Source organism: Paenibacillus radicibacter (assembly GCF_024721995.1).
Lineage (GTDB): Bacteria > Bacillota > Bacilli > Paenibacillales > NBRC-103111 > Paenibacillus_AM > Paenibacillus_AM radicibacter.
Map to the genome: position 1 here is coordinate 115,343 of NZ_JANQBC010000002.1, position 115,343 is coordinate 230,685.

The 115,343-nt window shown below is 42.9% G+C and carries 114 protein-coding genes (2 of these 114 running past the window's edge); 17 read left to right on the top strand and 97 right to left on the bottom strand.

Going from position 1 to position 115,343, the window contains the following annotated elements; genetic code table 11:
* From dpsA to sucC, 70 genes are all read right to left on the bottom strand, one after another.
* Nucleotides 1–20, bottom strand: partial view of a dipicolinate synthase subunit DpsA gene (gene dpsA / locus NV379_RS05655; protein ID WP_258206317.1) — the start only. The gene continues 880 nt to the left of window position 1, outside the view; the window shows 20 of its 900 coding nt (coding positions 1–20); the start codon lies at nucleotides 18–20; the stop codon falls past the left edge of the window.
* A gap of 151 nt (nucleotides 21–171) precedes the next feature.
* Nucleotides 172–648 carry a dUTP diphosphatase gene (dut, locus tag NV379_RS05660; RefSeq protein WP_258206318.1) on the bottom strand — a complete coding sequence of 159 codons (477 nt, stop codon included), beginning with the start codon at nucleotides 646–648 and terminating at the stop codon, nucleotides 172–174.
* Entirely contained in the window at nucleotides 608–1,861 is a 1,254-nt protein-coding gene (locus NV379_RS05665; protein WP_258206319.1) for a M16 family metallopeptidase, read from the bottom strand. Before NV379_RS05665 ends, dut begins: the two co-directional genes overlap by 41 nt.
* Before the next feature lie 116 nt (nucleotides 1,862–1,977).
* The gene (locus NV379_RS05670) at nucleotides 1,978–2,967 is read right to left on the bottom strand and encodes a polysaccharide deacetylase family protein (protein WP_258206320.1); all 990 of its coding nucleotides are present in this window, start codon (nucleotides 2,965–2,967) and stop codon (nucleotides 1,978–1,980) included.
* A gap of 159 nt (nucleotides 2,968–3,126) precedes the next feature.
* On the bottom strand, nucleotides 3,127–5,229 hold the full coding sequence (gene pnp, locus NV379_RS05675; RefSeq protein WP_258206321.1) for a polyribonucleotide nucleotidyltransferase: 2,103 nt from the start codon (nucleotides 5,227–5,229) through the stop codon (nucleotides 3,127–3,129).
* A 274-nt stretch (nucleotides 5,230–5,503) separates the two neighbouring features.
* Entirely contained in the window at nucleotides 5,504–5,773 is a 270-nt protein-coding gene (gene rpsO / locus NV379_RS05680; RefSeq protein ID WP_258206322.1) for a 30S ribosomal protein S15, read from the bottom strand.
* Nucleotides 5,774–5,938: 165 nt separating this feature from the next.
* Nucleotides 5,939–6,886 carry a bifunctional riboflavin kinase/FAD synthetase gene (locus NV379_RS05685; RefSeq protein ID WP_258206323.1) on the bottom strand — a complete coding sequence of 316 codons (948 nt, stop codon included), beginning with the start codon at nucleotides 6,884–6,886 and terminating at the stop codon, nucleotides 5,939–5,941.
* Between the two features lie 43 nt (nucleotides 6,887–6,929).
* Complete coding sequence (gene truB / locus NV379_RS05690; RefSeq protein ID WP_258206324.1) at nucleotides 6,930–7,853, bottom strand: tRNA pseudouridine(55) synthase TruB; 924 nt, start codon at nucleotides 7,851–7,853, stop codon at nucleotides 6,930–6,932.
* On the bottom strand, nucleotides 7,850–8,845 hold the full coding sequence (locus tag NV379_RS05695; RefSeq protein ID WP_258206325.1) for a DHH family phosphoesterase: 996 nt from the start codon (nucleotides 8,843–8,845) through the stop codon (nucleotides 7,850–7,852). Before NV379_RS05695 ends, truB begins: the two co-directional genes overlap by 4 nt.
* Nucleotides 8,842–9,198 (bottom strand): 30S ribosome-binding factor RbfA, encoded by a 357-nt coding sequence (gene rbfA, locus NV379_RS05700; protein WP_258206326.1) that lies wholly within the window; start codon nucleotides 9,196–9,198, stop codon nucleotides 8,842–8,844. The genes NV379_RS05695 and rbfA overlap by 4 nt, the downstream gene beginning before the upstream one ends.
* 4 nt (nucleotides 9,199–9,202) lie before the next feature.
* Nucleotides 9,203–11,797: a translation initiation factor IF-2 gene (gene infB, locus NV379_RS05705; RefSeq protein ID WP_373426079.1), complete on the bottom strand. Its 2,595-nt coding sequence runs from the start codon at nucleotides 11,795–11,797 to the stop codon at nucleotides 9,203–9,205.
* A 55-nt stretch (nucleotides 11,798–11,852) separates the two neighbouring features.
* A complete protein-coding gene (locus NV379_RS05710) occupies nucleotides 11,853–12,176 on the bottom strand; it encodes a YlxQ family RNA-binding protein (RefSeq protein WP_258206328.1) in 324 nt (107 codons plus the stop codon).
* A complete protein-coding gene (rnpM, locus tag NV379_RS05715; protein ID WP_258206329.1) occupies nucleotides 12,166–12,486 on the bottom strand; it encodes an RNase P modulator RnpM in 321 nt (106 codons plus the stop codon). Before rnpM ends, NV379_RS05710 begins: the two co-directional genes overlap by 11 nt.
* Before the next feature lie 35 nt (nucleotides 12,487–12,521).
* Nucleotides 12,522–13,619 carry a transcription termination factor NusA gene (nusA, locus tag NV379_RS05720; protein WP_258206330.1) on the bottom strand — a complete coding sequence of 366 codons (1,098 nt, stop codon included), beginning with the start codon at nucleotides 13,617–13,619 and terminating at the stop codon, nucleotides 12,522–12,524.
* A 123-nt stretch (nucleotides 13,620–13,742) separates the two neighbouring features.
* Nucleotides 13,743–14,210, bottom strand: a complete 468-nt coding sequence (rimP, locus tag NV379_RS05725) for a ribosome maturation factor RimP (protein ID WP_258206331.1) — start codon at nucleotides 14,208–14,210, stop codon at nucleotides 13,743–13,745.
* A gap of 212 nt (nucleotides 14,211–14,422) precedes the next feature.
* Nucleotides 14,423–18,730: a PolC-type DNA polymerase III gene (locus tag NV379_RS05730; RefSeq protein WP_258206332.1), complete on the bottom strand. Its 4,308-nt coding sequence runs from the start codon at nucleotides 18,728–18,730 to the stop codon at nucleotides 14,423–14,425.
* An 82-nt stretch (nucleotides 18,731–18,812) separates the two neighbouring features.
* Complete coding sequence (proS, locus tag NV379_RS05735; protein ID WP_258206333.1) at nucleotides 18,813–20,264, bottom strand: proline--tRNA ligase; 1,452 nt, start codon at nucleotides 20,262–20,264, stop codon at nucleotides 18,813–18,815.
* Between the two features lie 117 nt (nucleotides 20,265–20,381).
* Nucleotides 20,382–21,632, bottom strand: coding sequence for an RIP metalloprotease RseP (rseP, locus tag NV379_RS05740; protein ID WP_258206334.1), 1,251 nt, complete (start codon nucleotides 21,630–21,632; stop codon nucleotides 20,382–20,384).
* A gap of 210 nt (nucleotides 21,633–21,842) precedes the next feature.
* Complete coding sequence (locus NV379_RS05745) at nucleotides 21,843–22,991, bottom strand: 1-deoxy-D-xylulose-5-phosphate reductoisomerase (protein WP_258206335.1); 1,149 nt, start codon at nucleotides 22,989–22,991, stop codon at nucleotides 21,843–21,845.
* Nucleotides 22,992–23,013: 22 nt separating this feature from the next.
* Nucleotides 23,014–23,817 (bottom strand): phosphatidate cytidylyltransferase, encoded by an 804-nt coding sequence (locus tag NV379_RS05750; protein ID WP_258206336.1) that lies wholly within the window; start codon nucleotides 23,815–23,817, stop codon nucleotides 23,014–23,016.
* A gap of 23 nt (nucleotides 23,818–23,840) precedes the next feature.
* Nucleotides 23,841–24,614 carry an undecaprenyl pyrophosphate synthase gene (uppS, locus tag NV379_RS05755; protein WP_258206337.1) on the bottom strand — a complete coding sequence of 258 codons (774 nt, stop codon included), beginning with the start codon at nucleotides 24,612–24,614 and terminating at the stop codon, nucleotides 23,841–23,843.
* A gap of 63 nt (nucleotides 24,615–24,677) precedes the next feature.
* Entirely contained in the window at nucleotides 24,678–25,232 is a 555-nt protein-coding gene (frr, locus tag NV379_RS05760) for a ribosome recycling factor (protein ID WP_258206338.1), read from the bottom strand.
* Nucleotides 25,232–25,960 (bottom strand): UMP kinase, encoded by a 729-nt coding sequence (gene pyrH / locus NV379_RS05765; protein WP_258206339.1) that lies wholly within the window; start codon nucleotides 25,958–25,960, stop codon nucleotides 25,232–25,234. Before pyrH ends, frr begins: the two co-directional genes overlap by 1 nt.
* Before the next feature lie 106 nt (nucleotides 25,961–26,066).
* Nucleotides 26,067–26,720 (bottom strand): translation elongation factor Ts, encoded by a 654-nt coding sequence (tsf, locus tag NV379_RS05770; protein ID WP_258206340.1) that lies wholly within the window; start codon nucleotides 26,718–26,720, stop codon nucleotides 26,067–26,069.
* Nucleotides 26,721–26,844: 124 nt separating this feature from the next.
* Nucleotides 26,845–27,543 (bottom strand): 30S ribosomal protein S2, encoded by a 699-nt coding sequence (rpsB, locus tag NV379_RS05775; protein ID WP_258206341.1) that lies wholly within the window; start codon nucleotides 27,541–27,543, stop codon nucleotides 26,845–26,847.
* 167 nt (nucleotides 27,544–27,710) lie between these two features.
* Complete coding sequence (locus NV379_RS05780; RefSeq protein WP_258206342.1) at nucleotides 27,711–28,172, bottom strand: hypothetical protein; 462 nt, start codon at nucleotides 28,170–28,172, stop codon at nucleotides 27,711–27,713.
* Nucleotides 28,169–28,729 (bottom strand): DUF6115 domain-containing protein, encoded by a 561-nt coding sequence (locus tag NV379_RS05785; RefSeq protein ID WP_258206343.1) that lies wholly within the window; start codon nucleotides 28,727–28,729, stop codon nucleotides 28,169–28,171. The genes NV379_RS05780 and NV379_RS05785 overlap by 4 nt, the downstream gene beginning before the upstream one ends.
* A 22-nt stretch (nucleotides 28,730–28,751) precedes the next feature.
* Complete coding sequence (locus tag NV379_RS05790; RefSeq protein ID WP_258206344.1) at nucleotides 28,752–29,081, bottom strand: hypothetical protein; 330 nt, start codon at nucleotides 29,079–29,081, stop codon at nucleotides 28,752–28,754.
* 24 nt (nucleotides 29,082–29,105) lie between these two features.
* The gene (locus NV379_RS05795; protein WP_258206345.1) at nucleotides 29,106–30,512 is read right to left on the bottom strand and encodes a flagellar assembly protein A; all 1,407 of its coding nucleotides are present in this window, start codon (nucleotides 30,510–30,512) and stop codon (nucleotides 29,106–29,108) included.
* A 21-nt stretch (nucleotides 30,513–30,533) separates the two neighbouring features.
* Complete coding sequence (locus NV379_RS05800; protein WP_258206346.1) at nucleotides 30,534–31,325, bottom strand: FliA/WhiG family RNA polymerase sigma factor; 792 nt, start codon at nucleotides 31,323–31,325, stop codon at nucleotides 30,534–30,536.
* A 16-nt stretch (nucleotides 31,326–31,341) separates the two neighbouring features.
* Nucleotides 31,342–31,737, bottom strand: coding sequence for a hypothetical protein (locus NV379_RS05805; protein ID WP_258206347.1), 396 nt, complete (start codon nucleotides 31,735–31,737; stop codon nucleotides 31,342–31,344).
* Between the two features lie 16 nt (nucleotides 31,738–31,753).
* On the bottom strand, nucleotides 31,754–32,248 hold the full coding sequence (locus NV379_RS05810) for a chemotaxis protein CheD (protein WP_258206348.1): 495 nt from the start codon (nucleotides 32,246–32,248) through the stop codon (nucleotides 31,754–31,756).
* Nucleotides 32,245–32,832: a chemotaxis protein CheC gene (locus NV379_RS05815; RefSeq protein WP_258206712.1), complete on the bottom strand. Its 588-nt coding sequence runs from the start codon at nucleotides 32,830–32,832 to the stop codon at nucleotides 32,245–32,247. Before NV379_RS05815 ends, NV379_RS05810 begins: the two co-directional genes overlap by 4 nt.
* Nucleotides 32,833–32,858: 26 nt before the next feature.
* The gene (locus tag NV379_RS05820) at nucleotides 32,859–33,320 is read right to left on the bottom strand and encodes a chemotaxis protein CheW (RefSeq protein WP_258206349.1); all 462 of its coding nucleotides are present in this window, start codon (nucleotides 33,318–33,320) and stop codon (nucleotides 32,859–32,861) included.
* Nucleotides 33,321–33,336: 16 nt separating this feature from the next.
* A complete protein-coding gene (locus tag NV379_RS05825) occupies nucleotides 33,337–35,433 on the bottom strand; it encodes a chemotaxis protein CheA (RefSeq protein ID WP_258206350.1) in 2,097 nt (698 codons plus the stop codon).
* A 51-nt stretch (nucleotides 35,434–35,484) separates the two neighbouring features.
* Nucleotides 35,485–36,582 (bottom strand): protein-glutamate methylesterase/protein-glutamine glutaminase, encoded by a 1,098-nt coding sequence (locus NV379_RS05830; RefSeq protein ID WP_258206351.1) that lies wholly within the window; start codon nucleotides 36,580–36,582, stop codon nucleotides 35,485–35,487.
* Nucleotides 36,583–36,630: 48 nt separating this feature from the next.
* Complete coding sequence (locus tag NV379_RS05835; protein WP_258206352.1) at nucleotides 36,631–37,509, bottom strand: MinD/ParA family protein; 879 nt, start codon at nucleotides 37,507–37,509, stop codon at nucleotides 36,631–36,633.
* Nucleotides 37,502–38,812, bottom strand: a complete 1,311-nt coding sequence (gene flhF / locus NV379_RS05840; RefSeq protein ID WP_258206353.1) for a flagellar biosynthesis GTPase FlhF — start codon at nucleotides 38,810–38,812, stop codon at nucleotides 37,502–37,504. Before flhF ends, NV379_RS05835 begins: the two co-directional genes overlap by 8 nt.
* Complete coding sequence (gene flhA / locus NV379_RS05845; protein ID WP_258206354.1) at nucleotides 38,809–40,842, bottom strand: flagellar biosynthesis protein FlhA; 2,034 nt, start codon at nucleotides 40,840–40,842, stop codon at nucleotides 38,809–38,811. The genes flhF and flhA overlap by 4 nt, the downstream gene beginning before the upstream one ends.
* A gap of 3 nt (nucleotides 40,843–40,845) precedes the next feature.
* Nucleotides 40,846–41,955, bottom strand: coding sequence for a flagellar biosynthesis protein FlhB (gene flhB, locus NV379_RS05850; RefSeq protein ID WP_258206355.1), 1,110 nt, complete (start codon nucleotides 41,953–41,955; stop codon nucleotides 40,846–40,848).
* A 37-nt stretch (nucleotides 41,956–41,992) separates the two neighbouring features.
* Nucleotides 41,993–42,781, bottom strand: coding sequence for a flagellar biosynthetic protein FliR (fliR, locus tag NV379_RS05855; protein WP_258206356.1), 789 nt, complete (start codon nucleotides 42,779–42,781; stop codon nucleotides 41,993–41,995).
* 12 nt (nucleotides 42,782–42,793) lie between these two features.
* Nucleotides 42,794–43,063 (bottom strand): flagellar biosynthesis protein FliQ, encoded by a 270-nt coding sequence (gene fliQ / locus NV379_RS05860; protein ID WP_258206357.1) that lies wholly within the window; start codon nucleotides 43,061–43,063, stop codon nucleotides 42,794–42,796.
* Between the two features lie 13 nt (nucleotides 43,064–43,076).
* Entirely contained in the window at nucleotides 43,077–43,838 is a 762-nt protein-coding gene (gene fliP / locus NV379_RS05865; RefSeq protein ID WP_258206358.1) for a flagellar type III secretion system pore protein FliP, read from the bottom strand.
* Nucleotides 43,835–44,458, bottom strand: coding sequence for a flagellar biosynthetic protein FliO (locus NV379_RS05870; RefSeq protein WP_258206359.1), 624 nt, complete (start codon nucleotides 44,456–44,458; stop codon nucleotides 43,835–43,837). The genes fliP and NV379_RS05870 overlap by 4 nt, the downstream gene beginning before the upstream one ends.
* Nucleotides 44,459–44,493: 35 nt before the next feature.
* The gene (locus NV379_RS05875; RefSeq protein WP_258206360.1) at nucleotides 44,494–44,856 is read right to left on the bottom strand and encodes a response regulator; all 363 of its coding nucleotides are present in this window, start codon (nucleotides 44,854–44,856) and stop codon (nucleotides 44,494–44,496) included.
* 27 nt (nucleotides 44,857–44,883) lie between these two features.
* Nucleotides 44,884–46,143, bottom strand: a complete 1,260-nt coding sequence (gene fliY, locus NV379_RS05880) for a flagellar motor switch phosphatase FliY (RefSeq protein WP_258206361.1) — start codon at nucleotides 46,141–46,143, stop codon at nucleotides 44,884–44,886.
* A complete protein-coding gene (gene fliM / locus NV379_RS05885) occupies nucleotides 46,133–47,134 on the bottom strand; it encodes a flagellar motor switch protein FliM (protein ID WP_258206362.1) in 1,002 nt (333 codons plus the stop codon). Before fliM ends, fliY begins: the two co-directional genes overlap by 11 nt.
* A 43-nt stretch (nucleotides 47,135–47,177) precedes the next feature.
* Entirely contained in the window at nucleotides 47,178–47,642 is a 465-nt protein-coding gene (locus tag NV379_RS05890) for a flagellar basal body-associated FliL family protein (RefSeq protein WP_258206363.1), read from the bottom strand.
* A 1-nt stretch (nucleotide 47,643) separates the two neighbouring features.
* Nucleotides 47,644–47,868, bottom strand: a complete 225-nt coding sequence (locus tag NV379_RS05895) for a flagellar FlbD family protein (protein WP_258206364.1) — start codon at nucleotides 47,866–47,868, stop codon at nucleotides 47,644–47,646.
* 71 nt (nucleotides 47,869–47,939) lie between these two features.
* On the bottom strand, nucleotides 47,940–48,752 hold the full coding sequence (gene flgG / locus NV379_RS05900; RefSeq protein WP_258206365.1) for a flagellar basal body rod protein FlgG: 813 nt from the start codon (nucleotides 48,750–48,752) through the stop codon (nucleotides 47,940–47,942).
* Between the two features lie 90 nt (nucleotides 48,753–48,842).
* On the bottom strand, nucleotides 48,843–49,235 hold the full coding sequence (locus NV379_RS05905) for a TIGR02530 family flagellar biosynthesis protein (protein ID WP_258206366.1): 393 nt from the start codon (nucleotides 49,233–49,235) through the stop codon (nucleotides 48,843–48,845).
* The gene (locus NV379_RS05910) at nucleotides 49,225–49,692 is read right to left on the bottom strand and encodes a flagellar hook capping FlgD N-terminal domain-containing protein (RefSeq protein WP_258206367.1); all 468 of its coding nucleotides are present in this window, start codon (nucleotides 49,690–49,692) and stop codon (nucleotides 49,225–49,227) included. The genes NV379_RS05905 and NV379_RS05910 overlap by 11 nt, the downstream gene beginning before the upstream one ends.
* Before the next feature lie 38 nt (nucleotides 49,693–49,730).
* A complete protein-coding gene (locus tag NV379_RS05915; protein WP_258206368.1) occupies nucleotides 49,731–51,191 on the bottom strand; it encodes a flagellar hook-length control protein FliK in 1,461 nt (486 codons plus the stop codon).
* A gap of 36 nt (nucleotides 51,192–51,227) precedes the next feature.
* On the bottom strand, nucleotides 51,228–52,145 hold the full coding sequence (locus NV379_RS05920; protein ID WP_258206369.1) for a MotE family protein: 918 nt from the start codon (nucleotides 52,143–52,145) through the stop codon (nucleotides 51,228–51,230).
* Nucleotides 52,146–52,183: 38 nt separating this feature from the next.
* Nucleotides 52,184–52,630, bottom strand: coding sequence for a flagellar export protein FliJ (gene fliJ / locus NV379_RS05925; RefSeq protein WP_258206370.1), 447 nt, complete (start codon nucleotides 52,628–52,630; stop codon nucleotides 52,184–52,186).
* Nucleotides 52,631–52,640: 10 nt separating this feature from the next.
* Nucleotides 52,641–53,966, bottom strand: a complete 1,326-nt coding sequence (fliI, locus tag NV379_RS05930) for a flagellar protein export ATPase FliI (protein ID WP_258206371.1) — start codon at nucleotides 53,964–53,966, stop codon at nucleotides 52,641–52,643.
* Nucleotides 53,963–54,802: a FliH/SctL family protein gene (locus NV379_RS05935; protein ID WP_258206372.1), complete on the bottom strand. Its 840-nt coding sequence runs from the start codon at nucleotides 54,800–54,802 to the stop codon at nucleotides 53,963–53,965. Before NV379_RS05935 ends, fliI begins: the two co-directional genes overlap by 4 nt.
* Complete coding sequence (fliG, locus tag NV379_RS05940) at nucleotides 54,795–55,811, bottom strand: flagellar motor switch protein FliG (protein WP_258206373.1); 1,017 nt, start codon at nucleotides 55,809–55,811, stop codon at nucleotides 54,795–54,797. Before fliG ends, NV379_RS05935 begins: the two co-directional genes overlap by 8 nt.
* Nucleotides 55,812–55,823: 12 nt before the next feature.
* The gene (gene fliF / locus NV379_RS05945; protein ID WP_258206374.1) at nucleotides 55,824–57,416 is read right to left on the bottom strand and encodes a flagellar basal-body MS-ring/collar protein FliF; all 1,593 of its coding nucleotides are present in this window, start codon (nucleotides 57,414–57,416) and stop codon (nucleotides 55,824–55,826) included.
* A gap of 43 nt (nucleotides 57,417–57,459) precedes the next feature.
* A complete protein-coding gene (gene fliE, locus NV379_RS05950) occupies nucleotides 57,460–57,759 on the bottom strand; it encodes a flagellar hook-basal body complex protein FliE (RefSeq protein ID WP_258206375.1) in 300 nt (99 codons plus the stop codon).
* Nucleotides 57,760–57,782: 23 nt separating this feature from the next.
* Nucleotides 57,783–58,232 carry a flagellar basal body rod protein FlgC gene (flgC, locus tag NV379_RS05955; RefSeq protein ID WP_258206376.1) on the bottom strand — a complete coding sequence of 150 codons (450 nt, stop codon included), beginning with the start codon at nucleotides 58,230–58,232 and terminating at the stop codon, nucleotides 57,783–57,785.
* A 3-nt stretch (nucleotides 58,233–58,235) separates the two neighbouring features.
* Nucleotides 58,236–58,649: a flagellar basal body rod protein FlgB gene (gene flgB, locus NV379_RS05960; RefSeq protein ID WP_258206377.1), complete on the bottom strand. Its 414-nt coding sequence runs from the start codon at nucleotides 58,647–58,649 to the stop codon at nucleotides 58,236–58,238.
* A gap of 286 nt (nucleotides 58,650–58,935) precedes the next feature.
* Nucleotides 58,936–59,721: a GTP-sensing pleiotropic transcriptional regulator CodY gene (gene codY / locus NV379_RS05965; protein ID WP_258206378.1), complete on the bottom strand. Its 786-nt coding sequence runs from the start codon at nucleotides 59,719–59,721 to the stop codon at nucleotides 58,936–58,938.
* 50 nt (nucleotides 59,722–59,771) lie between these two features.
* Nucleotides 59,772–61,172, bottom strand: a complete 1,401-nt coding sequence (gene hslU / locus NV379_RS05970; RefSeq protein WP_258206379.1) for an ATP-dependent protease ATPase subunit HslU — start codon at nucleotides 61,170–61,172, stop codon at nucleotides 59,772–59,774.
* Between the two features lie 32 nt (nucleotides 61,173–61,204).
* Nucleotides 61,205–61,747, bottom strand: coding sequence for an ATP-dependent protease subunit HslV (gene hslV / locus NV379_RS05975; RefSeq protein ID WP_258206380.1), 543 nt, complete (start codon nucleotides 61,745–61,747; stop codon nucleotides 61,205–61,207).
* A 179-nt stretch (nucleotides 61,748–61,926) separates the two neighbouring features.
* Nucleotides 61,927–63,249, bottom strand: a complete 1,323-nt coding sequence (gene trmFO, locus NV379_RS05980) for an FADH(2)-oxidizing methylenetetrahydrofolate--tRNA-(uracil(54)-C(5))-methyltransferase TrmFO (RefSeq protein WP_258206713.1) — start codon at nucleotides 63,247–63,249, stop codon at nucleotides 61,927–61,929.
* A 24-nt stretch (nucleotides 63,250–63,273) separates the two neighbouring features.
* A complete protein-coding gene (gene topA, locus NV379_RS05985) occupies nucleotides 63,274–65,367 on the bottom strand; it encodes a type I DNA topoisomerase (RefSeq protein ID WP_258206381.1) in 2,094 nt (697 codons plus the stop codon).
* Between the two features lie 43 nt (nucleotides 65,368–65,410).
* A complete protein-coding gene (dprA, locus tag NV379_RS05990; RefSeq protein WP_258206382.1) occupies nucleotides 65,411–66,511 on the bottom strand; it encodes a DNA-processing protein DprA in 1,101 nt (366 codons plus the stop codon).
* Nucleotides 66,512–66,628: 117 nt separating this feature from the next.
* Complete coding sequence (gene sucD, locus NV379_RS05995) at nucleotides 66,629–67,561, bottom strand: succinate--CoA ligase subunit alpha (RefSeq protein ID WP_258206383.1); 933 nt, start codon at nucleotides 67,559–67,561, stop codon at nucleotides 66,629–66,631.
* Between the two features lie 64 nt (nucleotides 67,562–67,625).
* Nucleotides 67,626–68,786 (bottom strand): ADP-forming succinate--CoA ligase subunit beta, encoded by a 1,161-nt coding sequence (gene sucC, locus NV379_RS06000; RefSeq protein ID WP_258206384.1) that lies wholly within the window; start codon nucleotides 68,784–68,786, stop codon nucleotides 67,626–67,628.
* A 297-nt stretch (nucleotides 68,787–69,083) separates the two neighbouring features.
* Here sucC and NV379_RS06005 point away from each other — a divergent pair, with 297 nt between their 5' ends.
* Nucleotides 69,084–70,664, top strand: a complete 1,581-nt coding sequence (locus tag NV379_RS06005) for a YifB family Mg chelatase-like AAA ATPase (RefSeq protein WP_258206385.1) — start codon at nucleotides 69,084–69,086, stop codon at nucleotides 70,662–70,664.
* 160 nt (nucleotides 70,665–70,824) lie between these two features.
* On the opposite strand, the gene NV379_RS06010 is transcribed toward NV379_RS06005, so the two are convergent.
* From NV379_RS06010 to NV379_RS06040, 7 genes are all read right to left on the bottom strand, one after another.
* On the bottom strand, nucleotides 70,825–71,211 hold the full coding sequence (locus NV379_RS06010; RefSeq protein WP_308860259.1) for a YraN family protein: 387 nt from the start codon (nucleotides 71,209–71,211) through the stop codon (nucleotides 70,825–70,827).
* Nucleotides 71,211–71,585: an EscU/YscU/HrcU family type III secretion system export apparatus switch protein gene (locus NV379_RS06015; protein ID WP_373426080.1), complete on the bottom strand. Its 375-nt coding sequence runs from the start codon at nucleotides 71,583–71,585 to the stop codon at nucleotides 71,211–71,213. The genes NV379_RS06010 and NV379_RS06015 overlap by 1 nt, the downstream gene beginning before the upstream one ends.
* Nucleotides 71,582–73,696 carry a TP0910 N-terminal domain-containing protein gene (locus NV379_RS06020; protein WP_258206386.1) on the bottom strand — a complete coding sequence of 705 codons (2,115 nt, stop codon included), beginning with the start codon at nucleotides 73,694–73,696 and terminating at the stop codon, nucleotides 71,582–71,584. Before NV379_RS06020 ends, NV379_RS06015 begins: the two co-directional genes overlap by 4 nt.
* A gap of 66 nt (nucleotides 73,697–73,762) precedes the next feature.
* Nucleotides 73,763–74,371 carry a ribonuclease HII gene (gene rnhB / locus NV379_RS06025; RefSeq protein WP_258206387.1) on the bottom strand — a complete coding sequence of 203 codons (609 nt, stop codon included), beginning with the start codon at nucleotides 74,369–74,371 and terminating at the stop codon, nucleotides 73,763–73,765.
* Nucleotides 74,372–74,424: 53 nt separating this feature from the next.
* Complete coding sequence (locus NV379_RS06030; RefSeq protein WP_258206388.1) at nucleotides 74,425–76,122, bottom strand: methyl-accepting chemotaxis protein; 1,698 nt, start codon at nucleotides 76,120–76,122, stop codon at nucleotides 74,425–74,427.
* A 137-nt stretch (nucleotides 76,123–76,259) separates the two neighbouring features.
* Entirely contained in the window at nucleotides 76,260–76,961 is a 702-nt protein-coding gene (locus NV379_RS06035) for an N-acetylmuramoyl-L-alanine amidase family protein (RefSeq protein WP_258206389.1), read from the bottom strand.
* 205 nt (nucleotides 76,962–77,166) lie between these two features.
* Nucleotides 77,167–77,853, bottom strand: coding sequence for an N-acetylmuramoyl-L-alanine amidase family protein (locus NV379_RS06040; RefSeq protein WP_258206390.1), 687 nt, complete (start codon nucleotides 77,851–77,853; stop codon nucleotides 77,167–77,169).
* A gap of 229 nt (nucleotides 77,854–78,082) precedes the next feature.
* Here NV379_RS06040 and NV379_RS06045 point away from each other — a divergent pair, with 229 nt between their 5' ends.
* The 3 genes from NV379_RS06045 (at nucleotide 78,083) to NV379_RS06055 (ending at nucleotide 80,651) form a co-directional block, all read left to right on the top strand.
* A complete protein-coding gene (locus tag NV379_RS06045) occupies nucleotides 78,083–78,319 on the top strand; it encodes a ribbon-helix-helix protein, CopG family (protein WP_258206391.1) in 237 nt (78 codons plus the stop codon).
* Between the two features lie 29 nt (nucleotides 78,320–78,348).
* Nucleotides 78,349–79,470: a DNA polymerase III subunit beta gene (gene dnaN / locus NV379_RS06050; protein WP_258206392.1), complete on the top strand. Its 1,122-nt coding sequence runs from the start codon at nucleotides 78,349–78,351 to the stop codon at nucleotides 79,468–79,470.
* Between the two features lie 89 nt (nucleotides 79,471–79,559).
* Nucleotides 79,560–80,651: a PRK06851 family protein gene (locus NV379_RS06055; RefSeq protein ID WP_258206393.1), complete on the top strand. Its 1,092-nt coding sequence runs from the start codon at nucleotides 79,560–79,562 to the stop codon at nucleotides 80,649–80,651.
* 110 nt (nucleotides 80,652–80,761) lie between these two features.
* On the opposite strand, the gene NV379_RS06060 is transcribed toward NV379_RS06055, so the two are convergent.
* Together NV379_RS06060 and NV379_RS06065 are read right to left on the bottom strand one after the other, a co-directional pair.
* Entirely contained in the window at nucleotides 80,762–81,775 is a 1,014-nt protein-coding gene (locus NV379_RS06060) for a MerR family transcriptional regulator (protein ID WP_258206394.1), read from the bottom strand.
* 15 nt (nucleotides 81,776–81,790) lie between these two features.
* The gene (locus tag NV379_RS06065) at nucleotides 81,791–82,591 is read right to left on the bottom strand and encodes a carbon-nitrogen family hydrolase (protein WP_258206395.1); all 801 of its coding nucleotides are present in this window, start codon (nucleotides 82,589–82,591) and stop codon (nucleotides 81,791–81,793) included.
* A gap of 266 nt (nucleotides 82,592–82,857) precedes the next feature.
* On the opposite strand from NV379_RS06065, the gene NV379_RS06070 reads away from it, so the two are divergent.
* The gene (locus tag NV379_RS06070; RefSeq protein ID WP_258206396.1) at nucleotides 82,858–83,871 is read left to right on the top strand and encodes a cation diffusion facilitator family transporter; all 1,014 of its coding nucleotides are present in this window, start codon (nucleotides 82,858–82,860) and stop codon (nucleotides 83,869–83,871) included.
* A gap of 71 nt (nucleotides 83,872–83,942) precedes the next feature.
* On the opposite strand, the gene NV379_RS06075 is transcribed toward NV379_RS06070, so the two are convergent.
* The 4 genes from NV379_RS06075 to NV379_RS06090 form a co-directional block, all read right to left on the bottom strand.
* Nucleotides 83,943–85,436, bottom strand: coding sequence for an amidase family protein (locus NV379_RS06075; RefSeq protein WP_258206397.1), 1,494 nt, complete (start codon nucleotides 85,434–85,436; stop codon nucleotides 83,943–83,945).
* A gap of 58 nt (nucleotides 85,437–85,494) precedes the next feature.
* Nucleotides 85,495–86,268, bottom strand: a complete 774-nt coding sequence (locus tag NV379_RS06080) for a sporulation protein (RefSeq protein ID WP_258206398.1) — start codon at nucleotides 86,266–86,268, stop codon at nucleotides 85,495–85,497.
* Between the two features lie 103 nt (nucleotides 86,269–86,371).
* Nucleotides 86,372–86,833, bottom strand: coding sequence for a tRNA (N6-threonylcarbamoyladenosine(37)-N6)-methyltransferase TrmO (gene tsaA, locus NV379_RS06085; protein ID WP_258206399.1), 462 nt, complete (start codon nucleotides 86,831–86,833; stop codon nucleotides 86,372–86,374).
* Between the two features lie 53 nt (nucleotides 86,834–86,886).
* Nucleotides 86,887–87,639: a class I SAM-dependent methyltransferase gene (locus tag NV379_RS06090; protein WP_258206400.1), complete on the bottom strand. Its 753-nt coding sequence runs from the start codon at nucleotides 87,637–87,639 to the stop codon at nucleotides 86,887–86,889.
* A 320-nt stretch (nucleotides 87,640–87,959) separates the two neighbouring features.
* Between NV379_RS06090 and NV379_RS06095 the strand changes: the two genes are divergently transcribed.
* A complete protein-coding gene (locus NV379_RS06095; RefSeq protein ID WP_258206401.1) occupies nucleotides 87,960–89,138 on the top strand; it encodes a pyridoxal phosphate-dependent aminotransferase in 1,179 nt (392 codons plus the stop codon).
* Between the two features lie 111 nt (nucleotides 89,139–89,249).
* Here the strand turns inward: NV379_RS06095 and NV379_RS06100 are convergent, their stop codons facing one another.
* On the bottom strand, nucleotides 89,250–89,375 hold the full coding sequence (locus NV379_RS06100) for a hypothetical protein (protein WP_258206402.1): 126 nt from the start codon (nucleotides 89,373–89,375) through the stop codon (nucleotides 89,250–89,252).
* Between the two features lie 130 nt (nucleotides 89,376–89,505).
* On the opposite strand from NV379_RS06100, the gene proB reads away from it, so the two are divergent.
* The 9 genes from proB (at nucleotide 89,506) to NV379_RS06145 (ending at nucleotide 99,765) form a co-directional block, all read left to right on the top strand.
* Nucleotides 89,506–90,627, top strand: a complete 1,122-nt coding sequence (gene proB, locus NV379_RS06105; RefSeq protein ID WP_258206716.1) for a glutamate 5-kinase — start codon at nucleotides 89,506–89,508, stop codon at nucleotides 90,625–90,627.
* A 189-nt stretch (nucleotides 90,628–90,816) separates the two neighbouring features.
* Nucleotides 90,817–92,064 carry a glutamate-5-semialdehyde dehydrogenase gene (locus NV379_RS06110; RefSeq protein WP_258206403.1) on the top strand — a complete coding sequence of 416 codons (1,248 nt, stop codon included), beginning with the start codon at nucleotides 90,817–90,819 and terminating at the stop codon, nucleotides 92,062–92,064.
* Between the two features lie 16 nt (nucleotides 92,065–92,080).
* Nucleotides 92,081–92,962, top strand: a complete 882-nt coding sequence (proC, locus tag NV379_RS06115) for a pyrroline-5-carboxylate reductase (protein ID WP_258206404.1) — start codon at nucleotides 92,081–92,083, stop codon at nucleotides 92,960–92,962.
* Between the two features lie 14 nt (nucleotides 92,963–92,976).
* Nucleotides 92,977–94,260, top strand: coding sequence for a 2,3-diketo-5-methylthiopentyl-1-phosphate enolase (locus tag NV379_RS06120; RefSeq protein WP_258206405.1), 1,284 nt, complete (start codon nucleotides 92,977–92,979; stop codon nucleotides 94,258–94,260).
* Nucleotide 94,261: 1 nt separating this feature from the next.
* Complete coding sequence (locus NV379_RS06125; RefSeq protein WP_258206406.1) at nucleotides 94,262–94,933, top strand: 2-hydroxy-3-keto-5-methylthiopentenyl-1-phosphate phosphatase; 672 nt, start codon at nucleotides 94,262–94,264, stop codon at nucleotides 94,931–94,933.
* Nucleotides 94,934–94,940: 7 nt separating this feature from the next.
* Nucleotides 94,941–95,579 (top strand): methylthioribulose 1-phosphate dehydratase, encoded by a 639-nt coding sequence (mtnB, locus tag NV379_RS06130; RefSeq protein WP_258206407.1) that lies wholly within the window; start codon nucleotides 94,941–94,943, stop codon nucleotides 95,577–95,579.
* Nucleotides 95,580–95,695: 116 nt separating this feature from the next.
* The gene (locus NV379_RS06135) at nucleotides 95,696–96,337 is read left to right on the top strand and encodes a hypothetical protein (RefSeq protein ID WP_258206408.1); all 642 of its coding nucleotides are present in this window, start codon (nucleotides 95,696–95,698) and stop codon (nucleotides 96,335–96,337) included.
* 101 nt (nucleotides 96,338–96,438) lie between these two features.
* A complete protein-coding gene (locus NV379_RS06140) occupies nucleotides 96,439–97,821 on the top strand; it encodes a WD40/YVTN/BNR-like repeat-containing protein (RefSeq protein ID WP_258206409.1) in 1,383 nt (460 codons plus the stop codon).
* A 156-nt stretch (nucleotides 97,822–97,977) separates the two neighbouring features.
* Nucleotides 97,978–99,765 carry a peptidase G2 autoproteolytic cleavage domain-containing protein gene (locus tag NV379_RS06145; RefSeq protein ID WP_258206410.1) on the top strand — a complete coding sequence of 596 codons (1,788 nt, stop codon included), beginning with the start codon at nucleotides 97,978–97,980 and terminating at the stop codon, nucleotides 99,763–99,765.
* Nucleotides 99,766–99,819: 54 nt separating this feature from the next.
* On the opposite strand, the gene NV379_RS06150 is transcribed toward NV379_RS06145, so the two are convergent.
* The 8 genes from NV379_RS06150 to NV379_RS06185 all read right to left on the bottom strand — a co-directional run bounded on the left by NV379_RS06150 (nucleotide 99,820) and on the right by NV379_RS06185 (nucleotide 108,238).
* On the bottom strand, nucleotides 99,820–100,551 hold the full coding sequence (locus tag NV379_RS06150) for a DnaD domain-containing protein (protein ID WP_258206411.1): 732 nt from the start codon (nucleotides 100,549–100,551) through the stop codon (nucleotides 99,820–99,822).
* 34 nt (nucleotides 100,552–100,585) lie between these two features.
* Nucleotides 100,586–101,881 carry an asparagine--tRNA ligase gene (gene asnS / locus NV379_RS06155; protein ID WP_258206412.1) on the bottom strand — a complete coding sequence of 432 codons (1,296 nt, stop codon included), beginning with the start codon at nucleotides 101,879–101,881 and terminating at the stop codon, nucleotides 100,586–100,588.
* A gap of 96 nt (nucleotides 101,882–101,977) precedes the next feature.
* Complete coding sequence (locus NV379_RS06160) at nucleotides 101,978–103,177, bottom strand: acetate/propionate family kinase (RefSeq protein ID WP_258206413.1); 1,200 nt, start codon at nucleotides 103,175–103,177, stop codon at nucleotides 101,978–101,980.
* Nucleotides 103,177–104,052: a 3-hydroxyacyl-CoA dehydrogenase family protein gene (locus NV379_RS06165; RefSeq protein WP_258206414.1), complete on the bottom strand. Its 876-nt coding sequence runs from the start codon at nucleotides 104,050–104,052 to the stop codon at nucleotides 103,177–103,179. Before NV379_RS06165 ends, NV379_RS06160 begins: the two co-directional genes overlap by 1 nt.
* A 239-nt stretch (nucleotides 104,053–104,291) precedes the next feature.
* On the bottom strand, nucleotides 104,292–105,797 hold the full coding sequence (locus NV379_RS06170) for an AAA family ATPase (RefSeq protein ID WP_258206415.1): 1,506 nt from the start codon (nucleotides 105,795–105,797) through the stop codon (nucleotides 104,292–104,294).
* The gene (locus NV379_RS06175; RefSeq protein WP_258206416.1) at nucleotides 105,790–106,326 is read right to left on the bottom strand and encodes a hypothetical protein; all 537 of its coding nucleotides are present in this window, start codon (nucleotides 106,324–106,326) and stop codon (nucleotides 105,790–105,792) included. Before NV379_RS06175 ends, NV379_RS06170 begins: the two co-directional genes overlap by 8 nt.
* A 120-nt stretch (nucleotides 106,327–106,446) precedes the next feature.
* Entirely contained in the window at nucleotides 106,447–106,941 is a 495-nt protein-coding gene (locus tag NV379_RS06180; protein ID WP_258206417.1) for a cell wall elongation regulator TseB-like domain-containing protein, read from the bottom strand.
* 1 nt (nucleotide 106,942) lies between these two features.
* A complete protein-coding gene (locus NV379_RS06185) occupies nucleotides 106,943–108,238 on the bottom strand; it encodes an amidohydrolase (RefSeq protein ID WP_258206418.1) in 1,296 nt (431 codons plus the stop codon).
* Nucleotides 108,239–108,437: 199 nt separating this feature from the next.
* Between NV379_RS06185 and NV379_RS06190 the strand changes: the two genes are divergently transcribed.
* Entirely contained in the window at nucleotides 108,438–109,058 is a 621-nt protein-coding gene (locus NV379_RS06190) for a DUF47 domain-containing protein (protein WP_258206419.1), read from the top strand.
* A 24-nt stretch (nucleotides 109,059–109,082) separates the two neighbouring features.
* Nucleotides 109,083–110,090 (top strand): inorganic phosphate transporter, encoded by a 1,008-nt coding sequence (locus NV379_RS06195; RefSeq protein WP_258206420.1) that lies wholly within the window; start codon nucleotides 109,083–109,085, stop codon nucleotides 110,088–110,090.
* 74 nt (nucleotides 110,091–110,164) lie between these two features.
* Here NV379_RS06195 and NV379_RS06200 read toward each other — a convergent pair whose 3' ends face one another.
* The 5 genes from NV379_RS06200 to panC form a co-directional block, all read right to left on the bottom strand.
* Nucleotides 110,165–110,788 (bottom strand): redox-sensing transcriptional repressor Rex, encoded by a 624-nt coding sequence (locus tag NV379_RS06200; RefSeq protein WP_258206421.1) that lies wholly within the window; start codon nucleotides 110,786–110,788, stop codon nucleotides 110,165–110,167.
* Nucleotides 110,788–113,637: an ATP-dependent DNA helicase DinG gene (dinG, locus tag NV379_RS06205; RefSeq protein WP_258206422.1), complete on the bottom strand. Its 2,850-nt coding sequence runs from the start codon at nucleotides 113,635–113,637 to the stop codon at nucleotides 110,788–110,790. The genes NV379_RS06200 and dinG overlap by 1 nt, the downstream gene beginning before the upstream one ends.
* A 79-nt stretch (nucleotides 113,638–113,716) precedes the next feature.
* Complete coding sequence (locus tag NV379_RS06210; protein ID WP_258206423.1) at nucleotides 113,717–114,418, bottom strand: tetratricopeptide repeat protein; 702 nt, start codon at nucleotides 114,416–114,418, stop codon at nucleotides 113,717–113,719.
* A gap of 36 nt (nucleotides 114,419–114,454) precedes the next feature.
* A complete protein-coding gene (panD, locus tag NV379_RS06215; RefSeq protein ID WP_258206424.1) occupies nucleotides 114,455–114,844 on the bottom strand; it encodes an aspartate 1-decarboxylase in 390 nt (129 codons plus the stop codon).
* A gap of 4 nt (nucleotides 114,845–114,848) precedes the next feature.
* Nucleotides 114,849–115,343, bottom strand: the 3' portion of a protein-coding gene (panC, locus tag NV379_RS06220; RefSeq protein ID WP_258206425.1) for a pantoate--beta-alanine ligase. 372 nt of this gene lie beyond the right edge of the window; 495 of the gene's 867 nt are visible here — the last part of the coding sequence; its start codon lies beyond the right edge, outside the window — the gene reads right to left on this strand; the stop codon is at nucleotides 114,849–114,851.

Here is a 115,343-nt window from a genome sequence, read left to right on the forward strand (position 1 = left end):
ACCTCTATTCCGGTTAGCATGAGCTTACGCCCCTTTCGCGGTCGTTTCAATATCTCATTGTATGCCCATGCCTAAAATTGGTGCCTGTGTATAAAAGTGTTCATGATACAAAAAGACGATCCCAAGTAAGATTACTTACTTGAAAGATCGTCTTCGTTAAAATTTCGTGTATTATTTACCGGTATGGCCAAAACCACCTGCACCACGAACCGTCTCTGAGAGTTCATTTACTTCTTGTAGAGCAATTTGTGGAACAACTTGGAACACCATTTGAGCAATACGCTCACCACGAGCAACAGTAAATGGTTCTTGTCCATGGTTGATTAGTAGCACCTTTACTTCACCGCGGTAATCAGCATCAATTGTCCCAGGTGAATTCAGTGTTGTAATTCCATTCTTATAAGCTAAACCGCTGCGAGGGCGAATCTGTGCTTCTAGTTCATTTGGCATCGCAAGAGCAAAACCTGTTGGTACAAGTGCTCGTTCACCTGGTTGCAATACTAGTGCCTCTTCAACAGCTGCGTGCAAGTCATATCCGCTTGCTGCTTCAGACATTTTCTGTGGCAATGGAACATCTTCGTTTCCAGGCATTTTCTTGATTTCTACGTTATAAGACAAGCTGATTCCTCCTGAAGCCTTGTAGGGCATTATCGTCTGCTCCAACCATCGCAACAGCAAATGGAGTGGCAAATAGCTGCTTGGTTAAGCTTTCAATTTGATCCATTTGTACGCTGTCGATACGAGCGATTATTTCATCTAATGTTAAATGTTTACCCGTCATCAATTCATTCTTACCAAGACGGTTCATTCTTGAACTTGTGCTCTCTAAGCTAAGAATAAGCGAGCCTTTAAGTTGCTCTTTGCCTTTCTTCAGCTCAGCAGGTGTCATTCCTTTTTCAATCAATTCACGAAGCATCTCAATTGTAACATCAAGTACTTCTTTCGTTTGTTTAGGTGCAGTACCTGCATACACTGTAAAGTTCCCGCTGTCTGCATGTGCAGAGTGATAGGAATATACGGAGTAGGCAAGGCCTCTTTTCTCTCGAATTTCCTGGAACAATCTAGAGCTCATTCCACCGCCAATGACATTATTGAGCAGTGCCATCGGATACAAGTTGTTATCATGTAGCGATAGACCCGGGATGGATAGACAGATATGATTCTGCTCTGTTTTTTTCTCATGGAAAATAAAATCACTTAAGAATGCTGGCTCTTCATACGTCGTAGACTCTCCTGAGTTCGTGAATGAACCGAAGTGCTTTTCAAGTAATTCCTTACTACTATCATCAATATTTCCTGCAATCGCAAGAACGGTATTTTCGATGTTATAGTGCTGTTTCATGTAAGAACGAAGATCTTCTGCTGTCATCGTCTTTAAGTTGTCTTCAGTTCCTAGAATCGTTGCACCCAGCGGATGTGAACCATACGATGCACGTGCAATTAGATCATGGACTAGATCATCCGGTGTATCTTCATACATCGCGATTTCTTCAAAAATGACGTTCTTCTCTTTCTCCATTTCTTGTTCATTGAACTCGGAGCGGAAGAACATATCAGCTAGCACTTCAACCGCTTGCGGCAAGTGCTCATCTAACATTTTGGCATAATAGCACGTATATTCTTTGGAAGTAAAGGCATTGACGTTCCCGCCAATTCCATCAAAAATCTCTGCAATCTCTCTCGCCGAATAATTTGGAGTTCCTTTAAACAACATGTGCTCAATAAAATGCGAGATTCCGTTATTTATCGAACCCTCATTACGCGAACCTGTCTTTATCCATATGCCGAAAGATACCGAACGACATGTAGGAATCGGCTCCATCACTACACGAAGCCCATTACTTAACGTATATTTATTCAATCGTGTACCCCCTAGATACTGATAAACTAATTCATTCTTATAAAATAAAGACCATAATCTCTAATTCTACCAAAAACAAAGTGTGGACTCAACAACAGTTCATTCCGCTATCCCCTTTATTTAACTTTCGTTAAATCAGGAACACGTTTAGGTGAAATGAGTTCAGACACCGTTCCAATTGCCAAACCGCGTTCCTTAATGATACGAATCATACCAGGCAACGCTTGAGATGAAGATATTGTCGGATGCATGAGAATCAAGCTTCCTGCTTCAATTCGTGCAGAAATTTTGCTTAGAATCGCATCTCTACCTGGATTTTTCCAATCAATCGTATCAAGTGTCCACAGAATAGTTCGCATCTTCATACTCATGGCAATATCGACTGTCTCTTGATCAAAGTCACCAGAAGGTGGAGCAAACAAGCGATTCGTCACCCCAAGCTTACTCGTTAAAAGTTCTTGTGTTCTTACAATTTCTTGTGTCGCACGATCGCGGCTAAGTGTACTCATATTCTTATGCGTGTAAGCATGATTGGATAACTCATGACCTTCTTCGCGAATACGCGCAGCGACATCAAGATTCTTGTTAAGCCAAGTTCCATCGAAGAAGAATGTCGCTTTGACGTTCTCCTGCCTGAGTGTATTTAACATACTATTTAGAAATTCATTCCCCCACGCCACGTTAATCATGAGCGATACCATTGGCTTCTGCGGGTTTCCTCGATAAATCGGATGTGAACCTAGGTCATCCATATTGATCTTTGGCGATAATTCACGATAAACAAAAGTCGATTCATCTAATGTGCCTTTATTTTTCGCCAATCGGTAGGTCTGAACTTCATCGACTTCCACGCCATTATAACTGGGCACAAGTTTCCACACTCTATCTACACGCGCATTCGTTGGCGCTACGTAACGTTTCTTTGCCTCTTCCTGAATACGCTGCATCAATTGTGAATCATCCATCGAAAGGTTCTCCGAGGGTTCGATCACTTGCCCACTGCTTACTGGCTCAAACAATCGCTGAAAAGCAAGTTGAACATGACTTCGCTTCACTTCACTTATGTAGGTCCTAACCGGTTGCAGCTGATTAATGAGGACCATCATTATTGCAAAAAAAAGAAACACACCAATCCACCTATTTCTGTTCATTCAACCCACCCTAACCATTAATGATGTTGAAATGAGCATATGCGTAATGGGACAGGTTTAGACCACAACAAAAAAAGAGACAGATCGCTCTGACTCTTTTTATATTCAAGACAATTACTCTTTGGATTCAACTGGAGCTGTAAGTGTCGCCTTGCGAGAAAGATTCACACGACCTTGTCCATCGATTTCCGTTACTTTAACTGTAATGGAATCGCCAATTGCTACAACGTCTTCCACTTTCGCTACACGCTCTGTGGAAAGCTGCGAAATGTGTACAAGACCTTCTTTGCCTGGCAAGATTTCAACGAATGCGCCGAACTTCTCTACACGCTTAACTGTACCTAGGTAAACTTCACCTACAACAACTTCACGTACGATTCCTTCGATAATGCCGCGTGCTTTTTCAATCATCGCTTCATCCGAGGAAGCTATAAATACGCGACCGTCTTGCTCGATATCAATTTTTACGCCAGTTTCTTCAATGATCTTGTTGATGATTTTACCACCAGCACCAATAACATCACGAATTTTGTCTGGGTTGATTTGCATAACTGTAATTTTCGGTGCATATGGGGACAAGCTTGCTTTAGGCTTCTCGATACGAGCTAACATTTTATCAAGAATGAACATACGTCCTGCTTTTGCTTGTTCCAAAGCTTGGTTTAAGATATCACGGTTAATACCGTCAATCTTAATATCCATTTGAAGCGCTGTTACCCCAGCTGCAGTACCTGCAACTTTAAAGTCCATATCGCCTAGGTGATCTTCTAAGCCTTGAATATCTGTAAGAATAGAGAAGTGATCTCCATCTTTAATTAGACCCATTGCGATACCTGCTACTGGTGCTTTAATTGGCACACCCGCGTCCATCATCGCCATTGTGGATGCACAGATACTTGCTTGAGAAGAGGAACCATTGGATTCCAATACTTCAGATACAAGGCGGATTGTATAAGGGAACTCAGTTTCAGACGGGATCACATACTCAAGTGCTCGCTCGCCTAGTGCACCGTGTCCGATTTCACGACGACCTGGAGGACGAAGTGGTCTAGCTTCACCTACGGAGAACGGAGGGAAGTTATAGTGGTGCATGAAACGCTTCGTTTCAGTAAGATCAATACCATCAAGAATTTGAACGTCACCAAGCGCACCTAGTGTACATACGGACAATACTTGTGTTTGACCACGAGTGAACAAACCAGATCCGTGTGTACGCGGTAGTGCCGAGATGTCACATTCAATCGGACGAATCTCGTCCAATTTACGGCCATCTGGACGTACTTTATCATGCGTGATTAAGCGACGCACTTCATCTTTTACGATGTCATGCAATACTTCTTTCACATCACGCATACGCTCAGGTGTTGCTTCATATAAAGCTGTGAAATGCTCAAGTGATTCTGCATCAATCGCATCAATTGCCTCTTGACGAGCATGCTTCTCAACGATCTTAATCGCATCAACAACACGTGCTTCTGCATAAGCGCGAACTTCTGCATTCACATCGGAGTTAACTGTCTTCAGCTTCACATCCATCTTCGGCTTACCAGCTTCCAAGACCAATTGCTCTTGTACCGCTACGATTTTGCGAATTTCATCATGACCGAACATGATTGCTTCAAGCATCACTTCTTCTGGAACTTCAGCAGCGCCAGCTTCAACCATCATAATTGCATCTTTCGTACCCGATACAACGAGGTGGATATCACTCTTCGCTGATTGTTCGATTGTTGGGTTCACGACGAATTCGCCGTCTACACGACCCACAATAACACCGCCAATTGGACCGTTAAACGGTACATCGGAGATGCTTAGTGCTGCGGATACACCGATCATTGCTGCGATTTCAGGTGCACACTCTTGGTCCACACTCATGACTACAGCAACAACTTGTACATCATTACGGAAGCCTTCAGGGAATAAAGGACGAATCGGACGGTCTGTTAAACGACTCGCCAAGATTGCCTTCTCACTTGGTCTACCTTCTCTCTTAATGAAACCACCCGGAATTTTACCTACGGAATATAAACGTTCCTCATAATTCACTGTAAGTGGGAAGAAATCTAGATCTTTCGGTTCTTTTGATGCTGTTACTGTACACAAAACGACAGTATCACCATAGCGCGCAACAACAGCGCCATTTGCTTGCTTGGCAAGACGACCAGTCTCTAGAATTAAGGGACGGCCTCCTAAGTCCATTTGCACTCTTTTCTCCATTAATAAACCTCCTAAAAGTAAAAACCAGTTAAGGTTGGGATTGTAAAACTTATCATATAATAAAGTTCATTCTATCGAAGTGTAATAATGAATAGAATGAATTTTTATGTATTCTTCATTGTAATTAGTATTTCCTTCTTTTCCGACATTTAAAATCGGCACTCTGCCTTATTTTTAGGGAAGAAAGAAGAAAAAGCAACCTGCCGACATCCATGTGCTAGACTCGACTAAGAGACAGGCGCAAGGGCAAGGTTGCTTTTGTTGTAAGCAGTTACTATCTACGTAGACCAAGTTTAGCGATCAATGCGCTGTAACGAGCTACGTCATTTTTCTTCACATAAGCCAACAACTTACGGCGTTGACCAACCATTTTCAACAATCCACGACGGGAATGATGATCCTTTTTGTGAGTACGCAAGTGATCAGTCAAGTTGATGATGTTTTGCGTAAGGATAGCCACTTGAACCTCTGGAGAACCAGTGTCAGTGTCATGGTTTTTGTGCTCTTGAATCAATTCTTGTTTGCGTTCTTGAGTTAAAGCCATCCTTGTTCACCTCCTAATTTCTTATTTCGATATAATCGCCTATAGCCTAGAAGACCGTCGGTGAAAACGATAATCCACGCTAAGGTTCTCGCTACTAGAAGCAAGCTTCATAAGCAACGAATAACAGTATAACATAGACGCCTACTGAAAGTAAACACAAGCTTATTAGACTTGGAATAATTTCGCACGGCATGACTCAACGTCAAGCTTAATCTGTGCAATTAGATCTTGAATCGAACTGAATTTCTGCTCAGAACGAATGAAGTCGATGAATTCAACAATAACTTGTTTCCCATAAATATCTTGATCAAAATCAAGAATATGCGCTTCTAAAGTTTGAACAAGTCCAGCTCCTTCAAACGTAGGGCGAATTCCGATGTTCATCACACTGTCATGTTGCTCTCCATTCACCGTTACACGAGCTGCATATACACCATTACGTGGAACAACATAAGGCTCTGTTAGTTTAATATTCGCAGTTGGAAAGCCAAGTTGGCGTCCGCGAGCATCACCGTGCACAACTTCACCTGAGATGGAGTAACGTCTGCCAAGTAATAATTCAATAGCTGTCATCTCACCGTTTAACAATTTATCGCGAACAGCAGAGGAACTCACCTTCGCATTCTGCAATTGATAAGGACGAACAACTTCCACTGCAAATCTACCTTTGCTAAGCTCGCAAAGTAGATCCACATTCCCCTCAGCTTGGTAACCAAAGCGGAAATCAAAGCCTACGATGACTGTTTCCACGCCAAGGCGAATCAAGATTTCCTCTACGAATTGAGCTGGGCTCATGCGCATTAGTGTTTCATTAAACGTCACTAAATACGCATACTCTACACCTACTTTAGATAGCAAGTCCATCTTCACAGATATGGGTGTTAAGAGCTGCGTATACTTGTATTGTTCTTGTCCCAGCACTTCTCTCGGATGCGGATTAAATGACATCACAGATAATGGTACACGACCTGCTTTAGCCGAATTCATCGCGCGTGAGATAACTTCTTGATGTCCCAAATGTACGCCGTCAAACTCTCCGATTGCGAGCACTTGTTTCTCAGGAAGATCTGAAAGTGCGGAAGTTAATGGATATGTCAATGAAATTATTTTCACAAATATTCACCTACCATAAGTTAACCCTAAGAAACGGGATTGTCTACCCAAATATTTTATGAGGAGAAAGCAAACGAGCTTCCTTCTTCCATACAAACAAACCAACAAATGATCCGTTATCACTATATACACGAACAATGGCTTCGTTAGCTACATGATCAGGCACAAGCTCTAGATCAATCTTCAGCCTCTGACCTAATCTCGCTTTCTCAGCCAGTAAATCTGTAAGTATCACAGCGGGCAAATGCGCTACACCTTGATCAGCAGCTATAATATGCTGGCCAATAGTACCGGCTTGCTTCATCTCTGCAATCTGTTCTAATGTTAAACACTGGTCCAGTGTAATGCTTCCTGTCTGCGTACGCATCAGTTCTTTCATTGTAGCTGGAAACCCAAGTTTCTTACCAATATCAACGCAAAGTGTACGAATATAAGTACCTTTGGAACATGTTACACGGAATTTCACTTCCGGATGAGGTTGGTCCAAATGCATATCGATAATATCAATCTCATGAATCGTAACTTGACGCGGCTTGCGCTCCACTTCTTTCCCTTCACGAGCCAGATCATACAATCGCTTGCCATTGATCTTGACCGCAGAGAACATTGGTGGAATTTGCTGAATATCACCCATAAAACTCATGATTGCGTCAGTAACAGCTTCCTTCGTAAGCGACACTTGCTCAGCTTCTTCGATTACTGTTCCTGTTGCATCTTCCGTATCAGTTGCGATACCAATAAGAAGTGTTGCTTCATACTGCTTCGGTAATTCTTGAATATATTCGACCATACGTGTTGCGCGGCCAATACATAGTGGAAGAACACCCACTACTTGAGGATCGAGCGTACCCGTATGACCGATACGCCGAATTCCAAGCAATCCTCTTGCTTTTGCAACCACATCATGAGATGTCCAGCCCGCAGGCTTACGCACAGCTAATATACCATCTATAGTTGTGTCCGTCATGCGAGTTTTTTCCCAACTTCCTCTAACAATTTAGCCATAATCGTGTCGATATCGCCTTCCATTGTAAGTCCAGAAGCGCGTACATGACCGCCACCCCCGAAATGCTTTGCAATTTGAGCAACATCTACTTTACCTGCTGAACGCAAGGATACTTTATACACATCAGGTCCTCTTTGTTTAAAAAGAATGCCCACTTCCACACCTTCAATGTTACGTGGATAGTTCACTAAACCGTCCAAGTCTTCATTTGTCGCATGAGAAGCTTCGATCAATTCCGTTGTAGCAATAAGCCAAGCGATTTGACGATCAGCGGAGAAAGAAAGTGTAGGCAGTGCCATTTGTAGCACAACCATCTGTTCCACCGTCATCCGCTCAAGCAATCGTTCTGCAAGTTCAGGTCCTTGTGCACCTAAATCGAGCAGTTCCGATGCCATGCGCATCACTTTGGATGATGTTGATGCATAGCGGAAACCACCTGTATCGGTTAAAAGCCCCGCATATATCAGATTAGCAAAGTCACGATCCAGCGTAAGATTTAACTCAGCAGCTAAATCATACAAAATTTCTACTGTTGCCGCGGCTTCTGGCTGAATCAAATGAACATTCCCAAAACAATCGTTCGTTGGATGGTGGTCAATGTTCAATAATTCATAGGATTCGCCAAAAAGAGCGCTGATTTCACCTATTCTGGAAAAATCAGCGCAATCCACTGAAATAATAGTAGGAAAAGTGCAGGATGCGTCACCTGTTAAACCTTCTTGAATCTTTGTTACCCCCGGTAAAAAATGAAACTTAGAAGGGATGTCGCAGCTATTAGCCATCGTAAACGATTTACCTAGCTGCTGTAACATCCACCCCATTGCTGCTGTTGAAGCAGCCGCATCTCCGTCCGGTTGAACGTGAGCCACGACAACATAATTGTCGTGACTGCGAAGAAAGTCGGCTGCTTGCTGCAGCTGGGAATGATACTCCTGCACGGTACCTTTTATCATTCTGGTGAATTCTCCTCATTGATCTGATGTAGAAGATTTTCAATTCGTGAACTGTAATCAATCGATGTATCGATTTTGAACACAAGATCAGGAACGATCCGAAGACGAATACGTTTGCCTAGCTCAGAGCGGATAAAGCCCTTTGCTTTGTTCAAAACTTGCAATGCAGCGGTCTTCGTTTCCTCTGATCCGAGCACACTCAAATACACTTTTGCTTGAGAAAGATCATTCGTCACATCTACACCAGTTACGGTGATGAAACCGACACGAGGGTCTTTAATATTCGTTTGAATGATTTGAGACAGCTCTTTCTTAATCTGTTCTCCCACTCTACCTACACGAACTCGTGCCATGTAATCACCTCTCTACTGTCTCCATAATGAAGGCTTCAATGATGTCGCCTTCTTTAAGATCACTATACTTCTCGATGGAAATACCGCACTCGTAACCTTGAGCAACGTCCTTCACATCATCTTTAAAGCGTTTCAAGGAATCCACTTTACCTTCCGTAATAACGATACCGTTACGGATTAAACGCAATTCTGCATTACGTGAAATTTTACCAGACGTAACCATACAACCTGCGATTGTACCGGAACCTGTAATTTTGAACACGTTACGAACTTCAGCATGACCAAGGATATTCTCTTTGAAGATAGGGTCCAAGATCCCCTTCATAGCTTGCTCAATTTCTTCGATCACATTATAAATAATGCGGTGCAAGCGAACGTCAACTTTTTCTTGTTCTGCTGCATTTTTCGCAAGAGGCTCAGGACGTACGTTAAAGCCGATTACGATTGCATTGGATGCGGAAGCAAGAAGAATATCGGATTCTGTAATTGCCCCTGCGCCTGTATGAATAATTTTCACACGCGCGCCCTCTACTTCAATCTTCTCTAATGAACCGCGAAGTGCCTCAACGGAACCTTGAACGTCACCTTTGATAATTACGTTCAAATCTTTCACATCGCCAGCGGCCATGTTACTGTACAATTCTTCAAGCGTAATTCTTGAATTTGCACCCATTTCGGATTGACGAAGAGTAATCGCACGCTTCTCAGCGATATCACGCGCTTTACGTTCATCTTCGAATACGATAAACGGATCGCCTGCAAGTGGAACCTCAGTTAAACCAGTGATTTCAACTGGAGTTGAAGGACCTGCTTCTTTTAATCGTCTACCTTTGTCATTCACCATTGCACGAACTCTACCGAAGCATACGCCTGCTACGAAGGAATCCCCAACTTTAAGGGTACCATTCTGGATAAGAAGACGAACAACAGGTCCGCGACCTTTATCAAGTTCTGCCTCAATAATCGTACCACGAGCACGCTTATTCGGGTTCGCTTTGTATTCTTGTACTTCTGCTACGAGAAGGATCATCTCAAGTAAGTTTTCAAGACCAATGCGCTGTTTCGCTGAGATCTCGCAGAAAATTGTGTCGCCGCCCCACTCTTCTGGAACGAGTTCATATTCTGTAAGGGCTTGTTTGATACGATCAATATCAGCACCTGGCTTATCAATCTTGTTCACTGCGATAATGATCGGTACATTCGCTGCTTTCGCATGCGAAATTGCTTCAACTGTCTGAGGCATTACACCGTCATCTGCAGCAACAACGATAATTGTAATATCAGTAACTTGAGCACCACGAGCACGCATTGTTGTAAATGCCGCGTGACCAGGTGTATCAAGGAAGGAAATTTTCTTCCCGCTTATTTCGACTTGGTAAGCACCAATATGTTGTGTGATACCGCCAGCTTCGCCTTCTGTTACATTCGTCTGACGAATCGCATCTAGAAGCGTTGTTTTACCGTGGTCAACGTGACCCATGATTGTAACAACTGGTGGACGTTCAATTAGATTTGCTTCATCATCCACTTCTTCGAAGTTCTCAAACTTATCTTCTTCAACAGCGATTTTCACTTCAACTTCAGCAACACCAAGCTCTGTTGCAATAAGCTGAACCGTTTCTAAGTCTAACTCTTGGTTAATTGTTGCCATAATGCCCATCATAAGAAGCTTTTTAATTACTTCAGATGCATCTTTATGAAGCAATTTAGCAGTTTCACCCACTGTCATTGCACCACGAACGATAATTTTCTTCGGTGTGTTATCGATTTTTTCTCTCTTAACTTGATCCGCACCTCTGCCGCCTTTACCAAAACGTTGGTTACCTCTACCGTTACGGTTGCCACCTTTGTTGCCAAAGGAACCAGATCTGTTGTCATCATAACGACGTGGACCAGCATTTGTACCTGGCTTCTTAGCACCTGTTTTGGAATCGAAATCATTGCCTTCACGTTTGTTTGCTTGATTGCGATCATCAAACTTGCGATTAGCTGGTGCATTCGAACGACCTTGGTTTGCCACAGGAGCTGGGCTCGCACTGCGAGTTGCGGAAGACTGTCCAGAACCGGAGTTCTGCGAACGATTACCTTGGTAACCGCCAGAATTGCCTTGTGATTGACCGGACGGACGATTGTTATATCCACCTTGACCAGAGCCTTGGCTTGGACGAGACTGTCCGCCTTGAGCAGAACCTTGGTTTGGACGAGATTGCCCGCCTTGACCTTGATTATATCCTCCTGGACGGCGATCGTTCGGACGATTGTTATTATAAGGGCGGTTGCCGCCTTGTTGAGTGGAATTATTATATGGACGATTGTTCTGTGATTGGTTAGACGCAGAAGAACCCCCTGTTGTTTGACTGGAGCTTGCTTGTGGTCTTGCTTCAGAAGTCGCTTGTGGAGCAGCAGGAGTAGCCGCTGTCTGCGTTGCAGGAGCTGTTGCAGTCTTAGCTGGCTCTACACGTTTTGCTGCAGCATTTGATTTTACATCATTGAAGAACTTCTCTACAGCACCTACAGTTCCATTTTCCATGACACTCATATGATTCGTAACAGGAATGTCCAATCTCTTAAGAATTGTAATGATCTCTTTGGAGCTCATGTTTAAACTTTTTGCGTATTCATAAACTCTAAGTTTATCTTTATTATCGCCTTTATTAGTCAATACCTTTCACCTCCGCGGTTATTACCGGCTGCTTCAACATCTTCGCAAATCCTGTATCCAGGACTGCAATGAGAACGCGTGCCTCTTTCCCGATGCTCGCACCTAGTTCGCCTCTTGTACTTGTAATTAGAAGCGGAACATTGTAAGTAGAGCATTTATCTTGAAACTTTTTCTTCGTATTATCTGAAGCATCTTCTGCCATGATGACTAGCTTTGCTTCACCGGAACGTACTGCTTTTAGAACAATCTCGTCCCCAGTTGCAAGTTTGCGAGCACGCATCGCTAATCCTAAATTGTTGTAAAATTTATGATTCATCGGATTCATCCGTCATTTCATATTTACTTTGGTTAAACTCATCTTCAACTGAAATAAAATCACGTTCAAGTTGATCGTAAATTTCAGCTGAAACCGATTGTTTCAGAGCACGGTCTAGAGCATGGCTTTTCTTCGCGAGTTTAAAACAAGTTGCTTTCCCGCATAAGTAAGCACCACGCCCTGACTTCTTACCCTTGAGATCAATCTGGATTTCTTCTTCAGGTGTACGAACGACACGGATTAACTCCCGCTTCGCCTTCATTTCCTGACAAGCAACACATTTACGCAGTGGCGTTTTTCTTTGTTTCATCTGCTGCACCTCGTTTCGAGACGATCTGAAACTCATTAATCAATAGATACTGAGTCCTGATGCATTTCGCCAGTTGATGTTCTAGGACGGCCAAACTCTTGCTCTGCTTGGGTTTCGCTCTTAATGTCGATCTTCCAACCTGTAAGCTTCGCAGCAAGACGTGCATTCTGTCCTTTAATTCCGATTGCAAGTGACAATTGATAGTCAGGAACAATAACACGAGCCATTTTTTCTTTTTCGAAAACAGTTACTTCAAGAACTTTAGATGGAGATAGTGCGTTAGCAACATACTCTTCAACGCTTTCCATCCAACGAACGATGTCGATCTTCTCACCGCGAAGTTCGTTCACGATCGTCTGTACACGAAGACCTTTAGGTCCTACACAAGAACCGACTGGATCAACTTCAGGGTTGCGTGAGTGAACCGCGATCTTGGAACGGAAACCTGCTTCACGTGCAACGGAGCGAATTTCAACAACACCATCAAAAATCTCAGGTACTTCAAGCTCGAATAGACGCTTTAGTAGACCTGGATGCGTACGGGACAATATGATTTGAGGTCCCTTCGTCGTGTTCTCCACTTTCGTGATATACGCTTTAACGCGCTCAAGGTGTTTGAACTTTTCATTAGGCATCATCTCAGTAAGAGGCAAGACCGCTTCCACTTTACCTAGGTCGATGTACACATTGCGCTGATCTTGGCGCTGTACAATACCTGTTACGATATCTTCTTCTTTTTCGATAAATGCATTGTAAATAAGGCCGCGCTCAGCTTCACGAATGCGTTGTGTTACAACTTGTTTCGCGGTTTGTGCTGCGATACGACCGAAATCACGAGGTGTTACCTCGATCTCTACAATATCATTCAATTGGTAGTTACGGTTAATCTCACGTGCAGCATGCAGTGAAATTTCTAATCGTACATCCAGAACGTCCTCCATAACTGTCTTACGTGCATATACTCGAATAACGCCAGTTTGGCGATTAATGTCCACACGAACGTTAGATGCTGTATTGAAATTGCGCTTGTAACTGGAGATCATTGCTGCTTCAATTGCATCAATAAGCAGTTCCTTCGCAATTCCTTTCTCGCGTTCAATTTCGGACAAGGCTTCGATAAAATCCATGTTCATTTGAAAATTGTTCCCCCTTTCAACATTGAAAACCAAATCTGTTAAAGAAACGCCTTACCGTCTGTTCCAACAAAGTTAGGCGTCTCCAAGACAATAAAGTATTAAAATGGTTGTTAACAAAAATTAAAATACGATCGCAAGGCGCGCACTGGCAACCTTGTTATACGGAATGGAGTATTGTTTCTTCACTTTACCAACTGTTTTCACAACTAGCTCTTCCCCATCGAAAGATAAAAGCTCACCTTCAAACTCCTTAACACCGTTAATAGGCTCGTATGTAGTTACAAATACGTTTTTACCTACTGCCTTACGTACATCATCTGCCTTCTTAAGCGGACGTTCTGCACCTGGTGATGACACTTCTAAGAAATAAGCTGTGGTTATGGGGTCGTTTTCATCGAGACGTGCGGAAGCATATTCGGAAATGTTCGAACAATCATCGATATCGATGCCGCCTTCTTTGTCTACATAAATACGCAGGAACCAGTTACTGCCCTCTTTGACGTATTCAATATCTACAATTTCATAGCCATGCTCATCCATATACTCTTTCAACAAGTCCTCAACGTGTGCTTTAATTCCTGTGCTCAATTGGTTCTACCCTCCTAAAAAGCTTGCGTAATACGAAATTCTGCTTATTTGTCATTGTAAAGACTCCAAAAAAGTCCTATAGCAAAATGTAAAGAGTGGGTTGCCCCACTCTCTAATCGTTAATCGCGCTATCTTCATTATTGCCAAGATCAAGTATACCATAACCGTCAAGAGGGTGACAATAACAAAAAAGTTACTCCGCCCGCCTGAGACTAGAACAAGGACAGTTGATTGGACTCAGGTAGACCGCGGAAACAGCCCATATTATTGAGTAGCTCAACGACTGTTTTCGACGCTTTCGAGCGTTGTTGGAAGTCTTCAATTGATAGGTAATCCCCATCTGCACGAGAAGCAGCAATGTTGCGTGCAGCGTTCTCCCCAATACCTGGCATAGCTGAGAATGGCGGAATCAAGGAATCTCCTTCAATAATAAACTTCGTTGCATCTGAACGGTACAGATCAATCGGTTTAAATGATAATCCTCTTGCTGTCATTTCGATCGCCATCTCTAGAATCGAGATCATCGATTTTTCTTTGGTTGTAGCACCAAAGCCTTTATCCTCAATCTCGATCAATCGCTTCACAATTGCGGAGTGACCTTGGCACAACAAGTCTAGCTCAAAGTCCTCTGCACGTACTGTAAAGTAAGTCGCATAATACTGAATCGGATGATACACTTTGAAAAATGCGGTTCGGACCGCTGAAATTACATAAGCAGCAGCATGGGCTTTCGGGAACATATATTCAATGCGTTCGCAGGATTCAATGTACCATGCAGGAACATTATGTTTCTTCATGTCATCCTTCCACTCATCTGTTAAACCTTTACCTTTACGAACACTCTCCGTAATTTTAAAGGCAAGGGAAGCATCCATCCCCGCTTTGTAGATCAAGAACAACATGATGTCATCCCGACACCCAATAACGGTCTTAATGTTACAGATGCCTTTGCGAATGAGTTCCTGTGCATTGCCGAGCCACACACCTGTTCCGTGTGATAGTCCTGAAATTTGAAGTAAATCGGCAAACGAACTAGGCTGTGTTTCTTGAAGCATCTGACGAACGAACTTCGTTCCCATCTCTGGAACCCCATAAGTTGCAACAGGCGTTCGGATTTGCTCAGGAGTTACACCTAGTGCATTCGTCGAATTAAAAATACTCATGACTTTCAAGTCATTCATCGGAATGGATGTTGGATCAATATCCGTTAGATCCTGCAACATCCGCATCATGGTCGGGTCATCGTGACCCAGAATATCAAGTTTCAACAAGTTCGCATCAAAAGCGTGATAATCAAAGTGGGTGGTTTTCCATTCGGCATTCACATCATCCGCTGGAAATTGAACCGGTGTAATATCATCCACTTCGATATAGTCAGGAACAACGACAATACCACCGGGATGCTGCCCTGTTGATCGCTTTACGCCTGTACAACCTGACGCGAGGCGATTTACTTCAGCATTTCTCCATTTGTTGTTTGTCAGCTCTTCATATTTTTTCACGAAACCAAATGCAGTTTTCTCAGCAACAGTACCAATCGTACCTGCACGAAATACGTTTTTCTCACCAAACATCTCTTTTGTAAAGTTATGCGCTACGGGTTGATACTCCCCTGAGAAGTTCAAGTCGATATCGGGAACTTTATCCCCTTTAAAGCCAAGGAAAGTTTCGAACGGGATGTCCTGCCCTTCACCTTTGAGTTTACCGCCGCATTCTGGACAAGCTTTATCAGGTAAGTCAAATCCACTCGGCATACTGCCGTCAAGAATCCATTCACTATATTTACACGAGCCGCATTGATAATGAGGAGGCAATGGATTAACCTCAGAGATTCCCAAGAATGTTGCTACTACTGATGAACCTACGGAACCCCGTGAACCTACGAGATAACCATCTTGATTCGATTTCTTAACCAAGCGCTCGGAGATCAAGTAGTTGGCCGAGAATCCATACTTAATAATAGGAACGAGTTCTTTCTCAAGACGAGCAACGACAACTTCTGGCAGTTCATCTCCATAAATTTGCTTTGCAGTATCGTAGCAAGTGTTGCGAATCTCGTCATCCGCGCCATCAATAATAGGTGTGAACAACTTATCCGGGAACAACTCAATGTCTTCAAATTCGTCCGCTAGATCACTCGTATTCTGTACAACGACTTCATATGCTTTTTCTTTGCCTAAGAATTCAAACTCTGCCAACATTTCATCTGTTGTACGTAAGTGAGCATCAGGCTTTTGCATATCTTTTAACGGAGAAAAGCCAGTAATCCCATTAATCGTAATATCGCGATTCATCTTGTCTCTTGGGTTTAAGTAATGCACATTACCTGTTGCAATGACTTTCTTACCTGACTTTTGACCAATCTCAATAATTTTCTCAATGGCTGCTTCCAGTTCCCGGCGAGATGCCACGAATCCTTTGTCAATCAAGTGTTGATTATAGCTAACTGGCTGAATTTCAAGTACATCGTAGAACTGGGCAACTTCCTCAGCCTCATCTTGCGATTTGTTCAGAACAGCCTCGAAAAATTCACCGCGTTCACAACCCGAGATGATCAGCAAACCATCGCGTAGTTCTGCAAGCTTACTCTTTGGTATGCAGGCAACTTTATTGAAATATTGCGTGTGCGATAGGGAAACCAACTTGAACAAATTCTTCTTCCCAACCGGATTTAGTGCGTAAATACAGCAATGAAACGGTCTTGTATTCTTTAGTATATTACCAACCTGATCATTCAAACGTTGAAGCTCAGTAATACCTCGATCTACTGCTTCATTAATTAGCCCATACAATATAAATCCGAGTGCAATGGAGTCATCGATCGCACGGTGATGATTTTCCAAAGATACTTTAAATTTATCTGCTAATGTATTCAATCGATGGTTCTTCATCGTTGGGAACATCAGTCGTGCAAACTCTAGAGTATCGAGCACGGGATTCGTAAGCTCAGGTAAGCGGAACTTTTTTAGATAAGCGTTGATAAAGCCCATATCGAAACGTGCGTTGTGGGCAACAATTATAGAATCGCCAACAAACTCTACAAATTTAGGAAGCATTTCTTCCAATTCAGGCGCGTCCTGCACCATTTCATTCGTGATGTTCGTCAGCTGCTGGATGTGATAGGGAATGTTCTGGTGCGGGTTAATGAACGTACTAAACCGATCAATTTCTTTACCTTCATGCATCTTGATGCCTGCAAGCTCCGTAATCCGGTTGTTCGTAATGGACAAACCCGTAGTCTCAATATCGAATACGACATACGTCCCCGTCTTTAAATCCTGATCAATTGGCTTCGCTACAACTGGAATGTCATCATTCACAACGTTCGCTTCCACACCATACATCATCTTAATTCCGTTCTTCTTCGCTGCTTTACTCGCATCTGGGAATGATTGAACCCCACTGTGATCCGTTACAGCAATTGCTTTATGTCCCCACTTGGCAGCAAGTTTCACATATTGATCAATCGGTGCAATACCGTCCATCGCACTCATCGTAGTGTGTAAGTGGAATTCCACCCGCTTCTCTTGCGCATGATCCTTACGCTCGGCAATAGCCGCAACAATTTCACATAGATCAGATGGCAACATGACAAGCTCAGGTTCTTGCATGAATCGATCATACTCAACCTTACCACGAGCTTTCACCCACATACCATTGGATAACAGACTCATGATCTTGACGTCTTCTTTGTTCTTCGCGAACACTTTCATCATGATCGAATCCGTAAAGTCAGTTACGTTAAATGTATATAAAGTCGATCCTGTACGCAGTTCTTTGGACTCGAGACCAAATACCATACCGTGTACAGTAGCTTTTTTCTCTTCATCCTGAATATTCGAAAGCGGTACAGGCATGTCCTTAATGTCATAACCAATTACTAATTTCACTTCAGCTTGCGGAGTTGATGAGGCTTCTTCCTCTTGGAAAGCCGCACTTAACATTTCTTGCGTGAAAGTTTGTTCTTCTTGCTCAATTTTCTTAGCGAAACGCTCGAACTCTTCCTCTGCTTCTGCATGTACATCATATTTCACTTGCAGATTGGTCTGGAAGTAATCTTTGAAAAAGGAACTAATCCAGTTATCAATGCTTTTCTTCTTCGCAAGCTCAAGTCCAATTCCATCTAGGAAGAAGATGGTTAGACGGCTTCCTTGCACTTCAACCTTCGCTCTGCTCATCCAACCATTGACGCTCGTCTCTTCCCGGTGCACCCATTCCATGAACATACTCCAATATTCGCTAACGAGCTGGGTCGGTTCTGTATTTTGATAATGAACAATGAAGCGGGCTTTCGCTAGATGGGCATAATGGTCACTAATCTTTTTACAAAAAGCACGATAGACGTCTTGAGGAACGATTCGAGGTACTTCTAGATAAAAGGTCCATTCGCGCTGATTGCGCATCACTTCAACACGCTCTAAATACGCATCTAGAAAATGAGTTTGAATGACATCATATGGAATCCCTGCCGACTGTACCAACAATTCAAATCGTTGTTTCTTCTCCCCCGTTTGGCTCATGCAAGTTCTACCTCCTCAAAAAACACAAAGGGCAAAGGATAATACATCGCTTTGCCCTCAGTTTTATTATCAAAACTAATGATTAATATGCGCGTCCGAATACAACTGTATCTTTCGCAGTTTCCCCACAAACCAAACATTTGTCTTTCTTCTCTGCCGGTTCAAATGGGATATTACGTGAAGTTGCACCCGTTACTTCTTTAACATGAGATTCACAAGCATCTGATCCACACCAGCCAGCAAGTGCAAAGCCACGCTTCTCCTCTAAGAATGCTGTAAACTCCTCCAAGGAATCAACTGAGATAAAGTTTTCATCACGGAATGATTTCGCACGTTCGAACATGTCATTGTGAATTTCTTCAAGCATCGTTTGAATTTCAGCAACAAGATTCTCTTGTTGCACAATACGCTTCTCGCCGCTAATGCGGGATACAAGCACAACAACACCATTATCCATATCACGAGGTCCAAGTTCCACACGAATTGGCACGCCGCGCATTTCGTATTCGTTGAATTTCCAACCTGGGCTTTGATCAATACGATCGTCCACTTTCACTCGAATACCTGCTGATTTTAGCTCAGCAAACAATTCATCTGTACGTGCGACTACCATATCACGAGTCTTCGCAGGCCCGATTGGAATCATTACAACTTGCGTAGGCGCGACTTTAGGTGGCATTGCTAGTCCCTTGTCATCACCATGAACCATAATCAGAGCACCAATAAGTCGAGTTGATACCCCCCATGAAGTTGTGTATGCATACGTATGTTTATTTTCACGATCCAAATATTTAATATCAAAAGCAACTGCAAAATTCGTACCTAAGTAATGCGAAGTACCTGCTTGTACAGCTCGTCCGTCTTTCATCATCGCCTCGATGGAGAATGTATCCACAGCACCTGCAAACTTCTCAGATGGCGTCTTCTGGCCTACGATTACTGGAATCGCTAAGAAGTTCTCAGCAAAGTCACGGTAAACTTCAAGCATTTGCATCGTTTCACGGCGTGCGTCTGCTTCATCTTCATGCGCTGTATGACCTTCTTGCCATAAGAATTCACTTGTACGCAAGAATGGCATTGTACGCTTCTCCCAACGAACTACGTTCGCCCATTGGTTAATTAGCAGCGGCAAATCACGATAGGAGTTAATCCATTCGGAATACATATGACCGATCATTGTCTCGGATGTTGGACGGATTGCTAGACGTTCTTCTAACTTCTCGCCACCTGCTTCTGTAACGAATGGAAGCTCCGGGTTAAATCCTTCCACGTGCTCTTTCTCTTTTTGGAAAAAGCTCTCTGGAATAAATAACGGGAAGTATGCGTTACGGTGACCAGTTTCCTTGAAACGACGATCCAACTCACGCTGGATGTTCTCCCAAATTTCATAACTGTCTGGTTTAAATACGATACATCCACGAACAGGTGAATAGCTCATTAAATCTGCTTTCTTAATCGTATCCAGATACCATCTGGAGAAATCTTCACTCTGAGGTGTAATTTCTTTACTCACTTGCTGCTTATCTTTCGACATACCGTTCCTCCTACGAAACTCCGGTGGCAACTGCCAACCGGAGTTATGTGCTTCATTCTATAATTCTATTTTAAAGAAAATGAGCTCGAAAATCACCTGTTAAATTGTGAAATCTTATTAGCTCTTAATTAATCGTACAATATCGTTATAGGTTACGACAACCATTAACAGCATAAGGAGTGCAAATCCAACAAAATGCACTATGCTTTCACGGCTTGGGTCAACAGGTTTGCCTCTTACCGCTTCAATTCCAAGGAACACAAGGCGTGAACCATCAAGTGCTGGGAATGGCAGTAAATTAAACAATCCCAAATACAGACTGAAGATTGCTGCCCAATAGATGTAGGATGTCATGCCATTCTGCACGAATTGACCTGTCACTTCTACGATTCGAACTGGTCCACCAAGGTCGTCCATTTTCACTTGACCAAACACTAGTTTCTTAAATCCGTCCAAAATACCCACTGTTGTCTTCGAAACATAATCCCAAGTACCGGTAAGTACTTCATTAAAGTTTGCAGAGCGTTTATCAAATCCGATCACAACGCCAATCTTACCTTCACCACTTGGTGTAACTTGAAGAGGTACTTCTTGTCCGTTACGAACAACAATCCAATTCATCACTTTCGATGGTGAACCTTGAATGAGTGTTGTAAGTACGGTAGCATCTTTTCCGATCTCTTTACCGTTAACCGATTTTACGATATCGCCTTTAAGTAGACCAGAATGCTGAGCAGGTTGATCCGCAACAATTGATTCGAGCTTCGTATTCGTCGGTACACCAGCCATAATGACAACGATACAGAATAATACAACCGCTAACAAGAAGTTCATAACAGGTCCCATTACAATAGAAAGCGCACGCTGACCTACCGTCTTGGAACCGAATTGACGATCATAAGGAGCGATTTGTGTCTCTGTTCCTTTGGTAACCATCATCGCTTGTGGATGGATGTCATATTTAGCATCATCTTCACCTACAAGGAGTGCAACTTCAAGCTTGCGTTCCATATCAATTTGTGCGACTTCACCTTGAATAACACCTGAGCGCCCTGTCAATTGATCTAAGTATAAATGTGTAACTTGATTCGATTTATTTAATTTAACAGCGATGGTTTGTCCTTTTTGAATGTCGATCATCTCTGGGTCTTCACCAGCCATACGTACAAATCCACCTATTGGCAGCAAGCGAAGTGTAAAGCGAGTCTCATCTTTTTTGAAAGTAAACAGTTTCGGACCAAAACCAATGGCAAATTCCCTCACGAGGATACCTGCTCGTTTGGCAAAGTAGAAATGTCCCCATTCATGTATAGTGACAAGCACAAAAAACAATAAGATTACTTTTAAAGTAATTTCCAAACTTGACAAAGTGTTCCTTCCTCCTTCATATCAGCGATGTCTCATTCCTTTAGCTTACATGATTGCCAAAAGCAATACAAGCTACCCTTCCCTTGCACAAGTATACGGCGATTTTCGTTTTTTTAGACCATGGAGAAAAAGAGCCGATTCCTAGGCTACAGCAGGCTTCGACTCTTCGCTATTTATTATGTGAGGAGACTCTGATAGATCAATATCTCCTTATAGTTGTAAATTCGTCGCAAACTGACGTGCCCATGCATCTACTTGGAGGATCTGTTCAAGCTGCGGGCTTACCGCTGCTTCATGTTGATCCATAGTTCGTGCAATAATGGTCTCGATGTCCAAAAATTCAATTTCACCATTACGGAAACGTGCTACCGCAATTTCATTGGCAGCATTAAATACAGTTGGCATCGTGCCGCCGATTTTACCGCTGTCATATGCCATTCGTAAGCACGGGAAGCGCTCAAAGTCCATTTTTCTAAAATTCAGTTGACCAAGTTCAGCCAAATTGAGTGGACGTGTATCAAGTGGCAATCTGGTTGGGTATGTGAGTGCATATTGAATGGGTACACGCATGTCTGGATTTCCGAGTTGAGCAATTACACTATGATCGACAAACTCGACATAAGAATGAATAATGCTCTCTGGATGGATCACAACATCAATGGATTCATAAGGAAGGTTAAACAACCAGTGTGCTTCAATCACTTCAAGCCCTTTGTTCGCCATTGTTGCGGAATCAATCGTTAGCTTCGCGCCCATCGACCAGTTCGGATGTTTCAATGCATCTTGAACGGATACACCATGAAGTTCATCACGTGTACGATCACGGAATGCACCACCAGAAGCAGTAAGGGTAATACGATGAATATCAGCCATTCGCTCACCATTTAGGCATTGAAAAATTGCGGAATGTTCGCTATCCACCGGTAAGATCGATACGCCTTTCTTCCGAGCAGCTTCCATGACAATATGTCCAGCACTAACTAACGTTTCTTTGTTCGCGAGTCCTATCTGTTTGCCTGCTTCTATAGCTGCAAGTGTTGGTTCTAGACCTTGAGAACCCACAATTGCTGTAATGACAACATCTGCATCATTTGCTGCTGCAACTTCTGTAATTCCTTCAGCACCATATAAAACTTTGGTGTCTGATTTAACTTGAGATCGTAATTGATCTGCAAGCTCCTTCGTCGCTACACTAACTAACTTTGGACGGAAAGTATGTACTTGTTCCGTTAACAAATCGATATTGTATCCACCAGACAATGCTTCAACTTGAAACTGCTGCGGATGTTGTCTGACAACATCAAGCGTTTGTGTCCCAACTGAACCAGTTGAACCTAGAATGGCAATTCTTTTTGTCATGTTTCACCTCAATCGAATACATTTATTGCATTAGAATGCCGATCCAATGTATAAAAGGAAATACGATCAGCCATGAATCTACGCGATCTAGCACACCACCATGACCAGGAAGAATTGTTCCTGTGTCTTTGATTCCTTTTACACGCTTATAAGCGGATTGAATCAAGTCACCTAATTGACCAATGATACCGATAATAACGCCAATTCCCACAGCTTTTCCATAACTTAATAGTTCTGGATTAAACCATGCAAAACAAAGTGCTGCGATTACCGAGATAATAATACCACCAACTGCACCTTCAATCGATTTCTTTGGTGAAATCGTAGGCCAGAGCGGTGTCTTACCAAATTTAGATCCAACAAAGTATGCTCCAGCGTCTGTACTCCAGATACAAATAAAGAGCAAGAAAGTATAGAAGAGACCGCCTGTTTCAAGCAATCTTGTTGAAATCATATAATGAAAACCAAAACCTATATATACAGCCCCTAAGAAGACAGCCGCTGCTTGATCAATGACAAATTTATTTTTCGAAGTCACTGTAATCGTAAGCAGTATAAACATTGCCATCCATAGGACTGCATCCATCTTGAGCTCGATGCCAAGTGAAAAAGCATCCATCTCCCAAGGGATAGCTAACCACAATAATAACAGCAAGCCGATAATGGATGTGATTCGAAAGTTTTGTAAACCAAACATTCGAATATATTCATAGTAACCGATTATTGCCATGATAAGAATTAACGCAGCATAATAGTAGCCTCCAGCAATAAGCATTCCAAGAAATGCTCCGCCAGCGATTACACCTGTAATGATTCGCTGTTTCACGTGTCTAAGCCTCCAACTGGTGTCTACAGACCACCATAACGTCGATGACGACGCTGATATTCTGCAATCGCTTGATAAAAATGTTCTTCTGTAAATTCTGGCCAGCATGCCTCTGTAAACCATAGTTCAGAATAGGCAAGTTGCCATAACAGGAAGTTACTAAGACGGAGCTCGCCGCTCGTACGAATGAATAGATCTGGATCAGGCAGCCCATCTGTAAGCATATACTCCGCAAATACAACCTCGTCCAGATCATCGGGATCTAACTTCCCTAGCTTCGCATCCTTCATCATCTGCTGTACACCATGAAGCAGCTCTTTACGCCCACCATAGTTCAAGGCAAAGTTTAAGATAAGCCCTGTATTATGTTTGGTTCGCTCAATCGCTTGATCAACTGCCTCTAGTGTATCTACAGGAAGTCCTTCACGCCATCCAGTCATTCGAACCTGAACATTATTCTCCATTAGCTCGTCGATTTCGAGTGGGAAGAACTCTTGAGGAAGTTTCATCAAAAAATCCACTTCTTCTTTAGGACGCGTCCAATTTTCCGTCGAAAAAGCATACATCGTTAGCACTTTTACACCGATGGAGTTTGCTGCTAACGTAATTTTTTTCACATTTTTCATACCAGAATAATGACCAGCAACCCGTGGTAAACCACGTTTTTTGGCCCAACGACCATTCCCATCCATCACGATGGCAACATGTGCAGGGATGTTGTCTGTGGTAAGGTCCGCAGCATCTTCAATTGTAGTTGTCGATTTGGAGCCAAACCATTGTCTTATGTGCTTCCACATCATTAATATCCCCCAACTAAGGAAAGACTAAAACCCCCGATGAACTGGGGGTAAGGCTTTGTTCTATACTTCCATGATTTCTTTCTCTTTAGCAGCTAAAGTTTTTTCAACTTCAGCAATGTATTTATCTGTGAACTTCTGCACATCGTCTTGGTGACGACGAGACTCATCTTCAGAGATACCTGCTTTTTCAAGCTTTTTAATATCATCGTTCGCATCACGACGAATGTTACGAACTGCAACTTTTGCTTCTTCTCCGCTCTTACGCGTCAATTTCACAAGCTCTCCACGACGCTCTTCAGTAAGCGCTGGAATCACAAGGCGAATTACGTTACCATCATTAGCTGGAGTCAGACCTAAATCAGACTTCATGATTGCTTTTTCAATTGCACCAATCGAAGTTTTATCCCAAGGCTGCAATTGCAACGTACGAGAATCTGGTGTAGAGATGTTTGCCATTTGGTTAAGTGGCGTCATTGCTCCATAATATTCTACTTGAATGCGATCAAGTAGAGCAGGAGTTGCACGACCTGCACGAAGTGCTGCGAGCTCTCTCTTAAGAGATCCGATTGCTTTCTCCATACGATCTTCTGCATTTTTCTTAATGGATTGTGGCACTATGATACACTCCCTTTAACGATTGTTCCGATCTTTTCACCTTGAACGACACGCTTAATGTTTCCTCTTTCTGTGATCGAGAAGACGATAAGCGGAATATTGTTGTCCATACATAGGGATGAAGCAGTTGCATCCATGACACCAAGATTTTTGTTCAATACATCAAGATATGTTAGAGTGTCGAACTTGACAGCTGTCTCATCTTTAAATGGATCTGCTGAGTATACGCCATCCACCTTGTTTTTAGCCATTAGAATGACTTCAGCTTCGATTTCAGCTGCACGCAAAGCTGCAGTTGTATCCGTTGAGAAGTAAGGGTTACCTGTACCTGCCGCGAAAATAACGACACGGCCTTTTTCCAAGTGACGCATTGCTCTACGACGAATATAAGGCTCAGCTACTTGTTGCATCGTAATCGAAGATTGTACACGAGTCGGTACGCCGATATTCTCAAGTGCATCTTGCATCGCAAGTGAATTCATCACTGTCGCAAGCATACCCATATAATCTGCTGTTGCACGATCGATTCCTTTTTCGGAACCTGCAATACCGCGCCAGATGTTACCGCCACCAACTACAATGGCCACTTCCACGCCAAGGTCAACCACTTCTTTTACTTGATCTGCAATAGATGAAATCACTTCAGATTCGATTCCAAAGCCTTGGTTTCCTGCTAATGCTTCCCCGCTTAATTTCAATATGATACGCTTAAACACCGGTTGCTCCAAGCAGAGTACCTCCATTTCGGGCTACATTCTAATAAAACGCAGTCCATCTTTATTTAAAAAGAAAGGAACACAATGTGTTCCCGTCTTTGTATGTTCAAACTTTAAATTACTGTTTCACTTGGGACATTACTTCTTCTACGAAGTTGTCAACTTTCTTCTCAAGACCTTCACCTAGTTCGAAGCGAACGAAGCGACGGATGGAGATGTTCTCACCGATTGTAGCAATTTTTTCATTAACAAGATCAGAGATCTTCTTGTCTGGATCTTTAATGAAGGATTGCTCCATCAAGCAGTTTTCTTCGTAGTATTTGTTGATACGGCCTTCAACCATTTTATCAACGATTTTCTCTGGTTTACCTTCATTAAGAGCTTGGTTGCGAAGGATTTCTTTTTCTTTCTCAAGATCTTCAGTTGCAACTTCTTCACGACGAACGCAAGTTGGGTTGGAAGCCGCGATGTGCATTGCAACGTCTCTTACGAAAGAACGGAATTGATCCGTTTTAGCAACGAAGTCAGTCTCACAGTTAATTTCAACTAGTACGCCTACGCGGCCACCAGCGTGGATATAGGACTCGCAAAGACCTTCAGTAGCGATACGGCCAGCTTTGCTAGCAGCAGCAGATAGACCTTTTTCACGAAGAAGTTCTGCAGCTTTTGTTACATCACCGTTTGCTTCGTCAAGAGCTTTTTTGCAATCAAGCATTCCTGCTCCTGTTTTCTCACGTAATTCTTTTACCATTGCAGCTGTAATTGTAGCCATTATGGACCCTCCCAAATATTCTCATGTTATAGTTAGACCTGTTACTTCACTTTAAAAAAAGGGCGGTGAGAGGTTATTACACCTTCACCCACCCTTCTCATTAAACTTCTATTGTGTGATACTCTTAAACTGTTGCTTCTTCACCTTGGTGAGCTTCTACAACAGCGTCAGCGATCTTAGCAGTTAACAATTTAACCGCACGGATTGCATCATCATTACCAGGAATCACATAATCGATTTCGTCTGGATCACAGTTAGTATCTACGATACCTACGATTGGGATACCCAATTTGCGAGCTTCTGCAACAGCAATACGCTCTTTACGAGGATCGATTACGAATAGGGCGCTAGGCAACCCTTTCATATGTTTGATACCGCCCAAGAATTTCTCTAGACGAGTTTTTTCTTTGTTTAAGATGATAACTTCTTTCTTCGGTAGAAGATCGAAAGTACCGTCAGCTTCCATACGCTCCAAAGTTTTCAAGCGATCAATACGCTTTTGGATTGTAGAGAAGTTAGTAAGCGTACCACCCAACCAACGTTGGTTGATGTAGTACATGCCGCAACGCTCTGCTTCTTCCTTAACGGAATCTTGAGCTTGCTTCTTAGTACCTACGAACAACATTGTTCCATTGTTTTCTGCAACGGACTTAACGAAGTTGTAAGCCTCATCAACCTTCTTAACTGTTTTTTGAAGATCGATAATGTAAATACCGTTTCTTTCTGTGAAGATGTAACGATCCATCTTCGGGTTCCAACGACGTGTTTGGTGACCGAAATGTACCCCTGCTTCCAAGAGTTGTTTCATGGAGATTACTGCCATCCTCACACACCTCCTCTAATTTGGTTTTTGTAGTGACTTCCGCTGATCGCATCTTCACATAAAACTTATCACCGATAAGCACCATTATGTGAATTGATACAGCGTGCATTTTAACACCGCTGATAACTATACCATAACATGATACTAGATTGCAACACTTTGTCGAATTAAGGTTGGCGAATGATAGCTTCAATAAGTTCTTCCATGCTTGGTTCGCCCTCAAACACGTGCGCACCTGTGCGGATGCTCGCTGTTAATTTGCGCTTTTTGATCTCGGCGCTCATCGCTGCTGCATCACTAATTAAACCACTTCGCTGAAACATCTCGACAACTCTGTCAGAATTTAGACCTGCAGATATATATACAGTCGTCTTCTTGATCTGTTCTGGCTTCGGCGCTTCTGGCAATGGACGCTTATCAATCTCTTCCTTTAACCTCACTTGAAGCTTCTGATCATATTCATCTTGCGAATATTTCTTATCGCTCTCTACTATTTCAGCTGGTGGTGGAGACTGCTGCACGACTGGAGCTGAAGTAGCCGTATTTTGCGCCATAAGCATGAGTTGCAAAAGAACAGCCCCCCCAATGAGTCCAAAACCAAGGCCGTTCCAGAACACTTTTCTGCTCATCGGGCTGCCTCCTCTTGCCTAGACAGCATCAAAATCAAATTCACTTCACCTTTGTTCTTTCCTAATTTCTTTGCGATGTATTCAACGGACTTCCCTTGCTCGTACAACTCAAAAATATCCGGATAACGCGCTTTGATCAAAGGATCAGCTTCAGGTTCTGGGATTGATTCGGGAACAACCTCAACTGATGCTACAACTTGTCTCTGAGACTCCATCACGATAGTTGGTGCAATTGACGCTTCAAATCTTCGCTCATTAAGTACAAGCTTAAGATGAGAAAGTTCCTGCGCTAACTCATGATTATGTTTCTCCATAAGTTCTAGCTTACCCGCTAAATGGGCAAGTTTGAGATCACTTTCTCGTTTACTATCTGCAAAAAGCTTTACAAGTGCTTCATTCTGTTCTTCGAGCTCCGCGGCGAACATGCCAACTGATTTTTCAAACTCATCCATGCTGCCAGAAGCTTTGCTCTTCTTGGAATCTTTTCGCATAAAAAATTGTGTAAAAACAACAATAACTAAGCCGAGCAAAATGACATAATACATCGGGTGATCCATAATAATACCCTCTACCCTCATTTCATAAAGATAAATCTATATGATGACCTTTAAAAGGATGCTTTGCTTTTTCATCATGCAGCAAATTATCAGCTTTGGCTTGTCGATCTGAGCCTTTTTTCTGCTGTTGATCTCGCTTGCGGCGATCTTCTCCATGATGTTTGAGTCGCTCAGATTCTACGGCTGCATGCACAGGATCTGTGTGTGTTCTTGCTTTTTGAAGCGCTAGACTTGCTTCTTGTGCCAAAATAGCTTGTTCATTCATCGGTTTTTGGACGTGCTGTGCTTGCCTAAATCCTGCATCATCATTCTTATGAATGGCAAATTGAAGATCGATCCCTTTTAAACTCACGAGCAGCACCCCATTTTCGAAAAACTATACGTATGGAATTAATGAAATATCTCCATCTGACAGCGTAAATGTTACCCTAGCGATTGGATCTTTCAAATATTTGATGTATCGGCCGATCACGATTTTGACTCCCCCGTAAATGTTACCAATGACATGCACTTTGGCATTCTCGGAGTCTTCCAAAACCTTCTCTAGTTCTAGTATACGATCTTTCATCTCATGCTGTTCTGTAAACACTTGTTTCTTCGTATTGCTTAATTTAATGCGCAGCGCCATTTTGTCAGCACTCAATTGACCTACCATTGCCATCTGATCGAGCATCGCTAAAGCTTTATTCGTTTTGTCCAGATTATCCATCGCTACTTTAAGCTGTGCCTTCAATCGAACGAGTTCATTACGCTGCTCTGGCAATACCCCTACTTCAACGACTGTCGTCGTAGACATCATATTACCCATTGTGCGACAAGTAACTATCTCTCCAGCTTGAATGGTTCCACCTACAATTAGGCCTTTTGCTCCTGAGCAGAGAACACTATTACCAGCTAGGATCGTCGAATGCATGATACTTTGTGAGGCAGTAATATTCCCACCAGCTTCAATATAGGCATCTTGGATGAAAGAACTCTTTACATTACCAAGCGCCTTCACTCTTGCTTTACTCTGCCCCAAGACACCGCCTGATATATCAATGGACCCCTCCGCATCTAACTCAGCTGCTTCAACACTTCCTGTAATTCGAATATCACCTGAAGCTTTAATCTTAAATCCAGGTAGTACATTGCCTCGAATAACGACAGTACCTATAAAATCAATATTACCTACATTATAATCTACATCACCATTGACTTCATATACGGGAAACACATTAATTCGATCACGATCTGAGCGTGTAACCATTCCACTAATACTCGCGTATAAAGTCATTTCTTCATTATCAAGAACGACGTTCTTCCCGAGCTTAAATCGGACATTCTTCCCTGCTTTAGACTTAATGATTTCTCCAGTGACAGATCTTCCTGGTGTTCCTTCTGTTGGTAAATATCGTTGTCCAATAATCTGACCTGAACGAACGTTACTAATCGTAATCAACTCTTTATAATCAACCGTTCCATCTTCTAGTTCTTGCGGTTTCTTATTTGAGTTGCCTAGATCATGAAGTAATTTGATACTTCCATTGCGTCCATCAATTGACTTTGACCCCCGGGCAACTATCGTCTTCGCATATAGGAAGGGCTTAGGATCACTCGCGATTACACCCAATTGGTTCATATCAATTCCATGCGTAACTTGGTTAGAGCGTAAACACTCTTGAAGCTGGTCGACTGTTACATGAAACGTATCCGGAACATTGGAAAACTGTAAATAAGCAGTTAATTTATCCTCTGACATCGAAATTTGTACATAAAAATCCAATGACAAATTTTGACTCATCCTGCATGACCACCCTTCATCCTAGAAATCGTCCTCAAAAAGTTGAACCTTATATCTAGCAAGCGAACCCCTCATTCGTAGTATTGCTTTGGAATGAAGTTGTGAAATTCGTGAAGGTGACAAGCTCATCACTTCAGCAATTTCACTAAGAGATAGTTCTTCAAAGTAGAACAACGATACAACCGTACGCTCTTTTTCTGTCAAACGATCAATAGCCCGTGCCAAAGTTTCTTTTAAATAAAACTCATTTACTTTGTACTCTGGATTCTTGGCCTTTTCATCCACAATTAATGAAATTCGTGTCTCTGAATCTTCTTCTCGAATTGGATCATCAATCGAACATACCGTTGTTACTGCAATGTCTTGGAGCATATGCTGAAATTCATGCTCAGTTACTCCAAGATAACTAGACATCTCTTCATCTGTTACCGAACGCAGATGCTGCTGCTCTAACTTCTGATAAGCATCTTCAAGCTTCTTCGCTTTCTCACGAACAGAGCGAGGTACCCAGTCCCCTTGACGAAGTCCGTCAATAATGGCACCACGAATGCGCCAAGACGCATAAGTTTCAAATTGCAGACCGCGTTCGTAATCAAATTTATCAACAGCATCGATTAATCCCATCGCGCCAAAACTTTGTAGATCTTCCAGAGCCACATTCTTGGGCAGCCCGATTGATAATCGGCTAGCTACATAATCCACAAGCGGTAAATACGTTTCAATAAGCTCTTGCTTCGCTTCGAGAATCTGATGTTCTTTCCACTGTTTCCAAATTTCAATATTGGCGAGATGAGATTGCTTATATTCGATCATGGATTATTCACCATCCTTAATCTGCTGTCCAATGGCGAACCACATCAGCCACTCGTTCAGGTTCAGTTTCTTCTTTCGTTGCTAGTTTCGGTGGGTTAAGCGGAGTAAAGACAGGATGTTCAGACGGCTTATTCTCCGCTGAATCATCTGGTGTTTGCATGTCAAAATGTTGTCCTACATGCTGTGACTCCGCTTCTTTATGTGAGGAATCCATCACTTCCGCATCCACTTGATGTTCGATTTTCGGCTCTAAAAAAGCACCGATAACAAAACGAATCAAATATGTACCCACGAATAACAAAATAAAACTGTATAATCCATTCAACATTGAAGTGAGAATGAAGTTATTTTGTATCGATAAAAAGAAAGTAAAAACAAATGCAAGTATTCCGCTTACAAAATTCCATTTCATAGATCCAATCATGGCATCACAATTCCTTTACTCCATGTTGTACACTGCGAATGTATAAAATCCCTGTTTCGCAATCCAGCTCAATTGTTCTTCCAAAATTACCACCTGTGTCTTCACTTAGGATTGGAATTTTGTATTGGTGAAGCATCTCTTTACATGATTCTACGTTCCGTGGGCCAATCCGCATCGTTTCTTGCTGGGAAGAGAACGCAAACATTTGCGCCCCTCCAGCGAGCTTTGCTTGTATGCGTGCCACGTTCGCTCCAAGCTGCAGCATACGATTCACCAAGTCAGGAACAGCTGTATCTGCATATTTAGCTCGATTAAAGTTAGGCTCTCTTGCAATATCTGAGCTTGGCAGCATCACATGGGCCATTCCTGCAATTTTCGTACGTGCATCGTATAGCGTTACTCCTACACAAGAGCCTAGACCTGTCGTTTTGAGCACCCCGGTCATGTGCGCAACATTCAAATCTGCCATACCTACTTTGATCCAATTGCTTTGAATCATGTCATATCGATTCCTAGCGCTGTAAAGATGGATTGGAAAGATTCTGGATCAGGAATCAAAAAGAAATGACCATTGATCACTTGCGAACCTTCTAAAAACTTCGTGTCAATTAATAATGCTTGATCTCCCATTTCACCGGATTGGATAAGACCATAACTTAATATCGCACCAGCCATATCAATAGATAGGGCTGGGACAGAAGGTGACATACTTAATTTTGTGAAATCAGCAAGAGAAGTTAAATATGATCCTGCTAGAATATTACCAATTTCATTCAGTGCGGAAAGCTCCATCTCGGATAATGTGTCATCCTTTGATGTATCCATACCAATCAACGCTTTAAGCATGCTCTTCGCTGTATTTACATTTAAGATGAAAAACATATTCCCAGGCGCTTCACCAACGACCCGAAGATATATAGCAAGTACAACTTCTTCTGGTCCACCTACAACAGAGGCGATTTCTTCAAAAGGAAGGAAGCGTACTTCTGGGACAAGCATGTCAACTTGCTTATCTAATAGCATGGATAAAGCTGTTGCCGCATGACCTGCTCCGATATTGCCAACTTCTTTAAGCACATCCATGTGAAAGTCAGCTAATTCACTCACGTTTACACCTCAAGGCTTTCAAGTTCGATAAGCTCTTGTTTATTTAACACTTGCTCTAAATTTAGCAGCACAAGAAGTCTCTCATCGCTAATTTTGGCAATACCATTCAAATACTTCGCACGAATACCACCTACAATTTCAGGAGGGCTTTCGATCAAGTCTGAATCTAGATCGATTACATCATTCGCAGAATCAACAATCATTCCAACTTCGATTTCACCGGAATTAACGATGATAATTCGGGATTGATCCGTATACTCGATTTCAGGTTGTCCGAAACGTGAACGTAGATCAAGAACCGGAACAACTACACCACGAAGGTTAATAACTCCTTTAATAAAAACAGGTGTTTTCGGAACACGAGTTAATGGCTGCATACGCTCAATTGTTTTTACGCTCTCAACCTCAACACCATACTCTTCATTTCCTAATGCAAATACGATAATTTTCTTTTCTTCACCCATTAGAAACCCTCCCTCTTTATTTAAGAAGTGCATTCGTATCAATGATCAAAGCAACATGACCATCACCTAGAATCGTTGCACCTGAAACTGCGAACATTTTGGTTAAATATTTGCCTAAAGATTTGAGCACAATCTCTTGCTGTCCAATCAACTCATCGACTAGAATCGCTGACAACTTGTCCCCTTTGCGAATAATAACAACGTCACTTTCAACCTTGGAATCAATCTCGTATCCCGGCACTTCAAAAATTTTACCTAAAGTGATAACCGGAATAACGGTGGAACGATAATCCATCATCACATTGCCATGTACATGACGTAATTGATCAAGTTTCACTGTTGCAGTCTCTACGATCGATGACAATGGAATTGCGTATTTCTCATGACCCAATCGAATTAACATCGCAGCAATAATTGAAAGCGTAAGTGGTAATTGTACGGAGAACTTCGTACCTTGACCTGGCTCTGATTCCACTAGAACAGTTCCACCAAGCGATTGAATCTTTGTTTTTACCACATCGAGTCCAACGCCACGTCCAGAAATATCCGAGATGACACTTGCCGTCGAGAATCCTGAAGCAAATAGCAATTGATACACTTCCAAATCACTCATACGAGCGCCTTGCTCAGGTGTAACGAGTCCATTCTTAATTGCTTTGCCAAGTACGACTTCACGATTCACACCATCGCCATCGTCCTGAACTTCGATATACACATGGTTCCCACTATGGTATGCACTTAGATGTACTTTACCTGTATCGCTCTTACCTGATTCAATACGTTTACTAACAGTCTCAACACCATGATCCACCGCATTCCGTAGCAAGTGAACAAGTGGGTCACCAATTTCATCAATAACGGTACGATCTAGTTCCGTATCTGCCCCTGTAACGATCAAGTCAACTTTCTTATCGAGTGACTTGGCAAGGTCGCGAATCATTCTTGGGAAACGATTAAAGACGGATTCTACAGGCACCATGCGCAGCTTCAGTACAATATTTTGCAAATCACTGCTTACACGCGCCATATGTTCAACAGTTTCTGTTAACTCATTCTTGTCAATCTCCGATGCAAGCTGCTCTAAGCGAACACGATCAATTAACAGCTCGGAGAATAAATTCATCAATGTATCTAATCTTTCAATGTCTACACGAATCGTCCGACTCGCCACAGCACCACCAGATGGTGCGCTACTCGCTACAGGCTTGGAATCGCTTGATTTCACTGATGCTGCTTTAACTGGAGCCTCTGCTACTAATGTTGCAGCTACTTCTAATTGTGCAGCCTTAAGCGTTGCTTCCGCTGTCATTGCAATTAAATCATCCAAGGATGCGCGATCTAGCTCCATCACAGATGCAGATGCAATTTCGGATACGCTCAGAATAGTCTTTTCAAGCGTCTCGCTATCCATCTCTGATACGTAATAAAGTGAGAAGGAATGTTCGAACTTGCCTTGCTCTAAATCTTCAACGGCCGGATGCGCTTTGACGACTTCCCCACTATTTTCAAGAAGATTAAATACCATGTAAGCGCGAGCTGCTTTGAGCACACAATCCTCGTTAACCGTTACATCAATATGATACACATTAAAGCTAGAATCAAAGGATTGCAGAAGCACCGAGTACTGGTACTCGTCAAGCACCTTCGTTAGATCTGCCTGGTCAGCAAACGTTCCTCCGCTTGATACAGGTACAGAATCAGATGCAACTCCTACTGACTGCTCCACTTGATAATCACCCGTCACAATGGACTGTAAGCTTGTCACAATATCACTGACATTTGCTTTACCCGTTCCACCTTGCACGATATCATCCACCATTGCTTCGAGTGCATCTAAACTTTTGAAAATACAATCAAAGATAAAAGGATCCATATCCAGCTTCGAATTACGTACAAGATCGAGCACATTCTCCATCTCATGTGTTAAGGAAGCGATATCTTCAAATCCCATCGTTGCTGACATCCCTTTTAACGTATGGGCAGATCGGAAAATATTGTGAACGATAGAAATGTCCTTCGGATCATTTTCTAAGACGAGTAAGTTTTCATTTAACGACTGTAGATGATCTTTCGATTCATCAATAAACATAGATAAATATTGATTGAGTTCCAAAACCTATACACCTCCAAAAGTATCTGTTCGCTGCTGCTGACTCTCGTTTTTCTAAGATGTAATGGGATCTGACTGTACGATTTCAATAAGTTTCTGAGCTATTTGGTACTGTGGGAGTACACAGCTTGCTGCATGAAGCATAACGGCTGTTCGTGGCATTCCATAAACAACACATGTATCTTCGGCTTCCGCAATCGTCGTCTGTGCTCCACTTTTCAATAGGGCAAGCATACCTTTAGCCCCATCACTGCCCATCCCTGTCATCAAAACCGCATGTCGCTTTAATTCCTTAACGGTTACGAGGGATTCAAACAACACATCCACAGATGGGCGATGCCCCGTGCGTGGGTCTTCTTTCGATAATTCGATACGATATGTATGGGCAGCATGCTTACGTAAACGCATATGCCAGCCACCAGGTGCAATATAGGCAGTACCAGCTTCGACGATCTCACCGTGTGTCGCCTCAACGACCCGAATAGGACACACATTATCTAAGCGTTGCGCCAGTGATTTGGTGAAATTCGGCGGCATATGTTGAACAATGAGAATGGGTGCAGGATAAAATGCTGGAATATGTGTCAGCACTTCATGTAACGCACGTGGTCCACCAGTCGAAGTTCCAATTGCTACAACATGTTCAAAGACAGTTGATGCAGAATTGCTCTGGATAGCAGGTACTTTAGGAACACGCATGATTGCCGCTTTCTCTGGTAGATCAGGCATTCTTGCAAGACTAGATTTAAACTTCGTTCTAACAGCAATCTGAAGCTTCTCATGCAACTGCGACTTCACCTTATATAAATCCAATGAGATAGAGCCAGACGGCTTGCAAATAAAATCAACTGCGCCGTATTCCAAAGCACGAATCGTCTCTGCCGCCCCTTCTCCCGTTAATGAGCTTAACATGAGAATCGGTGTTGGCTGTTCGGCCATGATCTTCTGAAGCGCCTCGAGCCCATTCATAATCGGCATCTCAACATCCATCGTGACCACATCAGGACGTAGTAGTTTAATTTTTTCAATTGCTTCTTGCCCATTTTTCGCAGTATCAATAACGGCGAAGCGTTCATCTTCAACAATGAGGTCACTAACAATTTTTCGCATGAAGACAGAGTCGTCGACGACAAGTACACGAAATGGTGCCATTTGAATTCACCCTTAATCTGCAAAGTTTTGAAAGATGCGGCGAGGTGATTATTTTTGCATGAAACGAAAAATCTTCCCGATAATTCCTTTCACGCCGTTCGTATCACTATCCACTAGCACATTCGATTGACCCGAAATAAATCCACTGGCAATGTTATGAATGCTGCGAGTCGCTCCACAATTCGGATAGGCAATCGTAAAAGGGATCTGCTGCTTCACTGCCTTCGATACATGCGTATCGTCATCAATATAGCCCAAGGATGAAATGTTCAAATTTAAAAATTGTTCCGCAACGAGTCGAATCTTGTCAGCGGTTTGTTTGCCTTCTTTATAGTCAGTGACTCGGTTGATAACAAGTTTAAATGACACTTTATGTCCCATCGTATGAACCATTTTGATCAGTGCATAGGCATCCGTAATGGCAGGTGGTTCAGGCGTCGTTACGATAATCGTTTGCTCAGCCGCTAAGATAAATTTCAACGTTTCTTTCGATAACCCTGCTCCAGTGTCGAAAATAATATAATCTGCATATCCATTTAACTGATCCACTTGATTTGTAAAATAGTCTAATTCTTCCTCTGAAAGCGAGAGTAGATCGTTAAAACCGGAACCTCCTGAAATAAATTCAATGCCCCGAGTTCCTTTTTGGATAATATCCCATATCGTTTTTTGTCGTTTTAACAGATGGTACAAGTTGTATTGCGGCGTCAATCCCATTAATACATCAATATTCGACATTCCTAAATCAGCATCAAAAATTAACACCTTAAGCCCTTTTGCTTGCAAGGCTAATGCTAGATTCAATGTGAAATTAGATTTACCGACACCACCTTTACCACTTGTCACTGTCAAAACACGAGTACGTTTCATCTCACTTGACCCTTGTATCTGTACAAGGTTTCGCAAGGTCTGTGCCTGATCATTCACCAGAATACTCCCCCAATATGAGATCAATTAACTTGTCTTCGTTAAAAAGAATGATATCGTCAGGTACATTTTGACCATCTGTCATGTATGAAATGGTTAAACCAAACTCATGCACAATGTTCACTATGCAGCCGTATGAGTCCGTCTCGTCCATTTTGGTTAAGAGCACTTTATCTAGTTTAAATTTAGAAAAATGATCGATGATCACTTTCATATCGCGATATTTCGTCGTCAAGCTTAGAACCAGATACGTCTCGCTTTGTCCTTCTGATTGAAGCAAGGCATGTAGCTCCGAAACATACATTTCATTGCGATAATTCCGCCCTGCTGTATCCATAAAGATCACATCAACATCATGTAGGCTCGTGAACGCTTTATTTAAATCTTGGGGTGAGAAAACCACTTCAATTGGTACATTTAAGATGTTGGCGTACGTCTTGAGTTGTTCAATCGCTGCAATTCGGTACGTATCCGAAGTAATAAATCCGACTTTACGTCGATCTTTAAGCACTTGTTCAGCCGCAAGCTTTGCAATTGTCGTTGTCTTACCAACACCAGTTGGTCCTACAAAGTGTACGATGCGAGTTTGCGGATGTAAGGTCGATTGATTGCCTTTTTGGAAAATAGCTTTTAACTGCTTAGTGAGCGACTCTCGAATAAAATCGTTACTTAATTCCACTTCCGCTGTACGGCTTTCCTCAATTGCATGTTGCAACAAATCCTGAACGATCTCGGAACTAATCTCTTGATCCGTCAGACGATTCTCATACCACTTCACAATTTCAGGTTGGATAGCTTGCCCACCACTCTGATTGGATAGTGCAAGCTTACTCATCATTTCCTTCATCAACTTAATTTCTGTCAACAATTGATCTTCTGCACGTTTGCGACTGGAATCAACTTGTTCGACTGCTGGAGCAGCAACTGGTGTAGCAATTGGGAAAGTTGCTCGGTCATTAGTTTGTACAGAGATGGACGGCGCTCTTACAAGTGGAGGTACAATTGGTGCTTCCGCCGCCAGTCTGCTTTCAGGGATGATAACGGGTGGGACAATAGGTTGTGTCTTAATCTGAGGTACCATTGCCATAAAAGCATTTGCAGCTGCTTGTTCGGCTGCATTAGTTTTACTTGCTGATTCATCAATTGCGGCTACAACTTCAATTTTCTTTTTAGCGAAAAAACCAAGAAACCCGCCTAGACGGACTTCCTTGGTATTTAATATCACTGCATCGTTACCTAATTCGCTTCGGATTTTGTGTAGGGCATCTGGCATCGAATCGACGACATAACGCTTTACCCTCATAAATTAACAACTCCCACGCTTTGAATTTCAACACTCGGCTCAAGTTCACTATAAGACAGTACAGGAATTTCCTGCATCGAACGCTCTAACAATTGTCTTAAGTACATCCGGATTGTCGGAGAAGTTAATATAAGTGGTTGATGACCGGATTGCATCATCTTCACGACTTGTTCATTGACTTTGTGGAATACAAGTTGTGAAGAAGACGGGTCCAGTGCTAAATATGAGCCTTGATCCGATTGCTGGACGGACTCCGAAATTTTCTTCTCAAGTGAAGGACCTACCGTAATTACTTTTAACGTATCGCCTGTCGCTGTGAATTGTTGTGTGATTTGTCTGGATAAGGCTTGACGTACATATTCGGCAAGTACTTCAGGGTCTTTGGTATACGTACCGTAATCTGCTAACGACTCTAAGATCGTCACAAGGTCACGAACGGAAACTTTTTCACGAAGCAGCTTGTTAAGTACTTTCTGTACTTCACCAATGGACAATACATTCGGAATAAGATCATCCACAAGTGCAGGATACGTTTCTCTAACATTATCAATAAGGGTCTTCGTTTCCTGACGTCCAAGCAATTCATGTGCATGCTTTTTAATAACTTCAGTCAGATGAGTGGCAACAACAGAAGGTGGGTCTACAACCGTATAACCCGATAGTTCTGCACGTTCTTTCGTCGCTTCATCAATCCAAAGTGCAGGGAAACCAAATGCAGGCTCCCTCGTCTCAATACCCGAAATCGACTCATCTTCAATACCTGGGCTCATTGCTAAGTAGTGATTAAGCAACAGCTCATCTCTTGCAACGGTATTACCCTTGATCTTAATGATGTACTCATTCGGTCTCAATTGAATATTGTCACGAATTCGAATGACTGGAACAACAATACCTAATTCAAGCGCACATTGTCTGCGGATTAGAATAATGCGATCCAACAAATCGCCGCCCTGCTGCGCATCAGCAAGTGGAATTAAGCCATACCCAAACTCAAACTCGATTGGATCAACTTGCAGCAAGGAAATGACACTCTCTGGTGAGCGAACTTCCTCGATTTGCTGCTCTTCCACTGCATGTTCTTCTTCAACTTGTTTCCGATCAAGATTCTGCTGCATGCGGTAAGCGCTAAAGGCGAGAATAACTCCAATTGGAATTGTGACATACCAATGAATCGGCGTAAAAATTCCTAAGAAAGCCAAAGTTGCTGCTACGATATACAATAACTTTGGATGAGCTGTAATTTGCGACGTAATGTCGTGACCTAAGTTACCGTCAGAGGCAGCACGCGTCACGATAATACCTGCCGATGTTGAGATCAGCAAGGCTGGAATTTGGGATACCAATCCGTCACCAATTGTCAAAATACCGTATACTTCTAACGCCTCTCCAATGGAGAAGCCTTTCATCGTCATGCCGATAATCAATCCGCCGAGAATATTGATAATCAGCATGATGATTCCCGCGATTGCGTCCCCTTTTACGAACTTAGACGCACCATCCATCGCTCCATAGAAATCTGCTTCACGTTCAATATTTCTTCTACGCTCACGCGCTTGTACTTCATTAATCATACCTGCGTTGAGGTCCGCATCAATACTCATCTGCTTACCTGGCATCGCATCGAGTGTAAAGCGAGCTGCAACTTCCGCTACCCGCTCAGAACCTTTGGTAATAACGATAAACTGTACAAGTACAAGAATGAAGAAGACAACGAAACCAACAACTAAGCTTCCGCCTGCTACGAACGAGCCGAACGCTTCAACAACAGAACCTGCTTTGGCTTCAGACAAAATGTTTCTTGTCGTCGAGATGTTTAGTGCCAATCGAAACAACGTTGTAATCAATAATAGGGATGGAAAAATCGAAAATTCAAGAGCGTTTTGCGTATTCATCCCGACAAGCAATATAAGTAATGCAGCAGAAATGTTAATAATCAAAAGAAAGTCGAGTAGATGGATATTAACAGGCACTACCATCATTAAAACAATACCGATGATTCCTATAAGTACGACCAGATCTCTTGTTTTCATGCTTTACGCCCTCCTCTCCCGGCTAGCTCCTTTGCCTTTGGCTTTATACACGTATGCTAGCACTTCAGCTACTGCTTGGAACAAGTCTGCCGGAATCGATGAACCAATATCAACTTGCGCGTATAAAGCACGAGCTAGAGGTTTATTTTCCATCGTCACAATGCCATGTTCTCTTGCTTTTTCTTTTATTTTTTGCGCGACATAATCCGTACCCTTAGCAATTACAGTTGGCGCATCCATTTTGCCGGATTCATACTTAATCGCTACTGCAAAGTGCGTCGGGTTTGTAATAATAACATCCGCTTTCGGAATTTCCTGCATCATCCGCATTAGCGCCATGCGCCGCTGCTTTTCCTTAATCTTCGATTTGATGAGCGGGTCCCCTTCGGACTTCTTATATTCATCCTTAATGTCTTGCTTCGACATCCGCAAACTTTTCTCATATTCATACTTCTGGTACATGTAGTCGAATACAGCTAAAGCAATTAGGATTGCCCCAATCTTAATACCCAACATGAGTGTGATATGGGATACATAAGACAGGGACTGCTCAACAGGCATGTGACCAATCGTTAGCAGCTTTTCTTTCTCATTCCAGAATGTAAGGAAAACGACAATCCCGATTATGAATGTTTTTAAAATCGACTTCACAAATTCAATTGCCGATCGCATAGAGAAAATACGCTTGAAGCCTTCGATCGGATTAAGCTTATTAAGCTCGACCATAAGTGGCTTAGTTGTAAATAAAATACCGACTTGTGCATAATTCGCGACCAAGGCGAACACTAAAGTTAAAAGCAAAATCGGTGCTAATATCAAAAAGCTGTCATACAGCAAGGTCGTAAAATACGCTTGGAGATTCTCCATCGTCATTTCCATCAACAAACGATTATTTAATGTGTCATTCATCAGATCTGTCAGCTTAGTTTTCATGCTGCCGCCGTACAAGAAAAAAAACAGGAAGGTGAAAAATAAGATTAACGCAGCTGGCAGCTCCATGCTTTTTGCTACTTGACCTTTTTCACGTGCTTCCTGCCTTTTCTTGGGTGTTGCACGTTCTGTTTTCTCTTGGGAAAACAACTGCAAATCAAGCTGCAAAGCATATGGCTTCATGGACTTTCTCACCCCCACTTGGACAATCAATGAATGGTTACTTCGTATTACCGCCGATGACATTCATCAAATTTTCCATTGTGCGGAACATGTTTACGAATACATCTTGGAAGATCGTTAACATCTCAGGCATTAGAATAACGACTAGTGCAACACCTACAATAATTTTCAAAGGAATACCAATAACGAAAATATTAAATTGTGGCGCTACTCGGGTCAGTAATCCAAGCCCGACATCTGTTAAGAACAATACAGCAACAACGGGTGCTGCAATCTGAAATGCCAATTCAAACACCTTCGCAAAAGTCTGAACGAGGAACGTAGAAATTTGACCATCATACATTTTTGCAAATGTGTCATTCATAAGTGGAACCCACTCATAACTGTCCATAATTGCTTGTAAAAGCGTGTGATGTGCATTAAAAGCGAAGAATAGCATCACAGCCAGCATAAACTTGTAGTTACCAATTAACGGTGCAGATACACCTGTCATCGGATCAATAATATTCGACATCCCGAATCCAATTTGTAGATCCATGAACGAACCTGCGATCTGAACAACAGTAAAGAACATATAAGCAACGAAGCCGAGCAACAAACCTACTAATATCTCGCGTATAATGGCAAACACAAATTGAAAGTCCAGCGGGACTGGTGTCTGTGTTCCAATTGCTGCAAACACAATGTAGGACACCATAACAGCGAGTCCAATCTTAAATTGCATCGGCACATTTCGCGAAGAAAAGATAGGCGTTACGACAAAGAAAGCGCTAATTCGACACAAAATAAGCAAAAATGTAGGGAGAAGTTGTTGAACAATTTCCATCTCATTCACAACCTACCCGATGTATTTGTAAAGATTATTCAAAATGCCATACGTATAATCAACAAGTATCGTCATGATCCATGGACCAAATAAGAGTAAAGCAATGAGCACAGCTACAATTTTCGGAACAAATGCAAGCGTCTGTTCTTGAATTTGAGTTGTTGCTTGGAAAATACTAATAATTAGTCCAACGCCTAAAGCGATGAGAAGCATGGGTGCACTTGCTTTTAGAACAACGAATACAGCTTCACTAGCTACACGAATAACAAATTCTGGACTCATGTACTCCCCCCACTCACGTATAGCTCAGCAGTAGCGACTTCACAACCAAATACCAACCATCTACAAGAATAAACAGTAGGATCTTAAACGGAAGTGAGATCATAACTGGCGGCAACATCATCATCCCCATAGCCATCAGGGTTGACGCGATGATCATATCAATGACGAGGAATGGAATAAAGATCATAAATCCCATTGTGAATGCTGACTTCAATTCCGATATCGCAAAAGCTGGGACAAGCGTAGTTAATGAGACATCTTCGGGTCCTGTTGGCTCTTCTGCTTTCGCATAGTCCACAAATAACTTCAGATCTTTCGTACGCGTATGATCCCACATGAACTTTTTAAGTGGCAACGCTGCTTTTTCCAAAGCAATCGTCTGGTTAATCTCACCCTTGATATAAGGCTGAATGGCCGTTTGATTCACTTCCCCGATTGTCGGCGCCATAATAAAAAACGTAAGGAATAACGCTAACCCAATCAACACTTGGTTGGGTGGCATTTGCTGCGTACCAAGTGATGTACGTACAAATCCGAGGACGATTACAATTCGGGTAAAGCTTGTCATTAAGATCAGAATCGATGGAGCTAGGCTTAGCACCGTTAGTAGCAACAATAACGATATGGTACTCGATGCACCCTCTGCACCCGTAGATGAGCCTATATTCAGGTTGATGCCTGGAATGGGATCAGCTGCTAGAGCAGTATTCGCTCCAAACGAAAACATCATGATACTCGCAATTATCGTTAAGAAAAGCAGTCTCTTTTTTGTCATTCGTCATTCAACCGATCTGCATCTGATTGCTTGTTCTGTAATAACTGTTCGACTCTTTTGTTGCGATTCTGCGTATGCTTCATTTTCTGGGCTAACACTTGTTGAAAAGATGCAGTCACATCATCATCGCTTGGAGTTTCTACATTTTTATTACGCAAATTTTGAATCCACTGCATTACAGAAGGAAACTGCGGGGAGGCAGTTCGTTCTGCAAGTACGTCAGTTATGTAAGCAATTTCTTCTGGATCATCAATTTTGTCCAGCACGCGAATGTCATTACCAACACCGACAATGTATAAGAAATGGCCTATTTCAACAATCTGAATGGATTTGTTTGGACCGAGTGGGACGCCTCCCATTGATCGGACTGATCGACCAAACTTCGTCATGCGGTTCTTTCTCGTGATTAGTCTCATTAAGCCATAAAAGAGGGCAAGCATAAGCAGCAATACCCCAATCACTTTCATTAGCAACATGAAATTATCATAACTACCACTGCTGCCTACACCCTTTACATCACTTGGTAGTTCATCACTTGCATAGGCAACAGTTGAAAAAGAAACGAAGAAAGCCGCAATGCTAGGCGTCAGCAGATGTAGTTTAGTGGGTCTACGTCTCAATGGTTACATTCCCTTCGGCAGTGTTAAGCCAGGGCTTAACCTAAAGTTTTCTTGATAGCTTCGATTACACGATCTGCTTGGAAAGGCTTCACGATAAAGTCTTTAGCACCTGCTTGAATGGCATCGATAACCATCGCTTGTTGACCCATTGCGGAACACATGATTACTTTAGCATTCGGATCAATCTTCTTAATTTCTTTCAATGCTTGAATACCGTCCATCTCAGGCATTGTAATGTCCATCGTAATTAGATCAGGGTGCAGTTCTTTATATTTTTCAATCGCCTGCGCTCCGTCATTTGCTTCACCGCAAACTTCGTAACCATTCTTCGTCAAAATATCACGGATCATCATTCTCATAAATGCAGCATCATCAACAATTAAAATTCGGTTTGCCATTGTAAATACAGTCCTCCTAAAAATGAGTTATCTAATCTTTTGCATGCGGTCCCATTGACTCACAATATCAGTGACACGTACCCCGAAATTCTCATCGATAACGACTACTTCACCTTTAGCAATCATTTTATTGTTAACAAGAATATCAACTGGCTCTCCCGCCAATTTGTCGAGTTCGATAATTGATCCTTGTGACAACTCCAAGATTTCTTTAATCACTTTATGTGTTCGACCGAGTTCTACAGTTACTTTCAGTGGAATATCAAGTAAAAGTCCCAAGTTGGTTGCATCTACTTGTCCATATCCCTCTGCTGCTAAATCACCGAACTGTGCAGGTTGAACATTCACGTTGCGATTAGGCATTCCACCATATGCTGCTGGTTGATGTGTAGGCATTGGTTGTTGCTGATACATCGGATTTTGGTAACCAGGATCATATTGTGGCTGCTGTGGTGCATAATTCGGTATGATTGGTTGCTCGTAGTGCGCTACCATAGGTGTTGTCTGAGCTGTATGCGGTGGTGTTTCTTGAACACGATTCGTTGGTGGTGCTGACTGAACAACCGGCTGAGCTTGAATTGGTTCAGGTTCTATTGGCATACTCGCATCTCCTATTAAACTAGTCACCATCTCACGAGCAAATGGAATCGGAAGCAATTGCATAATATTGGAATCAATTAAATCGCCAATCGTTAAACGAAAGGACACCTTTATTAATACGTCTTCCTGAGGCAATTTCCCTTCTCCCTCAGGCAAATTTAATATGTCAATTCCTGGAGGGGAAATATTGACAAATCGATTAAAGATCGTTGACATCGACGTTGCCGAAGATCCCATCATCTGATTCATCGCTTCTTGCACAGCGCTAATATGAATCTCAGATAGATCATCAGCAGCTGGATGACCATCGCCACCCATCATTAAATCGGCGATAACTTGTGCATCTCTCGTCTGAATAACAAGTAGATTAATGCCATGAAAACCTTCCACATAGTTCACATGAACAGCAACGTGCGGTCTTGGGAATTCGCGAATCAGTTGATCTTTAGCGATAACGGAAACTTGCGGCGTTGTGATTTCTACCTTTTTCCCAAGGAGTGTTGATAATGCTGTCGCAGCAGAGCCAAATGTAATATTACCAATCTCACCTAGAGCATCTTGTTCCAACATGGACAAGTAATCTTCTACCTGTGGATTTGGATCTACAACACTACTTGCAGCTGTTTCACTTGTTTGTCTTAACAAAGCATCAATTTCTTCTTGTGATAAATAATCTTTACCCGTCATTCTTCTCAACCCCTTCGCTTCTAACGATTTCTGTAATTTGAACGGCCATCTTCCCTTTAACCGTACCAGGGCTGCCTACGTATTTCAAAAGCTCTCCGACCTTCAGATCAAGAGGTTGATCAACCGATTTATCTAATTTGATTACATCGCCTGGACCTAAATTTAAAAATTCATTGATCGTAATTTGCGATGAACCAAGTTCAGCAATAATTGGCAGTTCTGCTTTCGTTAAGCGAGTCTGAAGTGCATCAATTTCTTCTTGTGCTCTTGTTTTCTTTTGTGAAACAAACCAGTGATGTACAGAAAGCTTATGCATGATCGGCTCAATCACAACGTGCGGAATACATAAATTAATCATCCCTGTTGTATCGCCAATCTTCGTGCTGAGCGAGATCAATGCAATCGTCTCATTCGGAGATACAATCTGCATGAACTGCGGATTCGTTTCTAATGCTTCTAGTCGTGGCTTAAGATCAATGATCGTTTTCCAAGCTTCTTGAAGACTTTCAAAAGCTCTCGAGAAAATGCGCTCGATTACTATCGTTTCAATTTCAGTTAAAGCTGTTATTTTTGTAGGAGATACACCAACCCCGCCGAGTAGGCGATCCAGCATAGCAAAAGCTACGTTGGGGTGAACCTCCAGAACCATTCTTCCTTCCAAAGGTTCCGCTTCGAAAATGTTTAAAATGGTCATTTTGGGAATGGAACGAATAAATTCGTCATATGGCAACTGCTCGACTTGAACAACGTTAATTTGTACAAATGTACGAAGTTGAGCGGAGAAATACGTCGTTAAATATCGAGCAAAATTTTCATGAATTCGAGTTAAGCTGCGAATGTGATCTTTCGAAAAGCGAACTGCCCTTTTAAAATCGTAAGCTCGTACTTTTTTCTCGGACTCTTCCTTCTTTAATTCCTCTGCATCCATTTCACCGGAAGATAAGGCTGCCAGTAAGGAATCTATCTCATTTTGCGATAACACATCAACCATCGAAGTCACCCCCTTCATGCATGAATTCATATACCATGAAAAGCTACTGAATCACTTTGTCAGTGATTGAGATTTGCTTGATTGTTCCTCGTTTAAGTAGCGGATTCAAGCGATTCATCAAGGCAGAGACAAGGTTGTCATTTCCTTTGCTACCTTGCAATTGATCCACTGTCATGTCATTTAATGTTCGGATGATCGTGCCTTTAACTTGCGAATCAAGTAAGTTTTCGAAGTCTTCCTTCGTTTTTGAATTTTCGAGTTCAAATGCAAGTGAGATACGCACTACGCTTGTAATTGGCATTAAGTTTGTCGCTATTTCTTTTACAATTACGGTATTTGCTTTAACTTCTTTGGGTGTAGGTGCTTTCGTTGCTTTTGTTTCTGTCGTTACTCCTGTTTCTGTAGCCGAACTTTTGTCCATGTAATTCCAAATAAAGAAAGAGGCAACCAAGATTAGCGTAATCGATATTAAAATAATGATAACCATAGATAATAAACGATTTTTCATGTTAAGAATCCTCCTTTGTTTCTTGTGACAATACGGCCGCCCGAACAGCCCCAATGTTCTGCATATATTGCTGTACAAGCTCGACTAGCACAGTCGATTTCTCAAGAACTGTGATCTTTTTGCCAGTCGTCAGCGTAATCATCGTATCCGGAGTCTCCTCGATTACTTCGATTAAAATCGCATTGACTATGATCTTTTTACCGTTAAGACGCGTAAGAGAAATCATTATTCTCCTCCAATATTTGGTTTAGGGGAGATTGACTCTCCCCCTTTAACCTTAATCTAATTACTTACGAATTATCGTTTCAGATTCACCACTTCTTGAAGTACTTCATCTGAAGTTGTAATGATTCTGGAGTTCGCTTGGAATCCACGCTGAGCAACGATCATTTCTGTAAATTCAGCCGTCAAATCCACGTTGGACATTTCAAGTGCGCCAGAGATAATTGCACCAAGTCCATCTGTCATTGGATTTACAATCTCAACACCTTCTACATCTTCTACTGAGTTTTGGTTCATGCGGTATAAGTTGCCGCCTACCTTCTCAAGACCAGCAGGGTTAATCACATTGACAAGTCCGATTACTTTATCATTTACAGTTGATCCATCTGTTTTCTTTTCGATAATTTGACCTGTCTTGGAAATTGCAAATGCTTCTGTATCATCATCCAAAGTGATTGTTTCTCCACCTGGTCCAAGAACGAACAAACCATCTGCATTCACCAATTGACGAGCTGCATCTAGAGTAAAGTTACCTGCACGGCTAAGCAGCGTAGGACCGTCCTCTGTTTCTTTCAATGCGAAGAATCCATCTCCATCAATACGAACATCCGTTGGAACGTTCGTCGTCATTGCACTACCTGGTGTATGAATGGTGTCCATTGCAGCAATACCTACGCCTAGACCAATCTGCTTCGCATTCACACCGCCGACTGCTCCTGCCTCAGGAGCAGTAATACCGGATACTGTCTGACTTAGAATATCTTTAAACATCACGCGGCCGCCTTTAAAACCTACCGTATTTACGTTCGCGATGTTGTTACCAATTACGTCTAACTTCGTTTGAAAACCTCTCATACCTGAAACACCAGAATACATAGACCTTAACATGGAACATCCTCCATTTCGTATCACACGTATTAGATTTACTTTCGCTTCGATCGATCCACGAAAGTATGGGCTTCCCGTTAGGGTCCGGCCCTATGAAATAACAACTGCACTATCAATTTGAGTGAACACATTATCCTTCATGGATAACCCATCCATAGCAGTTACGACTGTCCGATTCGGTACATTCACAATTAGTGCGGTTCCACCTAGTACCATAAGTGTGTCTTTTGCGCCTTTTGCAGCAGCCTTGTCAATCGCTGTTTCAAGCTTCATGAGTTGTTCAGGCTTAAGTTCAATTCCTCGTTGTTGTAAGCGCATTTCAGCATGGTGACTAAACCGAACAAATTGTTTGTCCAATATGTGCTGAAACGGAGTTGCTTGAGCCCCTGTGCTAATCGATTTGTCAGTAGCAGGTGCTTTGCGTAATGCGGAGGGATGAATACCATTTGGATACATATGCCCAATGGTTATTTTATCCGCCATTTGCGTCCTCCGGATTCGTTTTCGGATTGTCATTCTCAATCTTAACGACTTTATCTAGAGGAATTTCTTCACCCTTCACGCTCGCATATTGAACGCCGCCCCGTATAAGAATGGAATCGACAACGCCAGACTTGGGAGCTAGCTCTCCTGTTTCACTTTGTGTCATCCAAGTTACGGATTTTCCAATTAAGGAAGATGCAGAACCTAGTGATTGACGAAGTAATTTCAATTCACTTGTCATGTTGCCCAACTGTTCAACTGACGTAAATTGTGCCATCTGAGCGATAAACTCTTTATCCTGCATGGGCTGCATAGCATCTTGGTTTCGTAGCTGTGTAATAAGCAGCTTAAGGAAGTCATCCTTCCCGAGAACCGAACCTGGTTCTTTCTTCGTTGGTTGACCGGATGCTGGTTTACCAATCACATCCTTCGGATTTACAAAAAGAGAATCTGCCATATATTAGCCTCTCCTTTCTCGTTATTCAATTTGCTAAACTAAACAGAAGCTTGGAAGAGACCACCTGTGCTGCGCTCTCTGATTCGTTCTTTCGCTTCAGCAATTTCCTGTAACAATTCGTTGTCGCTAGTTGTATATGTAATATTGTTGACCGAATCGCCTGTGTTTCCAGAACGACGTTCTTGTTGGAATGCTTGACCACGCTGCTGTTGTTGGAACATCGATGAGCCAAACTGGCTGCTTAGAGCAACTTCAAGCTTTTCGACTTGTAAACCTTGATTTTGAAGCATTTGTCTTAGCTGTGGAAGTTGGCTTTCAAGCAATTCTTTGGCAGCTGCTGTTTGTGCAGCAAACTGAGCCATCATATGTCCGTTTTGCATCGTAATTTTGACATCAATATGTCCTAAATGCTGTGGATACAAGCTTAACTTCGCTTCAGATACGCCTTCCCCAACTTTAACTTGAAGAGATTTAAAGACGAAACGACTCATTTCTTCTGCAAAGTTTGCTGCGTTCATCGTAGGCGTAGCTGCTTTCGCCACATCACTTGCTGTTCCCGTTAATTCTTTCAGTACGTTTCCAGCTTGCACGACATTAATGTTGGTTGCATCATCAACCGCAATCGATGCATCTTGGTGAACAGATTCACTTGAATCAGGATTCACTAGCTGAGCAGCACTCAAAGCTCCTTTTGACGTCAATAACTCAAGGGATGCGCTCGCCTTCGCTACATTTTTCACCCGATCCGTAGATTCAACTGTCACCATTCTCTTGCCATCAGTAGTGTCGCTTTTTGTAGAAGCAGTAATCGCTTGTTTGTTATCTAGCTTCTCAACAGGTTGACTATTATCACCAGAAACCAGAGTGCTAGATTCAATGGCTGCACTTAGCTGACTATTCGGGTTTAGACTTGCTGCTATCGCCTCGTTGTAAGGTGCTAATACGTTCTGAAGCTGAGCTTGTAGATGCTGAACAAATGGTTGATCCGGTTGTTTGTCCATAAGCTGTGTAAATTGAAGCAGTACTTGCTGCAATTCACTCGTTTGTAATGACCCACCATCTACCGACAGGTTTAATAACGTCTGATTCGATTGAAGCAACTGTGATGAGTTGGAACCACTTGTAGTATTCATAGCTTGTAAGAGCGCCATTGCATCTTGTAACCACTGCTGTATATTCGGATCATTCGTTATCTCTTGAGCGAGTGCAGGATCGTTCTGAATCGCTTGTACGAGCTGCTCAGCAACATTCGCATCAATTGGACTGTCTTGCATCGACTCAATCGTCGGAGGCAGGATAGATAGTGCCATCATGACGCTCATATTAGCATCCATTTGCTCACTAGTTGGTTCTGTGCCAACTTGAGATACAAGTAGTCCTGCAAATACATCCTTACCCGTTGAACCGGAGGATTGACCTAGTTGCTTACTACCACTTGAAGTCGCGTTTACGGAAGTCGTAGGTGCTGAGATTGATAAGGCTGGCATTTGTGCGTTCATTTTCTTTTTCACCTCCTTTCAAAGCACATAACGGTACTACTTTGTTAACAACTCAGCAATGTTCGCTGCTGCATCTTTATTCAAGTCTGTCATTGCGGACATTACCCGTGCACGAGATCCTGCATCCATCGAGGTTAGGATCGTCTTCACCTTAGCAGGTGTAACATCATGCATAGCGATTAACAAGCTTGCTGCACTCTTCGGAATCATATTAGCAAAGGTTTGTCCAAGATCATCTGAAGTCATCGTCTTTCCTTTACCTGCAGCTTCTTGAGCAAGTTTCTGACGCTCTTCCTGAGCTGCTGCTTCAAGATCACGCAGTGATGCTCCATCTTTTAGTGCAACAGAAACTTCTGCTGCTTTTTTCGGGTCCATCTTTTCTAAAACCTTTACACGATCATCGGATTTCATCATTGTTAGAACGAGTACGGATTCCTTGAGCGTCATATTTTCCAATATAGGCGCTGCTTTACTAGGATTCATTTTTGCAAATAAACTTGATAAATCTTGAACTTGCTTTGTAAAATCAACATCACTCTGAATTTTGGCTTTTAACTTATCTTCCAAAGCCGAATTCTTAAATTGTAAATCTTTTACTTCATCATCTTTTTGCGTTACATTTCCATTTGATTGTTCGATCTTGCTCTCTAACTCAGCAATTTTTCCATTTAACTGATCAATTGTATCGTCTTTTGCTTTCACTTCTTGTTCAGGAGATGTCGCTGATGATTTCGGATCCGTTGATTTCTCTTTTGGTGCAGGTACAAGTTTACTCACTCCTGGAATGTTATGAAGTGCATTTTGCACCCCACGCATCACATCGAAATCCAAAATCGTAAGCAACACGCCTAACAATACCGCTGTAAAAACGATAGGTATCAGAAACCAGATTAGAAATCGCTCCAATGCTCCATAAGAAGAGGAACTCTCTGTCTCCGTATTGGTGTTCGCCATCCCTATCCATTCCCCCTACCCTCATGCATTTTGTTCACTTATCCTGTGGACATTCTCAAAAATCGACTAGCAGCCATTTCATCAAGAAGATTTTGCTCTTTTTTCAGTTGCGTAGATGTGTATAGCTGTAAGGCTTTCTCACGAGCTTTGATCCAAACTTTCTCATCAACCATGCAATGTGTAAGCTGCTCTTGGTCTTGAGACACACGTCTTTGTGCTACACGGACATCTTGATTCTTCAGCTTGATCCGGTTGTCCAAATGATCTACATATTGCTGCATCTGTACCATCTGGCCAATTGGAATACTTTTGGAAGAAGCTTGATTCATTTGAGCAATGATCTGAAGTCGATTATCCAGCAACTCTTTTAAAGAGGACTCTTCTAGCTGTAATTGGCCAATTGATTGAGATAACTCTCTTTCCGCTTGATTTCGCTCTGACTCTTTTAAATCGAGAATCCCTTGAAACGTATAGCGAAAGCCCATTGATCATCACTCATCCTTTTGAGAATTCAGCGAGTAAGCGTTCTTTCGCTTCTTCACCTAATAATTTTTCAGTCACACTTTGCGCCGTATAGTCAGTTATCGCTTTGATATTATCAATCGAAAGATCAATGTCAGGATTAGAACCCTTCTGATAGGCCCCTAGATTGATTAGATCTTCGGACTCCCGATAGGTAGCTAACATTCTTTTGAGCTGAATAGCAGCGTCTTGATGCTCCTTGGAGGTGATCTCCGTCATAACACGCGACACACTCGACAGCACATCAATAGCAGGATAATGTCCTTTGCTTGCAATATTCCGGTCGAGAACAATATGTCCGTCCAAAATACCACGCACGGCATCCGCAATCGGTTCGTTCATATCATCACCATCAACTAAAACCGTGTAAAACGCGGTTATCGAGCCTTTAGCCGCTGTTCCCGAACGTTCTAATAGTCTAGGCAACATCGCAAACACCGAAGGTGTATAACCCCTTGTAGCAGGTGGCTCACCGACAGCTAGTCCAACTTCACGCTGTGCCATTGCAAACCGTGTTACGGAATCCATCATCAGCATGACATTGAGACCGCGATCTCGGAAGTATTCAGCAATAGAAGTCGCAATGAGTGCTCCTTTAATCCGAATAAGTGCCGGTTGATCAGATGTTGCTACAATGACGACTGACCGAGCTAGTCCTTCAGGACCTAAATCTCGTTCAATAAAATCGAGTACCTCGCGACCACGTTCCCCAACTAACGCAATGACGTTAACATCCGCTTCGGTATTGCGTGCGATCATACCCATCAAGGTACTTTTACCTACCCCTGATCCTGCAAAAATACCCACACGCTGTCCCTTACCTATCGTTAGCAATCCATCAATACAACGCACCCCTACACTTAGTGGTTCGAGTACACGAGGTCTTGTTAATGGATTACTTGGTGCATTGTTCGTCGAGTAATTCGCCATTCGCATCGGTAGGAACGAACCGTCCAGCGGTTGTCCCAGACCATCTAATACTTTACCAAGCAGTTCGTGCCCAACTTGAACAGAAAGTGGCTTGCCTGTGGCTACGACGTCACATCCAGGACCGATAGAATCGAGTTCACCTAGAGGCATCAAGATAACCTTGTTACTCTTAAAACCAACGACCTCCGCCTTCAGCGGCTCTTTGGACTTTAAGGGGTAAATGTAACAAACCTCACCAATACTAACGACTGGACCTTCCGACTCGACTGTAAGACCAATAACCTGAGTCACTTTTCCATTTACACGTACGGTGTCGATATTATTTAGTGCCTCGGTGTATTTACTTGCTTGTGGGATAGGTCTATTCACGACAAATCACCTTCATCCCGAACTGCCATTTGCAAGAGCACACTCTTAATCTCTTTCATTTGCGTATCGATTCTTGCATCAACTGATCCATAGGATGAACGGATTACACAACCCTCATCATTCACTGTAGAATCGGGTAAGATTTGCAACTCAGCCTGAGAATCAATCGACATCAATAATTCCTCACGAGCATTGTTAATGTAAGCAAAATGTTTAGGCGACACACAGAGGGTAATGACACCTTTCTCCTGTCTGCGCGCCAGTACATTTCGAATCATTTCTAATGTCCACTCTGGTTCGATACTTAATTGACGACTAATGACTTTCTCTGCAATAGAGGAACTGAGTTCGATTAAGAATGGTTCTGACTCACCAATGATTTGCTCCTTAATCTTGTGCGCATCATCTAAGATGGCTCGTGCTTCCATAAGCATCGTTTCATAACGAGATAAGATCTCATCCTCCGCTTTGGTAATCCCCTCAGCGTAACCTTGCTCATATCCATCTGCTTTTGCAGTGTTAACGAGCTCTTCATCATCCGCACGACGTTCTGCCCACCAAGTGTCGATATCCTCTCGAACTTGATCTTTCACGAGGTTCGCTTCTTCAACCGCTTGCGCAATTTGAGCTTCAGCGAACGCCTCTGCATCACCGATGATTTGACTCTTGAGTTGTTCTGCTTCTTCTAATTTCTTGCGTTGTCTAGCCGACCACTCTTTTTCTTCTTCATCATCTGCTAGATCTATTGAACTACGTAAATAATCAAGTGAGACAGCTTCGATAATTTTCTTATCATCCAACGATCGATAGGAGATTGGCTTGATCACGTTAGACAATAATATCATCTCCTCCACCACGAGCTATGATGATTTCCCCTGCTTCTTCTAAGCGACGAATCGTCGCCACAATGCGAGTTTGTGCTTCTTCAACGTCACGCAAACGAACAGGTCCCATGAATTCCATATCTTCTTTGAACGTTTCCACCATACGCTTGGACATGTTGCGGAAGATCGCATCGCGAACTTCTTCACTCGCCACTTTAAGCGCAAGCTGCAAATCTGCATTTTCCACATCACGAATAATACGTTGAATCGAGCGATTATCGATGTTAACGATATCTTCGAATACAAACATCCGTTTCTTAATTTCTTCAGCAAGCTCTGGATCTTGAATTTCAAGAGAATCCAGAATCGTTCTTTCCGTACCGCGGTCAACTCCATTGAGGATTTGTACGATCGCTGAAATTCCGCCTGCAGATGTATAGTCTTGAGTAACCGTCGATGATAACTTCTGTTCGAGCACACGCTCAACTTGAGAGATAACTTCAGGTGAAGTCGAATCCATCAATGCAATCTTCTTCGCAACCTCTGCCTGCTTTTCTTGCGGCAAGGAAGATAAGATAATGGAAGATTGATCAGGTTGTAGATAAGCAAGAACGAGAGCAATCGTCTGTGAGTTCTCATTTTGAATGAAGTTTAAAATTTGTGTTGGATCAGCTTTACGTGCAAAGTCAAACGGTCTAACTTGGAGTGTCATCGTTAGCTTATTGATAATATCAATAGCTTTCTGAGAGCCCAGTGCCTTCTCAAGAATGTCCTTCGCATACGCAATACCGCCTTGCGAGATGTATTCTTGGGCAAGACAAATCTGATAGAACTCAGAGATGATCATATCTTTGTCTGCTGCGTCTACCTTTCTTACGTTAGCGATCTCCATCGTCAACTGTTCAATTTCTTCTTCATTTAGGTGTTTGAATACTTGTGCTGACACTTCTGGTCCTAAGCTAATGAGGAGAATTGCTGCCTTCTGACGACCAGTTAACCCTTGTTGTGAAGATCTAGCCAAATAAGTTCACCTCTATTCCTCTACTAACCATGTACGAAGTAAACTTACGAATTCCTCAGGTTTCTTCTTCGCAAGAGTTTCGAGCTGTTTACGTACTTGATTGTCATTTGAAACATTTTCAATACTAATACTTGGGTGTTCAACCGTAACTGGTGCATCATAATCATACTCTTCAGCAGCTCTCTTACGTCTGCTTCTGACCACTGCAAACACACCAAGTCCAATTAATAATGCCGCTAAACCACCAATACCCGCATAAATCCAATTTACATTCGAATTTGTTGGTACTGTTCCAGGTGTTTGTGCAAATGAGTGCGGAATTACATTCACTTTCTTTGCAAGTTCATCATCTGTTATTGCTGGATTCACATTACCAAGAGCAGCACGGACAATAGAGACTAAAGCTCTTTCAATCGGCTCACGTACTTCTGGTGTCAGCGAAGCTGGATCATTCTTATTCGGCGGCTCTACCCCAACCGTAATACTTAAATCTTTTAGTTCATAAGGAGTACGCACAATATTGTTCGTGATATGATTCACTTCCGAATTTACAGTGCGTGTTGTTTTTTCTGAATTTGTCTTGCCTGCATTAGCGCCAGTTGGATATGTAGGTACATCAGTTTGGCCTGTTCCTGGTACACCGCCTGCAGCAGCCCCACCATCACTTGTATAAGATTCAGAAGCTTCCTGCAAGGAGATTTCTAACCCTTTTTGGTCCAATTGATTCGGTGCTGTAACTAATTTTTCAACCGTATTCTTCTGATCGAAGTTCATATTCGATGTGACATTGACGATAATCTTATCAGGTCCAAAGAAAGTACCTAAAAGTGTGCTTACACTGTTTTTGATATCTTTTTCAAACTTTGACTTGATATCCATATGACTTTCAATACTACCTAGGCTAGTTAGACTGTTATTTGCCCCCTCACCATTTGAAGGTTTGTACGTCTTGCCATATTGATCCGAAACTGTAATACGATCCGTCGGTAAATTCATTACACTATGGGACACGAGATTATACACGGTATCCACTTTGTTCTGATCAAGCTGGTATCCATCTTTTACTTGTAGTACGACAGAAGCACTTGCTTGATCCTTTTGTTTTGATAAAAATGCAGATTCCTCAGGTTTGTTAATCACAACATTCGCATCCGAGATTGCTTGAATACTGCGGATCATCTTGCGTAGCTCACCTTGCAAGGCATCTACATATTTTACGTTAAATTCTTTATCCGTTGTTGTAAGTGAACCTGAATCTCGGAAGATTTCATAGCCGCCTGATCCACCTGTCATCCAATTCTGTGAAGCAGAATCGATCATAACCGATGCCGATTTATTCTCGGGCACAGAGATGGACTTGCCATCTGGACTAAGCTTGTACTGTATTCCTGCAGATTCTAAATTTTTCTTAATGGATGCCGCTGCATCCGGTTGTAAGTTTGTAAATACAGGGGTGTATACTGTTCTCGACATACTCAAGGAAACGATTATCCCCGCTAGAATCAATAGTGCGACTGATGCGATCAAGATTCCTTTTTGCTTCTTACTTAATCGAGTCCAATACTGTTGGATTTTATTCCGATATTGGAGCAGTGTTTCGTTCACTATGCCACCTCATCCTTGTCAAATGTTTGAAAGCCCATTTGGATCAAATCTGCATGCGCATAATGTCCTGATACGCCTCGATTACTTTGTTCCGAATTTGAACGGTAGTTTCTAAAGCAAGTGCAGAGGTCTGTGCCGCTATCGTCAACTGGTGCACATCTGATAATTCACCTTTAGCGAATGACTCATTAAGCGTTTCTACTTTTTGCTGCCCCTCATTTAACTGATTCAAAGCATCATTTAACATATCGCCAAACTTTTGACTTAAGTCTGCAGCGCCAGCTTTGTTCGAATTTGTTACCGACATTCCGCTTGAAACCAATGGGTTAATTTTGTCGATCATTCTAGCCCTTCATCCTCTCTAGTCTATCTGCCAATTTCTAATGCTTTCGTGATCATTGCTTTAGAAGCATTTAAAGCAGTTACGTTTGCTTCATAAGAACGTGTTGCAGAGATCATATCTACCATTTCTTTCATCACATCTACATTCGACATCATCACGTAGCCATTCGCATCAGCATCTGGATGAGTAGGGTTGTACACGGGTTTGAACGGTGTCGTATCATCTACAATCTTGGTTACTTTTACCCCTTGTCCTGTTCCATCTGCCATCGCGCCTTGCAGCGTTTGAGCGAATGTTGGTTGATTGTTGGGTTCGAAGTTCACCATTTTTCTAGCGTAAGGCTGCCACTTTCCATTAACAAATTGTGCTCTTGTTGTATTCGCATTGGCGATGTTAGAACTGATAACATCCATGCGAAGCCGCTGTGCCGTTAAGGCAGAAGAACTAATATCAAACGAATTCGTAATTCTCATTTATTATCTTCTCCCTTCAATCACAGTGCGTACGCTTTGGAATTCATGATTCAATTGTTGAACCAATGTGTTATACCGAAGTTGGTTCTTAGCCATCAATGACATTTCATAATCGATGTCCACATTATTTTTATTATTATTCATAGCCGTTGTGTTGTCAGTTCGTAGTTCAGGAGTTATTGCGGACAACGGCTTGGCTCCTATATAAAAATGCCTTGGATCGGTACGAACACCTGTTAATTGCTTTCCACTTGTGTTCAATTGCTGCTCGAGGAGTTCCTCAAAGGCAACTTCAGATCTTTTAAAATTAGGCGTGTCCACATTCGCAATATTGTTTGCGACTACTTTTTGTCGAGTGGCAGAGGCATCTATCGATCTCTCTAACAACAATACACCTGGTTTATTAAGTGGAAACATGTTTTACCCCCAATTTGTTATAAAAAAAGACTATTTTACTCATTTTTTTCTTCGTTAATTCGACAATTATTTTTCCGACGTGTAGTATTCTCTATCAAAAAGCACATTTCCTTCTTTAAATCGACATTTTAGATGAATCTTTTGTTACAAACATATACATAAAATTTACTTTTTGTTGACTACGTTAATCATCTATAAAATTCCACCAACTTACAATAAGAAAAAAGCCCTATCTTTTAATAAGACAGGGCTCTTACTGGACTGTTTCGTTAATGAGTAAACAGTCTTAGCTTTTTAGTTTGTTCTGCTCGATTGCAGCAAGTAGGTTCTGATTCAGGATACGAATATACGTACCCTTCATCCCTAGGGAACGAGTCTCAATTACTCCAGCACTTTCCAATTTACGCAGAGCATTTACAATTACAGAGCGTGTGATACCCGCGCGATCTGCAATTTTGGATGCAACAAGAAGACCTTCTTTACCATCAAGCTCTTCAAAGATACGTTCAACTGCTTCTAACTCACTAAAGGAAAGAGAGCCAATTGCAACGGAAACCACTGCACGATTACGTGCTTCATGTTCTACTTCTTCAGTACGAACACGTAAAAGTTCCATAGCAACGACAGTTGCACCATATTCTGCCAATACGAAGTCGTCATCACCGAATGATTTATCTAGTCTAGATAAGACTAAAGTCCCAAGTCTTTCTCTTCCACCAATGATTGGAACGATGGACAAATACTCATAATCCGTATGTTCTTGAACCTCACGTGGGAAAGGATTCTCATCACTTTCGCGCAAGATGTTGGAGGAAGTTTCATTGTATTTCAATAATGCATTATTGTAATTATCAGGGAAACGACCTTCTTCTGTCACCAAGCGGCTAAATTCAAAAGAGAAAAGCGGGTTTTTAATCGCATAGCCAAGAATTTTACCATCACGGTTAACTACATAGCAATTAGCGTTTACAACATCACGTAGTACTTCTGCCATATCCACGAAGGATACGAAGTTTCCTGCTTCCTGCTGTAACAGTTTATTTAATCTGCGAGTTTTTTCTAATAATGTCATTTGTTATGCCTCCATTTTCAATACGTTCATTCTAGTTGTGAGTCGTGTTGTTACAGAATGTACTGACTTAGGTCACGATTTTGTGCGATCTCAGCTAATTTTTCTTTTACATATTCAGGTGTGATCACGATTTTCTCTAGGTTGATTTCGGACGCTTCAAAAGATAAATCCTCAAGTAGCTTTTCCAATATCGTATGCAATCTGCGGGCACCAATATTCTCCGTATTCTGATTCACTTCAACGGCAATTCGAGCCATTTCATGAACAGCATCAGGTGCAAATTCAACTTCGATCCCTTCCGTCTCTAAGAGCGCTGTATATTGCTTGGTCAGTGCATTCTTAGGCTCCGTTAGGATACGCACAAATTCGTCTAAAGTCAAATTACTTAACTCAACACGAATCGGGAATCGACCCTGCAGTTCCGGAATCAAATCAGATGGTTTGGCGATATGAAATGCGCCTGCAGCGATAAACAAGATGTAATCTGTCTTGATTGGACCATACTTGGTCATAATTGTTGATCCTTCTACAATAGGTAGTATGTCCCGTTGCACGCCTTCTCTTGAAACATCAGGACCTCCGCCTCTTCCAGAAGAAGCAACTTTATCGATCTCATCAATAAAAATGATTCCTGATTGCTCAGCAAGGCGTAGCCCCTCTTGAGTAACATCATCCATATCTAGCAATTTTTGAGCTTCTTCATGCGTCAGAACTTTACGCGCTTCTTTAATAGGAAGCTTGCGCTTCTTCGTCTTCTTCGGCATAAGTGAACCAAGCATCTCCTGCAAGTTAGCTCCCATACCCTCATTGCCTTGGGCGCCGAGTAAATCTAACATGTTTGGAGCGGACTCTTCAATCTCGACTTCAACTAGATCATTCTCCAATTCACCGCGAGATAGCTTTTCGGCCATGGCTGATCGTTTCTCCAAGATATCGTTATCCTTCACATCAGCTTCTTCATCTGTTTCTGCTTGATTGCCTCCACCAAATAACATTTCAAATGGATTTCTTTGCGTTTTTGCAGCTTTCGGGTTCGGAACCAGAATCGCAACAAGTCTATCATTAGCAAGCTTTTCCGCTTTTTCCTTAACTAATTCCATACGTTCGCTTTTAACCATCCGAATAGACGTTTCGAGCAAATCACGAACCATTGATTCCACATCACGACCAACGTAACCAACTTCCGTAAACTTCGTTGCTTCCACCTTAACGAATGGAGCACCGACTAACTTCGCAAGCCTGCGGGCAATTTCGGTTTTACCCACACCTGTTGGACCAATCATAAGAATATTTTTCGGTACGATCTCATCTCGCAGCGTCTCATCTAAGAGCGAACGACGATATCGATTACGTAACGCAACAGCGACTGATTTTTTCGCTTTCTTTTGACCAATAATATACCGATCAAGTTCCTCTACAATTTGTCTTGGCGTTAAAGCGGTCTTTTGCATGAAATCCCTCCTTATTCAAAGTGGGCTTACCATTAAATTTCTTCAACAATGATATTATGATTCGTAAAAACGCAAATATCTGCTGCCGTCTCCAGTGATGCTTTTGCAATCTCAGCTGCTGTCATGTTTGAAGCGTATCGATGCATCGCCCGACCTGCTGCGAGTGCAAAAGAACCCCCAGAACCAATCGCGGCAATCCCGTCATCCGGTTCAATAATGTCTCCATTACCAGAAATAAGTAGTAAACCTGAATCATCCATAACGAGCATCATTGCTTCAAGTTTGCGAAGTACGCGATCTTGACGCCAATCTTTCGCCAGCTCAACAGCTGCACGATGTAAATTTCCATGATGCTCTTCCAGTTTTCCTTCAAATTTCTCGAATAAGGTTATTGCGTCAGCAACCGACCCCGCGAATCCAGCAATCACTCTGCCTCTGTAAAGACGCCTTACTTTTTTAGCTGTTTGTTTCATCACCATCGAGTTACCGAACGTGATTTGACCATCACCTGCAATTGCACCCTTACCTTGATGACGTATCGCAAAAATAGTCGTAGCATGAAAAGTCGCACTCACCTGAATCACCTCTTGTCTCAAAATATTAATGGCTGAGAAAATGGTTTATGAAAGAAGAAGAGCAGCCAAAGCGTATACTCCTGCTGCTAATCTTATGGTTTCATTTGAAAGAAAAGCACAACTAATTGTGAAACAACAAAGAAAAGCCTTTAACATCTTAACACATCTAACATGCAAAGTCATTTTTGAATTGCAAGTTTTTGTGTTAATTCTCCAATTGTTTCCAAAGCGCGATTTGCAAGCTCTTCATTCTTTTGTTTTTTATTGCGAATTTTCTGAGCTGTAGGTGGTAACAATCCAAAATTGGCATTCATTGGTTGGAAGTACTTACCTTCCGCTGTCGTGATATATTGTGCCATGGACCCGATTGTAGTCTCTTTCGGGAATACAACAAGCTCCTCACCAAGCGCAAGTTTCGCTGCATTAATGCCGGCAACGAGTCCCGCTGCTGCTGATTCTACATACCCTTCAACACCTGTCATTTGACCTGCGAAGAACAATCGCTCTTGACCGCGGAACTGATAAGTTGGCTCAAGCAATTCTGGTGAGTTGATAAATGTATTACGGTGCATCACACCATAACGTACAAACTCCGCATTCTCAAGACCTGGGATCAAGCCGAATACACGTTTTTGCTCGCCCCACTTCAGGTGTGTCTGGAAACCTACTAAGTTATATAAAGTTCCTGCCGCGTTGTCTTGACGAAGCTGTACAACGGCATATGGCAATTCACCTGTATGCGGGTTCACAAGACCTACTGGCTTCATTGGGCCGAATAGTGCCGTTTGCTTACCACGTTTCATCATCACTTCAATCGGCATACAGCCTTCAAAGTAAATTTCTTTCTCAAACTCTTTAATCGGCGCAGTTTCCGCAGAAATAATAGCCTCATAGAAAGTATTAAACTCTTCTTCATTCATTGGGCAGTTCAGATAAGCTGCCTCACCTTTATCATAGCGGGATGCCAAGTATACCTTGTTCATATCAATGGAGTCTTTCTCCACAATTGGAGCAGCTGCATCATAGAAGTACAAATATTCCTTACCCATTAGCTCCTGCAAATGAGAAGACAACGCTGGAGAAGTAAGTGGTCCTGTAGCCACAACCACAATTCCTTCTGGTAGGGCTTCAAGCTCCTCATTCTTCACTTCAATCAATGGGTGATTGCGTAAGGTCGATGTAATTTTTCCTGAGAAACCATCACGGTCAACCGCTAATGCACCACCAGCAGGTACAGCATGCTGATCTGCACAGCGCATAATGAGGGAATCTAGTCTGCGCATTTCTTCCTTCATGACCCCTACTGCGTTACCGAGTCCATTGGAACGAAGAGAGTTGGAGCATACAAGCTCCGCAAATTGATCGGTAATGTGAGCAGGCGTCTTTTTGACAGGACGCATTTCGTATAATGTAACCGGTACGCCGCGTGAAGCAATTTGATAAGCTGCTTCACTGCCGGCAAGACCTGCTCCGATGACTGTTACTCTTGTGTTTTCTTTCATTTCATGATTCAAAACTTGACACCTCTAGTCTGTAGCTTCTTCTTGTACAACTTCTTCTTTGTGTGTGCATTCTGAACAATGCAGGAATACGCCTGCTTTCGTACGTTTTTCGGTCATTGGTGAACCGCAGTCTGGACATGGTTTAGAAGATGGCTTATCCCAGGAGATATAATCACATTCTGGGTAGCGATCACATCCATAGAAAATACGACCTTTCTTGGATCTGCGCTCAACAACTGCCCCTTCCTTACATTTCGGGCAAGTCACATCTATATTTTTCACGATTGGCTTCGTATTACGACATTCAGGGAAACCTGAGCATGCTAAGAACTTACCAAAGCGACCCATCTTGTAGACAAGATGTTTACCACACTTCTCACAAATTTCATCCGAAACTTCGTCTTGGATTTCAACTTCCTTCATTTCCTCTTCGGCAAAATCCAGACGTTTTTTGAAACCTGTATAGAAATCATCCAGTACACGAACCCAATCTTCTGTACCCTCTTCTACATGGTCAAGTTCACCTTCCATATGTGCAGTGAACTCTGCATCCAGAATTTCCGGGAAAAATTCAACCATAAGTTGAATCACAAGCTCTCCAAGTTCTGTAGGTACGAACTTCTTCTCATCGATTGCTACATAGCCACGTTTTTGAATCGTCTCAAGTGTTGGTGCATACGTACTTGGACGACCAATACCTAACTCTTCTAACGTACGAACAAGTCTTGCTTCGGTATAACGTGGAGGCGGTTGTGTGAAGTGCTGCTTCGGTTCAATATTTTGCTGTTCAATTGTGTCTCCTTTAGTCAATGGAGGTAACAACTTATCTTCTTCTGTTGTACCGTCATCATTGCCTTCCACATAAACCTTCATGAAACCAGCAAATTTAAGTTTGGACCCAACTGCGCGGAACATCGCGCTGCCAACAGCAATATCAATTGTCATCGTATCTAGAATCGCAGATGACATTTGCGAAGCGACGAAACGCTCCCAAATTAATTTGTACAGACGGAATTGATCACGGCTTAAGTACTCCTTGATCACATCAGGTTCACGCATTACGGAAGATGGACGAATACCTTCGTGCGCATCTTGTGCGTTACTATTCTTTTTCGTATATACACGAGGAGTTTCTGGAACATAGGCTTCCCCGTACTTGGACGTGATAAGTTCCTTCGCTTCCTCTTGTGCAACCGGTGAAATACGTGTGGAATCCGTACGCATGTAGGTGATCAAACCGACAGTTCCTTCTTTGCCGAGATCGATCCCTTCATAAAGTTGCTGCGCAACTGACATCGTCTTAGATGCTCTGAAGTTCAGTTTACGTGCAGCCTCTTGTTGCAGGGATGAAGTAATGAATGGAGCAGCAGGATTACGCAAGCGTTCCTTCTCTTTCACTTCATTCACTGTAAAGTTCTGCGCTTCAATTGCCGCTAAAACTTTCTTCACATCATCCTCTGAATGTAGCTCCTGCTTCTGTCCATTCATGCCATAAAACTTCGCTTCAAACTTCGCCTTGCCAGCAAGCAGATGAGCCGTAATCGACCAGTACTCTTCCGGTACGAATGCTTTAATCTCATTCTCACGGTCAATAACGAGTTTCACTGAAACCGATTGCACACGTCCAGCCGACAAGCCTTTTTTCACTTTCTTCCATAGTAATGGCGAAATTTTGTAACCAACGAGTCGATCAAGAATACGTCTAGCTTGCTGAGCATTGACAAGATCCTGGTTAATGACACGTGGAGTTTTAAATGCATCCTTGACTGCTTGCATCGTAATCTCATTAAATACAACACGACAAGGTTCATTCGCATTCAGTTCCAAATAGTGAGCCAAGTGCCACGCAATTGCTTCCCCTTCGCGATCCGGATCGGCTGCGAGATATACTTTTTTCACTTTTTTAGCAGCATCTTTTAGCTCTTTGAGTATCGAACCTTTTCCACGAATCGTTATGTACTTCGGTTCGAAATTATGCTCGACATCAACACCCGTTTGGCTTTTTGGAAGGTCACGAATATGACCCATAGACGCTTTCACAATAAACTTTTTACCTAAATATTTGCCGATGGTTTTGGCTTTGGCTGGTGATTCTACAATAACTAATGCATCTGCCATAGGTCGCCTTCCCCCTCTCGATTTTGAAAAATCCAAAAATATATTATAAAGCCATGTAAGTTGATCCCGGCAGTAGTACAATCTTTTTTTTCATGAGTAAGGATAACAGAACTGAATGTAAAAGTCCAAATTTATATGAAGTTAATTGAAGAAGTGCGTCCAGCGACCTAGGTTCTTCTATTATAATTCGATATACAATCGCTTCCTCACTCGTCAATTGCACTTCCCTTTCTTCTCCACCATGTTTCAATTGTTCTGCCTGTTTGGATAATGAAATCACATCTCTGTAATCCTCCAAAATATCATCAACACTGATTACCAGTTTAGCGCCTTGTTGAATCAATCGCAAACAGCCTCGACTATTGGGTGATGTAATTGGCCCTGGAACCGCGAATACATCTCTTGATGATTCTAGCGCAGAGTCAGCTGTGATAAGAGATCCACTGCGTTCTGCGGCTTCAACAACTACGACCCCTACGGACAATCCTGCAATGATCCGATTGCGCATAGGAAAAAGTCCCGGCAATGACTTTGTACCAATGGGATACTCGGAGAGGATGAGACCTCGCTCCTCAATTTCTTTATAAAGAGATGCGTTCTCTGGTGGATACACCACATTAATAGCTGAACCAAGCACAGCTATAGTGGAACCTTCTGCACGGAGTGTGCCACGATGTGCTGTTGTATCAATCCCTCTTGCCAGTCCACTCACAATTCCAAACCCTGATGATGCGAGTGAAAATGCAAGATCATCACAAACTTTCTTCCCGTAAACGGTAGGCATTCTTGTTCCAACCATTGCAAGAAGTGGCTTCTCGAGCAATTGAAGGTTCCCTTTATAATATAGTACCCATGGTGGCTGTGCAATTTCTTGAAGTTGTTTCGGATATGCAGCATCGTATGGAGTCAAATATCCAATATTCAACCGCCTATATTGTTCGGTCTTCTCTTCAAGCCACTTCACACTGTATGTGTTCACAATACTAGTTGCTTGTTTGGAACCAACGCCAATTTCAAGAAGTTGTTCATAAGATAAAGTTGGTAGGTTTTCTAACGTAATTTCACAAGCAATTAGATGCTTAATCGTCTTATAGCCAACACCTGATATTTGATCTAAGGCAAACAACAATTCCCGATTCTTCATTAATTATTCCTCCTTAAAATAAGAAAAGCTCCAAATTGGAGCCTAACTCCATATGTAATAAAAAAAACCTTCCATATCCTCGAAAGGAGATGGAAGGTTGCTTACCTTCTGTTTCAATTATTTCTTTGTGATGCACTGCTCAAGAAGGCCTTTTTCTTCAAGAACTGCTACAAGTGTAGAGCCCATTTCAGATGGAGTTGGAGCTACGCGAATTCCGCACTTCTCCATAACAGCTACTTTCTCAGCAGCTGTACCTTTACCACCAGAGATGATTGCGCCAGCATGACCCATACGTTTTCCTGGAGGAGCAGTTTGTCCACCAATAAAACCAACAACTGGCTTCGTCATGTTAGCTGCGATCCACTCAGCTGCTTCTTCTTCAGCTGTACCGCCGATTTCACCAATCATAATTACTGCGTAAGTTTCTGGATCTTCATTGAACATTCTGAGAATATCGATGAACTCAGAGCCTTTAACAGGGTCTCCACCGATACCTACTGCAGAAGATTGACCGATTCCACGAGCTGACAATTGATGAACCGCTTCATATGTTAATGTACCAGAACGAGAGATAACCCCTACGTGTCCTGGAGTATGAATGTATCCTGGCATAATACCGATTTTACACTCGCCTGGTGTAATAACACCTGGGCAATTCGGTCCGATTAGAACGGTCTTCTTACCTTCCATGTAGCGCTTAACGCGAACCATGTCTAGTACTGGAATACCTTCTGTAATACAGATTACAAGATCAAGCTCAGCATCTACTGCTTCCATGATCGCATCAGCTGCGAACGGAGGAGCTACGTAAATTACAGATGCTGTTGCACCTGTTGCTGCTTTAGCTTGGTTCACTGTATTGTAGATTGGAACTTGTTTCGTTTCGCCGTTAGCGAGTTCAATATCAAGCAATTGCCCGCCCTTACCAGGAGTAACACCAGCAACCATTTGTGTACCGTATTCAAGGCCGCCTTTTGTATGGAACAAACCTGTAGCACCAGTAATCCCTTGCGTGATGACTTTTGTATCTTTATTGACCAAAATACTCATGATTTTTGTTCACATCCCTTTCATTATTCGTTATGTCGTGCCTAATCGCTAGTTCTGAATGCGTTTACTTAACCAGATTAACGATCTTCTGAGCACCGTCTGCCATGGAATCAGCTGCAACAATGTTTAGGCCGGATTCGTTCAAGATTTGTTTACCAATCTCAACGTTCGTACCTTCCAAACGTACAACAAGCGGTTTATCCAAACCAAGTTGTCTCGCTGCTTCAACAACACCATTCGCAATGACGTCACAACGCATAATGCCACCGAAAATGTTTACAAAAATACCTTTTACCTTAACATCAGATAAAATGATCTTGAATGCTTCCGTAACTTTCTCTGTTGTAGCACCGCCCCCAACATCTAGGAAGTTAGCAGGGTCTCCACCGTAATATTTGATAATATCCATTGTTGCCATTGCAAGACCAGCGCCGTTAACCATACAACCGATGTTGCCATCAAGTGCGATGTAGCTAAGGTCAAATTTGGAAGCTTCGATTTCTTTCTCATCTTCTTCTTCCAAGTCGCGAAGTGCAACGATATCTTTGTGACGGAATAATGCATTAGAATCAAAGTTTAGTTTCGCATCAAGTGCCATTACATCGCCATCGCCTGTTACTACAAGCGGATTGATTTCTGCAATGGAGCAATCCTTCTCAACGAAAGCTGTGTATAAAGCAAGCATGAATTTCGCTGCTTTATTTACAAGCGCATCTGGAATATTGATTGCATATGCCAAGCGACGAGCTTGGAACATTTGCAAGCCTACAGCAGGATCTACCACTTCTTTGATGATTTTCTCAGGAGAATGTTCAGCAACTTCTTCAATCTCTGTGCCGCCTTCTTCAGAAGCCATCATCACAACACTGTTTGTTGCACGGTCGATAACTACACCAACATAGTATTCTTTCTTAATGTCGCAACCTTGTTCAATAAGTAAACGCTTAACTTCTTTGCCTTCTGGACCTGTTTGGTGCGTTACAAGCACTTTCCCAAGGATTTCAGATGCATAAGTACGTACTTCATCCAAGCTCTTCGCAACTTTCACACCGCCCGCTTTACCTCGGCCCCCAGCATGAATTTGCGCTTTGACGACAACTACGGAAGTGCCCAACTCCTGAGCAGCTTGTACAGCTTCTTCAACTGTAAACGCCACTTTTCCTTGCGGTACCGCAACGCCGTATTGTTTCAATACTTCTTTGCCTTGATACTCATGGATATTCATGTGCAAAATTCCTCCTATCGAAATGGTTCTATGTCTACTTCATAAAATCAGGTCTTGTGATTACTTATGAAATTGATCACTAAGCCTTTGATATTGTAACACTTTTTTTCGACAGTTGCCTTACTTTTTCAAAAAAATTCACACTTTTTATAATTACTTGTTAAATTAAATATGAACGAAGAAATGAGCAGGAAATGAGAGTAAAACGACGAATGAGGAATATAGCAATGAAGTCGATAAGGAAGCACCTTTCGTCTATGAAGCAATGATTCATGAGAGGATAGGTGTTTTTTTGATATGTATGGCAAAGTCATAAGTGCATGTTTACATGGTGTGGAGGGCAAGGGAATCGAGGTAGAAATTGATCTATCCAATGGATTACCACAAGTTAACTTAGTCGGGTTGCCTGATACGGCTGTGAAAGAATCAATCGAGCGTGTTCGTTCAGCGATTAAGAACTGCGGTTTCACGTTCCCAATGGAACGTATTACGATTAACTTAGCACCTGCTGATTTGCGAAAAGAAGGAACTTCCTTCGATCTCGCTATCGCTGCAGGTATATTAATTACAAGCAAACAGCTTGTATGCGATGAAATTGAACAAACCTTATTCTTAGGTGAGCTTGCATTAGATGGCAGCATTCGTCCTGTGCCCGGAGTGCTCTCTATGGTGCATTCTGCCAAACAGAGAGGCATGAAACGGATGATCGTCCCTCATGCAAATGCAGCTGAATCTCTACTAATCTCAGATATAGAAGTGTATGCCGTTCGAACGCTTCGCGATTTAAAGGATCTTGCAACGACTCGCGTTAAGCATGCGGATGAGCTTCAACCTGAGACGTCACTACCATCTCCTGGATTACAAACTCATTCCTCTAGCAAAGACTCTTATTTATTTGAAAAAGATGACTTTGCAGACGTACGTGGTCAACAAACTGCTAAACGCGCGATGGTTATAGCAGCATCTGGCATGCACAACGTGCTTCTAATTGGTCCACCTGGAACAGGTAAAACCATGCTCATCCGCCGTCTTCCGAGCATTATGCCGCTTATGGAGGAAGAGGAATCCCTTGAAGTGACAAAAATTTATTCGGCAGCAGGAAAGCTTACGAATCAATTGGAGACGATCATCAAGCGGCCCTTCCGCTCCCCTCATCACACTGTATCCGCAGCAGGTCTTGTTGGCGGTGGCTCCAATCCAAAACCCGGTGAAGTCAGTCTTGCCCATCGAGGTGTGTTGTTCCTGGACGAGCTTCCCGAATTTTCCCGAAATGTACTGGAAGTACTACGTCAACCTCTTGAAGATCGTATGGTAACGATCGGTCGTGCTCGTGCGGTATATACGTTCCCCGCACAATTGTTGCTCGCGTCATCAATGAATCCTTGTCCATGCGGATTTTACGGTTCTGGAGACTCGATTACACAGCCTTGTACATGTTCGCAACTCAAAATTCAACAGTATCGCTCAAGATTGTCGGGTCCATTACTTGATCGTATCGATATGCATGTGGAAGTGCCGAAACCGGATTTTGCCGTGCTCACTAGCGAGCAGGAATCGCTCTCCTCAGCAGAGATGGGTGAAATGGTGAATAGAGCCTTGAAAAAGCAGAGAGAACGCTATAAAGGGGCTTCCATACGTTTTAACAGTGAATTAAGCGGGAAACTGCTGCGGAAGGTTTGTAAATTAGATGAGCCGACTCAAAAAATGCTTGAACAGTCGTTTGAGATGTTAGGACTTAGCGTACGAGCACACGACCGTATTCTTAGGATTGCACGGACGATTGCGGACATTGAGAATAGCCCGAATATCGAATTGCCCCATTTGGCTGAAGCACTGCAATATCGGGCACTTGATAAGAAACAGCAAGATCATTACTGAAATTAGAGCGTTAAAACCAAGCAATGAAAAGATGATGGTATTCTAGGAAAGATTTATGTGTTAGACCTGAGGAGTTATGAGTTAGCAAGTAGATGAGCATTACGCTACATGATGTAGACGGATGCTCTTTTTTTATGAGGTTGGAAACTTCTTTCTAGAGTTAGAATGCACCGCAAATATGTTCCACCATGGAGAGCTCACCCTCCAGCGAGAGTTCCACCGTGATTACATCCATGCGGATCGGTTGATCGAACGCTGCACGTTGATACAAATATACTTGTGCGGTTTGACGTACTTGCATCTGTTTGCGGAAGCCAACCGACTCTTTGGCCGACCCAAAGTGACCTGTCATTCGTCTTGTACGCACCTCAACAAACGCAAGCACACCGTCTTTCGACGTAATAATATCGATTTCACCAGAGCGACAGCGCCAGTTACGATCGACAATACGATATCCCTGCTCGATCAAATAATCAGCAGCAATCTGTTCACCGTATCTGCCTGTCTGTTTACGTAAATCAGGATACTTTACTTTATGTTCGATTATTAATTCCTCCTCTCACTCAATCTTGAATCCGATCGATAAATGAAACTAAGTACTTCTGCAACCAGTTGATAGAGCTCAGTTGGAATTTCTTGATCCAAGTCAAGCTTGGACAACACTTCAACTAACGATTTATCTTCTTGCACTGGGATCCCATTCTCTCTTGCCTTCTGCAAAATCACTTCAGCTAAATGTCCTTTTCCCTTGGCAACAACTGTTGGCGCAGATTGTCCTGTACCTGGATTATAACGAAGAGCAACTGCCTTTTTCGCTGTAAAGGCAGTTTGCTCTTCTTGTCCATTTTCTTGTAATCGTCGATCCGAAATGGAATCTACTGGCGATGTATAAGTATGTGAGTTATGGTTAGAGCTTGTCATGCCCGATAGTCCACTCCTTTATATGGTTTGGGCATAAATAAAGGGCTAATTTCGCGATCACCTGTAACAGGGGATTGTTGCCCACTTGATAGCGCAGCCACTGTCTCTTGCGGGAAAGGCGAGCACTTCAGCGACAAGAATTGAAACCCGAGGTCATTCACTCCCTTGGCAATTTCATCTCGGAATCCTTCAATCAGATAACCGACTTCTTCATGATCATTATGTACATGCAAGGAGACGATTGAGTTCACGACATTCACATCTACAAGTGTATCGCCCATTGCACTCATCTGTAAATCAAATAGCAAACGACAATTGCTAGAGTCAAGTGTTCCCTTATCCCCTCTTCGTGATTGGATATGGACAGCAGCCGTCTGCTGGCCTTCCCCATTCGTGAAAGGAATAAACATCGTGACATGGGCAAAAGGGTTCGTTCGATCATTACTGAGCAACAGCTGTTGACCTGTAATATGCTGAACGGCGTTATGCATCGCTTCTTTCAAAGCTGGTGGAAGTTCATTCGATGCACTTAACGTAAGTAGTACGCTCTTGAGTGATTCTCGCGCTGCCTGTTGTATGGCTTGATCCCCTTGCGAAGTTGATGGCAGGATTGACCCTGCTTCTAGCGGGTTGATCGTCTTGGCAAGATAATTAATACCTTCGGTTGCATGGCGAACTGCAGTAGACCCTTGTGCACCCGTATTTGTATGTGAAAGTAACGAAGCAGGCTGCTCTGCGTCTGCTTGGTTGCCAGCAACTGTAGGAGTTGACCCCGTTTGCACCATTGTTGATGCAATCGCATGACCTGTTGCTGTAGCTTGCTGTGATGGTTGATTCGATTGATTGGTCTGTGATGATGCATGAGCTCCAGCGTTCGTTCCTACTGCTTGAGCTGCCCCAGAATTTACGGACGGTGAAGGACTTTGTGTGCCTGTTGGACTAACAAGCGTCTGGATTGGGTTAGCTAATTGACCAGCGGTCTTTGCAGTTAATGTCGAAGATTGCAGCACCTGCCCAGTGTGCGGCGCATCGGGTTTGACTTGTCCAGCAGAAGTCGCTTGCTGACCAGTGGGTGCATCAGGCGCCCCATCCACGGCGCCTGCAGATGTTCCGTTAGCCAGCACAGCCTTGGCTAACAGATTCTCGTGCTCAACGCCTAGCAGCTTGAGCACGCCGCCAATCCAGCCCCCAGCGGGGCTCGGGGCTGGAGCCGCTGCCCCCGGCGTATTCGCACCGCCGGGGCTAGCCCCCTGCCCATGTGCCTGCTGCGCATGGGCGATCACACCCGTCCCACCACCAGCGCTAGACGCGGTGGCGGGACGGGTGTCCCCGCGCGACCCTGCCGCATGCATAGCGGCTGGGTCGCGCGCCATGCTGCCAGCGGCGGGCGCTTGCGCCGCTGAACTACCCGCAGCGGTCGTACCGCGCTGCGCAGATCCTACAGCCTGCTCAACTTCGTGGAGCAGGCCAATCGCCTTCGCGAGCGCTGTGCGCACGTCGCTAGACAGCGTTTGTCCCATATCTTTTAACACCGACTGAATACCCGCTTCAAGCTTCCCTAAGTGTTCTGTCAGCGTGGGTCCAGTCATCGCCTCTAACATCGCATTGACAGTCGATGGACTAAGCGGAATGCCTCTCGCCTGTGCCACCGCAGCTGCGCCTACCCATGCTTTTACATCCACATGGACAGGCTTCTCCGCAAGCAGCGTAGCAAACTTTTGTACATTCTCTTTCGTTAAAGGAACGCCTGCTTCCTGCATATGACTTAGCATTTCTCGATTTGCTTCTGTATTGGTTACACCGAACGATTTTAACAGTTCACCACGAGTTGCTGCATTACTAATCATCTCTGAATTAGGAATCGGTTTAAGAATAATTTCGCCGCTCTCGGTCTCACCTTGCACCTCGAGCATCGTTGTATCCCCTTGATTAATCGGCGTTTCGAGCTTCGCACGAACTTGCACACCGTTAATGGCAACCATCGCCTCTTGATTACCCAGATCACGAACCACAACACCGCGCACCACGCTGCCTTGTTTCATATCCAGCACTTTTGCCTGCGAACCTTGCGGCTCACCCATAACCGTGCGAATCAAACTCCCAATATTCATCCTGCCTGCCTCCATTTCCGATCGATACTTCTATTTCTCTTATATCGGCAATCGCATAGCAGTCTATTAAAACAATTCGCCCTGTTGATTTAAAATATTGCGCAAAAAACTAGGCCGATGCAGTGGCGTCGGTCCATGTTCCAATATTTTTTCGCGATGCAATTTCGTTCCATAGCCCTTATGAAGTGCAAGACCGTACTCTGGATAAGCAAAATCCCATTGCAAACACATCCGATCCCGTGTCACCTTAGCCACAATAGAAGCTGCAGCAATCGATTGACTGATCGCATCCCCATGAATGAGCGCCATCTGATCTATTGAGGTATCAATCGTCTCCGCATCCACTAGAATATACTCAGGCTGACGCTCCAGTTCCTCAACAGCCTTTTTCATCGCTAGTCGAGAAGCAGCCTTTATATTAATTCGTTCAATCGTCTCCACATCAACAATCCCAAGTCCAATCGCAATCGCCTCTTCTAGGATTCGTTCATAGGCAATTTCTCTCTTCTTCGGGCTTAATTTCTTCGAATCATCGATGCCTTCAATCACCAGACCTTGAGGCAGAATAACTGCCGCTGCCACTACATCACCAAACAAGCAGCCTCTGCCTACCTCATCAACTCCTGCGATATAAGTGACACCCTGATCCCATAACATTTTTTCGTGTTCAAGCATTAACTTCTCTCCTTGTCTATGTATGTATAGACGTATATCTCTAACACTCCCAATTATATCTTAAATTGCTCCATTTGTTTCTGTAATGTTTTGGAGGAAGACTCTAGCATTTCAGAAGATCTCGTCATCTCTTCAATCATAACAAGCTGTTGGTTCGATGCTGCTGCCACGACTTGTGTCTGCTGAGAAGCTTCTCTGGATATGGACCCTAATTCTTCGAATGACGCAATAATTTCTTCACTGCTTGCTGACATTTCCTCGGATGCTGCCGTCACTTCTTGAATATGATCCGATACTTCTTGAATGGAACTGCGAATATGTCCGAATGCTTGCCCAGCTTGATGCGCGATCTGCATCCCTGTCTCCGTGTCTTGAACACCAATCTCAAGTTTATCTACCGTCAGCATCATATTACGATTCACTTCTTCTAATAAAGCATCGATTTGAGCTGCCGAGTGTTTACTTCGATCTGCTAGCATACGAACTTCAGCCGCTACAACTGCGAAACCCTTACCATGCTCCCCAGCGCGGGATGCTTCAATTGCTGCATTAAGTGCTAACATGTTCGTCTGATTGGCGATTTCACGGATCATTTTGAGAATAAGACTAATATCTCTTGCATTCACGCGTAAATGTTGCATATTCGCAACCGTATCCGTAACGGAGTGATGGATCTTTTCCATTTGAAGAACGGTATGCTGGATAATTTCATTTCCTTCAGTTGTATACTTGGTTGCTTCAATCGCGAGTTCTGCAACTTGAGCGGATGACTCTGCAATTGTACCCATACCACTTCCCATATCATCCATCGCTTTCTTACTTTCATCCATACTACTTAACTGCGTCATTGAACCGCTTGCGATTCGCTCGATTGATACGGTCATCTCTTGTGTAGTCGTTGCTGCTTGGTGCGCATTCTCACGCATTACACTCGCAGATTGAACAACTTGCTCCGAATTTTTCTTGATATGTATGATAAGTTCTTTCAAACTTGCAACCATCTGATTGAAGTTAACTGTTAATCTTCCGATTTCATCCATATTCTTCACGGATATTTCAGCTGATAGATCTCCTTGAGCTGCTTGCTTGGATAACTTCGTTAGTTGAATTAGTGGTCGCAACGCATACCTTATGTAAGAAACAATCAGTGTAATGGCTATTCCTACAACTAATAGTCCAATCAGAATGTTATACCATAGTGAACTAGATAAATCTGAATAAATACCCCGATAATCATAATCCACACCCTTAATTGCTACAACTTCTCCAATCGAATTCCGAATAGGGCTTAAGATCGTAATCCATTCCCCTGTATCATCTCGATATACCTCTGTAAATCCAGTTCCATCTTTTTGCATCGCACTAAAAGCTGCTTTAAACGTAGGAGTCATTTCATAATCAGATTGTGCAGCCCGATCCGCTCCTAAGAAGGTCAAATATTCCTTCCCGTCTTTCATTACTACATCTGGATAATACAAATAGCTGTTCTTGACTCCACTACTTACGCTTGTTTTCTCAAGCCCTGCTGAAATATTCGTATAGAAAGCTCCTTCAACAAATTCGTTTTCTCGAATCTCTTGTTCGATTACAGCGTTCATAGATTGATTGTTCGATTTCAATTGATTATAGTATAGATTTTGTTCTCTCCAATAGGCACTTACTATGAACTCAGTAGCAAGAAGAAGAAGTACGACTACAAGGATCACACTCGTCTTCACCACAACGCTTAAGTTTCTGAATTTTTGTATCAATTAAATTTCCCCCTTGTTGTCAAAAATAGAAACCACAACGCCATTATCCCTAGAAAACGAATCAATTGCAATCCATTGTTCAATTAATTAAAAAAAGGAACTTACCATAATATTCATGATAAGTTCCTAGCCCAAATCTATTTATCTTTTAATAAAAATGTAATAATGCCGTCTGTAATCGACTTTGCTGCATGTGTCTGAAAAAGATGGGATTGTATGCGATTCTCATCTTCTACATTGGAGATGTACCCTAGCTCCAGCAATACAGATGGCGCCTCATTGTCTCTTAATACTTGAAAATCTCCATACAACACACCACGATCACGGGTTTGCAAAAAATCTTGATATAGCAGACTATGAATGGTCTGAGCGACTTCATAATCTTCATGTCGATAATAATAGGATGTAATGCCGCCTACACTTCCCTCTTCAAAAGCGTCGCAGTGAAGACTAATAAATAAATCTGCTTTCTGCTCATTCGATAGATCAGCACGTTCAGCAAGTGATAAGAAATCATCTTCCTTTCGCGTTAGAATCACTTTAGCTCCCGTCCGCGTCTCAAGTTCTTGCTTAATATTAAGTGCAGTTTGCAGCGTAAGATCTTTCTCGTTGATCCCACTCTGTCCAATAGCACCCGCATCTTTCCCACCATGTCCTGCATCAATCACAATCGTCTTCCCAACTAGAATTGGGCTTGGTGCTGCCATCATCGGCTGTGGGCTCACATCTACTTGCTCAACTCTATTATAAACCGCAACGTATTCTCGTAATTGATAAAGTATTGCGATTGAAACGATCACACCAACAATCCCCATAACCATGAACTTCCTTTTATTCACCCAAACGTTTCTCCTCTCTGGACTAGTTGTATTTATACGCATAAAGATATATTAAATAACCCATATGCAGATGATGTCAAGTTGAGATGGAAATGATATAAAGATTAGAATATTGAAACGATAGATTCATTAGCAATCCATTGTTCAATTAAATAAGTAAAGAAACTTACCCATAAACCCATGATAAGTTTCCTGCACAAATCAATTATACTTTTGATAAAAATGAAATGATACCGTCTGTAATCGACTTTGCTGCATGTGTCTGAAAGAGATTGGATTTAATGCGTTTCTCATCATCTACATTTGAGATAAATCCAAGTTCCAGCAGTACAGATGGCGCTTTATTATCTCGCAACACTTTGTAATCCCCATAACCTACACCACGATCACGTGTCTGCAAAAAATTTTGATATAACTGACTATGAATCATCTGCCCTACTTTATAATCTTCATCTCGATAATAATAAGTTGTAATTCCGCCTACATTATTCTGTTCGAAAGCGTCGCAATGGATACTGACAAACAAATCTGCATTCTGCTGATTCGAAATATTCACTCGTTCTGCAAGTTCTACGAATTCATCTCCCGCTCGCGTCAGGACTACTTTGGCTCCCGTCCGCCTCTCAAGCTCCTGCTTCAGATTAAGCGCCGTTGTTAGTGTTAGTTCTTTCTCATAGGTACCACTCTGTCCCGTAGCCCCCACATCCTTCCCACCATGTCCCGCATCAATCACGATCGTCTTCCCAATTAAAATTGAGCTTGAAGCCATCATTGAAGCATGATTCTCTTCGCCTTTGTTATGAACCGCAACATATTCTCGTATTTGAAAAAGTATCGCGATTGAAACGACCACACCAACTATTGCCATCGCGTTGAATTTCCTTTTTTTCACACAAATTTAATCTCCCCTCAACCTAGTTGTCTTTTTTGCATAAAGGTATACTAATTAACCCAAATGCAGAGGAAGTCAAATTGAGATCAAGATTAGATCGAGATTTAAAGATTGAAACAATAGAATCACTATGCTACATTTAATATAGAATATATTGATTTAAGTAACCTAAATCATAAGTAAATGTAATATTCAATTCACAATCAATTTCAGAAAGCGTGGAATGAGAATGGCTCATAAATCAATTAAGGTAGGCGTACCAACGGAGGAAGGACAAATATCCATCCTATTTTCGCGGGGAGGGCCACGTGAAGGCGCTGGAAGAAAACCAATCGGGGTGACGAAGAAAGTTTCTCTCACGTTGTCCCAAGAAATGTGGGATGAACTTGATAAACGGCGTAAAGAACTGTCCTGTTCACAATCCGAATTATTACGGCAATTAATCGAATCAACATTACAATCCTAACGAATTTTGAGAGAAAAGGTGAAGTTATTGTGCAACTCGCAGCTCCTAAATCCATCCTTCTTCAAGCCATACGCCGCATTATAGCAGCAGTACCTACTAAATCTCTGATCCCCATTCTAAGTGGCATCCATATGGAGGCTCATTTACATGGCATCACGCTTACAGCTTCTCAAATTAGCATGACTTTACAAACTACAATTCCAATTCAGGAGGAACATATCGATATAAAGCAATATGGAAGCTGTGTCATTCCAGCTAAATATGCACTTGACATTATCCGCCATTTACCAGATGGGATCGTGATGCTCAGTGTAGATTCAGATAACAAAATTTGTATCCAATCCGAACAATCCATTTATCATTTATGCGGCATGAACCCTGAGGAATACCCCGCTTTAGCACAAGTTAATTATGAACATACGTTTCAAGTACCCAGCGATCTTTTTAAAAAGATGATAAAACAAGTAGCTTTCTCCATCTCAACTTCCGAAGTTCGTCCAATTCTAACTGGTATATCTTGCACCATTAACGATACATCTCTAAGACTAACGGCAACAGATGGCGTCCGTCTCGCATCCGCACTTACGACTATTCAATCTCACAATGATATTCCGCTATCCATCGTCTTTCCAGGCAAGTTTTTAACTGAATATTGCAAAATAGTAGACAATCACGAAACACTTCAAATCGATATTGGGAAACAAATCATTCGAATTCATAGCAATCAAGTTCTGTTACAAACGACTAGACTCGAAGGTGTATTTCCTGGACTTGAACAACTTGTTCCTCCATCTTGCATAACGGAACTCACAGTGTGTACAGCTAAGCTTTTGCAAGCATTGGAGCGGGTTTCTCTGCTTGCAGATCGTGTGCCAATTATTCGATTACATACACATGCATCACAGTTAATTGAACTTTCATCACAGACGATCGCAGTGGGTGACGTTTGCGAACAATTAGCTTACGAGACATTCCGTGGTGAGCCTATCCGCATCCATTTTAACGGAAACTATCTGATCGACATCTTGCGTCATATGGACGACACCCATGTAACATTACAATTTATAAGCGAATCCAGAGCTATCGTCGTTAAACCAGCTAATTTTGCAACTAGCCTCTATATCTTAGCTCCATCACGTACACATTCCTGATCATTTGTTATTTGTGTTCGCACCCTTTCCCACTTGTTGTAATAGGATGATGTATGATCGTGATATTCGCCTAGGAAGGTGTGAATGTAATGGCTGGTTTAATTACGAATTTTTATGTAAGCGGCAATACCGCTCATGGGTTTGCGAATTTGTTTGATTCTACTTTGCAAAATTTAGAACGGCTTATTATTGTAAAAGGCAATTCATCTACGACAAAATCTGCAATCTTACGTACGATTGGTGATCGGTTCGTAAATAGTGGATTTCATATATGGTATTTACACAGTCCATCAGATAATCAGGGCTTGGATGGTGTCATTATCCCTGAACTTGCAGTTGGTATCGTCGATGGTACACCACCGCGTGTCCTTACATCCTCAAATTCCCATGATGATACCTTATGTATCGATCTGGATGAGTGTCTGGATACAGCGCAATTACAACAATCCGAGTTAAACAGCTTGAGTCAGCAGATTGCCGAGCACTATGAACAAGCGTATGCCGGATTCGCCAAAGCACTTCGTATTCATGATGAGTGGGAAGCCCCTTATATTGCGAATATGGATTTTGAAGCGGCTAATGAAGTTACACAAGATTTCATCGCATCGCTGTTTGCTGAGAAACGACAAGAGAAAGCTGGCCGCGCGGATCATCGATTCCTTGGTGCCGCAACACCACAAGGCTCCGTTGATTATGTCCCTAATTTAACAGATGGATTAAAAAGATACTTAATTAAAGGTCGACCTGGTTCCGGTAAATCGACAATGCTGAAGAAGCTTGCAGCAGCTGGCTTAGAGCGTGGATTCGATGTTGAGATTTATCACTGTGGGTTCGATCCGAATTCCTTGGATATGGTTATTTGCCGAGAGTTAGGCTTCGCGTTATTTGACAGCACAGCTCCACATGAATATTTCCCAGATCGTGACACCGATGAAATTGTAGATATGTATGAGCGCTGTATAACAGCAGGTACCGACGAGAAATTCGCCGATACACTTACTGAAATCAAAGGACGGTATGCTGCAACGATGAAAGATTCGATTGGGCACCTCACACAGGCCAAAGCACTCCAAGATATACTTGAGCAACTCTACTTACAAGCTACGAATCTTCAACAAGTGGAAACTTTTAAAGCGGCCATTGATGAAGAAATCTCCAATTATGTAGTGAAAACCTGCTAACCTTTTATCAACTTTTCAATCATTCCAGAACACACCAAAAAAAAGCATCTCCTCTTCATTCAGTTGAAGGGAGATGCTTTTCATGTTCCGTGTGAATCAACTATAGGCAGCTATAGAATCGGTACCGCAAATACTATCTGCACCCCATCATTGATTTGTTCTTGTTTCGTCAAATATCCATTTGCCTCGAACCAACCTAATAGAGAAGGCAAATTCGCATAGTACTCCTTATATCTCTCTATAGCACGAACCCGCTCCTGCTCGTCTTCAAACATTACATCGACGATACAAATTCGACCATGAGGTTTCAGCACCCGTCGCATTTCTGCTAATGCAAGCGGCTTCTGTTCCTCGGTTAGATGGTGAAAGGCAAAGCTTGTAACGACATAATCAAACTGCCCATCCAAACAAGGAAGTGCAAGAAAATTCCCTATCTTCGTCTCGACCTCAGGGAGCTTGAGTCTACACTGCTTTAGCATCTCTTTGGACTGATCGATTGCTACAATTCGAACCCCTAGATCTACAATCCGCTTCGTTAAATTCCCTGTACCCACGCCAATTTCAAGTCCAAGCTCTCCACTTTTGGGCGATAGTCGTTTCACTGTACGATCTAAAGCGCGATCATAGTCTTGATGAATCCAACGTGGTTGGAAGTGCTCAACATTCTCATCATAAAGGGACGCTTGTTGATCAAAGTCCCAATGATCCTGCCAATTCGTACGTGCTTCACGCAGCCGCTTGGATCCTTCTGCAATTTGAAAGAAGTCATCTAAAGCTAATGCATTCTTCTGTTTTAACGATGCGATCATTCGATCTGTTGTCTCAATATTATGCTTGAGCTGCGTCCACGCCGTATAAGAGATCGCACGCTGCATTTCTAAGTAATATAGCACTTCGTCATCTTCACCCTGCTCAACACGATTTAGCACTTGTTTGATCGCATCAATGGACATACCCACTTCGCGTAAGGCGATAATCGTCTGAAGTCGCCACAACTCATTTTCCGAAAAAGAGCGGTATTGGTTCCCATCTTGCTTGGATGGTGTAATCAATCCACTTTCTTCATAGAATCGAATCGCTCGCGGTGAAATGCCTAGCTTCTCTGCAATTTGTTTAATTCGCATGATCGTTAACCGTGATTAATCTTGATACAGATGCGGTTTGCGATCACCGAACACCGGAATTTTACTGCGTACTTGCTCCACTAGATCGAGATCAATCTGAGCTTGAATAAGTGCTGGCTCTTCTCCACCTTCAGCAAGAACTTCACCCCAAGGGTCAATAATCATGGAGTGTCCGAAAAAGTCGGTAGAACCGCTCGTGCCCACACGATTACAAGATACAACATACATCTGATTCTCAATTGCTCGTGCCATTAGAAGTGTGCGCCAGTGGTGAAGACGCGGGTGTGGCCACTGCGCAGGTACGAACAAGATCTTAGCGCCATTTAAGGCAAGCTTACGGGATAACTCTGGGAAACGAATATCATAGCAGATCATCATACCTGCTGGCACGCCTTCTATCTCGAATGAACCGACTTCCTCACCCGCTACGAGGTATTCATGCTCATCCATCAAACGGAACAGATGAATCTTCGAATAGTCAGCAGTTAGCTGCCCTTCACGATCAAAGACATAAATCGTATTGTATACATCCTGACCGCGCTTATCCGCTACTGAGCCACCAATAATATGAACTTGATGATCACGTGCAAATGTAGACAAGAGTGACTTCGTACGCTCCCCGTTACTGTCCGCAAGTATATGAACACGATCAAGTGCATAGCCTGTATTCCACATCTCTGGGATCACGATAACATCTGGCTTTATGGGTACAGACACAGCTTCCTCAAGAAGATTAGCTAGTGTTGTATAGTTGATTTCAGGTTCCCCGATCTTAATATCCATTTGCAATAAAGTAATGGTTAATTGATTCGACATGACAGACTCTCCTCCGGTAAATAACGACCATTTTTAAGCTAATCATAGTTGAAGACATACGGAAGTTCAATCCTTAATTCAGAATATTGTAATTGAAAAATTGGGTATTCTACTGTTGACAAAATGGATTGTTCATCAGATAATGCATATATGAGTAGATGTTCATATACTAATACTATCTTTGGACATTAACATTGCATCTGAACATACAAACCACATTTTATATACAAAAATCATTCATTACTTATGATGTAGGGGGAAATTATATGGCAGAGAAGCATAAACATGATCACTCGCACGATCATAATCACGATCACAACCACAGTGGACATAACCACAATCATGGACATAGCCATGGGCATGATCACGGCCATGGTCACCATCACCACAATCACGGAGCAGACTTGCTGCGCCAAGGCAATAAAAAAGGACTCATCTTTGCGTTATGTATTACTTTTGGGATCATGTTGCTCGAATTTTTCGGTGGACTTATCACGAATAGTCTTGCCCTGCTATCAGACAGCGGACACATGTTAAGTGACACCGCGTCTTTATTCTTAAGCTTAGTTGCATTTACAGTAGCAGCACGAGCAGCTTCCTCGAAGAAAAGTTACGGTTATCATCGATTCGAGATATTAGCAGCACTGTTTAATGGAGTCACTTTATTCGTTATTGCTGGATTTATTATGTGGGAAGCTTACAATCGTTTCTGGGAACCACCAACTGTACAAAGCGGATCCATGATGTTAATTGCGTTAATCGGGCTTGCAGCCAACTTGCTGAGCGCATGGGCATTAATGCGTAAGGGAGATGTGCACAACAACGTCAACATGCGTAGTGCTTACCTCCACGTTCTCGGTGATGCACTTGGTTCTGTCGGTGCAATTATAGCAGGCCTTGTCATGTACTTCTTCGGGTGGTACATTGCTGATCCGATCATAAGTGTTCTTGTTTCCTTGCTTATTCTCAAAAGTGCGTGGGGAATCATCACGCATACGTTCCATATCCTTATGGAAGGCACACCATCGTCTATTAATCCAACTGCAGTGAAACAAGCGCTCTTGAATATAACAGGTACACAAGATGTGCATGACTTGCATATCTGGACCATTACTTCAGGACTAGATGCGCTAAGCTGTCATATTCGAATTGCAGATCCCGCTCAGCAACAACTCATATTGCAGCAAGCGATCCATGTAATCAAGGAGAAGTTCGACATCGATCACGCAACAATCCAAATTGAAACATCGGATATTGAACATGGTGTTTTGACCGTATAATAAGTTGCAAAGAAAACACGGATACCTAGAATCAGCAGGGTATCCGTGTTTATGATTATTGGGATGGTTTATTATTGAGATTTCAATTCCGGTGAAAAGCGACTCTTCGTCGCTTGCTCAAAACCATATGCGATTCGAATCAAAGTTCCCTCACTATACGCAGTTCCAGCAAACACAACGCCGAATGGTCCTTTGGTAATCCAACCTTCAGAAGTTGTACTGCCTTGCTCCGCATATCCAGCAGGAACTGTGATCAGCGGATATCCCGCTCTAGCTGCAAGATCGCAACCATTAATATCCCCAGGTAACAAGAGTACATCCAATTGATGCTCGTGCAGTACATGGTCTATTCCATGTGTTCGTGCAAACTCTATATTCTGTGCCTTCGCATCAAGGTAAGATTGTTCTTCTAGAGTTCCGCTTGTTTCATCTGCCCATTGCAATATATTTTGCCCATATTTAAGCGCTATATCTGCATGGGTCTCGTTATAAGCGATAACCTCTTCCAGTGAGTGCACAGGAACTGCTTCACCTAGTTTCGATAAATAGTCATTCACATCTTTCTTGAACTCGCAGCGCATCACATCCCTACGCCACTCGACTTGTTCACAGGGTAGTGATACAGAATCAATAATTGTTGCACCTTCTGCACGTAGTGTCACGATAGCACGTTCCATAATGGCAAGACGCTCAGCATCTAAATATCGATAATAATGCCGTGGAACACCGATTCTTGCTTGCTTCAAGAAATGTTTATCTAAGAAAGACGTGTAATCTCGATATGATTTACCTTGACTCTCATGTGAGTAATTATCCTGCTCGTCTACACCTGTTAGAGCACCAAGCAATATGGCGGCATCCGCTACAGTTCGTGCCATCGGTCCCGCTGTATCTTGACTATGGGATAATGGAATAATGCCACTACGACTAATCAATCCTACTGTCGGTTTGATGCCGACGATGAAGTTTTGACTAGAAGGACAAATAATGGAACCCGAAGTTTCCGTTCCAATCGCTGCCGCTGCGAAGCTTGCTGCCGTTGCAGCAGCAGACCCTGAACTTGATCCTCCAATGAAAAGTTCACCTGGTCCGTATGGATTCAAAGTAAGTCCGCCTTTGGAACTGTACCCCGCCCAGATTGTACTCGACATATAACCTGCCCATTCTGTCATATTCGTCTTCCCCAGTAAGATCGCACCTGCCTCGCGAAGCTTTCTTGCCACCCAAGAATCTTCAGTCGCTATGGAGGAAGCAAGCGCAACCGATCCTGCACTTGTATGCATCTGATCTGCAGTATCGATATTATCTTTCAGTAAAATCGGAATCCCATGTAGAATCCCCCGACTACCTTGCTGCACACGTTCTTGATCCAATTGCTCTGCAATTTCTAATGCTTCTGGATTCAGTTCCAGAATAGATCGAATTGTCCCATCATATTGCTGAATTCGTTCTATATAAGCTTGAACAAGCTCTACCGAGCTAATTTCACCTGAATCTAATAACTTTTGTAAATTCTCTATATCTGCTTCAATTAACCATTCATGTTTACTATAACTAAATTCCATTTAAGCACCCTCCCATATATCATTTTCTAAAATAGGGGTCAGCGCTCAAGCCGAATGCTTAACGAGACTGTTTTACAATCCAGCTCTCAAGTGTTCGTGCAACTGTCTCTGGACCTGATCTCAAATCGCTTGCAGAGAAGTACACTTTTCCATGACGCTCATCCATATCAAGTGCTTGCTCGAAAATACCGGATAATCCGCGTGCTTTACGATCAATTTCAACTCGTACATGAATGCCGCCTTGATCCACTGTCATAACGAGCTCCAGCTCTTTAATACGGCTTGAGAACGATGATCCTGGTAAAAATTCGAACTCTTGTTCGAATGGCACACCATGGCCATAACGCGAGTACTCACATGTTGCGGTGCGGAATCTAAATCCGAGCGACTGTACAGCTTGGAATACGACTTCCATATAAGGATGTGGTTTGACTTCAATACCGTCTTTGTCCGATGGATCTACTGCTACTTCAATATCTAGTCCTGTATGAAGCCATACGGGTTGACCACTATATGTAACTGGTGTTTCTAGAGGTAATGAGAATGAGAATGGAATTTCCATCTGCTCCCCGCTTTTAAGATCAATGGCACCTGTTACGTTTACTTTTGCAAGGCAATAGTGCTCTGTATACTTCTTATCGTCGGACTCGCGAATGTAGCGTGTCATCAATTGAATGTAGATTCGATCAACCTTCTGATCGACACTTCCTCCTTTTAACCGTACAACACCAGACACTTCTTCCCCTGGTACATAAGAATCTTTTTCTAGAAGTGTATCGACTTCAGCACTACCAATTCCTACTTTTGCTAACATTTTGTTGAAAAATGACATATCATAAGACCCCTCTCCATATTCAATCACTTCACATACGTACAAACGGGATAGCGGTTTCATGATAATGGATAATTATAAATATTTCGTTTATAACACGCTTTCACTTCCAATACTGGGCCATAAGCTGACTTGACCAAGCAGGTTGAATGACCTCTTTCTTAGGAAGAAATTCCTTCATCACGGGCTTAATGTCAATAATCGGTGTTCCATCAATCGCATCTAAATTCTGAACAATTAGCTTCTTACCCTCGTGTTTAATTAGCTCCACAGTCGTAACACCTAACTTATTTGGTCTATTCTTTCCTCGTTGTGCAAAGATCCCGACTTTCGGGAAATCTGGATTGTTACGTGGATGCCTAGCTTCATACTGAATTTTATCATCTGAGACCTGGTCGAAATAAAATAGGATGTCTAAATGTGAGAATGCCTCTATGCCTAACAACGCTGATTCCTCAAGTTCAGGAGTAAGCACGATCTCCGAAAGAATCGACCCCCAATTGTCGTCTAACATCTCCTTGCGCGTATTATGAACATAAGCAATGGGACGAATCGTATATTCCATAGTTAATACCACCCTTTAACTTATTTATAAAATGTTGATGCATTCTACATTCACTACTTCACAGCCAGCCACATCGTCCAGCGATCTCTTTCTGTAATTGGGGTCTCTAATGGCTCAACTGCTCCGAGCTTCTCTACGATCCACTGCGTTAAGTCACACAATTGTTCGTCTGTTAAAGCATGGAGCAGAGAACGACCTGTACGAGACATTAAATCCGTTTGCAGCTCAGAAACTGTGGCATAAGTTCGCCTTGTCTCCCATAATGAATGTTCTTGGATGGAATGAAATCCGGCAACTTCTGTAGCATCGATCACTCTCGCAGATGAGGGTCTACGTCCTTGCTCCTTTTCCAACAATTGCGGATAACGCTCAAAGAAATAGCCTCGCAAATGCTCCCTGCTGCCCGGTAATACACAATCCTCAGGTGTGCGGTCTTGAATGACCATCATACCTCCCGGAACAAGCAGCCGATGAGCCTCTACAAAACACTTCTCTAAATCCTCAATATGATGGATCACAGCACGTTCCATTACGATATCAAATTGTTCATCCTCGATTCCCGTCTCAAGTAGATTCCCCTGCTGCCAATGTATGTTGGGATATTCGATTGTATTAAGTCGTGCACCTTCCAGCATCACCGCTGAAAAATCCATACCCACAAGCTCCTTAGCACCCAAGTCAGCAAGTGCTTTCGTATAAATCCCGCCCCCGCAACCTAAATCCAGCACACGCTTATCTTCAATCTCCACATGTTCTTTCATCCACTGCACCCAACTCGCATCTGCTAAGCGTGAGGTATAAGTCATCTTTAACTTTTCATCATGAAAAGAGTGTTTGGTCTTCCTGTTTGAATTATTTTCTATAAATGAACTATCACTCTGACTTGATCTTTTACCAATATGGTTAGACAGACTATCGTTTCGTTCGGACATAATCAAACACCCTTTCAGTTTCATTAAATGAAACTAAGTATTGTATAATGAAACTACATACTCGTAATATACACGATACTTATCGTTTTGAAAAGATGTCGCTATACAAGTTTTTTTAATTTTGGTACATTAGATTCAATTTCATAGAATCATTAGAGTTACGTATATAAGTCTTATCTCGGAGTGTGAGGAACATGGATTTTAACATTACACCTGCAGCTCGAATGCAGGGACTACCTACTCAATTTTTTGCAACATTAGTTAAGAAAGCGAATGCACAAATTGCTGCTGGACATGATGTCATTAATTTAGGTCAAGGCAATCCCGATCGACCAACGCCTGAGCACATTGTGGATTCTCTAAAGCAAGCAGCGAGCAATCCGCTTTATCATAAATACCCCCCATTTACGGGCTATGCTTTTCTAAAAGAAGCTGTTGCGAAGCGTTACCAAGAAGATTATGGTGTTAAACTTGATCCCGAAACAGAAGTTGCCGTACTATTCGGCGGTAAAACAGGGCTTGTCGAGCTTGCACAATGTTTGCTTAATCCAGGAGATGTGTGTCTTGTTCCCGATCCCGGATATCCCGATTATTGGTCAGGTGTTGCGCTATCCGGTGCACGAATGAGTGCAATGCCACTGACGGCAGCTAATGCCTTCCTTCCTGACTACAACGCGATTTCACAGGAAGACCTAGACCTTGCGAAGTTGATGTTTATTAATTATCCGAATAATCCAACCGGTGCGACAGCTCCGATGTCTTTTTACGAAGAAACCGTTCAATTTGCGAAAAAGAATCAAGTGGTTGTGGCAAGTGACTTTGCATACGGGGCGATTGGATTTGACGGTGAGCAGCCGATCAGTTTCTTGCAAGTACCTGGCGCTAAGGAAGTCGGAATTGAATTCTATACGATGTCCAAAACGTACAACATGGCTGGCTGGCGCGTTGGTTTCGCTTTAGGTAACCGTGAAATTATTAAACTCATTAACTTGATGCAGGATCACTACTACTGCTCGCTGTTCGGTGGCATTCAAGAAGCTGCTGCTACGGCACTAACGGGACCCCAAGATTGTGTGGAGGAATTAGTGAATGTTTATGAGAGCCGCCGCGAGGCACTGTTTAATGCGCTTGATTCCATCGGCTGGAAAGCAGAGCGCTCCAAAGGCTCTTTCTTCACATGGCTGCCTGTACCTGCACCTTATACTTCAACGGAGTTCGCTGACTTGTTATTAGAAAAAGCGAATGTCGTCGTCGCACCTGGCATTGGCTTTGGTGCACATGGTGAAGGCTATGTACGACTGGCTCTTCTAGCATCTGAAGAACGCTTAACAGAAGCGGTTCATCGTGTCGGAAAATTGGGTATTTTTGCTTAAAATGAAACGGATTTATAGCTTTGACATTCCCCTTTACAACGATTCGGAGTCTGTGATATTCTTGTAAGAATATTAACGTGATGATGGGAATAGTAAGAGGTCTAAGCTACGCTACAGAGAGCAAGCTCCACCGACTGAAAGAGCCTGCCGTAAGCCACCTTCCGAACCTGCCCCAGAACGGTCAGTGATGAGCTGAACAGCCCCTACTGTTATCAGGGTATGAAGTTGGATGCGCATGCATCAATGAAGGTGGTACCGCGGAAGTTCAAGACTTTCGTCCTTACAAGTTAAGGATGGAAGTCTTTTTTGTTGTATACAGAAATAGAGAGAGAGATAGCTATCAATTAAGTTAAAGGAAGTGGAAGAAATGCATACGGATCAAGTACGTGTTGTTATCAAAATCGGGTCTTCCTCCCTCACCTTAGAGAACGAAGGCCTAAACATGGAGCAAATCCGCTACTTCGCATCTGAACTCGCAGCACTACGTGCAGAAGGTTTACAAGTGTTACTCGTGACCTCAGGTGCCGTTGCAGCAGGATTTACCTCGCTTGGCTACAAAGCTCGTCCGAAGCTCCTTCACGAGAAGCAAGCGTCTGCATCTATCGGTCAGACACTCCTCATGCAGGCTTACCACGAGGCACTTGCCAAGTATGGCATCGGTGCAGCGCAAATTCTGCTCACCCGCTCCGACTTTACGAATCGCAAGTGTGTGCACAATGCATCAATGACGATTGATGAACTCCTGCACCGCGGTGTCATCCCAATCATTAACGAGAATGATACGATTTCCGTTGATGAGATAAAGTTTGGCGACAATGACACGTTGTCTGCACTTGTTGCAAATTTGGTGAAGGCGCAGAAACTCATTATTTTGACAGATATCGATGGACTGTATACCGATAACCCTCGAAATAACCCACTTGCGAAACGTATTGATCATGTGGATGAAATTACAGATGAGTTGTACCAAATTGCAGGCGGTGCTGGCTCCGCTGTTGGTACAGGTGGAATGCGTACGAAGATCGAAGCTGCTCGTATTGGTATGCGTGGCGGTGTGTCCGTATTCGTTGGTCGTAGTTATGAGCCTGGTGATCTGATGATTGCATACAAAGGTAATGGCAAAGGAACTTACTTTGATGCGAAACATCATAACTTATCGATGAAAAAGCAATGGGTAGGCTTCCATTCTGTTGCCGCAGGTACAATTATCGTTGACCAAGGGGCTGAGAAAGCACTGCTTAATGGCGGCAAAAGCTTGCTCCCAGCTGGTGTAACACAAGTCGAAGGCGATTTCCATCCCGGAGATGTGGTCGAAGTACGCAATGTGCAAGGTGAATGCATTGGACGCGGGATCGTCAACTACACCCCTTGGCAAATCCAAGCAGTAGCAGGACACTCCTCAGAAGAAGTCACCAAACGGATCGAAGTATCCCGTATTGAAGTCATTCATCGTGACGAATGGGTCACGTTACAATCTTATAAATCTTAAGGGTGTGTTTGAAAAGTGGGGCACTGCGAAAAAGGGAATGCTTCCGGTCGCTGTTGAACTTGTGAATTCTGATTAGGTTAAAGTGGTATTTTCACAAGTTCAAAGGCGATCGCTTCGCTCCTACAGCACACCCTTTTACTTCGTTTAACTTTTCTAACAAACTCAAATCTATTAAAGGATGTGTTCCTTATGACTGAAGTAGTAATAAAAGCAAAGCTCGCCAAATCTGCTGCACCAGCACTAGGGTTGTTATCAACAGCTCAGAAGAATGATGCTTTGATAAGAATCGCAAGTAAATTAATGGAGCGTCAAGCTTCCATTATCGCAGCGAACCAAGAAGATTTGGATCGCGGTCGTCAGAATGGGATGAGCGCTTCCCTGCTCGATCGCTTAGCCTTGAATGAAGCTCGAATTAAAGCAATGGCTGAAGGACTTGAACAAATCGTTCACCTACCTGATCCGATTGGAGATACGTTAGAGAAGTTTGATCGTCCAAACGGACTGCGCATTGAGAAAGTACGTGTACCGCTTGGTGTCATCGGTATCATTTATGAGGCAAGACCAAACGTGACTGTTGATGCAGCTGGATTATGTATCAAGACTGGGAATGCCGTTGTATTAAGAGGCGGTTCATCAGCCATCAGTACCAATACACGTGTTGTCGAAATCATCCATGAAGCACTTCGTGAATCCTCCGTTCCTGAAGCCGCTGTACAACTTATTACGGATCCAAAACGCTCCTCCGTCGATGAAATGCTGAAACTAAATGGACTCATTGATGTCCTTATCCCTCGCGGCGGTCATTCACTTATTCAAAATGTTGTTAAAAATGCAACCGTTCCAGTTATTGAAACTGGGGCTGGAATTTGTCATACTTTTATAGACCAATCGGCAAACTCGGATATGGCAATGTCGATTGCAATGAATGCAAAAGTACAACGCCCTTCCGTATGCAATGCAATGGAGACGTTACTTGTTCATGAATCTTATGCTGCTGAGCATTTAACAGCCATTGTGGATACCTTCACGCAAGCAGGTGTTGAACTTCACGGATGCGCAGCTGCTAGGCAACTTGTGCCAAGCATCAAAGAAGCGACCGATACAGATTGGGATACCGAGTACGGTGACTATACCCTGAACGTTCGTGTTGTAAGTGGTATTGAAGAAGCGATGGCACACATAGCAGCACACGGCACGATGCACTCGGAATGTATCGTAACCGAAGACGCAGCAAATGCTGCTCGTTTCTTACGAGTTGTCGATGCAGCAGCCGTGTACCACAACGCCTCAACACGATTTACGGATGGATTTGAATTCGGATTCGGTGCAGAGATCGGCATCTCGACACAGAAACTACACGCACGTGGACCTATGGGACTACCAGCCCTTACTTCGGCTAAATATCGTATTTATGGAGATGGACAAATTCGGGGATAAAGGAGACAAAATTACGATGACTACTCACTTACAAGACATGAAGATCACCATCGTCGGCGCAGGTTCCATGGCTCAAGCGATTATTCGCGGGCTTATTTCCAAATCATTTACTTCACCTGACAAAATTGCTGTCACCAACAATCAGAATTATGACCGTCTACATGAGCTTCAGACCTTATATGGAATTCACATTCCTACGAATGAAGCAGACAAAGATTCGCTCGTTCGTGAAGCAAATCTAGTCATTATCGCAATGAAACCGAAGGATGCGGCAGGATCTTTTGCACGGATAAAAGACTTGGTAAGTACGGATCAATTACTAATCTCCGTCGTTGCAGGATTAAGTATCAGTACAATTGAGACGATGTTAAACCCGAAAATCATTCCAATTGCTCGCACCATGCCAAACACGTCTGCTACAATCGGCTTAGGTGCAACCGCACTCAGCTTCTCAGAGCACGTGAGCGAAGAGCAACAGGAGCTTGCTGCTAAGCTATTCCGAGCGGTTGGTATGGTTTCAATTGTCGATGAGTCGAAATTAGATATGGTCACAGGAGTATCCGGATGCGGCCCTGCTTATGTATACTACTTAATGGAATCTTTAATTAAAGCAAGCGTAGAAGGCGGACTTACTGTCGAAGAAGCGCAAGCACTTACCATTCAAACCGTCATTGGGGCTGCACATATGGTAAAAGAAACCGGTGAAGAACCAAAAGACTTAAGGAGAAAAGTAACTTCTCCAGGTGGTGCGACTGAGGCTGCTATTGAAGTCTTGGATTCTCATCATTTCTCGGAAGGCATGGTACGCGCCGTGTTTCGCGCAGCTGAGCGCTCGCAAGAGATGGGCGATCAAATTGCCGCACAATGCTTACGAACTACAAATTCAATCAAAATGTAAGGCAGGGATGAACGATGAACAATTACTGCGTTGCGACTTATCGGTGTTACGATCCGAAAGCGGATTTTGCTAAAAAAGCAGAAGGAATCGCTGTCGGACTTACAGTTGGAAGCTGGACTGATCTTCCACAAGCCCGCAAGGCTGAAATGGAGAAACACTTAGGCAAAGTGGTTTCCGTTGAAGTATATGAATCAGAAGGTACGGAGCGTTACGGTGATCTAACGATTGCTTATCCCGACGTGAATTTCTCTCGCGATATTCCAGCACTGCTTGTTACAGTATTCGGCAAGCTGTCGATGGACGGGAAGATCAAGCTGATCGACCTGAAGTTCTCTTCTTCTTTCCTTACGGCATTCCCAGGACCAAAATTCGGAATGCAAGGTGTGCGCGATCTACTAGGCGTGCATGATCGCCCGCTATTAATGAGCATTTTCAAATCGGTGATCGGGCACGATCTAAACACCCTGCGCGAGCAATTTTATTTGCAAGCGCTAGGTGGCGTCGACCTCATCAAGGACGACGAGATCTTATTCGAGAACCCGCTGACGCCAATCGAGAAGCGGGTTGAGGTGTGCCTCGAGGCGGCACGCGAGGCAAGTGAAGTAACGGGTCAGAAGCTGCTGTATGCAGCGAACCTGACGGGACCTACTTCTCGCCTTGCGCAGCAGGCGAAGAAGGCAATTGGCGCGGGTGCTAACGCGCTGCTGTTCAACGTGCTGGCGTACGGCTACGACGCCTTGCACGAACTTGCCACCGACCCCGAAGTGTCGGTGCCGATCATGGCGCACCCTTCCATGGCGGGTGCGATGTACCCCGCGCCGGATTACGGGATCGGCGCGTCGGTATTACTCGGCAAGCTAATGCGCCTTGCCGGAGCGGACATCGTGCTGTTCCCTTCGCCATACGGTTCCGTGGTCATGCCCCGGGAAGATAATATGGCGATCCAGCACGCGCTGCTCACGAACACGCCAAGCGACTACGTGTTCGAAGGCTTTACGCCATCGCAGTCACATGATAGCGCAGCACAAACTAGCTCGCTAGTGCTCGCTTCCTCGTTCCCGGTACCGTCAGCAGGCATCTCGCCAGGGCTCGTACCGCTCATCCTGCGCGACTTCGGTCACGATGTGATCGTGAATGCAGGCGGCGGTATCCACGGACATCCGATGGGTACAGCAGCAGGTGGTCAAGCATTCCGCCAAGCGATCGACGCAACGCTGCAAGGACGCCTACTTCAAGATGCAGCTAAGGATCACCCCGAACTGCAGAAAGCGATTGAACTATGGGGAGTAAGAGAATAACATGACGACACAAACGACAACAACGCATAAACAACCGATTATTTTTTGCGATTTTGACGGTACGATTACTGAGAATGATAATATCGTGGCGATTATGAAGCACTTTAACCCGCCAGGCGTGCAGGACATTATCCAGCAGGTCTTGGATAAAAAAATCTCTGTCCGCCAAGGCGTTGGCGAGATGTTCAATCTACTGCCAACAGCTAATCAAGAAGAGATTGTTCGCTATGCGATATCCAACGCTGTCATTCGCAATGGATTCCAAGAATTCGTAACATTCTGTAAGGATAAACAAATCCCGCTTCTCATTACAAGCGGAGGAATCGACTTCTTCATCTATCCGATTCTGTCTCGATTTGATATTCCATTAGAGAACATTTATTGCAACGCTTCTTCTTTTGAAGGAGAAACCATACAGATCTTGTGGCCGCATGCTTGTGACGAGCATTGTGATAATGATTGCGGCATGTGCAAGACAGCCATTATTCGCTCTTATGATGCAAACAAGTATCATCGCATTCTAATCGGTGATTCGATTACTGATTTTGCAGGTGCAAAGCTTGTGGATACAGTCTATGCCCGCTCGCATCTGATCGATCTCTGTGAAGAATTGCAATTGAACTATGTACCATTTACCAACTTCCATCAAATTATCGAGCAACTGGAGGCGTAACTTTTCGATGATCGAACCTACTTTAGAACAGAAACAACAAGCTTTTCACGAGCTGCGTGAAGTGAAGACTTTATTCGCCAGCCGCGGCTGGTTCCCAGGCACGAGTGGCAACTTGTCCGTTCGTGTTGGTGATTTTACTCCTAGTGAGTTCCGCTTTGCGGTAACAGCAAGCGGTAAAGATAAAGCGGCAAACACACCAGAAGACTACTTAATTGTTAACGAGAAAGGCGTCGCGACAGAGGCTACGAAACTTAAGCCTTCCGCTGAAACGTTGATCCACTGCGAAATCTATCGCGCTACGGGCGCAGGAGCTATTTTCCATGTACATACGATGTTTAACAATCTCGTATCTGAATTGTATGGAGAAGAAGGCTGCATTCCAGTTGAAGGTGTTGAACTAATTAAAGCACTCAATATTTGGGAAGAAGACGCCGCTATTCGGATTCCAGTTCTTCCTAATTATGCTGACATCCCACGCATTGCTGAGCTTGTCGAGGGTGCTATCATACCTCGTATTCCGGGCATCGTTCTGCGCAAGCATGGCATCTATGCATGGGGCGCGAACGCATTCGAAGCGAAAAGACATCTTGAAGCTTTTGAATTTATGTTCGAATATGTGTATCGCTGGCATATGCTGAAGAAGTAACCTCCTCCATGCGTAACTTTATCGAAGCACTTCCTTTCATTTTATTGAAAAGGAAGTGCTTTTTTGTGTTATTGTAAGATTATGGTTTTTGAATGAAATGAGGAGGTTTAATTGACATGCTGCGCAATCCCAAAGTACTATTGCCTTTCCTTACCACGTTACTTCTCGTCGTTGCCCTTTCGATTACAGCAATCTTCTTAACCAAATCCACATCTTTTACAACAAACAAACTCTATGTTGAACCTCAAAAACTGTTTACAGGAGAACTCAGTAAATACGCTGCACTCGTAGATGGCACTTATGGTGCCTTGAAAGTCAAATACAAAGGCTCGAAGCAAGAAATTGGTGTGAAGATGGAAACCTATAAGAACGGCGTACTTACCGATACGAATGCATTAGCTGGCGGTTTGTTTATTCAAGATAGTAGGAATGGTGAATATCAATTCGATGGGGACTATGTGATTTGGATCAGAGAATTGAAGAATTCAGATACTGGAAATGTTAATTTTCAACTAAAGCATTCCTTTACTGAAAATCGCTCCATCTCTTCTGTCCAAATGACACTCGATACGGATTTTAAAACTGCAGGCAGAATGAACATAGAAATGAATACCCCCGCTCAGATTACAGATCATGAGGAAATAGCAGTCTGGGGCTTCCAAGCTACAGATGAAAATCAAATGCGAACCACAGACTTTTCACCCGAATACTTGAAAAATACGAAATATGCTGTCGTATTCAAACTCTACCTCCACTAAATTATTTATACATATCAACGCTTGTGTAGTAACTTTTCGCAAACGGTACACGTTAATAAGACATAATCATTCAAGCATTCATAGAGGGAGCGTGTACCTACGTGCGGTATACTTGGTTTAATCTTAAACTTCTCATCCTGATTAGCATTGTTACCTTATTGACGATTGGATGCGGTGCAAAGAATATCACAACTTCACAGTCTAGCCCTACTCCACTGCCATCTCCTAGTCCATCGATTGACATGCCTTCCACAGGACCTGATCCAAGCCTAAACACCATTCCGACTGACAAACCAAGCAATAACTCTATCCCATCAACAACTTCACCAAGCATCACACCTAAAGTACCGAATCCGAGCGCAACCCCACCAGCTAAGCCAACTACAACACCAAATTCTATTCCTAGTCCTTTTCCATCCACCTCCCCAATTCCACCTACAAACCTAAGAGCACTAAACTTTTTACCAGGTGGAATTGGATGGACGGCTGATGTACAAGAAAAAGGAACCCAAATTTGGCGAACTACCGATAATGGAGCGCATTGGGAATCATCGTTTATTTCAGATGCATTCGTCACGAGTCTATCTTTTGCAGATCCAAGCCAAGGTTATGCTGTTGCCAATCGAGATTGTTCCACAATCAAAGGTCAAGTGATGTGCCAGCAATTCGAAATTTTGCACACAGCAGATGGAGGGAAATCATGGACCGTTCAATTTACAAATACACAAGCTCCCACTGATCCCATCGACTTCAATGCCAACAAAGACACCATCACATTCCTGAACACGAAAGTTGGCTATGCGATTGCCAATCACAATTTATATGCAACAATAGATGGATCACGTTGGAAAAAGGTACAATTCGGTAATAACCCATCGTTTATTCCTGATAAACTAAACTTTATCAACACAGATACCGGTTGGGTATTAGGCAAACAAGGTTCACGTTGCAAAGCAACAGGTCCGATTGAAGTAAACTGCCAAGTCGCCATCGAATTCACAACTGATGGGGGTAAGAGTTGGTCACATCAATTTAACGAGGCAGCACCAACCGATGCCCTTCTCAATAACATCGGAATCTCTTTTATTAGCAAAAATGAAGGCTGGGTGCTGATTCAAAATTTGGATCGGATGGAGTCGATGCTCTACCGTACAACAGATGGTGGTACGACTTGGACACATATTAACACCATGCGGGGAGCAAGACCAACAACAGCTGGTCTTCAATTCCTTACTTCCAAGAAAGGTTCGATTCCACTGAGTATTGGAGCAGGCCCAATCGAAGGTGGCATTAAGCTCACATCAGATGGCGGGGTAAATTGGACGCAAATTACTCCAGAGCAATCACCAAGCTTTGAAGCTATTGACTTTGTCTCCGAACTCGATGGCTGGGCAATTGGAACGACCTATACATCGGATGGTTCACATAAAGTCATCCTTCATTCCATTGATGGCGGACTTACTTGGAAGATAATGTTCACCTAACACTTACTATAAGCTTAATCCGCAACAAGCACATGCCTATATTTATTAGGGATGTGCTTTTCCATCTTCATATCATGCAAATGATCCAAGCAATCTGAACCTATTACTCATAACCTATTAGAATAATGGATCAAAGCATAGAAGGAGTTGGGAAAATTGGCTTGTTCCAATACTGCCACTGGGCAATGTTCAAGTGCTTTTGGATCGGGTACACAAGCTTTGGGAGATGCTTCATTTACAGAAGGTTTTGAAACCATAGCAGTTGGTGTAGCTTCGCATGCAGAAGGTTCTCAAACGATAGCTCAGGGTGATATCTCACATTCAGAAGGTTTTCATACTGCAGCAGTTGGTGCCGCCTCACATGCGGAAGGCTATACGACAGAAAGTAATGCACTTTATTCTCATAGTGAAGGTGCACAAACCCTTGTCGATGCAGCGGGTATTGCCGCTCATGCAGAAGGCTATTTATGTACAGCAAGCGGCAGCGCAGCGCATGTAGAGGGATCGATGTGTACCGCATCTGGTACTGCCGCTCATGCACAAGGATATCAAACGTCAGCAGTTGGGGACGCATCGCATGCAGAAGGATTCTCAACTCTAGCATTTGCTGCTTATTCCCATGCAGAAGGGCAAGGAACAATAGCAACAGGACCTGTCAGCCATTCGGAAGGTTTTAATACACAAGCTGTAGGCAATGCTGCGCATGCAGAAGGATCATCTACACTTTCCTTCGGAACAGCTTCACACGCAGAAGGATATTTAACTCAAGCATTTGATGATGCCGCTCATTCCGAAGGCTATCGAACCAATGCATCCGCATATGCCTCTCATGCAGAAGGCTCGCTAACAAGTGCACTTGGAGTTGCTTCTCACGCGGAAGGTCTTGCGACGATTGCAAGCGGGCTGAATGCCCATGCAGAAGGTCAAAGTGCACGTGCGACAGGTAATACTTCACATGCAGAAGGACTGAGCACTCGTGCCATTGGTGATTTTGCCCATGCAGAAGGATCTTCTTCGATCGCATCAGGCACTGTATCCCATGCAGAAGGGCAACAGTGCCAAGCAACAGCTAATTTTGCCCATGCGGAAGGAGCAAGTACTCTTGCAAGTGGTCCAGCTTCACACGCACAAGGACAACTCACACAAGCAACAGCAAACAATGCATTTGCCAGTGGATTAAATACTATAGCAGGTGGCCCTCAAGCAAGCGCGATTGGAACAAATCTGAACACGGGTAATAATAGTGATACGTTTCTCATCGGCAGAAATGGGCTGCTAAGTGCTGGTGTTTCACCTGGGCTATATGTCGCTAATGGAGCATCATCTTTTGATCCTGCTGGTGTTGTAGCACATATTAATGGAGCGGGCGAAGGCTGCTTTGAAGGGACTGTTACTGCCGCCGCCTTCGTTACTGCAGCAGTAGCGTGTGACTACGCCGAAATGTTCGAAACAGCATCTGGAGAAAAGATTGATGTCGGTTACTTTGTAACATTCGATGGCGCAACTGATAAAGTTCGCATTGCAACAGATACCGACGACTATATCGTTGGAGTCATTAGTTCCAACCCCGGCGTGCTTGCTGATACAGAGGATGTCTCTTGTTCCAAATACATGTATGATGAATGGAATCGTCAGATTTTTGTAGATACGAAAGTCGATGCAGTAATCGATGTGGAGGGCAATATCCTACTTCCTGAGAGGATCGAACGTCGCCCTGCAATTAACCCTTATTGGGATCCAAATTGGACTTGTAAAAAACGCACAGAGCGCGATGAGTGGGTACCCGTTGGACTTATTGGCAAGCTGCTTGTACGAGATGAAGGTGATTGCCAAGTTGGAAGTTACTGCAAATCGAACTCCAATGGGATGGCGCAACCTGCTGCAACCGGATATCGAGTAATGAAGCGGGTTACACCGAACATCATTCAAATCTTAATCAAGTAGTTATGCTCAAATAAAAAAGACGCCTCGGCAGTAACTGCCTAGACGTCATTTTTTCTATCTGGACCCACGGAATCGTTGGGCGTATTCTTTTGCCTGCTCCACTGTGACCACGCGGTTGCGCTGCCATTCCAGCAAGATCCGATCGACATAGCGGAAGTAAAGCTTACCGGTAAACACAGCTTCTTTTAATGCAGATAAAATCAGCTCTTCTTTATAATGATCTTGATCCAGCCATCCTGCAATCGTCTGCAGCTCCATCGGAGTGAGCGGACGACCGAATTCCTGTTCAAATATCGTATAAATATCTCGAGCTCGCGTCTCTCCTGTATTCATAGCCGAAGCTTTTTCGACAGACCCCGCGTGTGAAGTAGGACGTGCTGCCAATGATGATGGGATCGATCTTAGTTGTTGATTCCCGCTCCCATCCTTCGCAAGCTCCTTCGCAATAGCCGCGTAGAAAGGCTGTAAATTAAACACTTCATACCGCATACCACTTGGCTCATCCACACCTTCATCAATCCCAAGAAAGCCCTCATTGTGAAGCTTATGCAAAAGAACTGCAACCGCCTCACTTCGCATAGACATACGTGATCCAATTTCCTCATGGGTAGGAAAATCATTACGTTCAACTTGTATAAAGCCAATCAAATGAACTAGTAGCATAACTTCCGCTTCAGAAAGCTTCAAGCGACTATATACCTTGAGTAAGGAATACGGTATAGCTACTGTCCCTTCCATGAGCCCAATGAGGAATCCTTGCTCCAAATCTACTCGATTCGAATTCATGTGAACACCTCATCTCTGTTCAGGCAATTTCTCACTACGGATACAAACGGTAAAGCGTACGAGGGAATGCAATCGTCTCACGAACGTGATCTAGACCGCAAATCCAAGATACCGTACGCTCAAGACCTAGACCGAATCCAGAGTGAGGAACTGTTCCGTATTTACGAAGATCCATGTACCATTGGTACGCGTCCGTTGCAAGATCATGCTCAGCAAAGCGTTGTTCCATCAGCTGCGGATCATCAATACGCTGACTTCCGCCAATAATTTCGCCGTAACCTTCTGGAGCGATCATATCTGCGCATAGCACAACTTCTGGACGATTCGGATCTGGCTTCATATAGAATGCCTTGAGCTCCGTTGGGTAATGTGTAATGAATACTGGCGTTTCATAGCTTTCAGCGATTGCCGTTTCGTGCGGCGCACCGAAATCTTCACCCCAAGTAAACTCGAAACCTTTATCTTGTAGGAACTTCACTGCATCATCATAAGTAACGCGCGGGAATGGTCCTACGCACTTCTCAAGCTTCGCTACGTCACGACCAAGCGTTTCAAGCTCAGCAGCACAGTTTTTCAAGACAGATTGCACCACATAGGATACAAACTCTTCTTGAACACGAAGATTTTCTTCATGATCTACGAATGCCATCTCTGGCTCAATCATCCAGAACTCGATCAAGTGACGACGTGTCTTGGACTTCTCAGCACGGAATGTTGGGCCGAATGAATACACTTTTCCAAGTGCCATTGCTGCCGCTTCCATGTATAATTGACCACTTTGTGTTAAGAAAGCATCTTCTTCAAAGTACTTCGTGTGGAACAAGTTCGTTGTACCCTCACAAGATGATGGTGTTAGAATCGGAGGATCAACAAGGTTAAAACCGCGCTGATCGAAGAACTGCTGAATCGCACGAATAATTTCCGCACGTACAGATAGGATTGCACGCTGACGCGGTGCACGAATCCATAAGTGACGGTGATCCATCAAGAAGTCAACACCATGTTCTTTCGGTGTAATTGGATAGTCTTGTGTAATTTGAATAATCTCAACACCCGTAACAGTAAGTTCGTATCCGAATTTACTACGTGTATCTTCTCTAACCACACCTGTTACATATAAGGAACTCTCTTGTGTCAGTTTGGATGCATCATTCCATACATCTTCACTTACTTCACTTTTCACAACAACACCCTGGATATAACCAGAGCCATCTCTTAATTGTAAAAATTGAATTTTACCGCTGGAACGCTTGTTGTGTAACCAAGCACCAATGCGGACTGTTTGTCCAACATAATCCTTTACGTCGCGAATCATACATTTCACGCTCATAGTCCTAAATGCCTCCTCAGGCTGTAATGCCATTTATCCCACCTATTGTACAACAAAATCGCGCATACGTCATGCGCACGCGCGATTAGGGTTGTTCTACTTTGTAGTGATACGGTAAGTATCGTTAGCGATAACAAGCTCTTCATTTGTTGGAATAACAAGTACTTCAACTTTAGAAGCGTCTGTAGAGATACGTTTCTCAAAGCCGCGACCAGTCTTGTTACGCTCGGAATCAAGTTCAACACCTAGGAAGTTAAGCTTGGAGCATACTGCTTCACGAACTTCCACAGAGTTTTCACCAACACCTGCTGTAAATACGATTGCATCAACACCATCAAGTGCTGCTGCATAAGCACCAATGTATTTACGAATACGGTATGTGAACATGTCGAATGCAAGTTTGGAATTCGCATCCCCAGCAAGCATAGCTTCTGTTACTTCACGCATATCGCTGGAACCGCCAGAGATCGCTTGAAGACCACTATGTTTGTTCAACATGAAGTTTACTTCAGTAAGCGATAGATCTTCTTTATCCATTGCAAAAGGAACGATCGCTGGGTCTAAGTCGCCAGAGCGTGTACCCATCATCAAACCTTCAAGCGGTGTCATACCCATGGATGTATCCACGGATTTACCATTTAAGATCGCTGTGCAAGACACACCGTTACCTACGTGACAAGTGATGATCTTAAGCTCTTCAATCGGACGACCGATAAACTTAGCAGCACGCTCACTTACGTACTGATGAGATGTACCATGGAAGCCGTAACGACGAATACGGTGTTTACGGTAAAGTACATTTGGAATTGCATAACGGAATGCAACTGGATCCATTGTTTGGTGGAACGCTGTATCGAATACAGCAACGTTTGGAACACCTGGCATATTTAGTTCCACTGCCGCGATTCCTAGCATACTTGCTGGGTTATGAAGCGGTGCGATATCGAACAAGCGCTTAATTTCTTTCTTCACTTCTTCTGTTACAAGTACAGAACCAGAGAAGGAATCCCCACCATGTACAACGCGGTGACCAACAGCATCAATTTCTTCAATGCTCTTGAATACGCCGTGCTCTGCATGCACAAGCATGTCTAGTACTTTACGAATCGCAGTTGTATGCTCAAGAATCGGAGTTACTTCACGTACTTCTGATTTACCTACAGGCTCATGTGTCAAGATCGCAGTATCCATACCGATACGCTCCACACGTCCAGCAGCAAGAACTTCTTCATTATCCATGTTATATACTTGATATTTAAGCGAGGAACTACCCGCATTAATAACTAAAATATTCATTAGACGCGTTCACCATCCTTGTCGTATTGGAAGAATCCTTGTCCCGTTTTCACACCAAGCTGTCCGGAGTATACCATTTGCTTCAATAGGAAGGATGGACGGTATTTCAAGTCGCCAAACTCACGGAACATGCGCTCAAGCGCTGCTAGTACGGAATCTAGTCCAAAGCGATCTGCCATCTCAAGAGGGCCTGAACGGAATTCATAACCAATCTTCATCGCTGTATCGATTTCTTCAGCTGTCGCAACACCCTCTGATAGTGTAACCATTGCCTCATTAATCAATAGACAGATTAGACGGGATGTAACGAAACCTGGGGATTCAAATACTTGAATACCATGCTTTTCAATCGTGTTCTGCACGAAATCATGTGTTGCTTTATAAGTTGCATCCGATGTTTTGATTCCACGAATAATTTCAACAAGATCAATCTTGGAAACCGGGTGAACAAAGTGAACACCAATTACACGATCAGGTGACTTCGTAACCGCTGCAAGCTCTGTTAAGCTAAGTGTTGAAGTGTTACTTGATAAAATCACATTTGATGGACAAATTTGATCCAATCTGCGGAACACTTCTTTCTTCACTTCTAGCTCTTCCGATACCGTTTCAATAATCATGTCGCATGTTGCAACTTCGTTTAAATCTGCAGTTCCATGTATTTTAGCCAAAATGAGCTTCTTCTCAGCTTCTGTAATTGCCCATTTTTCCAATTGCTTATCTAAATTGTTTGCAATATGCTCCAAAGAAGTTTGTGTAAGTTCTTCAGTTTTTTCTACCAGAATGACATCCAAACCTTTTTTCGCAAGCATTTCAGCAATACCTTGACCCATGGTACCGCCGCCGATCACGCCGATCTTTTTAAACTGACTCATGATGTGTCTCCTTTTCGCAAATCTGCAATAAATTTGCATCAATTTGTTCTTTTTCTAGTATACACAATAAATGGTCTTTCCCAATTTATATTATATACCAATACCCTTTGCCCTAATGTGAGCAAAATCACAAGCAAAAAGAGAACCGCCTGTGAAAGGGGTTCTGAGTCCGACCTATGAATGATTCGCGTTTTCTCAGAAAGCTAATCTTACAACAAATCGAATCATCCTGCAAACAATTAGGAAGCAATTTGACGCATCATCATGCGGAATTGCTCCCCCGATAACGTCTCTTCTTTCATTAATACATCCAAGCTCTGTTCGAACACAATCATATAGGTTTCCAATATTTTCTTCGTACTTCCCATTAATTCATCGAGAATCGCATGATTCACATCCATAAATTGCTTCTTCGGTACCATTTGAATATCAACAATCCCTAACTCAGTTAGACCAGAATCTACCATTAATCGGACTAACTCCATCGCCTTTTCAAAATCATTCCTTGATCCTGTACTGCGAGCACCATAATAGATTTCTTCTGCTGCTGCCCCACCAAGTGCAATCATGATCTGACCTTCAATATAGGTTTTCGTATACAAGTAATGATCCGCAGGTGGATTATGACGAACATAGCCAAGTGCCTTCCCTCGTGGACACAGTGAGACTTGGGATACGGAACCAACGCGCACCACTTCTGCTAAGATGGCATGTCCAAGCTCATGGTAAGCAACTCGTACTTTCTCCTCTTCATTTGCTTCGCGGTCAGTTTTCTCCCCCATCATCACTTTATCGATCGCAAGTCCTAAGTGATCCTTCGTCAAGATATCTGCATTCGAACGCATCGCATAAATCGCTGCTTCATTAAGCACACTTTCGAGCTGGGCACCTGAGAAGCCAAATGTCTGCTCTGCTATAAGCTCCATATTTACATTTTCAGAAAGTGGTTTGTTGCGCGCATGAATATCCAATATCGACAATCGGCCTTTCTTATCCGGTAGATCCACTTCAATATGACGATCAAATCTGCCAGGACGTAATAGTGCTGAATCGAGCATTTCCTTCCGGTTCGTAGCAGCAATGATCAGAATACGCGGTTCTTCTTTCGTATGAATACCATCCATCTCCGTAAGCAATTGATTCAGCGTCTGATCGTATTCTCGCTGCTGCCCGCCTTCACGCTTTCCACCAATAACATCGATTTCATCAATAAAAATAATAGCGTTCTGTTTATTTTCTTTTTGTGCTTTCAGTCGAACCTGCTTAAACATGTCTCGAATTCGGCTTGCACCGACCCCTACATACATTTCGACAAACTCACTGCCTGATGCCGCACTAAATACCGCATTTGTATAATGAGCAGATGCTTTTGCAAGCAACGTCTTGCCTGTACCGGGAGGCCCCGTTAGCAAGATCCCTTTGATCGGTCTGATTCCAAGCTTCGCAATCTGTTCTTTCTTTATAAGAAAATCAAGTGCTTCCATCAGTTCCGCTTTCGCTTGATCCTGTCCACCAATCTGATCAAACTTCAGGTAGCTTGGTTTCTGTTCGCTCACTTTATGTGAGGACTTCCCTCCTGTTGCACCAATAGCATCGCCACTGCGCTGCAGTCGAACCACGAAGAAAGCGACAATCAACAAGACAGCAATCAGTATGACAGGTAAATATTCAGTACCTTTATATAAACCAAACAAGAGAAGTGCAGGTATAATTCCAATTAATATTTCATTCTTCCATTTAAGCATGCTGCCACGCTCCTACCTTCGCAGGTGTACGCGGTAACAATATGAACTTATACGCGTCACCTCGAATTAATGTGACATACATAAAGTAATCATCCATTTCCGTCTTGATCTCAAGCCCCTCTAACTGCGCAGCACGTTTCTGCAAAGCTTCTGGAATTAAGTTATACTGTTTCGTCTCCATCGCACCCGCAACATCAAACAAAGCATGAGACCACCATGTTCCTAGTTCAGGTGAGGGTTGACCCTTCGCGTTAATAGTTACTGTTTTATTACCAATAATCGAAGTTCCATCTTTGAAAAGGTTTTGAACAACTTCCCGGATATTTGCATCTTTATTTAACTGAAGATCGACGATCAAATTTGAATTTTGAAGTGTAATATCGGAATCTGTTACAGCTGGTTGCTCAGATACTATCTTCTTCAGAGGCGATTCCATAGCAAGTGACTGATAAGTAAACCACCCTCCGAACAAGACAGCTGCAGCACATACAGTGCTGATAACAATCGGTAGCGGACGTAATTTTCGCAAGGAAACGTCCTCCTTTCTAGAATTGATCATCACCTACTCATATAGAACTCATATAGATGATCTGATAGATAAAAGTATATCACATTTGATATACCATCTTTGAATGTAAAAAAGCCCAGTCTATTGAAGACTGAGCCGATACGTATCTACGAGAGATCCGTCAGTTATATTGTAGTAATCATAGAAATACTTGTCGCTTTCTTTCGGAATCTCTTGTTTATAGAATACTTCCCATACATAGTGACCTTGAAGCTTATTAGGCAGGATTCGTAAGATTTCAATATTTTCCCCGCGCTCTTTCATCTTCGACTTGACTTGCTCTTCTGAGAAAATCTTATCTACAAACTCGGTATGCACACCTTGTGCAGAGACCCATGCAATTAACGGGTGACCCAGCTTATCATCGCCAAATACGATATTATATGCTTCGTCTCCGTACGAAGGCTCTGCCCGTGTGGCTTTTACCATCGTTGTCTTCTCATAAGCAGATTGAACAGCTTGTGACAAGTCGTTAAAATGGTTCTGTTGAACACGCGTATAGAAGAAATAAGCGATTACGATTAGCGTAATAAAGACAATGATGGATATATAGATCGTCTTCCTTGCTCTTGTCATGTTATTGCGTCAGCCTTTCGAAGCTAAGCTCAAATTCACGTTTCACTTTTTCCTCATCCATTGTTAAGCATTCGCGGTTACGAACAAGCCACTTGCCATCCACCATTACATCTACTACGTCATGAGCCGATGCGGAATACACGATATGTGAAATGTAATCTGTACGTGGGAGGAAGTGCGGTTGATCTAGATCAAGTGCAATCACATCCGCTTTCTTCCCAACTTGAAGTTGACCGACATCATTTAGCCAGATGGACTCTGCACCCATATGAGTTCCCATCTGCAAAGCTTCTGTTGCAGGAACCGCAATTGGATCGCCTGACACACCCTTATGAATTAAAGCCGCTAGACGCATCTCTTCAAACATATCCAAGTTATTATTCGATGCCGCGCTATCCGTACCTAATGATACTTTTACCCCAGCAGCGAGTAGTTCAGGAACACGTGCTACACCGGATGCTAATTTCAAGTTGCTTCCTGGGTTATGTGATACACGAACATCATACTTTGCAAGAACGGCAATCTCTTCGTCATTGAGATGAACACCATGTGCAAGTAAAGTTGGACGATTAAACACACCCAGTTTTTCTAAATGTTCAACAGGTCTTACTCCGTAATCAGACACATTCTGTTCCACTTCACGACGTGTTTCAGACATATGCGTATGAATAGGTAAATTAAGCTCGTGTGATAAAGCAACAAGCTTCTCAATATAATCTGGAGGACACGTGTATGGTGCGTGCGGTGCGATCATCGTTGTGATTCGGCCGTTAGCCTTACCGTTCCAGTCTATAGCGAACTTCTTCGAATCAAGCAGCTTCTGGTCTTGTACCTCAGGCGGACACAAGCCGATTACACCACGAGTCAGACAGCCTCTCATACCTGATTGTTCAACAGCCTGTGCAACTTGATCCATGTGATCGTACATATCAACGAATGTCGTTGTACCACCCTTCAACATCTCAACAATGGATAATGACGTTCCCCACAGGACATCCTTAGAAGTAAATTTAGCTTCCATTGGCCACATTTTCTCTTGCAGCCACACTTGAAGCGCTAAATCGTCCCCATAACCACGAAGTAGTGACATTGCAGCATGACCATGCGTATTCACTAAACCAGGCATATACAGTTTATTTTTTCCATTTACAACTTCTGTGTAGTTTTCAAGTGGTTCTGGTACATCAGAACCCAGATAAGTAATTCGATTATCTTCAATTACCATACAACCTTTGACAATTGGCTGAATGGGACTCGCTGTCACAAAAATGCCATTAATTATTATGATTTTATCCATATTATTCAGTTCCTTTACTACAAAATGGTTACTTATTTAACTGTACAACTTCAAAATTATAAAATCAAGAAATCAACATTGCTTTCCCTTGGTTTGATGTGATATTTTAAAAGCTGTGAGTCGAAAAGATTTTTCTACATAAAGAGACAAATATTATGACTCGCATTCTTTTTATATGATGAAGGAGGTTCTTGAAACCATGTTGTTTACAAGAAAAGGTGAGGTCGATTTTCTAAATCTACTAATCAAAGCTGCGGAGAATAATCTAGATGCCGCTCATTTGTTCCGCAAAGCGATGATGGGTGATACGCCACCACAAGACTATTTTGCTCAAATTAAAGAGCTAGAGAATAACGGCGACACGATTACTCACGACATTTTCAAAGGTTTGAACAAAGTATTTATTACACCTATTGATCGCGAAGATATTCTTGAACTTGCTTCCAAACTTGACGATGTTGTTGACGGTATTGAAGCTTCGTTAGCTCGTTTCGACTATTTAGGCGTAACGACTACTGATAAATATATGCAAGACTTCTCTGCTGTAATTGTATCCTCATGCCAACATATGCTTGATGCTTTCAAATTGCTTGGTCGCAAGAAATATTTGCAAATAACTGAACATACTGTACAAATCAATGCCCTTGAAAATGAAGGGGACAAGCTCATGCGTGAAGGCATTCGTCAAATTTTCAATAACAAGAAAGATCCTTACGAGGACTTTAAGTTAAAAGAAATTTACGAGCGTTTAGAGCAAACTACAGATGCTTGTGAAGATGTTGCTAACATTCTGGAAAGTGTTGTTCTCCGCTACTCTTAAGAGAAGCGAGTTCGGAGGATAATCATGGACACAAATTTACTGATATTAATTTTAATTGTTGCCTTAGCTCTAATTTTTGACTTTATTAATGGGTTCCACGATACAGCTAATGCAATTGCTACATCGCTGTCGACCAAAGCTTTAACACCGCGTGTTGCGATCCTTTATGCAGCTACTCTCAACTTCATCGGTGCGATTTTGTTCTCCGGTGTTGCTAAGACGATCGGGGGATCAATCGCAGATCCATTTAAAGTCGAGAATGGTACCTTCATCATTATTGCGACGTTGATCTCAGCGATTCTATGGAATTTACTTACATGGTATTTTGGTATTCCATCTTCCTCTTCTCACACTTTGATCGGTTCCCTTGCGGGTGCGGTTATTGCTGGAGCAGGATGGGCTTCAGTAAACTTCGATGGCTTTAAGAAGATTATCTTAATCTTGCTCCTATCGCCGATTGTTGCTTTTGCTGCTGGTTATCTCGTCATGACGATCTTGAAATATATTATCATTTGGACAGGTAACTCGTCCCGCACACGAATGAATCGCGTGTTCCGTACGTTCCAGATTATTTCTGCCGGCCTATTGTCATTCTCACATGGTGGTAATGACGCACAAAAAGCTATGGGTATTATCGTATTCGGTCTCGTATCGGCTGGATATGCAACTGATCTAGAGGTACCGCTATGGGTTAAAATCTCGGCAGGTCTTGCAATCGGTCTAGGTACATCAGTAGGTGGTTGGAGAATTATTAAGACCGTTTCCAACAAGCTGATTAAGATCGAACCCATTAACGGCTTCGCATCTGACTTAACATCATTCGCTGTTATTCAGACTTCAACATTGCTACACATGCCACTTTCTACAACACAAGTTATTACATCCTCCATTATCGGTACAGGAAGTGTTATTCGCTTCCATGAAGTGAAATGGGCAACGGTTATCCGTATGATTATGACTTGGTTAATTACGATCCCAATCTCTATGATCGTTGCGTTTATCATTTACAAACTTCTTTTCGGCTGGATGTAGATAAAAAAGCCCCTCAAGCGTTCCTACAGCGGAACATTTGAGGGGCTTTTTTTATTGGCTAGCATCTAACTTTCTTAATCCAAGAAGTAGGCTAAGCTTTGAAGTTCTGTTGTAAAGTCCGCGTTATGTACACGGATCGTTGAAGGTACTTTAATATTAATCGGCGCAAAATTAAGTATCGCTTCAATTCCAGCAGCAACGAACATATTTGCTACATTCTGTGCTTCATGAGCAGGTACCGTAATGATGCCGATGCGAATCTCGTGTTCTTTAACAGAAGCATCAAGCGCTTCCATTGGCTGTACAGGTAGGTTGTTAATCTCACTACCCACTTTGTCAGGGGAAGCATCAAATACAGCTACAATTTTCATTGTATCTTTTAGGAATGCATTATAATTGCATAGGGCGCGGCCTAAGTTACCTGCCCCAACTAAGCCAACTGCAATATGGCGATCAAGCTTTAGAATTTGGCGAATTTTTTCAATTAAGAAAAGAACATCATAACCAATGCCTTTCTTACCGAATTCCCCGAAATACGCTAAATCTTTACGGATTTGAGCAGGATTTAGATCAAGCTTCTGTCCCAAATCATGAGAGGATACGGTTAATACATTATTTTTCGCAAGTTCGCTTAAAAAACGCAAGTAGATCGGTAGTCTGCGAACGACTGCATCCGAAATTTTCATTACTGATTTCATTAGATATTTTCTCCCATCCATTGTTGAATTCTCGGCACAATCTGGGACGTAGACATCGACTCAATTTTAGGGCCAGGCAAAGAATACAGGAAGTTTCTTCCATACTGTGTATCGATAACTCGTGTATCATAGATGATCACGATTCCTTTATCGCTAGAGGTACGAATCAATCGACCAAAACCTTGTTTGAAACGAATGACCGCCTGCGGCACAGAAAATTTCATAAATGGGTTTTTATTTTGCTTCTTCAAGTTTTCGCATTTTGCCTCTACCACTGGATGACTAGGGGGTTGGAATGGCAGCCTAACGATCGCTAAGCTAGTTAACGCGTCGCCAGGAATGTCAACTCCTTCCCAGAATGAGCTTGTACCGAGTAGAACATTTGCTTTGCCTTCTTGAAACAGACGAGTGAGTTTACTCCGATTACCGCTATCCACACCTTGTCCGAGGACACCGATACCGTGAGTTTTAAGCAACTCTTTTAATTCACCATGTACTTGTTTAAGCATTCGATTCGATGTAAACAAAACAAGCATACGCCCATTTGTCGCTACTGCGACTTCAGCTAATGAGTGAACAAGCTTTTCTGTAAACAAAGCTTCCCCTGCCCGACCTTTAATAGCTGGAAAATCACGCGGTACACATACAAGCGCCTGCTGGCGATATTGAAAGGGTGAAGGAAGTTGAACCGTTTTCAACACATCCTCCCCCACATCAGGAGAAAATCCCAATTGCTCACTTACATACTGGAAAGACTTATCAACCGTTAAAGTTGCAGAAGTCATTACAATACTTTCTTTCTTCTCAAAAAGATTTTCTTGCAGCAGCTTACTCACATCTGTTGGCACACAATTCAGAAGAACGGAACTTTTCTTAGCAAACAAGCCTGCTTCTAACCAGTATACCGAATTTTTGTCTTTTTGGTGCATGAAAAATCGTACATTTTCGCGACAATGTCCAAGATCTTTGATGCAACCATTCATATCGGTTAGAAATCCTTGCAAATCATATTCATCTTCGTGTTCTTTAAAATCATTCATCAGCTTCTCAGCACTTTTAATGAGCTGACCTAGCTCTTGATACACGTTGTCCTCCAGCGGCATGAGCTCTGCCCATTCTTGCGGCAATTCCTCTTGCTTAATCCGAAGTACATATTGCCCTAATTCACTTTGTCCAGGGTCACTGGAACCTGTGGAGACCACTTCATATAGTTTATCACATAGAACGTCCCAATGCTCTCTTACTGCCATCACATGCTCGTACATGCGATCTAATGTCTGACACCACAGCTCTGCACGATCATCACCTTGATGCTTACCAAGCTTGCTTCGTAACGTGGCAAAATGACCACTTCGAGCATCCTTGTACATCCACTGCAGACTGTTCATTAATGTCAAGTAATGAAGTTCTTTACCCAAATGACGACTTGCAACTTCTTCCAAGTGGTGCGATTCATCAACAATCAATTGTTCATAAGTCGGTAAAATCCGATGTTCCGCATTCAAATCGGTAAATAACATCGAATGATTCGTAATTAACAAATCAGCCGTATTCGCTTCATTTCGTGCTCGATGATAGAAACACTTACGGAACCATGGACATTGGCGATTCAAACAAGAATCCGCATCGCTGGATACCGAATGCCAGAAGTAGGTGCCGCGACCTGTTAGATGTAGCTCTTCTTCATCACCTGTCTGTGTATCTCCAAGCCATACGACCATTTGAGCTGCCGTTAGGGAATCTTCCTTTGCTTGCTCCCAGTCGGCTGCATTCACGCGACCTTCAAACTTACGCAAACATAGGTAATGACTGCGACCTTTCAACACACCCGCATCAAAAGGTAAATCAAACAAATTATACAACATCGGAATATCTCGAGCACGCAATTGTTCTTGCAAATTAATGGTATGTGTAGAAACTACAATTTTCTTCTCATTCTTTATCCCATAGTAAAGCGACGGAATCAAGTACCCCATCGATTTCCCAGTTCCTGTACCCGCTTCAATCATAAGATGACGATCTTTATCTAAGGAAGCATACACCTCTTGGATCATCGTTTCTTGCGCTTCGCGAACTTCAAATCCAAGCTTGTCCTTCATCTTTTCCTTTAACTGTTCAAAAAATGCTTCGAATGTATCTGGAAGTGTGCTGACATCTCGCTCAACCTTCTCTTGGTCTGACCAATCCGCAACACTCATCGCAAAGCCGCGGTAGTATTGCTGGCTGTTCGGATCAATCTCTGCCTGCATTTCACGGTTTGCCCGAATATCACTGAAGAACCAGCCTAAATCATTGGAATTGTATCCTTCAAAAAGAGCATGTAATCTTTGAATCGTAATAAGTGGTAATTCATCTAATCGTTCTAAGCAGCGCAGCAGTAGTTCCGCTGTCGCTTCAGCATCGCTATCTGCCTGATGAGGACGATCATGCTTAATTTGAAACGAATTGCTCGCGAGCGACAATTGATAAGAAGTTAAGGACGGAAACAATATTTTGAGCAGCTCAATCGTATCGAGAACACGACCTGAGAATGGGAAATATCCTGCTTTACTTAAGCTGCGTTGTAAAAAGCCGAAATCGAAGGATACATTATGCGCAACGAGCACACAATCATACAGCTTCGGATACATCTCTCCCATAATATCGGAGATATCAGGTGCATCTGCTACCATCTCTTCGGTAATACCAGTTAATTCCGTAATAGAAGAAGGTATACTGCACCCCGGTTTAACGAGGGAAGTATACCTGTCAATAATGCAATCTTTATCTATAATAACGAGTCCAACCTGGATAATTTCATCTTCTGTCGTGCTCCCGGTTGTTTCAAAGTCAATGACTGCGAATTTCATTGTTACGTATTCAATCCCTTCTTCTTGCTTCCTTTAGCATAACAGATTAGCCACCATTTAGGAATGCGAACAGGGAAAGTTACGAATCGAGACTCATGACTTTGGGATCATTGCGATATGCTTTTTTGAAAAACTCATAAGCTTGGTCTTCATTGCATTTTTCATATTGAATACAGCCCATGATATTGTACGAAATAGCCTTCATGGTCGCATTGTCTGTGAGCGGCGCTAACAGTTGAAAATGATGATTCGCCTCCGCTATGTTGCCACTACGAAGCTGTCCCATTGCCAAATAGGCACGACCTAATTGAAAATCTGGTTCTTTCTGCAATAAACGCTCGAAGTGCTTAATTGCTTCATCGTACATACACAATTTGTAGTAACCTTGTGCTTTGCGGAATTGCTCCGTTTGCTTGATGGACATGTCAATATCAGACAAAAGGGGCTTATTCCCCGTAGGTTGAGGCTGCACATACGAAGCTGCTGGTGCTGCATAAGCTGCTGCTGGTGCAGGCTGTTGTGCCATTGTCGGTTCCTTTGTCGGTTCCTTTGGTGTGTTCTCACTTACTTCCGTAGGAACACTCCGCAGCTTTTCTTCAAAAGCAAGCCAGTCCTCAATAAACTCATCACTCATCGTTTTGAGTACGCTGATCTGTTCATCTAAGTGCTTTTTCTGAGAACCAGCGGCATTCGGATATTTCTCCGCGATTTCATCGAGCACTTCGTTCATCGTGGCAAACAAATGTTTGAACATATGCATCCCGCCTTCGAAAGAATACATTCATTGTTTGTTTACATCACGCTTTTCATGCGGCATTTACTTAGGAAAAATCGTGGAATGTGCTTCTTCATCAAGCAAACTATCTACGATGTTTCCCTCACCCATAAACGCTACTTTTGGCTTGTGTTCACGTGCTTGTTCATCCGATAACATACAATATGAAATAATAATGACCTTATCACCCGGTTGAACTAAACGCGCTGCTGCGCCATTCAGACAGATCACACCTGATCCGCGTGGCCCTGGAATGATGTAAGTTTCCAGACGCGCTCCATTATTGTTGTTAACAATTTGCACTTTCTCATTAGGAAGCATGTCCACCAGATCAAGTAAATCTTCATCAATTGTAATCGAGCCAATATAGTTTAAATTTGCCTCTGTCACCGTTGCACGATGAATCTTGGCTTTCATCATTGTTCTAAACATGACATCAATTCCCCTTAATCGAAATAATTACGTTATCAATGAGCCTTGTTGCTCCAAATTTCACAGCAAGAGCGATGATCAGACTTTCTGATTCTTGGTCATCAAGACGTTCAACTGTCTCAAGTGCAGGATAGCTCAGCACTTCAACATAGTCGATCTCAGCAAGCGGTGATGCCGAGATCTGGTTCGTAATCCGCTCACGAATATCGGATACAAGGTTTGGTGCATCTGTTATTAGCCACTGCTTCGTTTCCATCAAAGTACGAGATAATACAAGCGCTTCATTGCGCTGCTCGCTACTCAGGTAGACGTTACGAGAGCTCATAGCAAGCCCGTCTTCTTCACGTAGAATCGGACAAGGTACGATCTCAACTGGCATATTGAGGTCATTCACCATCTGTGTAATGACAGCAACTTGCTGGGCATCTTTCATACCAAAGTAAGCCTTATCCGGTTGTACAATATTGAACAATTTCGATACCACTAATGTTACTCCTGC

Excerpts from the sequence above, each read along its gene's own strand:
- NV379_RS06095 (WP_258206401.1), top strand. The coding sequence starts at position 87,960 with ATGGATTTTAACATTACACCTGCAGCTCGAATGCAGGGACTACCTACT.
- truB (WP_258206324.1), bottom strand. The coding sequence starts at position 7,853 with ATGACGGACACAACTATAGATGGTATATTAGCTGTGCGTAAGCCTGCG.
- NV379_RS05915 (WP_258206368.1), bottom strand. The coding sequence starts at position 51,191 with ATGAACGCACAAATGCCAGCCTTATCAATCTCAGCACCTACGACTTCC.
- NV379_RS06170 (WP_258206415.1), bottom strand. The coding sequence starts at position 105,797 with ATGCTTAAATGGAAGAATGAAATATTAATTGGAATTATACCTGCACTT.
- NV379_RS05795 (WP_258206345.1), bottom strand. The coding sequence starts at position 30,512 with ATGAGTCAAAATTTGTCATTGGATTTTTATGTACAAATTTCGATGTCA.
- NV379_RS06180 (WP_258206417.1), bottom strand. The coding sequence starts at position 106,941 with ATGACAAGAGCAAGGAAGACGATCTATATATCCATCATTGTCTTTATT.
- NV379_RS06190 (WP_258206419.1), top strand. The coding sequence starts at position 108,438 with ATGTTGTTTACAAGAAAAGGTGAGGTCGATTTTCTAAATCTACTAATC.
- NV379_RS06045 (WP_258206391.1), top strand. The coding sequence starts at position 78,083 with ATGGCTCATAAATCAATTAAGGTAGGCGTACCAACGGAGGAAGGACAA.
- NV379_RS05745 (WP_258206335.1), bottom strand. The coding sequence starts at position 22,991 with ATGACAAAAAGAATTGCCATTCTAGGTTCAACTGGTTCAGTTGGGACA.
- trmFO (WP_258206713.1), bottom strand. The coding sequence starts at position 63,249 with ATGAAAGAAAACACAAGAGTAACAGTCATCGGAGCAGGTCTTGCCGGC.
- NV379_RS06015 (WP_373426080.1), bottom strand. The coding sequence starts at position 71,585 with ATGACAAGCTCTAACCATAACTCACATACTTATACATCGCCAGTAGAT.
- proB (WP_258206716.1), top strand. The coding sequence starts at position 89,506 with ATGCATACGGATCAAGTACGTGTTGTTATCAAAATCGGGTCTTCCTCC.
- rnpM (WP_258206329.1), bottom strand. The coding sequence starts at position 12,486 with ATGAAACAAAGAAAAACGCCACTGCGTAAATGTGTTGCTTGTCAGGAA.
- proC (WP_258206404.1), top strand. The coding sequence starts at position 92,081 with ATGACTACTCACTTACAAGACATGAAGATCACCATCGTCGGCGCAGGT.
- topA (WP_258206381.1), bottom strand. The coding sequence starts at position 65,367 with ATGGCAGATGCATTAGTTATTGTAGAATCACCAGCCAAAGCCAAAACC.
- NV379_RS05920 (WP_258206369.1), bottom strand. The coding sequence starts at position 52,145 with ATGGCGAACACCAATACGGAGACAGAGAGTTCCTCTTCTTATGGAGCA.
- NV379_RS05670 (WP_258206320.1), bottom strand. The coding sequence starts at position 2,967 with ATGATGGTCCTCATTAATCAGCTGCAACCGGTTAGGACCTACATAAGT.
- NV379_RS05780 (WP_258206342.1), bottom strand. The coding sequence starts at position 28,172 with ATGAGCAGAAAAGTGTTCTGGAACGGCCTTGGTTTTGGACTCATTGGG.
- pnp (WP_258206321.1), bottom strand. The coding sequence starts at position 5,229 with ATGGAGAAAAGAGTGCAAATGGACTTAGGAGGCCGTCCCTTAATTCTA.
- NV379_RS06110 (WP_258206403.1), top strand. The coding sequence starts at position 90,817 with ATGACTGAAGTAGTAATAAAAGCAAAGCTCGCCAAATCTGCTGCACCA.
- fliQ (WP_258206357.1), bottom strand. The coding sequence starts at position 43,063 with ATGAGTCCAGAATTTGTTATTCGTGTAGCTAGTGAAGCTGTATTCGTT.
- NV379_RS05710 (WP_258206328.1), bottom strand. The coding sequence starts at position 12,176 with ATGAATCATAAATTTTACAACAATTTAGGATTAGCGATGCGTGCTCGC.
- NV379_RS05890 (WP_258206363.1), bottom strand. The coding sequence starts at position 47,642 with ATGAAAAATCGTTTATTATCTATGGTTATCATTATTTTAATATCGATT.
- dut (WP_258206318.1), bottom strand. The coding sequence starts at position 648 with ATGCCCTACAAGGCTTCAGGAGGAATCAGCTTGTCTTATAACGTAGAA.
- NV379_RS06065 (WP_258206395.1), bottom strand. The coding sequence starts at position 82,591 with ATGTCGAATCAATTAACCATTACTTTATTGCAAATGGATATTAAGATC.
- NV379_RS05695 (WP_258206325.1), bottom strand. The coding sequence starts at position 8,845 with ATGATAAAAGGTACCGTGCAGGAGTATCATTCCCAGCTGCAGCAAGCA.
- fliY (WP_258206361.1), bottom strand. The coding sequence starts at position 46,143 with ATGACGGGTAAAGATTATTTATCACAAGAAGAAATTGATGCTTTGTTA.
- NV379_RS06070 (WP_258206396.1), top strand. The coding sequence starts at position 82,858 with ATGGCAGAGAAGCATAAACATGATCACTCGCACGATCATAATCACGAT.
- fliE (WP_258206375.1), bottom strand. The coding sequence starts at position 57,759 with ATGATCGACAAAATTAACCCATTGGTTTCAAGCGGAATGTCGGTAACA.
- flhB (WP_258206355.1), bottom strand. The coding sequence starts at position 41,955 with ATGAAGCCATATGCTTTGCAGCTTGATTTGCAGTTGTTTTCCCAAGAG.
- flhF (WP_258206353.1), bottom strand. The coding sequence starts at position 38,812 with ATGAGGGTAAAGCGTTATGTCGTCGATTCGATGCCAGATGCCCTACAC.
- NV379_RS05785 (WP_258206343.1), bottom strand. The coding sequence starts at position 28,729 with ATGGATCACCCGATGTATTATGTCATTTTGCTCGGCTTAGTTATTGTT.
- NV379_RS05815 (WP_258206712.1), bottom strand. The coding sequence starts at position 32,832 with ATGGATGTGCTTAAAGAAGTTGGCAATATCGGAGCAGGTCATGCGGCA.
- proS (WP_258206333.1), bottom strand. The coding sequence starts at position 20,264 with ATGTCGAAAGATAAGCAGCAAGTGAGTAAAGAAATTACACCTCAGAGT.
- NV379_RS06165 (WP_258206414.1), bottom strand. The coding sequence starts at position 104,052 with ATGAGTCAGTTTAAAAAGATCGGCGTGATCGGCGGCGGTACCATGGGT.
- hslU (WP_258206379.1), bottom strand. The coding sequence starts at position 61,172 with ATGCAAAAGACCGCTTTAACGCCAAGACAAATTGTAGAGGAACTTGAT.
- uppS (WP_258206337.1), bottom strand. The coding sequence starts at position 24,614 with ATGTGGAAGCACATAAGACAATGGTTTGGCTCCAAATCGACAACTACA.
- rpsB (WP_258206341.1), bottom strand. The coding sequence starts at position 27,543 with ATGGCAGTAATCTCCATGAAACAACTCTTGGAAGCAGGGGTACATTTC.
- NV379_RS06120 (WP_258206405.1), top strand. The coding sequence starts at position 92,977 with ATGAACAATTACTGCGTTGCGACTTATCGGTGTTACGATCCGAAAGCG.
- flgG (WP_258206365.1), bottom strand. The coding sequence starts at position 48,752 with ATGTTAAGGTCTATGTATTCTGGTGTTTCAGGTATGAGAGGTTTTCAA.
- dinG (WP_258206422.1), bottom strand. The coding sequence starts at position 113,637 with ATGAAATTCGCAGTCATTGACTTTGAAACAACCGGGAGCACGACAGAA.
- NV379_RS06080 (WP_258206398.1), bottom strand. The coding sequence starts at position 86,268 with ATGTCATTTTTCAACAAAATGTTAGCAAAAGTAGGAATTGGTAGTGCT.
- NV379_RS06150 (WP_258206411.1), bottom strand. The coding sequence starts at position 100,551 with ATGAATTCGAATCGAGTAGATTTGGAGCAAGGATTCCTCATTGGGCTC.
- NV379_RS06075 (WP_258206397.1), bottom strand. The coding sequence starts at position 85,436 with ATGGAATTTAGTTATAGTAAACATGAATGGTTAATTGAAGCAGATATA.
- NV379_RS05895 (WP_258206364.1), bottom strand. The coding sequence starts at position 47,868 with ATGATTTCTCTTACGCGTCTTAACGGTAAAAAGATCATAGTCAATGCG.
- NV379_RS06135 (WP_258206408.1), top strand. The coding sequence starts at position 95,696 with ATGCTGCGCAATCCCAAAGTACTATTGCCTTTCCTTACCACGTTACTT.
- NV379_RS06185 (WP_258206418.1), bottom strand. The coding sequence starts at position 108,238 with ATGGATAAAATCATAATAATTAATGGCATTTTTGTGACAGCGAGTCCC.
- NV379_RS06200 (WP_258206421.1), bottom strand. The coding sequence starts at position 110,788 with ATGAAATCAGTAATGAAAATTTCGGATGCAGTCGTTCGCAGACTACCG.
- NV379_RS06160 (WP_258206413.1), bottom strand. The coding sequence starts at position 103,177 with ATGAATATTTTAGTTATTAATGCGGGTAGTTCCTCGCTTAAATATCAA.
- NV379_RS05910 (WP_258206367.1), bottom strand. The coding sequence starts at position 49,692 with ATGGCAGATTCTCTTTTTGTAAATCCGAAGGATGTGATTGGTAAACCA.
- NV379_RS06055 (WP_258206393.1), top strand. The coding sequence starts at position 79,560 with ATGGCTGGTTTAATTACGAATTTTTATGTAAGCGGCAATACCGCTCAT.
- infB (WP_373426079.1), bottom strand. The coding sequence starts at position 11,797 with ATGAGCTCCAAAGAGATCATTACAATTCTTAAGAGATTGGACATTCCT.
- NV379_RS05730 (WP_258206332.1), bottom strand. The coding sequence starts at position 18,730 with ATGAGCCAAACGGGGGAGAAGAAACAACGATTTGAATTGTTGGTACAG.
- NV379_RS06125 (WP_258206406.1), top strand. The coding sequence starts at position 94,262 with ATGACGACACAAACGACAACAACGCATAAACAACCGATTATTTTTTGC.
- flgC (WP_258206376.1), bottom strand. The coding sequence starts at position 58,232 with ATGAGAATTACGAATTCGTTTGATATTAGTTCTTCTGCCTTAACGGCA.
- asnS (WP_258206412.1), bottom strand. The coding sequence starts at position 101,881 with ATGAGCGTGAAATGTATGATTCGCGACGTAAAGGATTATGTTGGACAA.
- codY (WP_258206378.1), bottom strand. The coding sequence starts at position 59,721 with ATGACATTATTAGAAAAAACTCGCAGATTAAATAAACTGTTACAGCAG.
- rpsO (WP_258206322.1), bottom strand. The coding sequence starts at position 5,773 with ATGGCTTTAACTCAAGAACGCAAACAAGAATTGATTCAAGAGCACAAA.
- NV379_RS05810 (WP_258206348.1), bottom strand. The coding sequence starts at position 32,248 with ATGATTCAAAGCAATTGGATCAAAGTAGGTATGGCAGATTTGAATGTT.
- NV379_RS05820 (WP_258206349.1), bottom strand. The coding sequence starts at position 33,320 with ATGGGTGAAGAAAAGAAAATTATCGTATTTGCATTAGGAAATGAAGAG.
- tsaA (WP_258206399.1), bottom strand. The coding sequence starts at position 86,833 with ATGGAATATACGATTCGTCCCATTGCTTATGTTCATAATACGCGCAAG.
- NV379_RS06020 (WP_258206386.1), bottom strand. The coding sequence starts at position 73,696 with ATGAATATTGGGAGTTTGATTCGCACGGTTATGGGTGAGCCGCAAGGT.
- flhA (WP_258206354.1), bottom strand. The coding sequence starts at position 40,842 with ATGAAAACAAGAGATCTGGTCGTACTTATAGGAATCATCGGTATTGTT.
- NV379_RS05875 (WP_258206360.1), bottom strand. The coding sequence starts at position 44,856 with ATGGCAAACCGAATTTTAATTGTTGATGATGCTGCATTTATGAGAATG.
- nusA (WP_258206330.1), bottom strand. The coding sequence starts at position 13,619 with ATGAACATGGATTTTATCGAAGCCTTGTCCGAAATTGAACGCGAGAAA.
- fliP (WP_258206358.1), bottom strand. The coding sequence starts at position 43,838 with ATGACAAAAAAGAGACTGCTTTTCTTAACGATAATTGCGAGTATCATG.
- fliM (WP_258206362.1), bottom strand. The coding sequence starts at position 47,134 with ATGGTTGATGTGTTATCGCAAAATGAGATAGATTCCTTACTGGCAGCC.
- NV379_RS06060 (WP_258206394.1), bottom strand. The coding sequence starts at position 81,775 with ATGCGAATTAAACAAATTGCAGAGAAGCTAGGCATTTCACCGCGAGCG.
- NV379_RS06100 (WP_258206402.1), bottom strand. The coding sequence starts at position 89,375 with ATGCGCATCCAACTTCATACCCTGATAACAGTAGGGGCTGTTCAGCTC.
- fliJ (WP_258206370.1), bottom strand. The coding sequence starts at position 52,630 with ATGGGCTTTCGCTATACGTTTCAAGGGATTCTCGATTTAAAAGAGTCA.
- rnhB (WP_258206387.1), bottom strand. The coding sequence starts at position 74,371 with ATGCTTGAACACGAAAAAATGTTATGGGATCAGGGTGTCACTTATATC.
- NV379_RS05830 (WP_258206351.1), bottom strand. The coding sequence starts at position 36,582 with ATGGCACCATTTCGTGTACTTGTCGTCGACGACTCTGTCTTCATGCGA.
- NV379_RS06005 (WP_258206385.1), top strand. The coding sequence starts at position 69,084 with ATGTATGGCAAAGTCATAAGTGCATGTTTACATGGTGTGGAGGGCAAG.
- NV379_RS06195 (WP_258206420.1), top strand. The coding sequence starts at position 109,083 with ATGGACACAAATTTACTGATATTAATTTTAATTGTTGCCTTAGCTCTA.
- NV379_RS05800 (WP_258206346.1), bottom strand. The coding sequence starts at position 31,325 with ATGATCGAATATAAGCAATCTCATCTCGCCAATATTGAAATTTGGAAA.
- NV379_RS06090 (WP_258206400.1), bottom strand. The coding sequence starts at position 87,639 with ATGACTTATACCTCACGCTTAGCAGATGCGAGTTGGGTGCAGTGGATG.
- sucD (WP_258206383.1), bottom strand. The coding sequence starts at position 67,561 with ATGAGTATTTTGGTCAATAAAGATACAAAAGTCATCACGCAAGGGATT.
- mtnB (WP_258206407.1), top strand. The coding sequence starts at position 94,941 with ATGATCGAACCTACTTTAGAACAGAAACAACAAGCTTTTCACGAGCTG.
- NV379_RS06210 (WP_258206423.1), bottom strand. The coding sequence starts at position 114,418 with ATGTATTCTTTCGAAGGCGGGATGCATATGTTCAAACATTTGTTTGCC.
- panD (WP_258206424.1), bottom strand. The coding sequence starts at position 114,844 with ATGTTTAGAACAATGATGAAAGCCAAGATTCATCGTGCAACGGTGACA.
- flgB (WP_258206377.1), bottom strand. The coding sequence starts at position 58,649 with ATGTTTCCACTTAATAAACCAGGTGTATTGTTGTTAGAGAGATCGATA.
- rbfA (WP_258206326.1), bottom strand. The coding sequence starts at position 9,198 with ATGGCACGAGTTCGTGTAGGTAGAGTGGGAGAACAGATTAAGAAAGAG.
- dprA (WP_258206382.1), bottom strand. The coding sequence starts at position 66,511 with ATGAAGAATCGGGAATTGTTGTTTGCCTTAGATCAAATATCAGGTGTT.
- NV379_RS05905 (WP_258206366.1), bottom strand. The coding sequence starts at position 49,235 with ATGGCGGATAAAATAACCATTGGGCATATGTATCCAAATGGTATTCAT.
- tsf (WP_258206340.1), bottom strand. The coding sequence starts at position 26,720 with ATGGCTACAATTACAGCTGCAATGGTAAAAGAATTACGTGAGAAAACA.
- NV379_RS05805 (WP_258206347.1), bottom strand. The coding sequence starts at position 31,737 with ATGAAATGGAATTTTGTAAGCGGAATACTTGCATTTGTTTTTACTTTC.
- sucC (WP_258206384.1), bottom strand. The coding sequence starts at position 68,786 with ATGAATATCCATGAGTATCAAGGCAAAGAAGTATTGAAACAATACGGC.
- fliR (WP_258206356.1), bottom strand. The coding sequence starts at position 42,781 with ATGGAAATTGTTCAACAACTTCTCCCTACATTTTTGCTTATTTTGTGT.